98 protein-coding genes and 1 riboswitch (1 of these 99 running past the window's edge) are annotated in these 115343 nt (G+C 56.2%); of the genes, 61 read left to right on the top strand and 37 right to left on the bottom strand.

From position 1 onward, the window contains the following. From fusA to SPL01S_RS10880, 5 genes are all read right to left on the bottom strand, one after another. On the bottom strand, positions 1 to 1949 hold the 5' portion of the coding sequence (gene fusA, locus SPL01S_RS10900; RefSeq protein ID WP_063199651.1) for an elongation factor G. 157 nt of this gene lie to the left of the window's left edge; only the first 1949 of its 2106 coding nucleotides appear in the window; the start codon lies at positions 1947 to 1949; its stop codon lies beyond the left edge, outside the window. Between the two features lie 201 nt (positions 1950 to 2150). Further along, a complete protein-coding gene (locus SPL01S_RS10895; protein ID WP_062870948.1) occupies positions 2151 to 3188 on the bottom strand; it encodes an ABC transporter ATP-binding protein in 1038 nt (345 codons plus the stop codon). After that, positions 3185 to 4768 carry an ABC transporter permease gene (locus SPL01S_RS10890; protein ID WP_063199648.1) on the bottom strand — a complete coding sequence of 528 codons (1584 nt, stop codon included), beginning with the start codon at positions 4766 to 4768 and terminating at the stop codon, positions 3185 to 3187. Before SPL01S_RS10890 ends, SPL01S_RS10895 begins: the two co-directional genes overlap by 4 nt. A gap of 25 nt (positions 4769 to 4793) precedes the next feature. Beyond that, positions 4794 to 5810, bottom strand: coding sequence for an iron ABC transporter substrate-binding protein (locus tag SPL01S_RS10885; protein ID WP_063199645.1), 1017 nt, complete (start codon positions 5808 to 5810; stop codon positions 4794 to 4796). A gap of 244 nt (positions 5811 to 6054) precedes the next feature. Next, positions 6055 to 6945, bottom strand: a complete 891-nt coding sequence (locus tag SPL01S_RS10880) for a LysR substrate-binding domain-containing protein (protein WP_063199642.1) — start codon at positions 6943 to 6945, stop codon at positions 6055 to 6057. Between the two features lie 121 nt (positions 6946 to 7066). Here SPL01S_RS10880 and SPL01S_RS10875 point away from each other — a divergent pair, with 121 nt between their 5' ends. The 6 genes from SPL01S_RS10875 (at position 7067) to SPL01S_RS10855 (ending at position 12585) form a co-directional block, all read left to right on the top strand. After that, the gene (locus tag SPL01S_RS10875) at positions 7067 to 7462 is read left to right on the top strand and encodes a VOC family protein (protein WP_063199639.1); all 396 of its coding nucleotides are present in this window, start codon (positions 7067 to 7069) and stop codon (positions 7460 to 7462) included. Positions 7463 to 7571: 109 nt separating this feature from the next. After that, entirely contained in the window at positions 7572 to 9236 is a 1665-nt protein-coding gene (locus SPL01S_RS10870) for an ABC transporter substrate-binding protein (RefSeq protein WP_081113154.1), read from the top strand. Positions 9237 to 9384: 148 nt separating this feature from the next. Then, positions 9385 to 9558: riboswitch (M-box (ykoK) riboswitch) on the top strand. Between the two features lie 72 nt (positions 9559 to 9630). Continuing rightward, the gene (locus SPL01S_RS10865; protein ID WP_062870943.1) at positions 9631 to 10653 is read left to right on the top strand and encodes a magnesium transporter; all 1023 of its coding nucleotides are present in this window, start codon (positions 9631 to 9633) and stop codon (positions 10651 to 10653) included. 144 nt (positions 10654 to 10797) lie between these two features. Continuing rightward, positions 10798 to 10890, top strand: a complete 93-nt coding sequence (gene mgtS / locus SPL01S_RS25225; RefSeq protein ID WP_013813036.1) for a protein MgtS — start codon at positions 10798 to 10800, stop codon at positions 10888 to 10890. A 112-nt stretch (positions 10891 to 11002) separates the two neighbouring features. Beyond that, positions 11003 to 11182, top strand: coding sequence for a hypothetical protein (locus SPL01S_RS25835; protein ID WP_006325553.1), 180 nt, complete (start codon positions 11003 to 11005; stop codon positions 11180 to 11182). Between the two features lie 26 nt (positions 11183 to 11208). Continuing rightward, on the top strand, positions 11209 to 12585 hold the full coding sequence (locus SPL01S_RS10855; protein WP_063199632.1) for a cation diffusion facilitator family transporter: 1377 nt from the start codon (positions 11209 to 11211) through the stop codon (positions 12583 to 12585). A 41-nt stretch (positions 12586 to 12626) separates the two neighbouring features. Here the strand turns inward: SPL01S_RS10855 and SPL01S_RS10850 are convergent, their stop codons facing one another. After that, positions 12627 to 13853: a M24 family metallopeptidase gene (locus SPL01S_RS10850; RefSeq protein WP_063199628.1), complete on the bottom strand. Its 1227-nt coding sequence runs from the start codon at positions 13851 to 13853 to the stop codon at positions 12627 to 12629. Positions 13854 to 14120: 267 nt separating this feature from the next. On the opposite strand from SPL01S_RS10850, the gene SPL01S_RS10845 reads away from it, so the two are divergent. After that, positions 14121 to 14933, top strand: a complete 813-nt coding sequence (locus SPL01S_RS10845) for an AraC family transcriptional regulator (protein ID WP_063199625.1) — start codon at positions 14121 to 14123, stop codon at positions 14931 to 14933. A gap of 80 nt (positions 14934 to 15013) precedes the next feature. Then, positions 15014 to 15376 (top strand): cupin domain-containing protein, encoded by a 363-nt coding sequence (locus SPL01S_RS10840; RefSeq protein WP_063199622.1) that lies wholly within the window; start codon positions 15014 to 15016, stop codon positions 15374 to 15376. A gap of 68 nt (positions 15377 to 15444) precedes the next feature. Here the strand turns inward: SPL01S_RS10840 and SPL01S_RS10835 are convergent, their stop codons facing one another. Further along, positions 15445 to 17172, bottom strand: coding sequence for an ABC-F family ATP-binding cassette domain-containing protein (locus SPL01S_RS10835; protein WP_063199617.1), 1728 nt, complete (start codon positions 17170 to 17172; stop codon positions 15445 to 15447). Positions 17173 to 17681: 509 nt separating this feature from the next. On the opposite strand from SPL01S_RS10835, the gene SPL01S_RS10830 reads away from it, so the two are divergent. Continuing rightward, the gene (locus tag SPL01S_RS10830; RefSeq protein ID WP_081113153.1) at positions 17682 to 20105 is read left to right on the top strand and encodes a DUF3772 domain-containing protein; all 2424 of its coding nucleotides are present in this window, start codon (positions 17682 to 17684) and stop codon (positions 20103 to 20105) included. A 56-nt stretch (positions 20106 to 20161) separates the two neighbouring features. Here the strand turns inward: SPL01S_RS10830 and SPL01S_RS25470 are convergent, their stop codons facing one another. Further along, positions 20162 to 20335, bottom strand: coding sequence for a hypothetical protein (locus SPL01S_RS25470; protein WP_169800857.1), 174 nt, complete (start codon positions 20333 to 20335; stop codon positions 20162 to 20164). 347 nt (positions 20336 to 20682) lie between these two features. Here SPL01S_RS25470 and SPL01S_RS10825 point away from each other — a divergent pair, with 347 nt between their 5' ends. Further along, on the top strand, positions 20683 to 20952 hold the full coding sequence (locus SPL01S_RS10825; protein WP_063199612.1) for a PTS sugar transporter subunit IIB: 270 nt from the start codon (positions 20683 to 20685) through the stop codon (positions 20950 to 20952). On the opposite strand, the gene SPL01S_RS10820 is transcribed toward SPL01S_RS10825, so the two are convergent. Beyond that, on the bottom strand, positions 20953 to 21888 hold the full coding sequence (locus SPL01S_RS10820; protein ID WP_006318272.1) for a LysR family transcriptional regulator: 936 nt from the start codon (positions 21886 to 21888) through the stop codon (positions 20953 to 20955). It lies immediately after the preceding gene. A gap of 123 nt (positions 21889 to 22011) precedes the next feature. Between SPL01S_RS10820 and SPL01S_RS10815 the strand changes: the two genes are divergently transcribed. From SPL01S_RS10815 to SPL01S_RS10765, 11 genes are all read left to right on the top strand, one after another. After that, a complete protein-coding gene (locus tag SPL01S_RS10815) occupies positions 22012 to 23277 on the top strand; it encodes an ABC transporter substrate-binding protein (protein ID WP_063199608.1) in 1266 nt (421 codons plus the stop codon). A gap of 42 nt (positions 23278 to 23319) precedes the next feature. Further along, complete coding sequence (locus SPL01S_RS10810) at positions 23320 to 24312, top strand: carbohydrate ABC transporter permease (RefSeq protein ID WP_062870934.1); 993 nt, start codon at positions 23320 to 23322, stop codon at positions 24310 to 24312. Further along, positions 24309 to 25154: a carbohydrate ABC transporter permease gene (locus tag SPL01S_RS10805; RefSeq protein ID WP_006325530.1), complete on the top strand. Its 846-nt coding sequence runs from the start codon at positions 24309 to 24311 to the stop codon at positions 25152 to 25154. Before SPL01S_RS10810 ends, SPL01S_RS10805 begins: the two co-directional genes overlap by 4 nt. Positions 25155 to 25186: 32 nt before the next feature. Then, complete coding sequence (locus SPL01S_RS10800; RefSeq protein WP_063199604.1) at positions 25187 to 26548, top strand: family 4 glycosyl hydrolase; 1362 nt, start codon at positions 25187 to 25189, stop codon at positions 26546 to 26548. A 61-nt stretch (positions 26549 to 26609) separates the two neighbouring features. Continuing rightward, entirely contained in the window at positions 26610 to 27725 is a 1116-nt protein-coding gene (locus SPL01S_RS10795; RefSeq protein ID WP_062870931.1) for an ABC transporter ATP-binding protein, read from the top strand. 16 nt (positions 27726 to 27741) lie between these two features. Continuing rightward, complete coding sequence (locus tag SPL01S_RS10790) at positions 27742 to 29415, top strand: glycoside hydrolase family 13 protein (protein WP_063199601.1); 1674 nt, start codon at positions 27742 to 27744, stop codon at positions 29413 to 29415. A 190-nt stretch (positions 29416 to 29605) separates the two neighbouring features. Continuing rightward, positions 29606 to 30577: a sugar ABC transporter substrate-binding protein gene (locus SPL01S_RS10785; RefSeq protein WP_006325526.1), complete on the top strand. Its 972-nt coding sequence runs from the start codon at positions 29606 to 29608 to the stop codon at positions 30575 to 30577. A 4-nt stretch (positions 30578 to 30581) separates the two neighbouring features. Further along, on the top strand, positions 30582 to 32147 hold the full coding sequence (locus SPL01S_RS10780; RefSeq protein ID WP_063199598.1) for a sugar ABC transporter ATP-binding protein: 1566 nt from the start codon (positions 30582 to 30584) through the stop codon (positions 32145 to 32147). Continuing rightward, the gene (locus SPL01S_RS10775; protein WP_062870928.1) at positions 32144 to 33160 is read left to right on the top strand and encodes an ABC transporter permease; all 1017 of its coding nucleotides are present in this window, start codon (positions 32144 to 32146) and stop codon (positions 33158 to 33160) included. The genes SPL01S_RS10780 and SPL01S_RS10775 overlap by 4 nt, the downstream gene beginning before the upstream one ends. Next, positions 33157 to 34140, top strand: coding sequence for an ABC transporter permease (locus SPL01S_RS10770; RefSeq protein ID WP_063199596.1), 984 nt, complete (start codon positions 33157 to 33159; stop codon positions 34138 to 34140). The genes SPL01S_RS10775 and SPL01S_RS10770 overlap by 4 nt, the downstream gene beginning before the upstream one ends. Next, complete coding sequence (locus tag SPL01S_RS10765; RefSeq protein WP_063199593.1) at positions 34127 to 35071, top strand: carbohydrate kinase family protein; 945 nt, start codon at positions 34127 to 34129, stop codon at positions 35069 to 35071. The genes SPL01S_RS10770 and SPL01S_RS10765 overlap by 14 nt, the downstream gene beginning before the upstream one ends. Here the strand turns inward: SPL01S_RS10765 and SPL01S_RS10760 are convergent. Beyond that, entirely contained in the window at positions 35068 to 36096 is a 1029-nt protein-coding gene (locus SPL01S_RS10760; protein WP_063199590.1) for a 2-hydroxyacid dehydrogenase, read from the bottom strand. The two genes, SPL01S_RS10765 and SPL01S_RS10760, sit on opposite strands and share 4 nt — an antisense overlap. Then, complete coding sequence (locus tag SPL01S_RS10755) at positions 36093 to 37604, bottom strand: FGGY-family carbohydrate kinase (protein ID WP_063199588.1); 1512 nt, start codon at positions 37602 to 37604, stop codon at positions 36093 to 36095. The genes SPL01S_RS10760 and SPL01S_RS10755 overlap by 4 nt, the downstream gene beginning before the upstream one ends. Positions 37605 to 37851: 247 nt before the next feature. On the opposite strand from SPL01S_RS10755, the gene SPL01S_RS10750 reads away from it, so the two are divergent. The 8 genes from SPL01S_RS10750 (at position 37852) to dsdA (ending at position 45267) form a co-directional block, all read left to right on the top strand. Next, a complete protein-coding gene (locus tag SPL01S_RS10750) occupies positions 37852 to 38664 on the top strand; it encodes a MetQ/NlpA family ABC transporter substrate-binding protein (protein ID WP_004944787.1) in 813 nt (270 codons plus the stop codon). Continuing rightward, the gene (locus SPL01S_RS10745; RefSeq protein ID WP_063199586.1) at positions 38664 to 39644 is read left to right on the top strand and encodes a methionine ABC transporter ATP-binding protein; all 981 of its coding nucleotides are present in this window, start codon (positions 38664 to 38666) and stop codon (positions 39642 to 39644) included. Before SPL01S_RS10750 ends, SPL01S_RS10745 begins: the two co-directional genes overlap by 1 nt. Continuing rightward, positions 39641 to 40312 carry a methionine ABC transporter permease gene (locus tag SPL01S_RS10740; RefSeq protein ID WP_020439097.1) on the top strand — a complete coding sequence of 224 codons (672 nt, stop codon included), beginning with the start codon at positions 39641 to 39643 and terminating at the stop codon, positions 40310 to 40312. Before SPL01S_RS10745 ends, SPL01S_RS10740 begins: the two co-directional genes overlap by 4 nt. 379 nt (positions 40313 to 40691) lie before the next feature. Continuing rightward, positions 40692 to 42122: a sensor domain-containing diguanylate cyclase gene (locus SPL01S_RS10735; protein WP_062870920.1), complete on the top strand. Its 1431-nt coding sequence runs from the start codon at positions 40692 to 40694 to the stop codon at positions 42120 to 42122. Between the two features lie 116 nt (positions 42123 to 42238). Further along, positions 42239 to 42592 carry a DUF1428 domain-containing protein gene (locus tag SPL01S_RS10730; RefSeq protein ID WP_063199583.1) on the top strand — a complete coding sequence of 118 codons (354 nt, stop codon included), beginning with the start codon at positions 42239 to 42241 and terminating at the stop codon, positions 42590 to 42592. Between the two features lie 13 nt (positions 42593 to 42605). Next, positions 42606 to 43076: a VOC family protein gene (locus SPL01S_RS10725; RefSeq protein ID WP_062870918.1), complete on the top strand. Its 471-nt coding sequence runs from the start codon at positions 42606 to 42608 to the stop codon at positions 43074 to 43076. Positions 43077 to 43104: 28 nt separating this feature from the next. Beyond that, on the top strand, positions 43105 to 43794 hold the full coding sequence (locus SPL01S_RS10720; protein ID WP_063199579.1) for a VIT1/CCC1 transporter family protein: 690 nt from the start codon (positions 43105 to 43107) through the stop codon (positions 43792 to 43794). A 135-nt stretch (positions 43795 to 43929) separates the two neighbouring features. Further along, entirely contained in the window at positions 43930 to 45267 is a 1338-nt protein-coding gene (dsdA, locus tag SPL01S_RS10715) for a D-serine ammonia-lyase (RefSeq protein ID WP_063199572.1), read from the top strand. On the opposite strand, the gene SPL01S_RS10710 is transcribed toward dsdA, so the two are convergent. Together SPL01S_RS10710 and SPL01S_RS10705 are read right to left on the bottom strand one after the other, a co-directional pair. After that, positions 45264 to 46097: an IclR family transcriptional regulator domain-containing protein gene (locus tag SPL01S_RS10710; RefSeq protein ID WP_020439094.1), complete on the bottom strand. Its 834-nt coding sequence runs from the start codon at positions 46095 to 46097 to the stop codon at positions 45264 to 45266. The two genes, dsdA and SPL01S_RS10710, sit on opposite strands and share 4 nt — an antisense overlap. A gap of 21 nt (positions 46098 to 46118) precedes the next feature. Further along, positions 46119 to 46766, bottom strand: coding sequence for a TetR/AcrR family transcriptional regulator (locus SPL01S_RS10705; protein ID WP_063199566.1), 648 nt, complete (start codon positions 46764 to 46766; stop codon positions 46119 to 46121). A gap of 1142 nt (positions 46767 to 47908) precedes the next feature. Here SPL01S_RS10705 and SPL01S_RS10695 point away from each other — a divergent pair. The 3 genes from SPL01S_RS10695 to SPL01S_RS10685 all read left to right on the top strand — a co-directional run bounded on the left by SPL01S_RS10695 (position 47909) and on the right by SPL01S_RS10685 (position 52200). Continuing rightward, a complete protein-coding gene (locus SPL01S_RS10695) occupies positions 47909 to 49234 on the top strand; it encodes a lysine N(6)-hydroxylase/L-ornithine N(5)-oxygenase family protein (protein WP_063199560.1) in 1326 nt (441 codons plus the stop codon). 29 nt (positions 49235 to 49263) lie between these two features. After that, complete coding sequence (locus SPL01S_RS10690) at positions 49264 to 50142, top strand: ATP-grasp fold amidoligase family protein (protein WP_063199557.1); 879 nt, start codon at positions 49264 to 49266, stop codon at positions 50140 to 50142. Positions 50143 to 50325: 183 nt separating this feature from the next. Beyond that, positions 50326 to 52200 (top strand): bifunctional sugar phosphate isomerase/epimerase/4-hydroxyphenylpyruvate dioxygenase family protein, encoded by a 1875-nt coding sequence (locus SPL01S_RS10685; RefSeq protein ID WP_063199554.1) that lies wholly within the window; start codon positions 50326 to 50328, stop codon positions 52198 to 52200. Positions 52201 to 52238: 38 nt separating this feature from the next. On the opposite strand, the gene SPL01S_RS10680 is transcribed toward SPL01S_RS10685, so the two are convergent. Next, positions 52239 to 53102, bottom strand: a complete 864-nt coding sequence (locus SPL01S_RS10680) for a shikimate dehydrogenase (protein WP_062870910.1) — start codon at positions 53100 to 53102, stop codon at positions 52239 to 52241. Between the two features lie 526 nt (positions 53103 to 53628). Here SPL01S_RS10680 and SPL01S_RS10670 point away from each other — a divergent pair. From SPL01S_RS10670 to pcaC, 5 genes are all read left to right on the top strand, one after another. Then, positions 53629 to 54990: an MFS transporter gene (locus SPL01S_RS10670; RefSeq protein WP_373282282.1), complete on the top strand. Its 1362-nt coding sequence runs from the start codon at positions 53629 to 53631 to the stop codon at positions 54988 to 54990. 336 nt (positions 54991 to 55326) lie between these two features. Further along, positions 55327 to 56682 carry an MFS transporter gene (locus SPL01S_RS10665; RefSeq protein WP_063199549.1) on the top strand — a complete coding sequence of 452 codons (1356 nt, stop codon included), beginning with the start codon at positions 55327 to 55329 and terminating at the stop codon, positions 56680 to 56682. 17 nt (positions 56683 to 56699) lie between these two features. Next, positions 56700 to 57878, top strand: coding sequence for a 4-hydroxybenzoate 3-monooxygenase (locus SPL01S_RS10660; RefSeq protein WP_063199546.1), 1179 nt, complete (start codon positions 56700 to 56702; stop codon positions 57876 to 57878). 145 nt (positions 57879 to 58023) lie between these two features. Beyond that, the gene (locus SPL01S_RS10655; RefSeq protein WP_063199543.1) at positions 58024 to 59388 is read left to right on the top strand and encodes a 3-carboxy-cis,cis-muconate cycloisomerase; all 1365 of its coding nucleotides are present in this window, start codon (positions 58024 to 58026) and stop codon (positions 59386 to 59388) included. Then, entirely contained in the window at positions 59381 to 59770 is a 390-nt protein-coding gene (gene pcaC, locus SPL01S_RS10650; protein WP_063199540.1) for a 4-carboxymuconolactone decarboxylase, read from the top strand. The genes SPL01S_RS10655 and pcaC overlap by 8 nt, the downstream gene beginning before the upstream one ends. Here the strand turns inward: pcaC and SPL01S_RS10645 are convergent. The 3 genes from SPL01S_RS10645 to pcaH all read right to left on the bottom strand — a co-directional run bounded on the left by SPL01S_RS10645 (position 59767) and on the right by pcaH (position 62152). After that, positions 59767 to 60702, bottom strand: a complete 936-nt coding sequence (locus tag SPL01S_RS10645) for a LysR substrate-binding domain-containing protein (RefSeq protein ID WP_063199537.1) — start codon at positions 60700 to 60702, stop codon at positions 59767 to 59769. The genes pcaC and SPL01S_RS10645 overlap by 4 nt on opposite strands. A gap of 98 nt (positions 60703 to 60800) precedes the next feature. After that, on the bottom strand, positions 60801 to 61424 hold the full coding sequence (gene pcaG / locus SPL01S_RS10640; protein ID WP_063199534.1) for a protocatechuate 3,4-dioxygenase subunit alpha: 624 nt from the start codon (positions 61422 to 61424) through the stop codon (positions 60801 to 60803). Next, the gene (pcaH, locus tag SPL01S_RS10635) at positions 61424 to 62152 is read right to left on the bottom strand and encodes a protocatechuate 3,4-dioxygenase subunit beta (RefSeq protein ID WP_063199531.1); all 729 of its coding nucleotides are present in this window, start codon (positions 62150 to 62152) and stop codon (positions 61424 to 61426) included. Before pcaH ends, pcaG begins: the two co-directional genes overlap by 1 nt. A gap of 321 nt (positions 62153 to 62473) precedes the next feature. Here pcaH and SPL01S_RS10630 point away from each other — a divergent pair, with 321 nt between their 5' ends. After that, complete coding sequence (locus tag SPL01S_RS10630; RefSeq protein ID WP_063199528.1) at positions 62474 to 63166, top strand: hypothetical protein; 693 nt, start codon at positions 62474 to 62476, stop codon at positions 63164 to 63166. A 562-nt stretch (positions 63167 to 63728) separates the two neighbouring features. On the opposite strand, the gene SPL01S_RS10620 is transcribed toward SPL01S_RS10630, so the two are convergent. The 4 genes from SPL01S_RS10620 to SPL01S_RS10605 all read right to left on the bottom strand — a co-directional run bounded on the left by SPL01S_RS10620 (position 63729) and on the right by SPL01S_RS10605 (position 68509). Continuing rightward, the gene (locus SPL01S_RS10620; protein WP_004944739.1) at positions 63729 to 65165 is read right to left on the bottom strand and encodes a 6-phospho-beta-glucosidase; all 1437 of its coding nucleotides are present in this window, start codon (positions 65163 to 65165) and stop codon (positions 63729 to 63731) included. 136 nt (positions 65166 to 65301) lie between these two features. Then, the gene (locus SPL01S_RS10615) at positions 65302 to 66036 is read right to left on the bottom strand and encodes a MurR/RpiR family transcriptional regulator (RefSeq protein ID WP_062870900.1); all 735 of its coding nucleotides are present in this window, start codon (positions 66034 to 66036) and stop codon (positions 65302 to 65304) included. An 88-nt stretch (positions 66037 to 66124) separates the two neighbouring features. Further along, positions 66125 to 67432 carry an MFS transporter gene (locus SPL01S_RS10610; protein ID WP_063199525.1) on the bottom strand — a complete coding sequence of 436 codons (1308 nt, stop codon included), beginning with the start codon at positions 67430 to 67432 and terminating at the stop codon, positions 66125 to 66127. 126 nt (positions 67433 to 67558) lie between these two features. Further along, complete coding sequence (locus SPL01S_RS10605; protein WP_063199781.1) at positions 67559 to 68509, bottom strand: 2-hydroxyacid dehydrogenase; 951 nt, start codon at positions 68507 to 68509, stop codon at positions 67559 to 67561. 349 nt (positions 68510 to 68858) lie between these two features. On the opposite strand from SPL01S_RS10605, the gene SPL01S_RS10600 reads away from it, so the two are divergent. From SPL01S_RS10600 to SPL01S_RS10585, 4 genes are all read left to right on the top strand, one after another. Further along, positions 68859 to 69299, top strand: a complete 441-nt coding sequence (locus SPL01S_RS10600) for a rhodanese-like domain-containing protein (protein ID WP_174523957.1) — start codon at positions 68859 to 68861, stop codon at positions 69297 to 69299. A gap of 53 nt (positions 69300 to 69352) precedes the next feature. Further along, positions 69353 to 70306: a serine O-acetyltransferase EpsC gene (gene epsC, locus SPL01S_RS10595; RefSeq protein WP_063199520.1), complete on the top strand. Its 954-nt coding sequence runs from the start codon at positions 69353 to 69355 to the stop codon at positions 70304 to 70306. Positions 70307 to 70448: 142 nt separating this feature from the next. Beyond that, positions 70449 to 71381, top strand: coding sequence for a family 2A encapsulin nanocompartment shell protein (locus tag SPL01S_RS10590; RefSeq protein WP_004944722.1), 933 nt, complete (start codon positions 70449 to 70451; stop codon positions 71379 to 71381). Further along, complete coding sequence (locus tag SPL01S_RS10585; protein ID WP_063199517.1) at positions 71356 to 73185, top strand: family 2A encapsulin nanocompartment cargo protein cysteine desulfurase; 1830 nt, start codon at positions 71356 to 71358, stop codon at positions 73183 to 73185. The genes SPL01S_RS10590 and SPL01S_RS10585 overlap by 26 nt, the downstream gene beginning before the upstream one ends. A 50-nt stretch (positions 73186 to 73235) precedes the next feature. On the opposite strand, the gene SPL01S_RS10580 is transcribed toward SPL01S_RS10585, so the two are convergent. The 8 genes from SPL01S_RS10580 to SPL01S_RS10545 form a co-directional block, all read right to left on the bottom strand. Continuing rightward, positions 73236 to 73658, bottom strand: a complete 423-nt coding sequence (locus tag SPL01S_RS10580; RefSeq protein WP_062870894.1) for an energy transducer TonB — start codon at positions 73656 to 73658, stop codon at positions 73236 to 73238. Between the two features lie 341 nt (positions 73659 to 73999). Continuing rightward, a complete protein-coding gene (locus SPL01S_RS10575) occupies positions 74000 to 74950 on the bottom strand; it encodes a sulfonate ABC transporter substrate-binding protein (protein WP_063199514.1) in 951 nt (316 codons plus the stop codon). Between the two features lie 23 nt (positions 74951 to 74973). Beyond that, positions 74974 to 75627 (bottom strand): methionine ABC transporter permease, encoded by a 654-nt coding sequence (locus SPL01S_RS10570; RefSeq protein ID WP_013812980.1) that lies wholly within the window; start codon positions 75625 to 75627, stop codon positions 74974 to 74976. Beyond that, positions 75611 to 76702, bottom strand: coding sequence for a methionine ABC transporter ATP-binding protein (locus SPL01S_RS10565; protein ID WP_063199511.1), 1092 nt, complete (start codon positions 76700 to 76702; stop codon positions 75611 to 75613). The genes SPL01S_RS10570 and SPL01S_RS10565 overlap by 17 nt, the downstream gene beginning before the upstream one ends. Before the next feature lie 3 nt (positions 76703 to 76705). After that, positions 76706 to 77518, bottom strand: a complete 813-nt coding sequence (locus tag SPL01S_RS10560; RefSeq protein ID WP_063199508.1) for a MetQ/NlpA family ABC transporter substrate-binding protein — start codon at positions 77516 to 77518, stop codon at positions 76706 to 76708. Between the two features lie 32 nt (positions 77519 to 77550). Further along, on the bottom strand, positions 77551 to 78921 hold the full coding sequence (locus tag SPL01S_RS10555) for an LLM class flavin-dependent oxidoreductase (RefSeq protein WP_063199505.1): 1371 nt from the start codon (positions 78919 to 78921) through the stop codon (positions 77551 to 77553). Next, positions 78921 to 80126, bottom strand: coding sequence for an SfnB family sulfur acquisition oxidoreductase (locus tag SPL01S_RS10550; protein WP_063199502.1), 1206 nt, complete (start codon positions 80124 to 80126; stop codon positions 78921 to 78923). The genes SPL01S_RS10555 and SPL01S_RS10550 overlap by 1 nt, the downstream gene beginning before the upstream one ends. 11 nt (positions 80127 to 80137) lie before the next feature. Beyond that, on the bottom strand, positions 80138 to 81376 hold the full coding sequence (locus SPL01S_RS10545) for an SfnB family sulfur acquisition oxidoreductase (RefSeq protein ID WP_063199499.1): 1239 nt from the start codon (positions 81374 to 81376) through the stop codon (positions 80138 to 80140). A 564-nt stretch (positions 81377 to 81940) separates the two neighbouring features. On the opposite strand from SPL01S_RS10545, the gene SPL01S_RS10540 reads away from it, so the two are divergent. Beyond that, positions 81941 to 82855 carry a LysR family transcriptional regulator gene (locus tag SPL01S_RS10540; RefSeq protein ID WP_063199496.1) on the top strand — a complete coding sequence of 305 codons (915 nt, stop codon included), beginning with the start codon at positions 81941 to 81943 and terminating at the stop codon, positions 82853 to 82855. Positions 82856 to 82863: 8 nt separating this feature from the next. Here the strand turns inward: SPL01S_RS10540 and SPL01S_RS10535 are convergent, their stop codons facing one another. Continuing rightward, the gene (locus SPL01S_RS10535) at positions 82864 to 83769 is read right to left on the bottom strand and encodes a DMT family transporter (RefSeq protein ID WP_062870887.1); all 906 of its coding nucleotides are present in this window, start codon (positions 83767 to 83769) and stop codon (positions 82864 to 82866) included. Positions 83770 to 83898: 129 nt separating this feature from the next. Here SPL01S_RS10535 and SPL01S_RS10530 point away from each other — a divergent pair, with 129 nt between their 5' ends. Then, positions 83899 to 84468, top strand: coding sequence for a helix-turn-helix domain-containing protein (locus tag SPL01S_RS10530; protein ID WP_063199493.1), 570 nt, complete (start codon positions 83899 to 83901; stop codon positions 84466 to 84468). Positions 84469 to 84500: 32 nt separating this feature from the next. Here the strand turns inward: SPL01S_RS10530 and SPL01S_RS10525 are convergent, their stop codons facing one another. Beyond that, on the bottom strand, positions 84501 to 85895 hold the full coding sequence (locus SPL01S_RS10525; protein ID WP_063199490.1) for an aminotransferase-like domain-containing protein: 1395 nt from the start codon (positions 85893 to 85895) through the stop codon (positions 84501 to 84503). A gap of 298 nt (positions 85896 to 86193) precedes the next feature. Here SPL01S_RS10525 and SPL01S_RS10520 point away from each other — a divergent pair, with 298 nt between their 5' ends. After that, positions 86194 to 87387: a benzoate/H(+) symporter BenE family transporter gene (locus tag SPL01S_RS10520; protein ID WP_232246002.1), complete on the top strand. Its 1194-nt coding sequence runs from the start codon at positions 86194 to 86196 to the stop codon at positions 87385 to 87387. 62 nt (positions 87388 to 87449) lie between these two features. Here SPL01S_RS10520 and SPL01S_RS10515 read toward each other — a convergent pair whose 3' ends face one another. Next, complete coding sequence (locus SPL01S_RS10515) at positions 87450 to 88499, bottom strand: type II asparaginase (RefSeq protein WP_063199487.1); 1050 nt, start codon at positions 88497 to 88499, stop codon at positions 87450 to 87452. Positions 88500 to 88861: 362 nt separating this feature from the next. On the opposite strand from SPL01S_RS10515, the gene SPL01S_RS10510 reads away from it, so the two are divergent. Both SPL01S_RS10510 and SPL01S_RS10505 read left to right on the top strand, forming a co-directional pair. Next, on the top strand, positions 88862 to 89716 hold the full coding sequence (locus tag SPL01S_RS10510) for a YPO3983 family protein (RefSeq protein WP_063199484.1): 855 nt from the start codon (positions 88862 to 88864) through the stop codon (positions 89714 to 89716). Then, complete coding sequence (locus SPL01S_RS10505) at positions 89713 to 90189, top strand: DUF943 family protein (protein WP_062870882.1); 477 nt, start codon at positions 89713 to 89715, stop codon at positions 90187 to 90189. Before SPL01S_RS10510 ends, SPL01S_RS10505 begins: the two co-directional genes overlap by 4 nt. A gap of 157 nt (positions 90190 to 90346) precedes the next feature. On the opposite strand, the gene SPL01S_RS10500 is transcribed toward SPL01S_RS10505, so the two are convergent. Beyond that, on the bottom strand, positions 90347 to 91054 hold the full coding sequence (locus SPL01S_RS10500) for a TetR/AcrR family transcriptional regulator (protein WP_062870881.1): 708 nt from the start codon (positions 91052 to 91054) through the stop codon (positions 90347 to 90349). Positions 91055 to 91097: 43 nt separating this feature from the next. On the opposite strand from SPL01S_RS10500, the gene SPL01S_RS10495 reads away from it, so the two are divergent. From SPL01S_RS10495 to SPL01S_RS10475, 5 genes are all read left to right on the top strand, one after another. Further along, positions 91098 to 92612, top strand: a complete 1515-nt coding sequence (locus SPL01S_RS10495; protein WP_063199481.1) for an MDR family MFS transporter — start codon at positions 91098 to 91100, stop codon at positions 92610 to 92612. Between the two features lie 115 nt (positions 92613 to 92727). After that, positions 92728 to 93882, top strand: coding sequence for an efflux RND transporter periplasmic adaptor subunit (locus SPL01S_RS10490; protein ID WP_063199478.1), 1155 nt, complete (start codon positions 92728 to 92730; stop codon positions 93880 to 93882). Positions 93883 to 93884: 2 nt separating this feature from the next. Further along, positions 93885 to 97055, top strand: a complete 3171-nt coding sequence (locus tag SPL01S_RS10485) for an efflux RND transporter permease subunit (protein ID WP_063199475.1) — start codon at positions 93885 to 93887, stop codon at positions 97053 to 97055. 1 nt (position 97056) lies between these two features. Then, positions 97057 to 98511 carry an efflux transporter outer membrane subunit gene (locus SPL01S_RS10480; RefSeq protein WP_063199472.1) on the top strand — a complete coding sequence of 485 codons (1455 nt, stop codon included), beginning with the start codon at positions 97057 to 97059 and terminating at the stop codon, positions 98509 to 98511. Between the two features lie 181 nt (positions 98512 to 98692). Beyond that, a complete protein-coding gene (locus SPL01S_RS10475; protein WP_004944660.1) occupies positions 98693 to 99070 on the top strand; it encodes a DUF1493 family protein in 378 nt (125 codons plus the stop codon). Between the two features lie 165 nt (positions 99071 to 99235). Here the strand turns inward: SPL01S_RS10475 and SPL01S_RS10470 are convergent, their stop codons facing one another. After that, on the bottom strand, positions 99236 to 99805 hold the full coding sequence (locus tag SPL01S_RS10470; protein WP_004944657.1) for a DJ-1/PfpI family protein: 570 nt from the start codon (positions 99803 to 99805) through the stop codon (positions 99236 to 99238). A 731-nt stretch (positions 99806 to 100536) separates the two neighbouring features. Between SPL01S_RS10470 and SPL01S_RS10465 the strand changes: the two genes are divergently transcribed. Beyond that, positions 100537 to 102240 (top strand): hypothetical protein, encoded by a 1704-nt coding sequence (locus SPL01S_RS10465; protein WP_063199469.1) that lies wholly within the window; start codon positions 100537 to 100539, stop codon positions 102238 to 102240. A gap of 13 nt (positions 102241 to 102253) precedes the next feature. Continuing rightward, positions 102254 to 105670 (top strand): hypothetical protein, encoded by a 3417-nt coding sequence (locus SPL01S_RS10460; RefSeq protein ID WP_063199466.1) that lies wholly within the window; start codon positions 102254 to 102256, stop codon positions 105668 to 105670. A 190-nt stretch (positions 105671 to 105860) separates the two neighbouring features. Here the strand turns inward: SPL01S_RS10460 and SPL01S_RS10455 are convergent, their stop codons facing one another. Then, on the bottom strand, positions 105861 to 107135 hold the full coding sequence (locus SPL01S_RS10455; RefSeq protein ID WP_013812961.1) for a Glu/Leu/Phe/Val family dehydrogenase: 1275 nt from the start codon (positions 107133 to 107135) through the stop codon (positions 105861 to 105863). Positions 107136 to 107806: 671 nt separating this feature from the next. Here SPL01S_RS10455 and SPL01S_RS10450 point away from each other — a divergent pair. Then, positions 107807 to 108439: a helix-turn-helix transcriptional regulator gene (locus SPL01S_RS10450; RefSeq protein ID WP_063199463.1), complete on the top strand. Its 633-nt coding sequence runs from the start codon at positions 107807 to 107809 to the stop codon at positions 108437 to 108439. A 12-nt stretch (positions 108440 to 108451) separates the two neighbouring features. Here the strand turns inward: SPL01S_RS10450 and SPL01S_RS10445 are convergent, their stop codons facing one another. Next, on the bottom strand, positions 108452 to 109342 hold the full coding sequence (locus SPL01S_RS10445) for a LysR family transcriptional regulator (protein WP_063199460.1): 891 nt from the start codon (positions 109340 to 109342) through the stop codon (positions 108452 to 108454). Between the two features lie 305 nt (positions 109343 to 109647). Between SPL01S_RS10445 and SPL01S_RS10440 the strand changes: the two genes are divergently transcribed. The 5 genes from SPL01S_RS10440 (at position 109648) to SPL01S_RS10420 (ending at position 114238) form a co-directional block, all read left to right on the top strand. Beyond that, a complete protein-coding gene (locus tag SPL01S_RS10440; protein ID WP_063199457.1) occupies positions 109648 to 110676 on the top strand; it encodes an alpha/beta hydrolase in 1029 nt (342 codons plus the stop codon). Between the two features lie 75 nt (positions 110677 to 110751). Beyond that, positions 110752 to 111942, top strand: a complete 1191-nt coding sequence (locus tag SPL01S_RS10435; protein ID WP_081113152.1) for an MFS transporter — start codon at positions 110752 to 110754, stop codon at positions 111940 to 111942. Positions 111943 to 112013: 71 nt separating this feature from the next. After that, on the top strand, positions 112014 to 112970 hold the full coding sequence (locus SPL01S_RS10430; protein WP_063199778.1) for a bifunctional helix-turn-helix transcriptional regulator/GNAT family N-acetyltransferase: 957 nt from the start codon (positions 112014 to 112016) through the stop codon (positions 112968 to 112970). 156 nt (positions 112971 to 113126) lie between these two features. Then, positions 113127 to 113801 (top strand): hypothetical protein, encoded by a 675-nt coding sequence (locus tag SPL01S_RS10425; RefSeq protein WP_232246004.1) that lies wholly within the window; start codon positions 113127 to 113129, stop codon positions 113799 to 113801. An 8-nt stretch (positions 113802 to 113809) separates the two neighbouring features. Continuing rightward, the gene (locus SPL01S_RS10420; RefSeq protein WP_063199451.1) at positions 113810 to 114238 is read left to right on the top strand and encodes a WapI family immunity protein; all 429 of its coding nucleotides are present in this window, start codon (positions 113810 to 113812) and stop codon (positions 114236 to 114238) included. Positions 114239 to 114352: 114 nt separating this feature from the next. On the opposite strand, the gene SPL01S_RS10415 is transcribed toward SPL01S_RS10420, so the two are convergent. Beyond that, a complete protein-coding gene (locus SPL01S_RS10415) occupies positions 114353 to 114721 on the bottom strand; it encodes a winged helix-turn-helix transcriptional regulator (RefSeq protein ID WP_063199448.1) in 369 nt (122 codons plus the stop codon). Positions 114722 to 114826: 105 nt separating this feature from the next. Here SPL01S_RS10415 and SPL01S_RS10410 point away from each other — a divergent pair. Further along, positions 114827 to 115343 (top strand): NAD(P)H-dependent oxidoreductase (locus tag SPL01S_RS10410; protein WP_063199445.1); only part of this gene is annotated, 517 nt, incomplete at its 3' end.

Genomic DNA, 115343 nt, shown 5'->3' with positions numbered 1-115343 from the left:
TCCTTGCCGCCGCCGCCGGGGATATCCTCCATGCCTTGCACCAGACCGCGCCGCGACGACAGATCGCCCATCACGCTACCGGCATAGTCTTCCGGCGTTTCCACCTCTACCGCCATGATCGGTTCCAGGATCACCGGGTCAGCCGCGCGGCAGGCTTCTCTAAAGCCAAAGATCGCCGCCATGCGGAAGGCTTGCTCAGAGGAGTCGACGTCGTGGTACGAGCCGAAGGTCAGATGCACTTTGACGTCAACCATCTGATAGCCGGCCAGCACGCCGTTGTTCAGCGCTTCCAGCACGCCTTTTTTCACCGCAGGAATATACTCGCCCGGGATCACGCCGCCCTTGATTTCATCGAAGAACTCGAAGCCTTTGCCCGGTTCGTTCGGTTCCACCGTTAACACCACGTGGCCATATTGGCCTTTACCGCCGGACTGCCGCACAAATTTGCCCTCCACGTCGACCACGCGTTTGCGGATGGTTTCGCGGTAAGAGACCTGCGGTTTGCCGGTGGTGGTCGCCACGCCAAACTCACGGCGCATGCGATCGACGATAATTTCCAGGTGCAGCTCGCCCATGCCGTAAATAATGGTTTGACCGGAATCTTCGTCGGTGCGTACGCGGAACGACGGATCCTCGGAGGTGAGGCGCTGTAGCGCGATGCCCATTTTTTCCTGGTCGGCTTTGGTTTTCGGTTCAATCGCCTGCGCAATCACCGGTTCCGGGAACACCATTTTCTCCAGCGTGATGATGGCGTTAGGGGCGCACAGAGTGTCGCCGGTGGTGACGTCTTTCAGCCCCACGCAGGCGGCGATATCACCGGCGTGCAGTTCTTCGACCTCTTTGCGGTCGTTGGCGTGCATCTGCACGATACGGCCAATGCGCTCTTTTTTGTCTTTGATCGGGTTATAGACGCTGTTGCCTTTGGCCAGCACGCCGGAATACACCCGAATAAAGGTCAGTTGGCCCACGAAGGGATCGGTCATCAGCTTGAACGCCAGCGCCGAGAATTTTTCGTCGTCGGCGGCCCGGCGGATGATGATATTGTCGTGCTCGTCATGGCCTTCCATCGGCGGCACGTCGAGCGGCGAGGGCATCAGTTCGATCACCGCGTCCAGCATGCGCTGTACGCCCTTGTTGCGGAAGGCCGAGCCGCACAGCATCGGCTGGATTTCACCGGCGATGGTGCGCAGGCGCAGGCCGCGAACAATCTCTTCTTCGTTCAGCGGTTGCTGGTTGAGGTATTTGTCCATCAGCTCTTCCGAGCCTTCGGCGGCGGCTTCGATCATTTTATCCCGCCATTCTTGCGCAGAATCGCGCAGTTCGGCCGGGATCTCTTCAAAACTGAAACTCATGCCCTGAGAAGCTTCGTCCCACAGGATGGCCTTCATGCGCACCAAATCCACCACGCCGGTGAAGTGGTCTTCGGCGCCAATCGGGATGACGATCGGAACCGGATTGGCTTTCAAACGTTCGATCATCATTTTGCGCACGCGGAAGAAGTCGGCGCCGACGCGGTCCATTTTGTTGACGAACGCCAGCCGCGGCACTTTATATTTATTGGCCTGCCGCCAGACGGTTTCTGACTGCGGCTGCACGCCGCCCACCGAGTCATAGACCATGACTGCGCCATCCAGCACGCGCATTGAGCGCTCGACCTCGATGGTAAAGTCAACGTGCCCTGGGGTATCGATAATATTGATGCGGTGCTGCGGATAATTATGCTGCATGCCGTTCCAAAAGCAGGTGGTCGCCGCCGAGGTAATGGTGATACCGCGCTCTTGTTCCTGCGCCATCCAATCCATGGTGGCTGCGCCATCGTGCACTTCGCCCAGCTTGTGACTGACCCCGGTGTAAAACAGAATCCGCTCGGTGGTGGTGGTTTTGCCGGCATCAATGTGCGCCGAGATGCCGATATTGCGGTAGCGTTCGATAGGGGTAGTACGTGCCATAATTAACCTTTCTTAGCCGCGTTAAAGAAGGGCGGCTTAAATAGCATGAATAATTATGATAATCCTCAATGGGTTACCTTCTGGACCTTCAAGTGAATGAATCGGTCACAGAATAATCGTAGTTGATGAAGGGGGATTTACTAAGCAATGGCTGCGATAGGTGAAGCCTGAATGTTCGGGGCGGCGAGCCGCCCCATAACGTTACCCGGCAAAGATATGCGCCTGCCCGATGATATTCAGGCAGACTTGGGAACCGGCGCGGATGCCTTCACGGCTGACGGTTTTTATTTCGATAGCGGCGTCACTGCCACTCATGCGCAGGTTGAGGGTCGAGACAAAACCGGCGAAATCGATGCTGGTGACCACCGCCTGGCCCTGTTGCGCCGGCTCGGACAGGCTGATTTGGATCTGTTCCGGGCGCAGCATGATGCGGGCAGGCCCCTGGCGCTGGCGATCGTCCACCGCAATCCGGCCCAGAACGCAATCGGCCCAGCCGTGTTCAAGTTTGGCTGAAAGTACCAGGGTTTCCCCCAGGAAGGTGGCGGTCGGCTCATCCACCGGTCGCAGATAGAGATCCTGCGGCGGGCCCACCTGCGCCAGTCGGCCATTGCGCATGACGGCGACCTGATCGGCAAACGACAGCGCTTCCGTCTGATCGTGGGTCACCAGAATTGACGCCACCTTGGCTTCCGCCAGCAGTTCCGCCACCGCTTTACGGGTTGCGGCGCGCAGGCCGGTATCCAGGGCGGAGAAGGGCTCGTCCAACAGCATCAGCTTGGGTTGCTGGGACAGCGCGCGCGCCAGCGCCACCCGCTGCTGTTGTCCGCCGGAAAGCTCATGCGGCCACAGCGCGCCCAGCCGCCGATCCAGCGCCACCATGTCCATCAACGCATCAATGCGTCGCTGCTTGTCACGCTTGCTGCCCTTCAGGCCGAAACCGATATTCCCGGCCACGGTAAAGTGCGGAAACAGCGCGCCGTCCTGCGGTACAAAGCCAATGCCGCGCAGGTGCGCCGGCACCCAGCCGCTGCCGTTGGCCATCGGCAGGCCCTGCAAGATAACCTGGCCGCTGTCCGGTATTTCAAAGCCGGCGATAATGCGCAGCAAGGTGGTTTTCCCCGAGCCGGAAGGGCCGACAATCGCGGTGCGGCTGCCCTGTGCCACCTGCAAATCCACGTGCTCCAGTACCTTGACCGAATTATAGGACTTACCGATACCCTGCAGTTGAAGCGTACTCATAATCCCGCCGTGCGTTTAGATTGAGAATAAAGAAGCCAGGTCAATGGCAGCGATAACGCCACCATAATCAGTGCGTAAGGTGCAGCCGCCACGTAGTCGATCTCGCTGGTCAGCGCCCAGAAGCCGGTCGCCAGCGTGCGGGTACCGTTCGGCGCCAGCAGCAGCGTCGCGGTCAGCTCATTGGCTATCGCCAGAAACACCAAGGCTGCACCGGCAGCCGCGCCGGGTGCGGCCAGCCGCAAAGTGGTGCTCCACAGCGCCTGCGCCGGTGAGCGGCCAAGGCTGCGCGCCACGTTTTCCAACTCCACCGGCGCCTGGGCAATGCCTGCACGCAGGTTGATCAATGCCCGTGGCATAAACATCAGCAAGTAGGCCAACAGCAGGGTGATTTCCGTCTGATAAATCGGCCGGAAACTGTGAATGGTAATGGTCACCAGCGCCAGCGCCACCACGATGCCGGGCAGCGAACTGGTGACGTAATTGCAGCCTTCCAGCAGCCGATACAGCCGCGCCGGATAACGAACCGACAGCCAGGCCATCGGGATGGCGCACAGCGTGATCAGCAACGCACCGCTGGCGGCCAACGACAGCGTTTGCAGCAACGCGGGCGGTAAATCCGCATTGCGCCAGACCTCAATCCCGCCCAGCGTCAGCCAGCGGGCCAGGGTGATAAAGGGCACGCCCAGCGCCAGCGCGCTAAGGCCCAAAGGCAGTAGCAGGGCAAGCAGAGTCGTCACCGGCCCCAGGCGGTAGGGGGGTTGGCTGCGGGCACTGCCGGAGCCGACGCGGGCATAACGCGCGCGGCCGCGGCTGGCGGCCTCCAACAGCAGTAAACCCAGGCAGCACAACACCAGCACCCCGGCCAGCATGTTGGCTGCCGGGCCGTTAAAGGTGGACTGGAACTGATCGAAAATGGCGGTGGTGAAGGTGTCAAAACGGATCATGGCGTACAGGCCGTACTCCGCCAGCAGATGCAGCGCGATCAGTAACGATCCGCCCCAGGTCGCCAGTTTGAGCTGCGGCAGCACCACGCGGAAAAACACCGCCAACGGCCGGGTACCGAGCGAAGTGGCGACGTCTTCAATACCGGGGTCCAGGCGGCGCAGCACCGCTGCGGCCGGCAGATAAATAAACGGGAAGTAGGCGAGGACCGAAATGAATACCCCGGCGCCCAGCCCATGCATCGAGGGCACCAGGCTGATCCAGGCATAGCTTTGCACAAATGCCGGAACCGCCAGCGGCGCGGTCGCCAGTAGCGACCAGATGCGGCGGCCCGGCAGCGTGGTGCGCTCCGTCAGCCAGGCCAGCGTGACTCCCAGAATGGCGCAAATTGGCAGCGTGAAGACCACCAGTAACAGGGTATTGAGCAACAGTTCGGCCACCCGAGGGCGGAATACCAGAGCTTTTACCGTCTGCCAGCCGGTTTCAAACGCCACGCTGACGACAAACCCCAGCGGCAACAGGGCCAACAGGGAAAGCAAAAGGGCAGCCGCCACGATAAACAACCCCGGCCGCTGATGCAGCCGGGTAGTGGTGTAACGCGGTGTTGCGCCGGTGGCGTTAAGGCCAATATTCGACATAAGGTAAAAACTCTCTAAAACCGGCTTACAGCAGCCCGGCCTCGGTCATCAGTTCAACTACTTTTTTACCGTTCAACTGCGAAGCGTCGATTTTCGGCGCGTCCAGCTCTTTCAGCGGCACCAGTTTAGGATTGGAAGCCGCGTTCACGCCTACCGCATATTCGAAGGCGTTATTGGTACGCAGAATGTCCTGGCCGTTCTTGCCGGTGATCCACTTCACGAAGGACTGAGCCTGTTGTTGGTGTTTGCTGGAAGCCAGTACGCCACCGCCGGAGGTGCTGACGAACGCGCCCGGATCCTGGTGTTTGAAGTAGTAAAGTTTGACGTTTTTGCTGTTTTCGCCGGTCTTGGCTCCGTCGACGAACGGATAATAGTGATAGATCACGCCGCTGTCGATTTGGCCGGCATTGACCGCTTTCATCACCGTGCTGTTGCCCTTATAGGCGGTAAAATTGGTTTTCATCGCTTTCAGCCATTCCAGCGTGGCTTTTTCGCCTTTCAGCTCCAACAGCGCGCTGACGATCGCCTGGAAATCCGCACCGGATGGCGAAGCGGCCCAACGGCCTTTCCATTCCGGCTTGGCCAGATCCAGCAGCGATTTAGGCAATTGCGCTTCGGTCAGTTTGGCCGGGTTGTAGACGAATACGGTTGAACGGGCGGCGATGCCGATCCAGCGGCCATGCTGCGGGCGGTACTGCGGTTCAACCTGCGCCAGCGTCGCGGCATCCAGCGGGGCAAACAGTTTGGCGTTGTCCACCAACACCATCGCCGGGGAGTTCTCCGTCAGGAAAACGTCGGCGGGGGATGCGCTGCCTTCCTGTACCAGTTGGTTGCCCAACTCGCTGTCACCGCCGTTGCGCAGGGTGACCTTGATGCCGGTGTCTTTGGTAAAGCCATCCACCCAGGATTTCACCAGATTTTCGTGCTGAGCGTTATAAATAACGATGCCGTCATCGGCAGGGGCCGCATGAGCGGAAAACGCCAGCATCATTGATGAGGCGAGCAGGGCAACGGGGCCTAGAGAAGAAAGACGCAGCTTCATACTGTTATCCTTTTTAGAGGTCGAAGAAGAAAAGCGAATATCGCCTGGCGAGCGCAAGCAGGCCCGATTGTAGCCAAGAACAGTCATAATGATAGTGAAAACGATTCGTATTAAATTATTTTTTGCATTCGCTCATAAATTAACTCGCCTTAAGGAAAAATTAAGCTTCAGCCTGAATACTCTGAACTGATTGCCTAATGTCGAAAGAATTCATGTGGTTGGAAATATCCTCTCACGCGCTCGCCTACTCAGAAGCCGCCATCTCAACCGCAAACCAGTCTGCCAGTTGCGCTACGGCGCGGCTGTGCTTGCCGTCGGGGTTGCTGACAAAATAATGCGCAGCGCCCGGCAGCGAGTGCTCGAACGGCGCCACCAGCACGCCACTCTCCAGCGCATGCTGCACCATCAGTTGGCTGGCGATAACCGCGCCCTGGCCGGCGATTGCCGCCTGAATGGCGTGGGCTTCGTCGGTAAAGCGCGGGCCGGCGTCGACCGTCAGCGCCGCCGGGCCAAACTCGCTGCGCCAACGTGGCCAGTCGGGGGAGGGTTGCGGCACCTGGCGGCCATCGATGTGTATCAGCGTGGTTTGCAACAGATCCGCGATTGAAGCGACATTCAACTGCGGGCTGACGACCAGCATGAAGCGGTCCTGTTGCAGCAATCGCGGCGACAGCAGGTCATCCGGCCTGTTGCCGTAGCGGATCGCCACATCAATCTGCTTGCTGCGCAAATCCACAATGCGGTCATCGGCGTGCAACCGCAGGTCTATGGCGGGAAACTGCCGCATCAGCACCGGCAAACGCGGCACCAGCCAGTGGGTGATCAGCGCCGTGGTAGCGGATAACGTCAACACCGCCGGCCGCTGGCGTTCTTCGATGTTTTCCACCGCCGTTTGTAACAGGTTGAACGCCTGCGCGCTGGCCTGTTGCAGGATCTTGCCGTCGTCGGTCAATTCCACCTTGCGCGGCGTTCTTTCGAACACGCTGACGCCCAGCAGACTCTCCAGCAACCGAATTTGATGGCTGATGGCCGTCGGCGAAACGCCAATTTCTTCCGCAGCCAGTTTAAAACTCTGCAGTCTGGCGACCGCGTCAAAAGCCCGTAGTGACCCCAGGGGCGGCAGTTTTCTTTTCATGATGAGCTATTTTCATCTTTGGTTGAGAACTATGACTTTGAATTGCCATTTGGTGGCAGGTTATTTTCTGTATGCAGGTTAACAGATGAAAATTACTCAGCCAAATAACCAGGAGATAACTATGTCTGCATCATCGGTAAAACAGCTTCGTCTGGTGATCACCACCGAAGATTTTGATAACGCCCTGGCTTTCTACCGCGATCGACTGGGGTTGACCCAGATCGATGCGGTGCCGCCAGACAGCGGCAGGGTGGCGATCCTCGAGGCGGGCCAGGCCACGTTGGAGCTGGTGGAGCCCGCCACCGCCGCTTATATCGACCAGATCGAGGTGGGAGAGCGCGTCTCCGGTTGGATCCGGGTGGCATTTGAGGTGACCGATATTGCCGCAACCACGGCCAGCCTGGCGCAGGGCGGCGCGCAGGTCTTGTCCGAGCCGCGGGTTACGCCCTTCAATTCGATCAATAACCGGCTGGAAGCGCCGGCCGGATTGCAACTGACGTTGTTTCAACCGCTGTAAACCGATGCCCGCCATGTTAGCGGGTATTTATTTGATAATGAAAGAAATTCATCACGGCTTTTGGTTATGAGTCATAGCGATTAATCATTTAATTTATTCAGCTGCTTCAATGAATATGAGCGTCGACAAAACACCAATAAGGGATAAAGGCGTGAAATATTCATTCAGATTTAACGGATTAGCTAGTCTAATATTCCTTTCATTGCAAGCTGCTTCGCTGGCTCATGCTGCCGAAGTGCCGGTGGGCGTCAAGCTAGCGGCCACGCAGGAACTGGTGCGGGCCAATGGCTATGAGCCTGCGACGCTGGATCCCAATCTGGCTGAAAGCAACGTGGAGTTTAATATCTTCAATGACCTGTTCGAAGGATTGTTGCGGGTGGGGAAAAACGGCGAGGTTATTCCCGCGCTGGCCACCCAATGGGAAAACCAGGGCAATGTCTGGACCTTCCATTTACGCCCGGAAGCCAAATGGTCGAACGGCGATCCGGTTACCGCCGAGGATTTCGTCTTCAGTTGGCGTCGCCTGACCGATCCCAAAACCGCCTCGCCGTACGGCAGCTATCTGGCCTCGGCCTATGTGCTTAACGCTGCGGAGATTAATGCCGGCAGCAAACCGCCGGCGGAGTTGGGGGTGAAGGCGCTGGATGCCAATACCCTGCAGGTCACGCTGTCTGAGCCTAACTCCTATCTGCTCAAACAGTTGGTGCATTTCCCTGTGTTGCCGGTGAACCGCAAGGCAGTGGAAAAATACGGCAAAAACTGGACGCAACCGCAGAATTTCGTCAGCAACGGCGCTTTCAGGTTAACGCAGTGGGTGGTGAACGAAAAAGTGGTGGTGGAACGTAACACTCAGTATTGGGACAACGCCCATACGGCGCTTAACAAAGTGACTTTCCTGCCGCTGCAAGGATTCCCCGAGGTGGCGCGCTTTCGTGCTGGGGAAATTGAGCTGGGCTATAGCACCCCGCCGGAACTTTATCAGCAGTTGAAAAAGAGCCTGGGTGAGGAACAACTGGTGACTTATCCGTTACTGTCCACCAGCTATTTTGCCTTTAACACCCGGCAGGCCCCTTTTAATGACGTACGGGTGCGGCAGGCGTTAAATCTGGCGCTGGACAAAGAGGTCATCGCCACCAAGGTGTTGGGCTACGGCCAGCAACCGGCCTGGACCTTTACCCCCTCCGGGGCCGGTGGTTTTACGCTGAAGGCCGGTGAGGCGGCGGGGTGGTCGCAGGAGCAGCGGGTCGCCCAGGCGAAAAAACTGCTGGCGGAGGCCGGATTCAACGCTGAGCGCCCGTTGCAGTTCAATTTGTTGTACAGCAATGACGCCACCATCAAGAAGATTGTCATCGCCAGCAGCGCGATGTGGAAAAAGAATCTGGGGGTTAATGCTACGTTGCAAAGCCAGGAGCGCAAGGTGACGCTGGATAACATCAACAATGGGCATTACAGCGTAGCTTTTTCTCGCTGGCTGGCAGACTACAACGATCCGTCCACCTTCCTGAACGTCTTCCGCTCTACCAGCAGTGAAAACTCCGCCAAATATGCCAACGAGAATTACGATCGGTTGTTGCATCAGGCCACAGCGGCGAAGACGCCGCAGCAGGTACAGCACTATTTCCAACAGGCCGAGGATAGGTTGGCGGTGGATACGCCGGTGGCGCCGGTTTATTACGAAGCCAACGCCACGCTGGTCAAACCCTATGTGAAAGGCATCGATTTTACCCGACAGGGGCCGCTGTACGACAAGAACGCCTATATTATCGCTCACTGACGTCCTAATAATAGGGGTGGGATTTTTCTGCCCCCTTTTTATTATCTTTACGGTTAAAATGGTTTTTTCTAAATGTTTCATAAACGGCAAGCCAGATTTACGCCCACCGCAAAAAAACCGCGGCTATAATGCCTCCCGTAGTTTATATGCAGTATCTCGTTTGGCGAGGCTCCTATACAAACACAGGTTACTGATCTGACGACATCGAGAGATGCCCAAGGTTAAGACAGGCTTTATCGGATTAAGGTTTAGCCCAAGGTAACTTCTGATAAATAAATCAGATACGTTGTATAGTGCTAAAACCTGGACGCGGAGATAGGCTGTCTGCACTCCCTCTGTGGTTAACGCCCCTATGCGATTCGCTGTTGAAGTTTAAACAGAAATAGGGACTAACATGATGAAGTCACATCAAAATTACTCATCTCCGGCGCTGGCCAATGCTGAAGTGCTGGATGAGTCCTCGGTAGCAAACTATATGAACGCCGATTTTATTACCGTTCCCGGTAATATGACGGTCAATAAAGCCAAAGAATACTTTCTTTCACAACTTAAAACGGATGAAATTCCGACTCAGCTGTTTGTCACCGCCAACGATTATCAATTGCGGGGTACGCTGTCGGTTAAAAAACTGTTGCAGTGCGAGGAGGATGATAAAGCCGTTGGGGTAATGATTAACCACAGCTATTTCCAGGTATCGCCCGACGACGATCGTAATGACGTCGCCCATTTATTGGGCAAGGGCGGGCTGGACGTAGTGCCGGTGGTGGTGAATAAAACCTTGGTCGGGGTGTTGGGGGAAAAAGAAATCGCCCGGCTGATTGAGGATGAAAACACCGAGGATGCACAACGACAGGGTGCCAGCCTGCCGCTGGACAAGCCCTATCTGGAAACCAGCCCTTGGGCGTTATGGCGCAAACGCTCGGTTTGGTTGCTGATGCTGTTCGTCGCCGAAGCTTACACCGGCAACGTACTGAAGGCGTTTGAAGACCAACTGGAGGCGGCGATCGCCCTGGCGTTCTTCATCCCGCTGCTGATTGGCACCGGCGGTAACAGCGGTACGCAGATCACTTCCACACTGGTACGCGCCATGGCGCTTGGCGAAGTCAGCCTGCGCAACCTGGGCTCGGTGATCCGCAAAGAGGTATCCACCTCGCTGCTGATAGCCGCCACTATCGGCGTCGCCGCCTGGGTTCGCGCGTGGATCATGGGGGTGGGAATGGACGTGACGATGGTCGTTAGCCTGTCGCTGGTAGCGATCACCGTCTGGAGCGCGATTGTGTCCTCGATTATCCCTATGTTGCTGAAAAAATTTGGGATAGATCCGGCGGTGGTGTCCGCACCCTTTATCGCCACCTTTATAGATGGCACTGGCCTGATTATCTATTTCAAAATTGCCCAGCACATTCTGCATATTTAAACCGAAAATCCGCTTCGTGTCGCTGCCGGAGCGGACATTTTATCTCACCCAATAAGGAGGCGCGTTAATAGCAATGAATAATCTTTTAACCCACTTTTTAATTAAAGAGGTTTTTATCGATAACCGTTAACTGAGGAAATAATAATGGGAAACATGACAATTTTTGTAGGATTCCTGAGCATCATCAGCTCACTGGGCCTGTTAGCCGCCTATATGAGCACCAAATGGGATGATTAATGAACGTTGAAGAACCGCCGGAATGCATCCTCCCCGAAGTGTTTTATTTACGACGGGGAGGATACCGATAAAACTCTGACCGCCGCATGCGGTTTTAACGAGTGAAACGATAATGATTATTTTTATTCTTGGTTTGCTTTATGCCATTTTAATGATCTCTGTGGGTGTTAATGAGATTTATTTTTATTCAACCGGAAAATCAGAATTCCTGTCTAGTTTAATGCTGACATTCTCGGGTAGTATGCTGCTGGTTGCTTTTGTCTGGCAATTGTCTGCAAAAATTAAAAAATAAATTCCAATGCGAATGTGAGCCGTACTATGCAAAATGAAAAACAGTCCGTGGCCAGAAACTCGATGATAGCCAGTGGGTTATTGGCGACCGGTAAATTTGCTGCGGGTATTTTTACCGGCAGTATTGGCCTTATTTCCGAAGGGATACACTCTTTCACCGATTTTGTCGCCACCAGCATTACCTGGCTGGCGGTGCGTATCAGCGACAAACCGGCCGATGAGGACCACCATTTTGGTCACGGCAAAGTCGAAAATTTGGCGGCGTTGTTTGAAGTGCTGCTGCTGTTGGGCGCTGCGGGCTGGATTGTTTACGAGGCCGGCACCAGCCTGCTGGGGCAGGCGCATGAGATTATCGCCGCGCCGGTGGTGATTGCCGTGCTGTTGATCTCGATTGTGGTCGACTATTTCCGCGTCAAGGCGCTGAATCGAGTGGCGAAAGCCACCGACAGCGCGGCGTTGGAAGCCGACGCGCTGCACTTCTTCTCCGATATGTTGTCCTCCGCCGTGGTGCTGCTGGGGATGGTATTCGTGTTGCTGGGGTTCACCCGCGCAGATGCGATTGCGGCGTTGATCGTAGCCGGTTTTATCGTGGTCGCTGCCTTGAAGTTAGGCAAACGTTCGTTCGATTCGCTGATGGACACCGCGCCTGCCGGTGCCAAAGAGGAGATCAGCACGTTGCTGGACAGTTTTCCGGCGATATTGGCGACCGAGAATATCCGCATTCGCAACGCCGGTGCGGCCCTGTTTATCGAGGTGACCGTCGCCGTCTGCCGCACCTTGCCACTGGAGCGCATCAACGCGCTGAAACAGTCCATCGCCGAGCGGTTGGAGCGGCAGTATGCCCACGCCGAAGCCACGGTGATTGCCAACCCGCAAACCCGCAGCGATGAAGACATGGCGACCCGCATCCGGGTGATTGCCGCCAACCACGGTGCGGTGGTGCAAAATGTGGCGTTGCAGCAGTTGCCGGAACGCATGTCGATCAGCATGGATCTGGCGGTGCCGGCCAGCGCCAGCGTGGCGCAGGCGCATGATATCGCCAGCGAGATTGAAAACCTTTTGCGCCAGGCTATCGGCGAAGACACCGAAATCGAAACTCACCTTGAACCGCAGATGCCTCATTGGATCGCCAGTGAGGACGTAGAGCCGGATGAACTGGCTAATATCCGCCAGATCTTGCGAATTGCGGTGGAAAAGGGGGAAATGGTGCAGGACGTACATAACATCCGGGCGCGGAAAACGGCAGATGGCATTATCGTCAATTTTCATTGCCGGGTATCGCCGGCCGCGTCCATTGTGGCGGCTCACGACGCGGTGGACCACATAGAACGCCAACTGCGGGCACTGTACCCCACCATTTCGCGGGCAGTGGGGCACGTGGAACCGATCAAACCCGCTTTGTGAGCCTGCATGCGGCGACCGTGGGTGGCCGCCATGAAAGGGGTTCAGGATGCTAGATCGAAAGGATCATCCAGGGATTTTGCCGGCGGGGTAAACCAGTGTGCTCCGCCTTCAGTAACGTAAAAATGATCCTCAAGGCGGATACCGAACTCGCCAGGTAGACATAGCATGGGTTCGATGCTGGCACACATGCCAACATCGAGCTGTTCCTGCCGTTTGCGGACCAGATACGGTGCTTCATGAATGTCCAGCCCGATACCGTGTCCGGTGCGATGCGGCAAGCCAGGCAACTGATAATCCGGTCCGAAGCCATAAGAGGCCAGGACTTGGCGTGCCGCGTCATCCACTTTATGACAGGGCACGCCAGGCGCGATAACAGAAAATGCCGCAGCCTGTGCCTCATGCTCGGCTTGCCAGGCGAAACGTTGTCGCGCGCTGGGTTCGCCGTACACATAAGTACGGGTGATATCAGACAAATATCCCTTATATCGGCAACCGGTATCCAGTAGCACGATATCGTTGTCCCGCAGAGGCTTGGGTTCTTTCACGCCATGTGGAAACGCGCTGTCGGATCCGAAGAGTGCAATACAGAAGTAAGAGCCGGTGGTGCCCATTTTGCGGTGGGCTTTATCAACGAAATTGATGAGTTCGCTGGCGGTGATACCTGGGTGCAAAATGCTGGCTGCCGCCTGCTGTACTCTCAAGGTAATGTTATTAGCAGTCTGCATCAGTGCGATTTCCGTCGGTGATTTACGGCTGCGGCAGTGACCGGTGACGGCTTGTGCGCCGATCAGTTCAATATCGCCGGCGTACTGCTGCAGGCCGAGGAACAGCGTTACCGAAGCCGTTTCGCAAATCGCCACCTTGCGCGGCCTGCCCGCACCCGTCAGCCCGCGAGATGCCAGCAAGGTGAAAAACAGCTGGTAGGGGTCTTCCTCCTCATGCCAGCTAAATATTTCGGCTTCGATGACTTGCGCATCTTTGAAGGTACCTATTTCAAACCAGGGCGCAATATAAGCGATTTCACCTTCGGCCGGGATCACTGCACCCACCATACGTTCGCTGGGCGACCAAGAGGTACCGGTAAAATAAAGTAGATTGTTGCCGGCATTGATATAGCAGGCATCAATGTCGTTTTCGCGCATCAGACGCTGTGCGTGCTGAATGCGTTGTCGATACTCGCCGCTGGCGATTGCAGGCGGATTGTCCGTTAACGGTTGCAACTGTTCCAAGGCCTGTTGTGGCGTACAGCCGCCAATACCAGTAGCCATGTTTTTCTCCTCGCGGAATGTTCAATATCAGGGCCAATATCCCAGCGTGCTTAGTCCCATGATAAATAAAATGCGGCGACAATACTTGGCTCCAATAGACAGGAAAGATAGCGATTACGGCACAATGCTTTTCCCCAACGCCGTCAATGCCGATATTTCGATTGTCGTTGTCTTAAATGGTCATTTTTAACGGGGACCACTAGCCAACGCGAGCTTTAACGATTATCAATAGAGTCTCGTTGTCTCGACAGACGCAGGTACCTCCCCATGTCACGAAATAAAGACCTGCAAGACTGGGTTAAACCGGCCCGGTCCCCCATGCAAATTGAGCGTATCGAAGCCTTTTTCGGTGGCCACGGTTATGAGCTCCATCGCCACGACACCTACGCCATTGGCCGCACGTTGTCCGGTGTGCAAAGTTTCAACTATCGTGGCGGCAGGCGCCATAGCCTGCCCGGCGGCACCCTGGTATTGCATCCGGATGAGGTCCATGACGGAGAGGCGGGTACGGAGGAGGGATTTCAATACCGCATGGTTTATATCGAGCCTGCATTAATCCAAAAGATACTCGGCGGCAAGCCGTTGCCCTTTATTCCGGGCGGTCTTTCCGATGACCCAAGACTCTTTGCTGCGGCTCAACCCCTGCTCAGGGCTATGGAGGATCCGTTTGAAACGCTTGAGGAAGAGGATGCACTTTATGACCTGGCGCAAACCCTTGCCGCTGCCGGGGGGCAACGTTATCAGCGGCGGGCGTTTGACTACCAGGCGGCTGAAAGGGCAAGGGAATATATCCATTCCTGTTTCGATAAAAATATTACCCTGGATGAGCTTTCTTTGGTCAGCGGCCGAGATCGCTGGAGCCTGAGCCGGGATTTTCGGGCGCTGTTTGGCACCAGCCCCTACCGCTACGTCACTATGCGTCGTCTTGAACATTGCAGACGGCGGATGTTGGCGGGCCATAATCTGGCAGATATTTCAATCGATGTGGGATTTGCGGATCAAAGCCACATGACGCGCCAATTTGTCAGCAATTTTGGCGTTTCTCCTGGCCGCTGGCTGAAGTTTATCAACGGAGGTTAATCGCGAAGTTGCACAATCATTCAAGATTGCCGCCCGCCGGGTCAACTATGCTGGGCTCCTGTTAACCAAGGAGCCTGAAAATGTATCAACCTATTAATTTCGCTCATAAACTCTCTCTGTTTTCTGAACAATGGCAGCCGAAAGTCATTGCCGAGATGAATGACTACCAGTTTAAAGTGGTCAGAATTCACGGTGACTTCGTCTGGCATACGCATGCCGAAACCGATGAAACCCTTATCGTGTTGGCTGGCGTTTTGCGCATTGATTTTCGCGATGGTCATGTGCTGGTCAATACGGGTGAGATGTATGTGGTCCCGCGCGGCATTGAACACAAAACCTCTGCCGAGATCGAAACCCAACTGATGCTTATCGAACCTCGCGGCGTGTTGAACACCGGTGATGAGCGGGGAGAACGTACTGCGGTCAACGATGTCTGGATTTGATCAAGCTCGCCCGGCAAATCTGCACCGGGGGTAATAGAAAGGCCGCCAAAACAGGCGGCCTGTGAAGGTCAGTCCAGCTTCAGCCGAACGGTGATTTCAGCAATTTCATTGCGCCATTGCTGTTGCAACGCCGGTTTCTGGTGCCTGGTTTTACGCGCCAAATCCTCCTGCAGTTTAGCCTCGAGTTCGAACAAGCAGGCCAGCAGCCGCTCTTCGTCATGGTGTAACCCCTCGCTGTCGCCGGAGGCGGTTTGTCTGGCCGCTTGTGGCTCGGCGCCGGGCTCTTCCGCCAGCCGGGTATAGACCGGTTCCAGATCCTGCCACTCTTCCAACCGTTGATGGTCAATCAGCCAGAAGCGGTTACAGCTGTTTTCTATCAACATCCGGTCGTGAGTGACCAGCATCACCGCGCCTGCAAACTCGCGCAGGGTTTCCGCCAGCTCCTCCTTGCCTTCCATGTCCAGATGGTTGGTCGGCTCGTCGAGCAGCAACAGCGAATGGTTGGCCAGCGTCAGGCCGACAAACAGCAGGCGCGAACGCTCGCCGCCGCTCAGGGTGCTGATCCGCTGCTGATGGCGCAGGTAAGGGAAACCGGCGCCAATCAGCGCCATTTTGCGCTGCTCTTCGGTCAGCGGAGCGAAGTGCGTCAACGCCTCGTTCAACGTATCGCCATCCTGCAACTGCTGAAGGCTCTGATCGTAATACCCGATACGCACCCTGGGGTGGAATACCACCTCACCGGAAACGACGCTTTGGTATTCCCGCCACAGATGCCGCAACAGCGAGGATTTGCCGCAGCCGTTACGGCCAACGATGGCGATGCGATCGCCGCTTTTCACCCGCAGGTGCGCCAGGCGAAACAGCACCGGCGCATCGGCTGCCGGGCGTACATCCAGCTCTGGCAGAGCCAACAGGCGATCGGCGTCCAGGGCTTCACCCCGCAGCCGGAGCCGCCATTGGGTAGCGGCCGTCAGCTGGGTTTGATCTTCTTTCAGACGGTCGACCCGTTTTTCCATCTGTTTGGCCTTGCGGGCCAGATCCTCGTTGTCGTACACCCGTCCCCAAATCGCCAGCCGCTGGGCGCTTTTTTCCACCCGTTCGATCTCCTTTTGCTCCGCATGGCGGCGATGCGCATCTGCCGCGTCCTTCTCCACCAGCGCCTGACGCGCCGCAGAGCAGGGCAAGCGGAAGAACTGCAAGGTTTTGTCGCGCAGGATCCAGGTACAGTTGGTCACCTTATCCAGCAGGTAGCGGTCGTGGGAAACCAGCACGAAGCTGCCCGACCAGTTTTGCAGGAACCGCTCCAGCCACAACAGCGTCGGCAGATCCAGATGGTTGCTGGGTTCATCCAGCAACAGCAGGTCCGGCCGGCGGATCAGCGCGCGCGCCAGCAGCAGGCGGGTATGCTGGCCGCCGCTCAGGGTGCCGGCGGTCAGTGTCCAGGAGGACGCGGCAAACCCCAGGCTGGTCAGCAGGACTTCCGCCTGCCAACTTTCGCTGACGCGCAGATTTTCCGGCAGGCGCGCCAGGACCGCCTCCAGCAGAGTGCAGCCGTGCAGTTCGGGGGGAAGATGTTGTTCCACTCGCGCCATCAGGCATTGGTGAGAGAGGGTAACGCTGCCGGTACTGGCGGGCAGAGCGCCGCCGAGGATTTTAAGCAGGGTGCTTTTGCCGCAGCCGTTGTGGCCGATTAAACCGATGCGATCGCCTTTTTTCAGGCTGAAGGAAACCTCAGCCAGCAGTGGGCCGAACGCGTTGTCGTAACCGACGGATTGTGCAGATAATAATGTGCTCATTGCTTACTCAAGAGTTACAGGCATGCAAATGCCTATCGTCAAACATCGCTGACGACAACCCGGTAAGCCGGAGGGAAGGGACTCAATTTTTAGTAAGCTTCGCTCAAGCCTGGGTTATCGCAGCACGATACCGGTAATGCTTGAGCAGCGGCAATTACTATAGAAGTGTGAGTAAAAAAACAATTCACACATCGGCATAGTAATCCTCCTTTTATAATGTTGGTTAATAGGTGAGCTGAGTATAGGGGTATTCTTCAGGATGCGCCACTGCCCAATAACTCAGGTTATCAGTAGGCTAACGACCAAAAGCGGCCAGATTTCCGGTCGTGCCGTTCGCGGCGATGCAGCAGTAGGAATAATCTTGCTGAATGGGAATAATACTGATATTTAAGCTGAGATTAAGCAGCTATCATAATCCCAGTTTATTCTTAACCAAACGGGCCGGTAAATAGTCAATACCGGCCCGTTTGTTTCGTCTGTTTATCATGCCATTGCCGAGCACTGAATTTATGTTAAAACCCCGTCAGATCCTTCTTTTTCTGTTCCTGCTGTTTGGGTTGCAGTTGACGCCGTTGACCAGCGTCGCCGCAGAGGATGACCCTGTTGCCATCAGCGCGCCGGATGCCGCCGCCGCGCTGAAAAACTACCAAAAGCAGTTGGACAGCATCAAACAGCAGGTCTCCAAGGCCAGCACAGATAACCAGCTCAGTAAGCTGAGGCAGACCACCGACGAGCTGGCTGCGGGTCTGGAAAAACTGGCAACCGATCTGCAACCGGCGCAGGAAAAGCTGCAGGGGCAGTTGGACGTCCTGGGACCGCAACCCGCCGCCGGTTCGATGCCTGAAACCGCTGCCGTGGTACAACAGCGCAACGCGTTGAACAACAGCAAGAAGCAGCTGGATGATGCGGTAAAACGCGCGCAGGAGATGAGAACCGGCGTGCTCGATCTGGGGCAGCAAATCGGCGATATGCGTCGTGTGGCATTCAAAACCCAGTTGGCGCTAAATACCGGCAGCGTGTTGGGCGCCAAGTTCTGGTCGCCGATCGCGGAACCTACGGCCGATGACGCACAGCGGCTGGATCAGTTCCATGTCGCCATGAAAGAGGCGTGGGATGCCAGTTGGCAGGAGGAGTGGCGCTACGGCACCCTTGGCCTGCTGTTATTGGCGGTCGTTATCTGGTCATGGGGGCGTTATTTATCCGAGCGTTTCCTGGCCTGGGTGAGCATTCGTTATCTGCCGGACGGGCGTTTGCGCCGCAGTTTTATGGCGATGGCGATCGTCAGCGTCACGGTCATCACCACCGGCATCGCGCTGAATCTGCTGTATCTCACCTTTACCCGCGTGCAGCCGCTGCCGGCCATGCTGGAGGATTTCGCCGAGGGGTTTAATCGGCTGGGGATCTTCTGCGCGCTGATCGCCGGACTGGGCCGCGCCACGCTTTCGCTTAACCGCCCGTCATGGCGTTTGGCCTCGCTGGACGACGCCGTCGCCTCCGGCCTGCGTTTCTTCTCGCCGTTGCTGGCGGGGTTGGCGCTGGCGTTCGGCACCGTTGAACAGATCAATAACGTGGTGAGCGCCAGCCTGGCCGCGACCATTTTCGGCAATGGCCTGGTGGCCGGGTTGATCGGCATGGTGCTGCTGGCGATGCCGCTGCGCGCCCAACGCATCCGCCGCAATCTGGAACAGCAGGGCGAACACGTCGAGAAACGCTCCACCATCAGCGGGTTGCTGCACATGGGCACGTTGGTGGGCTCGCTGGTCATCCTGCTCTCGCTGCTGATTGGCTATATCGCTTTCGCCCGTTTCCTGACCTATCAGGTGATCTGGATCGCTCTGGTGCTGATGGCGTTCTATTTCCTGCTGCTGTTTGCCGTCGATCTGTGCGGCGCGATTTTCTCGCCGCAAACCGCCAGCGGCAAAATGCTCAAGAAATCCTTTAACTTCAAGGACCGTCACCTGGAGCAGATGGCGATTATTCTTACCGCCGTCGCCAAATGTTCTTTGCTGTTACTGATGATTGTCGCGCTGTTTAACGGCACCTTCGGCACCACCACGCCTAACTCGCTGTTGGACAAGATTATCGCCATTCTGAGTGGCGAAGGGTTGAAGAGCTTGAACATCGTGCCCGGCAACCTGATCAACGCGGTGATATGCCTGGCCATCGGCATCTATATCATGCGGGTGACCCAGCGTTGGCTGAGCCATGAACTGCTGCCGAAAACCATTTCAGATATTGGCATCCGTGCATCCTTGGTCACGCTGTTCAGCAACGTGGGCTATGTGCTGCTGATCCTGATTACCCTGGCGGCGCTGGGCATCCAGTGGAGTAACCTGGCGTGGATTGTCAGTGCGTTGTCGGTCGGTATCGGTTTTGGCTTGCAGGAGATCGTGAAGAACTTTATTTCCGGCATGATCCTGCTGACGGAACGGCCGGTGAAAGTCGGCGATATGATCGGCATCGGCGGCGTAGAGGGTGACGTGCGCCGGATTAACATCCGCGCCACCGAAATCCAACTCAGCGATCGTTCGACGATGATCGTGCCCAACTCGCAGCTGATCTCGCAGAACGTACGTAACGCCACCATGGGCAACGCCCAGGGCGTGGTGACCATTGCGTTGACCTTCCCGACGGATATCGATCCTGAGCAGGTGCGCAATATTCTGCTGAGCGCCTATCAGGATTATGACGCGATTCAGGAAACGCCGGCGCCTTATGTCCGTTTCAGCCAGCTCGGCCCTGAAGGCATCATCCTCAGCGTAACCGGCTACGTTGCCAGCCCGCGCATGGTCGGCGCCACCAAAAGCGAATTGCTGTTTAATATTCTTAAACTGCTGCGCGCGCAGCGGGTCAATATGTCCAGCCCGCAGGAAGTGGTGTTTATGAAACAGCAGGCGAAGAATCTGGCCAACGAAGAAGAGCAGTCTTCTTAACCTTTGCCGGAGGGCGGCGGGCCGGCGCGTTTCTCGGTGGCCCGCCAGTCCGCCGATTAGTGCATCGCCGGCACTACCGATTGCGAACAGCCGCTGTTGGCACTGGCGGATGAGTTGTTGCAGGTCTGCGGATCATTATGTACCGGCGGTGGCGGCACGTCCTGTGGGCCGCCTCTGCCAATACAACCGGAAAGGACAAAAATCAACAGCGCAGGGATTATCGCTTTCATTTCACTCTCCTCGAGCAATCTCACTGCCGTGCATTACCGCGGATAGCCTTTTTGATCGTCGTGTCGGGGCTTCAGACCTTGGCGCCGGTCATTATGTACAGCAGCATGCAAACGATCAGTAATGATATAACGATAGCCCAGATTAATCGGTTCATCTGCGGTCCCTGGTTATTCTGTGAACTCAGGGCCTACCATAGCGCTGCCGGTGGCGCAGGGATATCAATGATTGCCGTTTTTTTGTCCGCCATAGATTCACTCTATATCCTTCCGGCCGAAATCAATTTCACTTTGCCCGGCGACCGGCCCTATGCTGCAGCGGCATGTGGCAAACTCTCTCAGGAGGCAAAATGGAAAAGCATGAGCTGGCGGCATCGGTGTTGGCGGCATTCGGCGGGGCGGAGAATCTGATCAAACTGCGATACTGCGCCAGCCGCATCAGGGCGGAACTGCGCGATGGCAGCCGCTTGGATCGGCCGGGGATGGAGGCTCTGGATGGGGTTAAGGCGTTGCTGGAGGTGGAAACGTCGCGCCATACCCCCGAGTTTCAACTGGTGGTGGGGCCAGGCAACGCCCGGCCCTTGTATCAGGCGTTGATCGCAGTGACCGGCGAGAAATAACTACAGCAACAGAGGGCGGATCTGCTCCAGATGTTGATGCATTAACGCCTGCATCTGCACCACGTGGGGCGCATCCGCCTTTTCGCGCATCAGGTAAATGCCCACCGTGCAACGCAGGCTTTCCTGCGTCGTTTTCAGCGGTACAATGCCGTAGTCGGCGAAATAACCCGCCATGCAGGTGGGATAAGCCAGCATCACCGCGTCAGAATCGTTGATCATGTCCACTGCCGACATCATCGAGTTAGTCGAGCAAATCACCCGTTCCGCCAAATGCAGCCGGTTACGCGCCATTTTCTTCGGCTGCATGTCTTCCACCATATGTTGATAGCGGCTTTCATCCGGCGTCAGTTCCACGCAAGGGTAATCCAATAATTCGTCCGGCCCAACCTGCCGGCCTGCCAGTGGATGCCCGCTGCGGACGAACATGCTGTCGGTGGTGCTGAACAGCGGCAAAAAACTGATGCCGGCCTTGGGGTTCAACCCCTGAATTTCATGACCGATAAACATATCGATATCCCCGCCCAGCAGCAGATCCATCAGGCGCAGGTGGTTACCCAGATCGATATGAATATTCACCGTAGAGTGCAGGCTGCGGTAGGCATTAAAGCTGTCGCGCACGAACATATACCACCAGGCGTGGCCGGTGCCCATGCGCAGGCTCTGTTCCTGGCGTGCCTTGATGAACGCCAGTTTGATCAGCGTGTTGTCATAAATGCGCTGCATCATCTGCGCCTGTTCCAGCAGCAGATCGCCGTATTCGGTGGTGTTAACCCCGGTTGAGGTGCGCTCCAGCAGTTGCACCCCCAGGTTCTCTTCCAGTTTCTTCATGTTGTGGGTCAGCGTCGGTTGGCTCAGGCAAAGCTTGTTTGCTGCATGACTCACATTTTTGAACATCGCTACTTCGATAAACTGCCGCAGAATTTTGTCCACGATCATGTTTTCCGCTATTGGTATAGAAAGTTTCTATATCTTAGCGGTGAAAAACGATTTCCGCCAATAGCCCGCCTTCGATAGTTTGCTCCTATGCCGGTATTCCCAGCCGCCACCAGAGAGGACGCAATGAGAAGATTGATACCGAGTATGGTCGCCACCGCGCTGGCGCTGATGTCCGGCCAGGCGTTGGCCGATACCTTGCGGATGGAATGCGCGCCCAGCAAAGAGGGCCGTCAGTTCTGCAATGAGATTAAGCAGCGCTTTGAGGCTCAGACTGGCCATACCCTGGAGTTTATCGATCTTCCCCGCGCCTCCGACGAAAAGCTATCGCTGTTTCAGCAGCTGTTTGCCGCCAAGGATTCCAGCGCCATTGATTTGTTTCAGGCCGATACCGTGTGGATCGGCGTGCTGAACAAGCACCTGTTGGATCTGACCGACAGCGTGAGCGATATCAGGCAGGATTTTTTCCCCGCCGCCTGGCAGAACAACGTAGTCAATGGGCGGGTCAAGGCGGTTCCTGCTTATCTGGACACCGGGGCGCTCTATTACCGCAAAGATCTGTTGGCAAAGTACGGTGAACAGCCGCCGGTCACCTGGGATGAACTGACGCGCATCGCTACCCGCATTCAGCAGGGTGAACGGCAGGCGGGCCATAAGAACTTCTGGGGCCTGGTGTTCCAGGGTAAATCCTACGAAGGGCTGACCTGCAACGCGCTGGAATGGGTGGCCTCGCAGAACGGCGGAGGATTTATCGACGCCAACGGCAACATCACCATCAATAACCCGCAGGCGGCGCAGGCGTTGAACAGGGCTGCCGGCTGGATCGGCACTATCTCGCCGAAGGGCGTGCTGGGTTACATGGAGGAAGAGTCCCGCGCGGTGTTCCAGAACGGCGACGCGCTGTTTATGCGCAACTGGCCCTACGCCTATGTGCTGGCGCAGGACAACAGCAGCGCAATCAAAGGCAAGATCGGCGTGCTGCCGCTGCCAAAGGGCGCGGACGGCAAATCGGTCAGCGCGCTGGGGGGTTGGCAGTGGGCGATCAGCGCCTACACCAAAAACCCCACGGCGGCGATAGCGCTGCTGAAAATCGTCAGCGACGCCGAATCGCAGAAAAGGGCGCTGGCGCTGATGGGCTGGGCGCCGTCGCGGACCGAGCTGTATGACGATCCCAAGGTGTTGGCGCAGGCGCCTTATCTGTCGGATTTCAAGGGCATTTTCTCGCAGGCGATGCCGCGCCCGGCGACGCAGACCAAAAGACAGTATGCGCAGGTCTCGAAAGCCATCTACAACGCCACTTTCAATGTGTTGCGCGGTGACAGTGACGGTGTCACCGCGGTGGCGGATTTACAGCAGCGGCTGGAGCGGATTAAAGCCAGAGGATGGCGTTGAAGGCAGTGCAATTCCCCCCATTAACGGCCCGGAGTCTGATGCATGAAACGCGATACACACAGGTTAACCCTGACGGCCACGCCCGCCCCGGCGGCAGTGCAGTCGGTCAGGCGCAGCAAGCTTAATCATCGGCAGCGCCGTAGCCGCATCGCCTGGCTGTTGGTGGCGCCGGCAATGTTGCTGCTGGCGGCGGTTGCCGGCTGGCCGCTGCTGCGCACCCTGTTTTACAGCTTTACCGACGCCATGCTGGATGCGCCGGATGAATACCGCTTTGTCGGCTTCGCCAACTATCTGGATCTGACCGGGAGTGGCCACTCATACGGCGTACTGGCGGATCCGCAGTGGTGGCAGGCGGTGGGCAATACGTTGCGTTTCAGCCTGCTGTCGGTATCGCTGGAACTGGTGTTCGGCATGTTGCTGGCGCTGCTGATGAATCAGAAATTTCGCGGCCAGGGCCTGGTGCGCACCGCCATTTTGGTGCCCTGGGCGATTCCGACCATTGTCTCCGCCAAGATGTGGGGCTGGATGTTCCACGATCAGTACGGCGTGGTGAACGATTTGCTGCTCAAGTCGGGGATTATCGACGCGCCGCTGGCCTGGGTCGCGGAGCCGGGGTTGTCGATGTGGGCGGTGGTGATTGCGGACGTCTGGAAAACCACGCCGTTTATGGCGCTGATGCTGCTGGCCGCGTTGCAGCTTATCCCGGGCGATCTGTACGAAGCCGCACGGGTGGACGGGGCTAACGCCTGGCAGCGGTTCCGGCGCATCACGTTACCGCTGATCATGCCGGCGATGATCGTCGCGCTGATTTTCCGGGTGATGGATGCGCTGCGGGTATTCGACCTGATCTATGTGTTGACCTCCAACAGTGAAGCCACCATCTCGGTGTCCGGTTATGCCCGCGACCGCATGGTCAGCTATCAGGAAATGGGCTCCGGCTCGGCCGCTTCGGTGCTGGTGTTCATGATGGTGGCCGGTATCGCCGCCTGTTTCCTCACGCTGGGCCGCCTGAATGACAAGGAGAAACGCGCATGAAACTGACTCGCCAACAACACAAATACGGCCATAAGGCGCTGATTTTTGCCGGTGCCGCGCTGGCCAGCGTCATCTGTTTGTTTCCCTTTTACTACGCGCTGATCACCTCGCTGCGTTCGGGGGGCAGCCTGTTCCAGGTCGCTTACCTGCCGGGTGCGCCGCACTGGGGCAATTACCTGACGGCGTTGATGGATAACGGCATCGCTCGCAGCTTGTTTAACTCGATCGTCGTGGCAACGCTGACGGTGGGTATCTGTCTACTGGTGTCGATTACCGCCGCTTTCGCTCTGGCGCGCATCAGTTTTCGCGGCCGCAAATATCTGCTGTTCACCATTTTGTGCGTCTCGATGTTCCCCCAGGTGGCGGTGCTGTCCGGCATGTTCGAACTGGTGCGTTTTATGGGGTTGTACGATTCGCTGGGCGCATTGGTGCTGTCCTACACCACATTTTCTCTGCCGTTTACCGTCTGGGTGCTGACCACCTTTATGAAGGCGATCCCGGCGGAACTGGAAGAGGCGGCAATCGTCGACGGCGCCAACACCTGGACCATCATTACCCGCATCTTCGCGCCCATCATGGGGCCGTCGTTGGTGACCACCGGGCTGCTGGCGTTTATCGGCGCCTGGAATGAATTCATGTTCGCCCTGACGTTTGTCATCTCCAGCGGCAAGCGTACCGTGCCGGTGGCGATCGGCATGCTGCAGGGCGCCTCTCAGTTCGAACTTCCCTGGGGCACCATCATGGCGGCCTCGGTCATCGTCACACTGCCGATCATCGTGCTGGTTCTGATCTTCCAGCGTCGCATCGTCAGCGGATTAACCAACGGCGCAGTAAAAGGCTGATTTTCGATTAACCCTGAAGCAGGAGAAATGCAATGGCTACAAAAATCGTTTTAGTGGGCGCAGGCAGCGCGCAATTCGGCTACGGCACCCTGGGCGATATCTTCCAGAGCAAGACGCTGTACGGCAGTGAAATTGTGCTGCATGACATCAACCCGGCCTCGCTGGCCGTGACCGAGAAAACCGCCCGTGACTTCCTGGCTGCGGAAGATCTGCCGTTTACCGTCAGCGCCACCACCGATCGCAAAACCGCGCTGAGCGGAGCGGAGTTTGTGATTATCTCCATTGAAGTGGGCGACCGTTTTGCCCTGTGGGATCTCGACTGGCAGATCCCGCAGCAATATGGCATTCAGCAGGTGTATGGTGAAAACGGTGGCCCCGGCGGGCTGTTCCACTCGCTGCGCATCATTCCGCCGATCCTCGACATCTGCGCCGACGTGGCGGACATTTGCCCGAACGCCTGGGTATTCAACTACTCGAACCCGATGAGCCGCATTTGCACCACCGTGCATCGTCGTTTCCCGCAGCTCAATTTTGTCGGCATGTGCCATGAAATCGCCTCACTTGAGCGCTATCTGCCGGAAATGCTCGGCACCTCCTTCGACAACCTCAGCCTGCGCGCCGCCGGGCTGAACCACTTCAGCGTGTTGCTGGAGGCCAGCTATAAAGACAGCGGCAAAGACGCTTACGTCGACGTACGCGCCAAGGCACCGGACTATTTCTCCCGCCTGCCGGGCTACAGCGATATTCTGGCTTACACCCGTAATCACGGCAAACTGGTGGAGACAGAAGGCAGCACCGAACGCGATGCGCTGGGCGGCAAAGACAGCGCCTACCCGTGGGCGGACCGCACGCTGTTCAAAGAAATTCTGGAGAAGTTTCACCATTTGCCGATCACCGGCGACAGCCACTTTGGCGAGTACATTCGCTGGGCCAGCGAAGTCAGCGATCACCGCGGTATCCTCGATTTCTACACCTTCTACCGCAACTATCTGGGGCATGTGCAGCCAAAAATCGAACTGAAGCTGAAAGAACGCGTGGTGCCGATCATGGAAGGGATCCTCACCGATTCCGGCTATGAAGAATCTGCGGTCAACATTCCGAATCAGGGGTTTATCAAGCAGCTGCCGGCGTTTATTGCCGTCGAAGTCCCGGCGATTATCGACCGCAAGGGCGTGCACGGCATCAAGGTCGACATGCCTGCGGGCATCGGTGGCCTGTTGAGCAACCAGATTGCGATTCACGATCTGACCGCCGACGCAGTGATTGAAGGTTCGCGCGACCTGGTTATCCAGGCGCTGCTGGTGGACTCGGTCAACGATAAATGCCGCGCGATCCCGGAACTGGTGGACGTGATGATTTCACGCCAGGGGCCGTGGCTCGATTACCTGAAATAAGCCGGATGGCGGGGCGCGCTTGCGCCCCCTTGAATGCAACTACCTGGGGTTCGGGAGGAATATGGCGCAATTAACGCTGGAAAAACTGCAAAAACGCTATGGCGCTAACGCAGAGGTTATCAAGTCGCTGGATCTGCGGATCAACAGCGGGGAGTTCGTGGTGATCGTCGGGCCCTCCGGCTGCGGCAAATCGACGTTGCTGCGCATGATCGCCGGGTTGGAGGAGATCAGCAGCGGCGGCATGTATATCGATGGCAACTACGTCAATGACGATACGCCGTCCGAGCGCGGTATCGGCATGGTGTTCCAGTCCTACGCGCTCTATCCGCACATGAGCGTATACAAGAACATGGCGTTTGCGCTGGAACTTGCCGGCCATTCGGCGGAGGAGATCGACCGCCGGGTGCGCGAAAGCGCCCGCATTTTGCAACTTGAACCCTTGCTGGAGCGGCGTCCGAAGGATTTGTCCGGCGGGCAACGCCAGCGGGTGGCGATTGGCCGCGCCATAGTGCGCGAACCTAAGCTGTTTTTGTTCGATGAACCCTTGTCCAACCTCGATGCCTCGCTGCGCGTACAAATGCGCATGGAGGTGGCTTCACTGCATAAACGGCTGGGTTCGACCATTATTTACGTGACTCACGATCAGGTCGAAGCCATGACGCTGGCCGACCGCATCGTGGTGCTCAACAAAGGGCATGTCGAGCAGGTGGGAACGCCGCTGGAGCTTTACGATCAGCCGGCCAACGAATTTGTCGCCCAGTTTATCGGCTCGCCGAAGATGAACCTGATCCCGGCCATCCTGCGGCGTGCCGGTGAGCGGCAGAGCGTGGTGGAACTGGACAACGGCAAGGCGCTGGTGTTGCCAATCGCCACACCGGTGGCGGCGGAAGGCCAGAGCGTCAACGTCGGCATTCGTCCAGAGCATATTCGCGGCGGCGAACAGGCGCAGTGCGAGTTTCATGGCGAGGTGATGTTCGTCGAGCATATGGGCAACGAAACCTACCTCTATCTGGATAACGGCAACGCGGCGGAACCCTGGGTGCTGCGCAATCCCGAACGCTCGACCATTCAGGCCGGAGAAACCGTCGGCGTGCGCCTGCCAGTAGAGTGTTGTTATTTGTTTGACCGCCAGGGCCGCGCGTTCCCGCGCATTTTGGCGTCGGAACAGGCGCATTAACATAAGGAAGCATGACATGAGCGGTGCGCAAACGGCGCGGTGGTGGAAAGAGGCGGTGGTTTATCAAATCTACCCGCGCAGCTTTATGGATTCCAACGGTGACGGCATTGGCGATCTGAACGGCATTACCGCGCGGCTGGACTATTTGCAGTGGCTGGGCGTTGACGCCCTCTGGATCTGCCCGATGTACCGTTCGCCGAACGACGACAATGGCTACGATATCAGCGACTATCAGGCGATCATGACCGAGTTTGGCACCATGTCGGACTTTGATCGCCTGTTGGCGGAAGCCCATGCGCGCGGCATGCGGTTGATACTTGATCTGGTAGTGAACCACACGTCGGACGAACATCCGTGGTTTATTGAATCCCGTTCATCAAAATCCAGCGCCAGGCGCGATTGGTATATCTGGCGCGACGGCAAAAACGGCGCGGAGCCCAATAACTGGGAGAGCATTTTCAACGGCTCGGCCTGGAAGTACCATCCCGGCAGCGAACAATACTTTCTGCATCTGTTCTCCGAGCGCCAGCCGGATCTGAACTGGGAGAACCCGCAGGTGCGCGCGGCGCTGTATGACATGATGCGTTGGTGGCTGGACAAGGGCATCGACGGTTTCCGTATCGACGCCATTTGCCATATGAAAAAACAGCCGGGGCTGACCGACATGCCGAACCCGCAAGGGTTGCGTTACGTGCCGTCGTTCGAACGGCATCTCAACTACGATGGGCTGCTGGATTACGTCGATGAGATGTGCGAACAGGTGTTTAACCGCTACGACATCATGACGGTGGGGGAAATGAACGGCGCTTCGGCGGAACAGGGGGAGGACTGGGTGGGAGAACGGCATGGCCGCTTGAACATGATTTTCCAGTTCGAGCACGTCAAGCTGTGGGAAACCGCCAACCAGCAGGCGCCGGATGCCGGGCTGGATCTGATCGGCCTGAAAAGCATTTTCACCCGTTGGCAGACGCTATTGGAGGGCAAGGGTTGGAACGCACTGTACGTCGAGAACCACGATATTCCGCGCGTGGTGTCGAAATGGGGGGACGACGGGCGCTACCAACGCGAAAGCGCCACCGCCATTGCCGCGCTGTATTTTCTGATGCAGGGAACGCCGTTTATTTATCAGGGGCAGGAATTGGGCATGACCAATACCCACTTTGCTAGCCTGGATGACTTTAACGACGTCGCCACCAAAAATCGCGCCGCCGATCTGCGCCGACAGGGAATGGATGAAGAGCGGATCCTGGCGACGCTGCGCCGCAGTTCGCGTGATAACTCACGCACGCCAATGCCCTGGAACGACGGGCCTAACGGCGGCTTTAGCGCCGCAACGCCGTGGTTTGCGCTTAACGCCAACTACCGTGATATCAACGTGGCGCGCCAGAGTGGGGAACCGGACTCGGTGCTGAATTTCTACCGTGCGCTGATCCGGTTACGCAAGCAGACCCCAGCGCTGCTGTATGGCCGTTACCGATTGCTGCTGGACGAACATCGGCATATTTACGCCTATACCCGCACCCTGGATGACCGGCAACTGCTGGTGCTGTGCAATCTGAGCGGCGAACCGCAACAGGTTGATCCCCAATCTTTGGCGCTGGACAGTTGGCAACTGCGGTTGGGCAATTATCCACACGGCGGAGAGCCACAGACGCTGCGCCCTTATGAGGCACGGATTTATCAGGCATAGGGGCTGATTCAACCCGCTTTGCGGCCGGGGCCTGGGTGTAAACGAAGAGCAACACCGGCCGCATTTTCATCCCACGGAACAATCCCGCTTTTTAACTAACCATAACCGGTATTGTTATTTCGCTTTGCCATAGCCTGTTGCTAGCTTTTGTTCGTTCCATCAGGGGATGAATAACAGGGTAATAACAGAAATGACAAAAAAACTTATTAAAATCACAGCGCTGGCACTGTCAGTTTTCGCTGCTCACGGCGCCCAGGCGGCGCTTTCATTGCAGGGGAAAACCATTGGCGTGGCGGTGGTCGGCACGCAGCATTTTTGGGATCGCGAAGCATTCAAAGGCGCCAGCGACGAAGTGGAACATCTGGGTGGCAAAGTGGTGGCGGTCGATGGCGGCCGCGATAATCAGGTACATGCCGACAATCACGATATCCTGCTGGCGCGCAAGGTGGATGCGGTGATCAGCATTTTGGGCGACAGCGCCGTCGAGCCTAAATTCAAAGCGTTGCGCGCCGCCGGGATCCCGGTATTCACCGTTGACCATGTATCGCCGTATTCCATCAACAACACCACTTCGGACAACTACAGCATCGGCAGCACCATTGGTCGTTATACTGCCGAGGCGCTGGGCGGCAAAGGCAATGTGGCGGTGTTCAACGCCTTCTCCAACTCACTGCGCATCTGCGGCATTCGCTACGATCTGTGGAAGTACGTGTTGAAAGATTACCCGGACATCAAAATCATTCAACCGGAGCTGGCCGAGCAATACGCCAACTCGCCGGAAGATGCGCGCAAGAAAACCCTCGAACTGCTAAGCCAGCATCCGAAAGGTACGCTGGACGCGATTCACGTCGCCTGCTGGGACCAGCCGGCAATCGGCATCGTGCAGGCGCTGGAAGAGAGCGGCCGCGCCGGTGACGTTAAGGTCACGGCGATCGACGCAGGGCCGGAAACCCTGGAAATCATGGCGGAGAAGGGCAGCCCGCTGGTTGCCAACGTGGCGCAACAGCCGCGGTTAATCGGCACCACTTCAGCGGATAACGTGGCGCGCTATTTCGCCGGCGAAAAGTTGCAACCGCAAACCTTTGTGCCGGTATTGCCGGTGAAAGGGCCGGAAGAGGCGAAGGCGGTGTACAAACAACTCGGCTACGGCGAGCTGAAATAACGCCATGAGCCAGCAGGAAACGCAGGCCGCTCCCGCCGTGGGCGGCCTGGAAATGATTGGCATCGAGAAACGTTTTCCCGGTACCCAGGCGCTCAGCGGTGCCTCACTGCGGGTGCTGCCGGGCGAAGTTCACGGCCTGATTGGCGAAAATGGCGCCGGTAAATCCACCTTGATCAAGATCCTCGCCGGAGTTTATGCGCAAGACGGCGGGGAGATTCGCATTGGCGACCGGCGGCTGGCTTCCGTCACCCCGGCGGCGATACGGGCGGCCGGCGTGCGATTTATCCATCAGGAACTGCATTTGATCCCGCATTTCACCGTGGCGGAGTCCGTGTATGTCGGCCAGGAGCGGCGTAACCGTTGGCTGGGATTGGACAAGCGCGGCATGCGTCATGACGCAGAACGGTTTCTGTCAGAGGTGCTGGACACCCGCCTGGACGGTAACCGACTGGTCCGCGATCTCAGCATTGCCGAGTGCAAGCTGGTGCAGATAGCCCGGGCGTTAATCGACGGGCAGGCGCAACTGGTGGTGTTTGACGAGCCTACTGCGCCGCTGGAAGCCAGAGAGTCGCAATTGTTGTTTAACGCGATTGCCCGGTTGAAACAGCGCGGCATCGCCATTATTTACGTCTCTCATTATCTCGCGGAAATTGCCCAGATTTGTGACCGTGTCACGGTGTTTCGCAATGGCCGCGACGTGGGCACCTTGCAACAACTGGGCGATGGCGATATTGCACGCATGATCCCGATGATGGTCGGCCGCGAAATCACCCACCTGTTTGCCCCGCGCCCGGCACGACGGGCGGCGGCGGAGCCCTGGCTTAGCGCAGAAAGTCTGTCGGACGGTGCACAGCTGCGCGATGTCAGCTTGCAACTGGCGCCGGGGGAGATCGTCGGCATCGCCGGGTTGCTGGGTTCCGGCCGCGAAGCCTTGATCGACGCTCTGTATGGATTGCGCCCTCTTAAGCGGGGGCAACTGCGCATAGCCGGTAAGCCGGTGCGCATCGCTTCCCCGGCACAGGCCACTGCCGCGGGGATGGCGCTGGTGCCTCGCGATCGGCGGCATACCGGTCTGGTGTTGCCTATGCCGGTGGCGGACAACATCAACCTGGCGTCGCTTGGCACCTTGGCGCGTGCGGGGTGGGAACTGCGCAAAAAGGCCCGGCTGCACGCCAAAACGCTGGCGGAACAGTTGGATATTCGCCCGCGTAATCTGCAATTGCCGGTGCGTTTGTTAAGCGGCGGCAATCAGCAAAAGGCGATTCTGGCGCGCTGGCTGGCGACTAACCCACAACTGTTGATCCTCGACGAACCTACCCTGGGCGTAGACATCGGCGCCAAGGCGGAGATTTACCAACTGATTGCCGCCCAGGCGGTTGAAGGGCGCTGCGTGCTGGTGTCGTCCAGCGACGGCAGCGAACTGATTGGGCTGTGCGATCGCATTCTGGTGATGTTGCGCGGCGAGATTGTCGCTAATGTCCGTACCGCCGGGCTGACGCAGGACGCGCTACTGGCGTTGACCAGCGGCGGTTCAACGGCGTCCCCTTTAGTACAGGAGCCGGTTCTATGAGCCAATTGACCGAGGGCAATGTGGCGGCACGCTCCTCCCGGCGTCGCTTTTTGCCGCCCGGAGAGCAGATCGCCAATAAAATTCCGCTGTTGTTGTTTGCCGCGCTGTTGCTGTTTTTCTGTTTGCAGGCGCCGTACTTCACCAGTTGGCAGAATCTGAGCACTATCCTCAAACAAAGCGTGCCGCTGGCGATACTGTGTTTTGGCCTGACCTGCGTGATCAGCGGCGGCGGTGATGACGTGGTTTCCGGCGGCATCGATATTTCCCTGCCGGCGATCGCCGTGTTGGGGGCGGCTATCATCAGTAACGGCCTGACTCACGACGGTGACGGTTATCTGTGGCTGGCGGTGCTGGCGTTTGGCGCAGCGCTGTTGGCGGGGGGCGTCAACGCTTTGCTGGTGGTGGCCGTCGGGTTGCCGCCGTTGCTGGCAACGCTGGCCAGTTCGGTGGCGGTGGTGGGTATCGCCAATCTGATCACCCAACAGCGGCGCATCAGCGTCAGTGACGCGGCCATTGTCGCGCTGCGTGACGACACCTGGCTGGGGTTGCCGCTGATGGTTTGGTTAATGCTCGCCGCGCTGGCGTTGTTTGGCTGGGCATTGCATCACACCCGTTGGGGCATGCAGTTGCAGGCGGCGGGCGGCAATCGCGAAGCGGCGGAGATCTCCGGTTTGCGCGTCAAACCGCTGGTGATTGGCTCTTACCTGCTGGCGGCGGCCGCGGCCGGGTTAGCGGCCTTTGCCCTGGTGGCTCGTGGCTCAGGCAGCTCACCCGGCAGTGAAGAACCGCTGCTGCTGGAAATGGTACTGGCGACCTTTATCGGCGCGGCCTTCTCGCGCCGGCGAGTCGTGACCGTCTGGGGGGCGCTGCTGGGGGCCTTGCTGGTCAATGCGTTGTCGAACGGGCTGGCGCTGTTGCGGGTAGACATCTTTTGGGTCGGGGCGATCAAAGGCGGGCTGATCCTGCTGGTGTTGGCCGCCGCTGCAAGGCAAAACCGGGGGGGCAACCCATGACGGCGTTGAACAAACTTTTGATTCGCTACGGCTTTATGCTGATTGTTATCGCCTTTTTTCTGTTCTTCTCCTGGGGCAATAGCGTGTTTTACAGCCTGGACAACCTCAGTAATCTGTTACAGGGTAACGCAATATTGCTGATTGTCGCGCTGGCCATGACGCTGGTAGTGACCGCCGGTGGCGTTGACCTGTCGGTAGGCGTCACGCTGGATTTTGGCGCGGCTTTTGCGCTGATCGCCCTGAAGCAATACCAGCTCAGTTGGCAAATGGCGATAGTCGCCGCGCTGGCCGGCGGCGCACTGATCGGCGCACTCAATGCGTTGCTGATCGTTTACTTGCGGGTTAAGCCCTTTTTGGCGACGCTCGGCACCTTTTTCATCGGCAGCAGCATCGAACGTATTTATACCGACGGTGGGGGTTCGATCGCCTACCGCCGCATGGCGCAGCAGTATCACGATCTGGCGGTAGGCAACCTCGGCGGCGTGCCGTTACCGATAGTTATCGCTGCTGCGCTGCTGCTGGGCTATTTTCTGTTTTTCGAGCGCACCATCTTCGGCAAGCGGATTCATGCCATCGGGCTGAATCCCCAGGCCGCCCGTGCGGTGGGGATCCGCAATGGTCGTTACCTGTGCTGGCTGTTGATCGTCTCAGGCATGACCTGCGCGCTGGGAGGCGTGATCCTTTCGGCCAACCTGCGCCAGTTTACCCCGCTGGCCGGGCAGGCCTATTTGCTGGACGCCATCGCGGCGGTGTTTATCGGCACCGCGTTTCATCCGCAGGGGCGCCCCAACGTGTTGGGCACGCTGGTTGGCGTGCTGTTCCTGGGCATGGTGGCGAACGGCCTGAACCTGATGGGGCTGAACTTTATGGTGAAAGACGCTCTGACCGGCGTGATCCTGGTGGTGGCGCTGGCGCTGTCCTTTATCCAGAGCCGGTTAAAACAAACGCAACAGGCGGAGGCCGGCAGTGAGTCAATATGATGCGGTATTTGTCGGTTTAACCTTGCTCGACATCGCGGGGCGGCCAGTCAGCGCTATCCCGGCAGGCGGCGGCGTGCAGTTTATCGAGCAGATCCGGCTGAACCCGGCGGGCACCGCCAGCGGCGCGGTGATGAATGCCGCCAAGCTGGGGATACGCACCGCCACCTCGGCCTGTCTTGGCGAGGATGAAAAGGCGGAGTTTATCCTCAATGCCTACCGTCGGCTGGGGATCGATTGTTCGCTGATCCAGCGCACGGCACGGGCGGAAACGTCTGCCACCATTTTGCCGATCAGGCCCAACGGCGAGCGCCCGGCGCTGCATTACCGTGGGGCCTCGGATTTTCTGTTCGTTGACGATGCCGACTTTGACGCGTTGTGCGATACCCGTTTCTTGCATCATGGCGGCACCGGGCTGCTGGCGGCGATGGACGAGGGTCAAAGCTCCAAATTGTTGCGCCATGCCAAACGGCTCGGCGTTACCACCAGTTTCGACCTGATTGCGCCTGGCCCGCATACCCTGGCGTTGTTGCTGCCGCTGTTGCCCAGCGTCGATTACTTTATGCCGTCGCTGGAGGAGGCGACTTACCTGTCCGGCCGGAAAACGCCGCAGGAGATTGGCGCGTTCTTCCTCGACCACGGAGTGGGGAGCTGTATTTTCAAAGCCGGTGAGCAGGGATCCTTTATCGTCACCCGCGATGCCTGTGTGCGTATTCCGGCCTATCAGGTTGAGGTCGTGGACACCACCGGCTGCGGCGACAGCTACTGCGGTGGGTTTATCGCCGGGCTAAGCCGTGGGCTGGCGGTGCAGGAAGCCTGCCTGCTGGCGACGGCGGTGGCGGGGTTGGTTGCAGGCGGGTTGGGATCGGACGCCGGGGTGATCGACTGGGAACACACCCGGCGGTTTATGCAGCAGACGCCGCGCGGCGCTTAGCGCCAGGCGTACAGCAACGGCTCGCCTTTGAGATAGCGCTGTATGTCCTGGGCGATCATCTCGGTATGTTTGACCAGCGTCTCCCGCGTGGCACCGGCGATGTGCGGCGTAATCACCACGTTGTCGAATTCGGTGATAAACGGATGCCGGCGGTAAATAGGTTCGCTGGCGTACACGTCCAGCGCCGCGCCGGCCAGCCGTTTCTCCCGCAGGGCGGCAATCAGATCTGCTTCAATCACCACCGCCGCGCGCGAGGTATTGATAAACAGCGCGTGGGGTTTCATGCGGTTAAACAATTCACGGCCAATCAGCCCGTCGGTTTGCGGCGTCGCTTTCAGGTGCAGGCTGATAAAATCGGCGTCGCTGAACAGCTGTTCCAGCGTGGTTTTCTCAATACCCGGCTCGTTAATTTCTACCCCGGAAACGTAAGGGTCCGCCACCAACAGCCGCATGCCGAAAGCCCGGGCAATACGGCCTACGCGTTGGCCAATGCTGCCGTAACCGACGATGCCCAGCGTTTTGTTGCGCAATTCACTGCCTTTAAACACTTCATAGGGGCTGGATTTATCCACGTCCCACACCACATCGCTGCGCAGACCCTCTTTGGCTGCCGCCGTTTGCGGCTGCTTGCGGGTGAACTCACCGCGTTTGAGCGCTGCGTGGGCCTGGGGAATATGGCGAGCCAGATTCAGCATTAGCGCCAGCGTCAGCTCCGCCGCGGCGTCCGAATTGCGGCCTGGGGTGTAGATCACCGGAATATTGCGCCGTGCGGCGGCCTGCAGGTCAATATTGACCGGATTGGCGCGGGTACAGGCAATCAGTTTCAACTGCGGGCAGGCGTCGATCACCCGGGCGGTAATATCGTCGTAGCTGGTGATGATAAAGCTGGCGTCATGGGCCAGATCAATCAGCGCGTCTTCGGTCAGCTTGCTTTCGCCGGCCGCCCAACCGCGGATGACCAGCTCGCCCAGTTGGCGGAAATCTTCAAGCGAACCGGCGTATTCGGCGGTAAAGAGGGTTTTCATGGTGCGGGGGTTCCTGCGTTAAGGGCATTGAGTATTTGCTCCCGGCTTTGCCACAGCGGTTCAAGCTGAAGGCGTAACTGGCGGAACAGTGGATAGAGCGCCTGATAGATCTGTTGGTTGGCCGGATCGGGGATAAATAGCCGGCGGCTTTCGGCCTGAACAAGCGTTTCATGTGACACCGTCACGCCAATGCTTTGCGCCGCCAAAATCGCCACGCCTCGGGCGCTCAGCTCTTTCACCCGGCTGGTGATCACCCGCCGGCCGGTGCAGTCGGCGATGATCTGCAACCAGACGGCCGAAGCGGCCCCGCCGCCGGCAAGGTAAAGATCGCCCTGCGGTGGGTAGTCGTGCAGCGAGTCTTTAATGGCGAACGCCAGCCCTTCAAACACCGCCCGCAGCAGGTGCAGATTGCCGGTATGTTGACCGATGCCGAAAAAGCCTGCGCGGGCCACCTGGCTGTAGAAGGGTGCGCGTTCACCGTTCAGATAGGGCTGATAGAGCACGCCGCCGCTGCCGGCGGGAATGGCGGCGATCTGCTCGCCAATACGCTCGAGATCGCCATCGCCGGCCAGCTCACGTACCGCCCAGTCCAGGTTCGGCGTGCCCGCTTGCATGGCGAACAGGTTGATATAACGTCCTTGTTGCGAATGGGCGACAAAGCGCGTTTTCGGGCTGACCTGCGCCAGGCTGTCGCAGACAATGCCGGTGCAGCAGGTGGTGCCCAAAAGGGTGTAAACGTCGTCGTGATGCACGGCGCCAATGCCCAGCGCTGCCGCCGACACATCCAGCGCACCGGCGCACACCGGAATGCCCGCCGCCAGCCCGGTGACAGCGGCCGCTTGTATCCTGATTTCTCCAGCGCGTTGGCCGGGGTGCAACAGCGGCGGGAACAGCGGCCGAAGGGCCTGCAGACCCAGTTCCGTCAAAACCTCGTCGGAAAGCGTTTCGCTGTGAAGATCGAGCAGTGAGGTGCCGGTATCCGTCAGCTCAAGATTGGCCGCACCGGTCAGGCGATAGCGGATCCAGTCTTTGGCGAAGAAGAAATAGCGCGCGCTGTTTAGCGCGGCGGGCTGATTTTCCGCCAACCATGTCAGGATCAGCGAACTGTTGCACGGCAGCAGGCGGGTACCGGTTGCCCGAAACAGCCTTTCTTCCCGTTCCGGCTGTTGCTTGAGACGCGCCACTAAAGGCGCGCTGCGGGTGTCGCTCCATAAAATGGCCTTGCGAACCGGCTGCCCAGCGGCATCGACCAGCCATGCGCCTTCGCCCTGGCCCGAGAGGCCAATGGCGCGGATGCGCCCTTGCTGCAACAACGGCGAGTCGGCCAGCGCGCGCAATGTCGTGACCACATTGCGCCACAGCTGTTCCATATCCTGCTCGGCATAGCCGGGGAACGGTACTTCGGTCAGGTTGTCGGCGCTGGCAACCTGACATTGATTAAACTGCTCGTCGAATAAAACCGATTTGATCTTCGAAGTACCTATGTCGATGCCGAGATAATAATCCATGAGAGCGCCAGCCTGCGGGGAACGAGGCTGCCAGCGTAGCAATGAAGGAACGGATCCCATATGCCATTTCCGGGAAAGCTAATTCATTAATAAGATTATGATTATTAATACCTTATAACGGAATGGTATTGGTGGCGCGCGAAGGCTTGGTGCTAGTTTTTTATTACTTTATGGCATCAAATAACCATAAATAAGAACGTGCGGTTCTTAATCGGCGCAGAGTTTTGATCTTTCCTTGGGGGTGACCATGTTTAAAACGACAATTTCCCGTTTGGCTCTGCTGACGGCGCTCGCGCTACCGGCCTCTCTGTTGGCGGCGGAACCGCTGCGGGTGGCGGCCGATCCGGTGCCCCACGCGGAGATCCTGGCCTACGTGCAGAAAATTGACCCACAGCTGAAACTGAAGGTGATTGAGATCAGTAACGGCGTGAATTCCAATGAGCTGCTGGCGCACGGCGACGTGGATGCCAACTACTTCCAGCACCTGCCTTATCTGCATTCGCAAGAGCAGGCGCTGGGCACAAAATTTGCCGTGGCGGCCAGCGTGCATATCGAGCCGTTGGGCATCTATTCGAGCAAGTATAAAAAGCTGAGCGAGGTGCCGGACAACGCCAAGGTGGCGGTGCCCAATAACGTCACTAACCTCAGCCGGGCGCTGTACCTGCTGCAGGCGCAAGAGCTGATTACCCTGAAAGCCGGCTTTAACGATCCGGCCAAGGATCAGGCAACGCCAAAAGACATTGCCAACAACCCCAAACATCTCAAGATACTGGAGATTGAATCGCCACAGATCCCGCGGGCATTGGATGACGTCGATTTGGCGGTGATTAACGGCAACTATGCGCTGGAGGCCGGGCTTACGCCAGCCAAGGACGCGCTGGGGCTGGAAAGCCCGAAAAATAATCCGTATGCCAATATTCTGGTCACGACGCCGCAATTGGAGAACGATCCGCGCATCAAACAGCTGGCCAAAGATTTGCAGTCGCCAGAGGTGGCCAAATTCATTCAGCAAAAATATCAGGGCTCGGTGATCCCCGTGACAGCTGCGGACGCCGGCTGATGATTGTCGTAGAAGGGCTGGGTAAAACCTACGGCGCCGGTGAACCGCCGGCGCTGGAGCAGGTGTCGCTTACCATTAACGACGGCTCGGTGTTCGGCATTATCGGCCGCAGCGGCGCGGGCAAGAGCACCCTGATCCGCTGCCTTAATTTACTGGAGCGGCCCAGCACGGGCCGCATTTTGATGGACGGCCGCGATCTGACCCAACTGAGCGAAGCGGAACTGCGGCGCCAGCGCCAACGTATCGGCATGATATTTCAGGGGTTCAATCTGCTGCATGCCCGCAACGTGCGGGATAACATCACGGTGCCGCTGGAGATCGCCGGCGTACCTCGTGCGGAACGTATTCGCCGCGCCGGTGAACTGCTCGATCTGGTCGGGCTGAACGACAAGGCACGTGCTTTTCCTTCTCAGCTTTCAGGCGGGCAGAAACAGCGCGTCGGTATAGCCCGGGCGCTGGCGGCCCGGCCGGACTATTTGCTTTCCGATGAGGCGACCAGCGCGCTGGATCCGGAAACCACCGCCTCTATTCTTGCCTTGTTAAAAGACATCAACCGCCAGTTGGGGTTAACCATTGTGCTGATCACCCACGAACTGGACGTGGTCAAGGCCATTTGTGACCATGCGGCGCTATTGGCCGCCGGTCGGGTGGTTGAATGGGGGCCGATTGGCGAATTGCTGGCGAACCCGACATCGCCGCTGGGGCAGGCGTTGTTGCCGGGCTGCCTGACGCCGGTGGCGCCGGAGACCCAGGTGGCGGAGCTGACATTTTTCGACAGCGTGCGCGCCTCGCCGGTGCTCAGCGAACTGGCGCAGCGCCATGCGGTGGACGTTACGCTGCTGGGTGGGGGCGTTGAACTGATTGCCGGCCAGAGCGTCGGCCGTTTCCGCGTGGGGTTGCGATCGCCGCAAGGCGGCTTGCCGCTGGCGGAAGTGGTGGCGTTCCTCAATCAACGGGGCGTGAGGGCCGAATTGCTATGAGAAATCAATTGTCCTGGGAAGATCTTCTGGCGCTGGTGCTGAACGCCACCGGCGAAACCTTGTATATGGTGGCGCTGGCATCGTTGTTTACCTTATTGATCGGTCTGCCGCTTGGCGTGGTGCTGTTTATCACCCGCAAGCAGGGCATCTTGCCCGCACCGCGCATCAACGGGGCGCTGGGCGCTATCGTCAATCTGGGGCGCTCACTGCCGTTTGTGGTGCTGTTGATAGCCTTGATCCCGTTAACCCGGCTGATTATCGGCACCACGTTAGGCAGCTCCGCGGCGGTAGTGCCGATCACCATCGGTGCTTTTCCGTTCTTTGCTCGCATCGTCGAATCTGCCTTGGATGAGGTGGAAAAAGGGCGGATCGAGGCAATTTTGTCGATGGGCGGCAATGTGCGCCACGTCATTTTTAAAGTGCTGCTGCCGGAGGCCTTGCCGACGCTGTTGGCCGGGCTGACGCTGACGGTGGTGATGTTGATTGGTTTTTCTTCCATGGCCGGCGTGATCGGCGGAGGAGGATTAGGCGATCTGGCGATCCGTTACGGTTATCAACGTTTCAACAATCAGGTGATGATCGCGACGGTGATTATTCTGGTAATTCTGGTGCAGGGCGTACAAACCTTGGGCGATCGCCTGGTCCGTTCGCTGGCGCATCGGCGTTAGGAGGCTTTGTCATTGGGTGCGCGCCGACTTGGCGCAATATTGCGGTACTACATGCTGATAATCACCATGGTCACAGGCTCAGGCTGTGTGGCCCCCCTTCAATAATCCGCACGTTATTCATGCCAACGCTTTCTCCCTTGATCCTGCTTTGCGGTATGCGTGCTGGACTGCGGGTGCAAAGCGCCATTTGGCGCTACAGTTGATCTAGAAATATATTGGCAAACCTTCAATTAACAGGTGATCGGACCTGTGAAAGTAGCAATAATGCCACTCTGATCGCTCATTTTTAACGCGCGTCGTCAGGTATGATGAATCGGTTGTCGCCCCTCATCATGCTGGCAGGATGTTATCCGTATTCTTTGATCGCTCTGGAAGCAAGATGCACACCACCCAGTCACCTGACACCACAAAATTACAGCCTGCGCTCACCGTCTTTATGTTGGTGTTCGCCACCTGTATCTTCGGTATCGAGAGCCGGCCCATCGGCTTTCTGGCGGCCTTTTGGCCGAGCAATGCAGTGTTGCTGGCGGTGTTCGTTCGTTATCCGGAGCTTGTCAGCCGCTTAGGCTGGGTGATGGCGATATTGGGGTATTTGACGGCAGATCTGATCACCGGTAGCCCGCTCGACAAAGCCCTGTTGCTGAACGGCGCCAATATTGCCGGCGTTGTGGTGGGGTATCAGTTGTTTAAACTTGTGCCCCCGCAGGTCAAAACGCTGGAACGCACGTCATCCAGCGTTTATCTGTTTGCCATTTGTCTGGCCAGCGCCGGCACCACCGGGGTGATCGGTGCCGGAGCCTCGGTGCTGCTGTTTGATCGCGAGTATTTCCCCGCACTGGCGCTATGGATGTCTTCGGAGTTTACCAATTACATTACGCTGATGCCGTTTATCCTGGCCTTGCCTGGGGATTGGCGGGGCTACCTGCGCAGCGTCGTTCACGGCATTATCCGGCCTGGCAGCGGCAGAAAACTGGCGGTTCTGGTGCTGTTAGCGCTGGCCTGCATTGGCAGTATCCTGATTGGCGGGCCTGGCGCCGTGATTTTCCCCGTGCCGATCCTGCTGTGGCTGGCAATGTCGTTTTCACTGTTCACCACCCTGGTGGTGGTGCTGATCTACGTTTTATGGTGCCATCTGGCCATTGATTTGGGTCTGATCGCCATTAACGTCGATATGAAGGCGTTGCAGAACACCGTGTCGATGCGCCTCGGGGTAGCGCTGTTGGCGCTGGGCCCGATTGCGATCGCCAGCATGAATTTCGCCCGCAATGCGCTGCTGCGGCAACTGGAGCACGTGGCGAACCATGACGCTCTGACCCACGTGCTGACGCGTAATGCCTTTATGCAGCGCGGCTCGCGGTTGCTCACCCAAAAAGGCGAGCAGGTCTGCGTCATGATGCTGGACATCGACTACTTCAAATCCATCAACGATCGCTTTGGGCACTCCGGCGGTGATGCCGCACTGATTTCCTTTACCCGCGCCATTACCGGCGACCTGCGCGATTCCGATCTGTTTGGCCGCATGGGCGGGGAGGAGTTCGCGATCGTTGCGCTTATCGAACGTCAGGAAGATGCGGTGTATTTGGCCGAACGTCTGCGCCGGCGGGTGGAAATCGAATCGATCGCCATGCCTGCCGGCAATCATCTGCAAATCACCGTCAGCATCGGTATGGTTACCTGCATCGGCGGTACAGAGCAAAATCTTGATAATCTGTTGAAAATTGCGGACATGGCCGTCTACAAAGCCAAAAACAGCGGCCGCAACCGCGTTGCCACGCCAGAAATATCCCCACTGAGTTACCGCGACCGCTGAAACCTGCCGCTTGTCGTTCATGGTTGACCCCGGCCAGGGGGTCTAAAATGGAAGGGAGCGTGAGCAATGCCGCTTGCGCCCTACCTGATGTCCGAACGGACAGGAGGAATCATCTCATGAACTATGTTGATGGCTTTGTTGTGGCGGTGCCTGCCGCCAATAAGGAGGCGTACCTTAAGCTGGCCGCCACGGCCGCCCCCTTATTTAAAGAGTTCGGCGCGACGCGGATTGTCGAATGTTGGGGCAACGACGTGCCCGAAGGTAAACTCACCGATTTTCGCGGTGCGGTGAAAGCCGAAGCCGATGAAGTGGTGGTTTTCAGCTGGATCGAATATCCCTCAAAAGCGGCGCGCGATGCCGCCAACGAGAAAATGATGAATGACCCGCGCATGAAGGCGCTGGGCGAGCAGATGCCGTTTGACGGCAAACGCATGATTTTCGGCGGTTTCGAACCGATCCTTGACGAGTAGCGAGGAGGGGGCGATGAAGATCACACAACACCTGTGGTTTGAAAAAGACATGGAAGCGGCGCTGCGCTGTTACATAGCGCTGATCCCCGGTTCTTCCCTGACCTGGAGCTCTACCTTGCCCGCCGATACCCCAAGCGGCCCTGCAGGCAGCGTAAAATTGGCGGCCTTTACTCTCGGCGATCAGCGCTATGCGGCTATCGAAGCCGGCCCGCTGGATGCATTCAATCACAGCTTTTCGATTATGGTCGAATGCGCGGATCAGGCGGAAGTGGATCGGCTGTGGGAGGCGTTAAGCGAAGACGGCGTCATAGAACAGTGCGGCTGGTTGCGCGATCGCTGGGGGCTGAGCTGGCAAATTGTCCCCCGGCGGCTGGGGGAGTTGATGAGCGACCCCGACAGCGCGAAGGTGAAACGGGTGACTGAAGCTATGCTGCAGATGGTCAAACTGGATATCGCCGGGCTGGAAGCGGCGGCTCGCGGCTAACTTTATCCCCACAACAAGGACGCACCCGATGCACAAAGAACGGCACAGCATTGAGAATATAGGTTGGCTCCGGGCGGCGGTGCTGGGCGCAAACGACGGAATTGTCTCGACGGCCAGTCTGTTGCTCGGCGTGGCGGCGGCCAATGCGGCGCACGGCGGCATCTTGCTCGCCGGCATTGCCGGGCTGGTTGCCGGGGCGATGTCGATGGCGACTGGGGAATACATCTCGGTATCATCGCAGGCGGATACGGAAAGGGCCGCTCTGGCGGAGGAGCAGTCGGAGTTGCTCAGCGATTACCCGGGTGAATACCGTGAACTGACCTCTATCTATGTGCATCGCGGGTTGGATTTGGCGCTGGCCAAACAGGTGGCGGAAAAGCTGATGGCTCATGATGCGCTGGGCGCGCATGCCCGCGATGAATTGGGGATTTCGTCCATCACCACGGCGCGGCCATTGCAGGCGGCGCTGGCCTCGGCGCTGAGTTTTTCCGTCGGGGCGCTGCTGCCGTTACTGGTCGCGGTGCTGGCGCCGGTCGCATGGACCATTCCGGCCATCGTGGTCTCCGCGCTGGTGTCTTTGGGCATTCTCGGGGGTGTTGCCGCCAGGGCAGGCGGCGCACCGATCCGCCCGGGCATAGTGCGGATCCTGTTCTGGAGCGCGCTGGCGATGGCGGTCTCTTCTGGCGTCGGCCTGTTGTTTGGATCCGCGCTGGGGTAATGGTTAGGCTAGTCCCACAACAAAAATCAGCTTTTGCATTAATGCCGCTCACGCAAGGCTGAGTTTTTATCATTTGTCAGCGCCGGCGAATCGCTGCACCCTAGAGGGAATCGTTACGTAGCGTAGAGAATAATAATGGATAAATCACAGATTCAGCAGTGGGTTACGCAATTCCCTTTGGTACAGGACCTGATCGACCTCAAACCGATAACCTGGTTCAACCCGCGAGCAACGACCTTGCAGGCGGGGTTGCCGTACGTGGGGTTGGGCGCTGACGACGTCGCCGATGCTGAGCAGCGGTTGGCGCGCTTCGCCCCTTATCTGAGCGCCGCTTTTCCGGAAACCCGGGCCGCCAACGGCGTGATCGAATCTGAGGTTGTCGCCATTCCGGCGATGCAAACTGCGCTCGACCAACGCTATGGTGTGACGCTCGGCGGTCATCTGCTGCTGAAAAAAGACAGCCATCTGCCGATCTCCGGCTCAATCAAGGCGCGCGGGGGCATCTATGAGGTGCTGGCGCATGCGGAAAAGCTGGCGTTGGCGGCGGGGCTGTTACAGCTTACGGACGACTACAGCAAGCTGTTCTCGGAAGAGTTCCGCCAGTTTTTCAGCCGTTATCGTATTGCCGTGGGCTCAACCGGCAATCTGGGGATGTCGATCGGCATCATCAGCGCCAGACTGGGTTTCAGCGTTAGCGTGCACATGTCGGCGGACGCGCGCGAATGGAAAAAGCAAAAGCTGCGTGACAATGGCGTCAACGTGGTCGAGTACGAGGAAGATTATGGCGTTGCCGTTGAGCAGGGCCGGCTGCAAGCGGCGAACGATCCGAGCTGCTTTTTTATCGATGACGAAAACTCGCAAACGCTGTTTCTGGGCTATGCGGTGGCAGGTGGTCGCCTGAAACGGCAGTTCGCCGAGCGTGGGATTGAGGTTGACGCGCAGCATCCGCTGTTTGTCTATTTGCCATGTGGTGTCGGCGGCGGGCCAGGCGGGGTAGCCTTTGGGTTGAAACTGGCCTTTGGCGATCACGTTCACTGCATCTTTGCCGAGCCGACGCACTCGCCGTGCATGCTGCTTGGAGTCTATACCGGGCTGCATGACCGGATCGCCGTGCAGGATCTGGGCATAGATAATCAAACCGCAGCGGACGGGCTGGCAGTTGGGCGAGCCTCCGGTTTTGTCGGCCGCGCCATGGAACGCCTGCTCAGCGGTTTTTACACCTTAAGCGATAGCGAGATGTTCGCGTTGCTGGGGCTGTTGGATCGTCAGGAGCACATTCAGTTGGAGCCTTCGGCGCTGGCGGGCATGGCGGGGCCGTGGCGGGTGGCGGCTAGCCCCGAATGGCTGGCCGAACACGGGCTGGATGAACGGCAGATGAACCAGGCCACTCACCTGGTATGGGCTACCGGCGGCGGCATGGTGCCAGAGGCGGAGATGGCGAAATACCTGGCCAATGCACGTGAGGCCGGTTAGTGCGTCAGCAGCGAAAGCTCTTGTGCACCTTCCAGCAGGATCGGCAGGATGCGTTCGGTCAATTCGCTTACCGGAACGTGGCCGGCCTGTACGCCGACGTTTAACGCGGCGGTGACGCTGCCGTTGGCCGACATGATCGGCACGGCAATGGAACGCAGCCCGATCTCCAGCTCTTGATCGTTAATCGCATACCCCTGCGCGCGGACTTTATCCAGCTCCTCGCGCAGTTTGTCGATGGAGCCGATGGTGTACTGCGTATAGCGCATCAGGGTGATGCGTTGCAGGTAATCATCCCGTTTATCCGCCGGCAGATGGCTCAGCAGCACGCGCCCCATCGAGGTGGCGAATGCAGGCAGCCGGCTGCCTATGTTCAGATCGATAGTCATGATGCGCTCGGCGGAGGCGCGGGCGATATACAAAATGTTGTCGCCGTCCAGCGTGGCGATGGAGCAGGATTCATTCAGCAATTGGCTGATGTGTTTCAGCACCGGCTGGGTAGCTTTGGCCAACGGCGTCGAGCCGAGATAGGCGTGAGCCAGCGTCAGAATACGCGGGCGCAGCTCGAAGTTTTTGCCGTCCTGCGCGTAGACAAATCCCAGCTTGTTCAGGGTGTACAGGCAACGGCGCACCGCAGCGCGCGGAATGCCGGTTTTCTGGCTGATTTGCGAAATCGACATCAGGCGGCGTTGCGGGGTAAAGGCCTGGATCACCTCCAACCCCCGCGCCAACGAGGCCATAAAGTTGGGATCGCCCTTGAAAGGATCGCCGCTGGCGGCGGACAGCGAAATGTCATGGGTGGCGATGTTGTCGCCGGCAGAGGTCTTGGCCATTCAGGCTCCCGGTTTCAAAGACTACAGCGCCAGATAGCGCAGGGTCGCCACGACGGCCAGCCGCCGGTTATGGATAACCTGATCCTCCGGCGGTTCATGACTTTCGAATAGCGTATTAAAGGTGTATTGGTTGGCAACATAGTGGAAACACAGGCTGCTGATCAAGCGGTGCACGTCGGCGGCGCTGGCATCTGCAGTAAACTCCCGGTTTTGCTTGCCGCGCTGCAAAATATCTTCCAGCAAGGTTAAGGCGCTCTGATTCAGTGCCTTGATGCGCGGTGACTGACGGATGTACTGGCCACGCAGCATGTTTTCCATGCAAATCACACGGATAAAGTCAGGGTGCTCCGCATGGTAATTGAAGCTTTCTTCAACCAGCCGGGTCATCGCTTCTACCGGCGGCAACGCTTGCAGATCCAACGCGGATTCGTGCGCGCGGATATGCTGATATACGTGCTCGAGCACCTCCAGATAGAGCGACTCCTTGTTCTTGAAATGATAAACCACCATGCGTTTGGTGGTGGACGCGTGCTCGGCAATATTCTCCATGCGAGCTCCTTTCAGGCCCGCCTCGGCAAACTCACACAGCGCCCCGGCGAAAATTCGCTGCTTCAGACCAACGGGGTCATTTTTGCGTTTGGTCGCGGGGATCTCATCATTGTTCAACACATCAGTCACTTATCGTTTTGGGGACACCGGTTAAGAGTAACCGGGGTAACCCGGTAATACAATCTGCCACGTCAGCGCTTTTGTGAGCGCCATCATGTTGCTCAAAGAGGCATGGCGGGGCGTCGGGATGTTGAGCGACGATCGTCGAATAGGCGTTAATGCAAGGAGGGAATAGGCTGTGTAGAGAAAGAACCTGAGTCGAAAAGGGAATGACATTAATAAGAGATTACTTTCTTGCTTATAATCACGGAGCCGAGAATATATCAATCTGAACAGAAGTTGAATTTGAGATGGAACCCTAAGCCGGATTTAAAAAGTATTGTACACAAACTGACGGCATGGCGTACGGAAAAGTGTTTTTTTAAATTTTCAACGCCGCTGATTACGCTTTTTCTCGGGTAAAAAATGACGAATTCAGGATGAAGAATCCGATTTTGGATTTCAAATTGCTCACAATATCGCCTGCGAAGATGTGAATGGATAGAAATTGCACAGGCATTGCGCAAGGTCAGGTGCAACGGCTGATTTTTAATCACCTGATTGTAATGTATTGAATTTTTATGTTTTATTGGTTTCTTGTTGACGTAGCAACCCAGGTTTTAGGTGCGAAAGAGGCCAAACCAAAGTGAAATTTCATGAATATTGACGATTTCACTTTTAATTTCACATTGATAACCTGCGTGTTGACTTTAATTTTATGCTTTTTCACATGCCAGATTTCAGCTTTAGCGATACTCTGATTCGGCAATGTCTCATTAAGGATGATGCTATGCGGAATATGCAAATTAACATAGGGAGATGTTATGAATTCCTCGGTCAATCCGTCGAATTCCATCAACTCGACAGTGTCTCCTAAAGCATTCTCTTTTCATAGCGCTGAAAATTGTTTTTATTTGATTTGAGATTCATTTGTCAAAATACGATGAGTGACAATTTCAATTGAAACAAAACGACGCAATGGATCCGTTATTTTTATCTTGCAGTCGTCAATGGCAGGCGTTCGGGCTTGGCAACAATAATGCAGGACGTGATTCTGATGGCGTCAATAATCCCAATGCCATTGGGAAAGCTCGTTGCGTTATTTCATCCAGCCACATGATGTATTTTTGGGAAATAGATTTATTCACACAGGAGCACACACAATGAACCAGCGTTTGGACTTTATCGGCATTGGTATCGGCCCGTCCAACCTCAGTCTTGCTGCGCTTGGAAGCGAAATCGAGGGTTTCAATTGCAAATTCCTCGAACGCAAACCGCACTTTTCCTGGCACCCCGGTATGATCCTGGCAGATAGCAATATGCAGACCCATTTTTTGAAGGATCTGGTCACCGCCGTTTCGCCAACCAACCCTTATAGTTTTCTCAACTATCTGGTGAAGAGTAAAAAGTTCTACCGCTTCCTGACGACTGAACAGCGTACTGCGTCGCGCGAAGAGTTTGCCGATTATCTCAACTGGGCGGCAACGGGGTTGGATTCGCTGATGTTCAACCAAGAGGTTCGCCGCGTGGACTTTGATGACGAACAGAGGCAGTTTGTCGTCTCCACCCAGAATGACGTGCTTTACGCTAAACACCTGTGTGTGGGCATAGGCAAGCAAATCAAACTGCCGAACTGTGTGACCGAACAAAATGATCAATGCTTTCACGCCAGCGAAATGATGTTGCGCCAGCCAAACCTTGCCGGAAAACGCGTGGTCATTGTGGGCGGCGGTCAAAGCGGTGCTGACCTGTTCTTGAATATTTTCCAAGGGGAATGGGGCCGACCAGAACACCTTGGCTGGATATCTCGGCGCAACAACTACAACGCACTTGATGAAGCCGCCTTTGCCAACGAGTATTTTACGCCAGATTATGTCGACAACTTCTACACGCTCGGCCACTCAGCCAAAGAACACATGCTGCAAGAACAAAAGATGACTTCCGATGGGATCACCAGCGAGTCTCTGTTGGCAATTTACCGCGCCATGTATCACCACTTCGACGTACTCCGCGAGAAACGATGGGTGAGCCTGCTGCCCAGCCGTTCAGTTACGGCCCTTAATGCCAAAGATAATGCTTATCGGTTAGAGACGCTGCATCACCTTGATCAAGGGCGAGAAAGCTTTGATGCAGACGTGGTCATTTTTGCGACCGGCTATGAACAGGTCCGCCCGGCATTTCTTGACTCACTGGCTGATCGTTTGTTAACCACCCCCGATGGACAATACCGTATCGCTTCTGATTTTACCCTTGAGCGGGAAGAGGAACATGAGAATTGCTTGTTTGCCGTTAACGCCAGCATGCATCACCACGGCATTGCCGATCCGCAGCTTAGCCTGGTGGCCTGGCGATCGGCACGTATTCTCAATCGAGCTTTAGGCCACAACCAATTTGATTTGAGCACCACTCCGGCGATGATTCAATGGCGCAGTGAGCAAGAACAACCCGTCGCTTTAAATCCCTTGATGGCCGCTTGGTCACCCCTTTAATATTGTTATCAAATGATGAGACAGGTTGCATGAGAAAACACATTAATAAATTCATCATGAATCAATTGGCTACTTTCGCGCCGACGTTCAAGACCAAACTTATATATAAGAAGGCATTCGGGAAAGCGTTAAATTTAAAGCCTCCTTCGACATGGAACGAGAAGATAAATTATCTTAAACTTAACAATTACAGCAACAACGCACTGGTCACGCAATGCGCGGATAAATACGCAGTTAGGGAGTATTTGAAAGCGCAGGGATGTGAAGAACTTCTCAATGAACTTTACTTCGCCTGCGATTCGGTTCAGGAGATCCCGTGGGAGTCTTTACCTGACAAGTTCGTGATTAAGGGTAACCACGGTTCGGGTTACAACCTGATTTGTCAGGATAAAAGTTCATTGGATCGGGTGCAAACATCGAAAACCATCGAAAACTGGATGCGCGAGGACTATTGGAAGGTCTATGCAGAGTTAAATTATAAGAACATCAATAAAAAAATAATAGGTGAGAAATTCATAGAGTCATCTAATGGCGCTGGCCCTGATGATTATAAAATATACTGTTTCCATGGTGTTCCTTACTGCACGTTACTGTGTGTCGGCAGAGAAACCGGCATGCCTAAATATTATTTTTTCGATAAAGACTTCAAGTTTCTTTGTTATAGCCAAGATTGCCTGGCGCTCAGCCAGGAAGAGATCGACGCTTTTGTGAAACCCGAAGGTTACGATGAGCTGTTTGAGTACGCCAGGAAACTGTCTGCGCCCTTTGAATTTGTCCGCGTTGATTTCTATATCACCAATGGCAAAGTCATCTTTGGTGAATTGACCTTCACACCCTCGGCAGGGATTGATACGGACATACTCGAACCCACGGATATCCTGCTCGGGAAGATGCTTAAGCTGAAATAACATCTGATCTCCTGCGCAGTGACGGCGCTTTTGTGATCCTGGTTAAAGAGTTGTCAACGTTCGCGGGCGGCACATTGACACAATGAACCTTATGGTTCATTTATAGTTGCATATGCCGCCGCCCGTTTCCCCCTTTAACGGTGGCGAGCCGATTTGTAACCACTGTCGCAAAGGGGAAAAGTCATGTTTCGTTCTATAGCCACCGTATCCATTGCAGGAACCCTGCCGGAAAAGCTGGAAGCGATTGCCGCCGCCGGTTTTGACGGCGTGGAGATTTTTGAAAACGACCTGCTGTATTATCCCGGCAAACCGGCGGATATCCGTCGGCTGGCGCAGGATCTTGGGCTGGCGATTACGCTGTTCCAGCCGTTCCGCGACTTTGAGGGCGGCCCGCGCGACCGCCTGGCGGCCAACCTTGAGCGCGTGCGGCGCAAGTTTGCGCTGATGCAGGAGCTGGGCTGCGATCGCATGCTGCTGTGCAGCAATGTGGCGCCCGACTGCTCTGCCGATATTGATCTGCAGATTGAGGATCTTGGGCGTCTGGCAAACCTGGCGCAGCAACAGGGCATCGTGGTGGGGTACGAGGCGCTCGCCTGGGGGCGGCATGTGAATCGCTATCGCCAGGCCTGGGAACGGGTTCGCGCCGTCGACAGCCCGGCATTGGGGCTGGTGCTGGACAGTTTTCATATTTTGGCCTTGGGCGACAACCTCGACCAACTGGACGATATCCCGGCGGAGAAAATCAGTTTCCTGCAATTGGCCGATGCGCCATTGATGAACATGGAAGTGATCGAATGGAGCCGGCATTTCCGCTGCTTCCCCGGCCAGGGGGAATTACCGCTGGTCGAGTTCGCCCGCCGCCTGGTCGAAAAAGGTTACGCCGGCCCCTGGTCGCTGGAGATTTTCAACGACGGTTTTCGCGCTACGCCGAGCGCCCCAACGGCGCAGGACGGCCTGCGCTCGCTGCTGTATCTGGAAGAACAGGTGGCCGCCACTCAGCCGCTCACACCGGACCTGTTCCGCAGCGCGCCTTTGCCCGAAAGCCAGCAGATCGAGTTTATCGAGTTTGCGGTAAACCGGCAGGAAGCGGAAAGTCTGGCCGGTTGGCTGCAGCAAATAGGGTTCAGCCTGCGCGGTGAACACCGTTCCAAGGCGGTGACGCTGTATCAGAACGGTGCAGTTCGCATCATCCTTAACCAGCAAAACGACTCTTTCGCCGATGACTACCGTGAACGGCATGGCGCTTCGCTGTGCGCAGTGGCCTGGCGGGTGGCGGATCCGTCCGCTTTGCTGCAGCGGGCGCATGACTTCGGTTATCCGGTCTATCAGGGGCAGGTTGGCCCTAACGAACACCGTATTCCGGCGCTGTGCGCGCCCGACGGCAGCCTGATTTATTTGGTCGAGACCCCGGTAAACGGCGGCGAGGCAGCGATTTATCAGGATGACTTCCATCTGCGCGAACGACCATCGCGCTGTGTTTTTGAACTTGAGGGTATCGATCATCTGGCGGTGGCGATGCCTGAAAGCGCCTTAAAAAACTGGGTGATGTTTTTGCGCTGCGTGCCGGGTTTCGAACCGGACGGCGAACAACTGCTGCCGGATCCTTACGGGCTGGTGCACAGCCGGGTGATGCACAGCCGCTGTAACGGTATCCGCCTGCCGCTTAACGTCTCGCAGAGCAGCGCGACGCTCAGCGCCAGAACGGTGGAGACTTACCACGGCGCAGGGTTACAACACGTTGCGTTCACGACCGGGGATATTTTTCAGGCGGTTGAACAAGCCAAAGCCAAGGGGATGCGGCTGTTGACCATCGCCGATAACTACTACGAAGATCTGGCTGCCCGTTTTGATCTCGATGACGCCTTTATCGCCCGGCTGGCGCAGCACCATATCCTCTACGATCGCGATGCGCAGGGCGGCGAACTGCTGCACGTTTACAGCCAACCCTTTGCCGAAGGGCGCTTCTTCTTTGAATTGCTGCAAAGGCTTGGCGGGTACGCCCAGTATGGTGCGGTGAATGGTGCAGCGCGTTTGGCGGCGATGAGGCAATTGCGGTGATAGCAGGGCGCGGTTCACATTGACCGCGCCCGTTCTGGTTAGCCGGCCTGCTGGAATACCTGGCTCATGCTTGCGGTATCCGGCGCGTGCCCGGTATACAGCTGAAACGCCAGCGCGGCCTGGTGCACCACCATGCCGTCGCCAACAATAGCCCGGCAGCCTTTGGCGCGGGCTTTTTTCACCAGTTCGGTTTCCCGGGGAACGTAAATCACGTCTGCCAGCCAGTGGCGCGGTTGCAGCCAGTCGATATCCACCGGCATGCCGGGGTGGCCTGTCATGCCGATCGGCGTAGCCTGCACCAGGCCGTCGCTGTCGGCCAACGCCCCGGCTACGTTTTCCGTCACGCTAATCCGCTGCTCGCCAAAATGCCGCGCCAACTGCTGTTGCAAGCTGTGGCTACGCGCCGGATCACGGTCGTGCAACATCAAATGGTCGACGCCGTGCGCCAGCAGGCCATAAGCTACCGCATAGCCTGCGCCGCCCGCACCCACCTGAACCACTCGATGGATATTTTCGCCCGCCAATCCTTGGCTGAAGTGGGTGATAAACCCGTCGCAATCGGTGTTGTGACCAATGCGTTTGCCATTCTGGAACAGCACGGTATTGACTGCGCCGATGGCGCTGGCCTGCGGCGACAGCTCATCCAGCCAGGGAATGACCTGTTGCTTGAACGGATGCGTGATATTGCAGCCGGTGAAACCCAACAGCGCCAGGCTGTCGAGCACTTCCGGCAGGCGGTCGTCGGCCCAGCCGCGCTGGGTGAAATCCAGCAGTTGATAGGCGCAACGCAGTCCCTGCCGACGGGCCTCCTGTTCGTACAGTTGCGGTGACAGCGAACCCTGAATGCCTTGGCCCAGCAGGGCGAGCAAATAGAGCGGGGGGCGTTGTGGGTCATTATTCATGGTTTCTCCGTGTCTGGGCTGGGTCGCCGTGGATGACGGCATGAAGGGAAAATGAACCATTTGGTACCTTATGTAAACCGGCTATTTTTGATTTGTGATCGGTATCATGTTGCCTGAATGTTAACCATTTCGCGGGTATTGGCATCGTCATAATGATCTTCCTCACACTTCGACAACATTATTTTTCGCCGCTGCGCTGGTGTTTCACCTGGCAATAAGGTTATTAATTACATTAATTTTCAGCGTTTTGTAGTATCGGCTCTCGGTAGAGCGGTGTTTTAACTTGGCGACAAACGTACCAATGGGTTCGATAACCGCCCAGATTATCGATACCCTCCGTTGCCGACTCGCTTGAGAGTTCTTACATTGGAAGTGCGATATTTGAATGTTGGTGCGATTATCGAACATTTGCATTCATTTGCGCCTGTAGCCCTGGTGGCCGTAAAGCGAATAACACAGCGACGCGGAGACAGTCCCGACGCTTATAACGACATTTGCGGCCTGAGCCGACTGTACGGAGGAAGACATTGTGGCTTCAAACGAAATTGATGTTCGCACACTGATTAACGATCGCCCGTTATCCGGGTATCAAAAATTGATCGTTTTGCTTGGATTTATCGTTATTGCACTGGACGGTTTCGACATTACCCTGATGGGCTTTATCGCGCCGGAGTTGAAAAGCGAATGGGGCGTTGGCAATCATCAGCTTGGCATGGTGATCAGTGCGGCGTTGATCGGCCTGACGATAGGCGCGTTGCTGTCCGGGCCGCTGGCTGATTGGATGGGCCGCAGGGTGATTATCATCAACAGCGTGTTCTTTTTTGGTTTGTGGACGCTGATCACCGCATTTTCGCAGAATATCGATCAAATGATTTTCTTCCGCTTCATGACCGGGCTGGGGCTGGGAGCGGCGATGCCGAACGTCGGCACCCTGATATCCGAATATGCACCGGAAAAGAAACGATCGTTCATTATCACCGTCGTGTTCTGTGGATTTACCTTCGGCGCTGCGCTGGGGGGATTTGCCGCCTCATGGATTATCCCGCAGATGGGCTGGCATGCGCTGTTGCTGCTGGGGGGCATACTGCCGTTGCTTAGCGTACCTTTGCTGCTCGCCAAGTTGCCGGAATCGGTGCGATTCCTGGTGACCAAGCGCGCCAGCCCTGAACGCATTGGCAAAATTGTGGAAAAACTGGCTCCGGGGAGTACCGACGCCAACACGCGTTACACGTTGCCGCCGCTGGTTGCCCCCGGTAAAGGCTCGATGCAGATTGTGGTATCGCCTCAATACCGCTTTGGCAGCATCATGCTATGGCTGGGGTATTTTATGGCGTTGTTCCTGGTCTATCTGCTGGGCAGTTGGCTGCCGACGCTGGTGAAAGGCATTGGAATGAGCGTGGCGCAAGCGGCGGTGATTACGGCGTTGTATCAGGCCGGCGGCACCGCAGGCTCGCTGTTTGCCGGCTGGCTGATGGATCGGGTTAATCCCCATCGGGCGCTGGGTGTGATCTACCTGCTGGGCGCCTGTTTCACGGTGATGATAGGGTTGGCTTCTCACAGCAGCGTGATGCTCGGCGCGCTGGCGTTGGCCTGCGGTTTTTGCCTGAACGGCGCCAATACCGGCATGAATGCGCTGTCGGCGCACTATTACCCGACCGAGGCGCGGGCGACCGGGTCCAGCTGGATGCATGGCGTCGGGCGCATTGGCGCTATTCTCAGCGCCTTTGCCGGCGCAGAGATGCTGGCGCTGGGGTGGGGGTTCGAGCGCATCTTCGCCATTATCGCCATTCCGGCGGTGATCACCGCTTGCGCCATCTTCCTTAAGGGCATCCGGGGCTATAATCGCCAGGCCCAGTTACCTACAGGCGAAATCGCCAAGAGCATTTGATCCTTGAGGCAGCGCGCCGGTTAATCAGGCCGGTGCGCGGCTGAAAATTATGTTTCATCAATGTTAATCAGTTCACAGAAAACCATTCATTCCATTTTGCGAAAAACCCACTCATCCATTTGAAAATAAAAACTTTACATAAAGTTTGACGTTTTCTCGTTCGGTAATCGCACGCTAATTAATTTAACAATATTGAAACTTATTGTTGGCGGTGTTTTGATTTAAATGTCGATTAACGAACCAAGTTTCGATAATCGCACAAAAAGCGATTATGCCAGCGTCGCGTCTGGCCGTTCCCGCCGGGCATTCTTCGCCAGGCCAACTTAGGAAACGCCAATGTCCGATCAGAACACTTTAGAGATTCAGTCGTTTATCAATGACAAACCCTTTTCCCGTTATCAGTGGATGATCCTGATACTGTGTTTTTTAACGGTGGCGCTGGACGGATTCGATACTGCGATCATAGGTTTTATCGCCACTTCGCTGGTGCAGGACTGGGGGATTGAGAAGACCTCGCTGGGGCCGGTTATGAGTGCCGCACTGGTGGGGCTGGCGGTGGGCGCGCTGACCGCCGGGCCGCTGGCGGACCGCATTGGCCGCAAAAAGGTGCTGGTGATGTCGCTGATCCTGTTTGGCGGTTTCAGCCTGCTGACGGCGTTTGCCACCTCGCTACCCATGTTGACGTTGCTGCGTTTTTTAACCGGACTGGGCCTGGGGGCGGCGATGCCGAATGCCGCCACCCTGATGTCGGAATATGCGCCCGAACGTAAACGTGCGCTGCTGGTGAACCTGATGTTCTGCGGCTTCCCGCTCGGTTCCTCCATGGGCGGTTTCGTTTCCGCCTGGTTGATCCCGCACTTTGGCTGGCAGAGCGTGATGGTGCTGGGCGGCGTAATGCCGCTGCTGCTGGCGGTAGTGTTAATTGTCGCCCTGCCGGAATCCGCTCGTTTCATGGTGGTGCGCGGTTACCCCCGCGAACGCATCGCTGCGGTGCTCAAGCGTATAGCACCGGTCAATTTGTCGGAATCGCTGCGCTTTACCCTGAGTGAAAGTGGCCAGGTGAAGGCGAAATCGGCGCTGGGCGTGATTTTCTCCCAACGCTATCTGATGGGCACGTTGATGCTGTGTCTGACCTACTTTATGGGCCTGATGATTTTCTATCTGCTGACCAGTTGGTTGCCGCTGCTGATCCGCGAAACCGGCGCCTCCATCCGCCAGGCTTCGCTGATTACCGCACTGTTTCCTTTGGGCGGCGGCATTGGCGTGCTGATCATCGGCTGGCTGATGGACCGAATGAACCCCCATAAGGTGGTGGCGGTAGGGTATCTGCTGACCGGGCTGTTTGTCTGCGCGATTGGTTACGTTTATACCCATCCGGTGCTGATGGCGGTGACGGTATTTATCGCCGGTACCTGCATGAACGGTGCGCAGTCCTCAATGCCGGCGTTGGCCGCCGGTTTTTATCCGACCCAGGGGCGGGCGACCGGCGTGGCCTGGATGCTGGGGTTGGGGCGCTTCGGCGGCATCCTTGGCGCCATGAGCGGCGGGGTGTTGATGCAAATGCAGCTGTCGTTCAGCACCATTTTCACTCTGCTGGCCATTCCCGCATTGGTTGCCGCAGTGGCATTGATGATCAAACACTTTTCCACCCGAACGCCGGTGCTGCCCGGCTCGCTCAACAAAGCGCTGTAAAGTGTAAGGAGATAAGCATGCGTACACAGGTCGCCATTATCGGCGCCGGCCCCGCCGGATTGATGTTATCGCACCTGCTGCATCTGCAGGGTATTGAGTCCGTGGTGCTGGAGACGCGCAGCCAACAGGCGGTGGAATCCACTATTCGTGCCGGGGTGCTCGAGCAGGGCACGGTAGATTTACTGAACCAAACCGGGCTCGGCGAACGGATGCGCAGAGAAGGCGTGCAGCACCACGGCATTCGGCTGGCGTTTGGCGGGCAACAGCACAGGATAGACCTCACCGAGCTCACTGACCGGGCGATCACCGTTTATGCCCAGCACGAGGTGTTGAAGGATATGATCGCCGTACGGCAAGCGGCGCAGGCCCAGCTCTATTTTGAGGTTGAGCAGGTGTCATTACAGGCGCTAGACAGCGAACGGCCGCAGGTTCACTACCGCCACGCCGGCGAACAGCGGCAACTAAGCTGCGATTTCGTTATCGGTTGCGACGGATTTCACGGTATCAGCCGGGCGGCGATGCCCGGAGGGTTGCGCCAGGATTACACCCGGACCTATCCCTTCGGCTGGTTCGGCATTCTGGTGGAGGCGCCGCCTTCCAGTGATGAGTTAATTTACGCCCGACACGCACGCGGCTTTGCACTGATCAGCACCCGGTCGGCAGGCGTGCAGCGGATGTATTTCCAGTGCGATCCGGCGGAAAACGTCGATCAATGGTCGGACGATCGCATCTGGAACGAACTGGAAACCCGGCTGGAAAATCACGACGGCTGGTCGCTGAAAAAAGGCCGTATTTTCCAGAAAAACGTGGTTGGCATGCGCAGCTTTGTCACTGAACCCATGCGCTGCAAGCGCCTGCTGCTGGCGGGGGATGCGGCGCATATCGTGCCGCCGACCGGGGCGAAGGGGTTAAACCTGGCGATGGCGGACGTCTGCCTGCTGTCACAAGCGTTGGAGACGTTTTATCTGCGCAAAAGCTGGCGGCGGCTGGACAGCTACAGCGACGATGCCCTCAAGCGGGTATGGCGCGCCGAGCATTTTTCCTGGTGGATGACCAACATGCTGCATACCCATCCTGACGGCAGCCCATTCCAGCAGAGGCTGCAGCTGTCGGAACTGCAATATACGGTCAAGTCTCGCAGTGCCATGACCGTACTGGCGGAAAATTACGTTGGCTCACCTTTTCAGATGAGCTGACCCCAACCGGGATCACAAAAAACACAACCGGCAGCAGAAAGATGTTCAATGTTTCGATTATCGCCCAAAGTAGCGTTTATCGCTCTTGCGCCCTGCCTTGGGTCGCGCCATCATCGGAAAAAGCCCCTTTTAGGTCGGAGAATTTATGGAATTACTGACGCCGTTGTTGCGGTCTTCAGCGGTTAGCGAATGTTTCAGCGATACCGCCACCCTGCAGGGCATGCTGGATTTCGAAGCCGCGCTGGCCACCGCGCAGGCCGGGTTGGGGATCATTCCGCCAGACGCCGCACAACACATCGCCGCCTGTTGCCACAGTCATTTAATAGACAGCGCCGCGCTGGCGCAGGCGGCGGCGCAGGCCGGCAATCTGGCGATCCCGCTGGTAAAGCAACTCACGGCGTTGGTCGCGCAGCGCGATGCCGGTGCCGCACGCTTTGTTCACTGGGGAGCGACCAGTCAGGACGCTATCGACAGCGGTTTGATGCTGCAACTGCGGCAGGCTATCACCCTCACGCAAGAGGATCTGAACCGGTTGATAGCGGCGCTGGTACAACAAATTACTCTGCATCAGGATTGCGTGCTGGTTGGGCGCACCTGGATGCAACACGCGCTGCCGACCACGCTGGGGTTAAAGTTGGCCGGTACGCTGGATGCTTTGCTGCGTTACCGGCAGCGGCTCGATGAAATGCGCTCGCGGGTGCTGGCGCTGCAACTGGGCGGCGCGGCGGGGACGTTGGCGTCATTGGGTGAAGAAGGTGATCTGCTGGCGACCGCATTGGCCGTGCGGTTGCAACTGAGCGCGGCGGATACGCCCTGGCACAGCCAGCGCGATCGGCTGCTGGAGATTGCCGGCTGGTACGCCGGTTTAACCGGCACGCTGGGCAAACTGGCGCGAGACATCTCTTTGCTGATGCAAACCGAAGTGGCGGAGGTCGCCGAACCGGCGGCAGAAGGGCGCGGTGGTTCCTCCACCATGCCACATAAGCGCAATCCGGTGGCCTGCGCGGTGATCCTCGCGGCGGCCAACCGGGTTCCGGCGCTGGTCGGCGGGTTGCATGCCGCGATGGTGCAGGAACATGAACGTGGCCTGGGCGGCTGGCACGCCGAGTGGGAAAGCTTGCCAGAGTTGGTGATGTTGGCGGCGGGCGCATTGCACACGGCGGGCGATCTGATCGCCGGTTTGCAGGTGTTCCCGCAGCAGATGCAACATAACCTGAAGTTAACCGGTGGGTTGATCATGGCCGAAGCCGTGACGATGGCGTTGGGCGAAGCTATCGGCCGCCAGCAGGCGCATCAGCTGATTGAAAAACAGTGCCATCTGGCGCTGGCGCAGCAACGGACGTTGCTCGACGTATTGCTGGAAGACAGTACGGTAATGGCCCATTTAACCCCGCAGCGGCTGGCGGTGTTGCTGGATCCGCAGCATTACCTCGGCAGCGCGCAGACATTTACTCAACGGGTGCTGGAACAGGCATCCCGGTTAACCGCAGGAGCAAAACGATATGAATGATGAGCAACGTTATCAGCAGGGTATGGAGGTGCGGCGGGCCGTGCTGGGGGATGCCCACGTTGATCGCAGTCTTGACCGGCTCAGCCCGTTAAACGAGGAATTTCAGCATTTTATCAGCCGCTACGCCTGGGGGGAGATCTGGACCCGGCCGGGGCTGGCGCGCCACACCCGCAGCTTGATCACCATTTCCATGTTGATCGCCCTTAACCGCGAAGCCGAGCTGCGCATGCACCTGAAAGCGGCAGCAAATAATGGCGTGACCCGCGAGGAAATCAAAGAAGTATTGATGCAAAGCGCGCTGTACTGCGGCCTGCCGGCGGCAAACTCGGCATTCCATCTGGCGGAAGAGGTGTTCGCCGAACAGGATAGCGAGGCGAGCTAAGCGGAACCTTTGGCGTTGGCAACGCGGCGCACGGTGGCGATAAACGCCAGCGCCGCTTCACTGAGTTCGCCGTCATTACGGCTCAAAATGCCCACCGTTTCCTCCATGCCCTGAGTGGGCAGCGGCAGGGGGATAAGCTGCCCGGCGGCGATATCGGCTTTAACTGCGCTGGAAGGCACAAACCACACATAGTCAAATTGCAACGTCATCTGGCGCGCCAAAGAGGCCGACAGCGTTTCGATATACTGGCCTGGCAGGCTGAACCCCTGGGTAGATAACAGGTTCTCGGTATTGTGGCGCGGCACCGTGCCTTTGGGCGACAAAATGGCCGGGTAGCTCAGCGCCTGCTCGAGAGTGATGGTCTCGCTCAACAGAGGGTGCCCAGGGCGTGTCACCATCAGCAACGATTCCAGCAGCAACAGTTCGAAGGCAATCCCACTCATCATTTCCGGTTCGGCCATGCGGCCAATCGCCACGTCAATGTCGCCTGCTTTGAGCTGCGTCAGCAGTTCGGTATTTTTGGCGGTGATCACCTGAATACGCGAATAAGGGTGCGCCTGCTGATACTGGCCTATCGACTGCGGCAGCATGCCCAGCGCGGTGGTCGGCAATGCGCCGATACGCAGCACCCGCGCCGGTGCGTCGTCCAGTCTGTCCAGCGCGTGCCCGGCGGCGGTCAGCGCCTCCAGCACCCGCGTGGCATACCCCAAAAACTGTTCGCCTTGTTCGGTCAAGCGGGTTCCCTGTCGGCTGCGTACCAGCAGGCGATTACCGGTCAAGGCTTCCAGTTCACTCAGCGTTTTCGACAGTGCCGGTTGGCTCAGACTCAGTTTGTCGGCAGCGCGGCTCAGTGAGCGCTCCTGTGCAACCGCGACAAACCCGTTGATGTGGCGCAAGCGCATGCGCTGCATAAATAAATTGGCTTTTTTCATGCCCCAGTGTAGGGAGTTTTCCCCTGCGGCAACAAGTGACGGCGGCCGCATATTTGCACTGGCGTGCAGATTTTTTGCGGCCGCGGCGGTGGCAGGAACTACAGGTCGAAGAACACCGTTTCGCGATCGCCCTGAATAACAATGTCAAAACGATACACCAGTTCGTCGCCACGGCGCTCGGAGTGAGCAATCAGCGTTTTGCGGCGTACCTCCAGTTCGATCAGATTCAGCACCGGATCTTGCCGGTTGGCGGCATCTTCGTCGGCAAAATACATCCGGGTATGCAGCCCAAGATTGATGCCGCGCGCGACGATCCACAGATTAACGTGCGGTGCCATCAGGCGGCCGTCACGTCCGCAAACTGCGCCGGGTTTGATGGTTTCAAAGCGATAGTGGCCGGTTTCAAAATCCGAACAACTGCGGCCCCAACCGCGAAAAGCGCTGTCCAGCGGCTTCTCGTGCTGTTGATCACCCGGGTGGTTGTAGCGGCCGTGCGCATTGGCCTGCCAGATTTCCAGCAGCACATCACGGATCGGCGAACCGCTGCCGTCAAACACTCGGCCTTCTAGGGTGATACGTTCGCCCTGGGTTTCCGGCTGGGTCAGAACGTGATTAAAGTTGTTTTCAAAGATGTCGAAGCCGGCGGCAAAGGGGGCCAGGCCGATGTGCACATAAGGCCCGGCGGTTTGCGACGGCGTTTCCGGCAGATACTGTTGCGGCATTATGCTTTCCCCTGCAGACGGTTTTCAAACAGCGTAGCGCGGTGGCCACGCAGCACCAGATCGAAGCGGTAAGCCAGGCTGTCCAATTGAATCGAGGCGGTTTTATCCAACCCGGCGATCAGCGAGCGCACCGCATCGTCATTTTTGATGGCGCGTACGATTGGGCAACTGGCAATCAGCGGATCGCCCTCAAAGTACATTTGGGTGATCAGCCGCTGGGCGAAGGCGTCGCCGGACAACGAGAAATGAATATGGGCGGGGCGCCAGTCGTTGACCTGGTTGCGCCACGGATAGGGTCCGGGCTTGATGGTACGGAAGAAGTAATAGCCGTTATCGTCGGTCAGCATGCGGCCGCAACCGCCGAAATTAGGGTCTATCGGTGCCAGATACTGATCCTTTTTATGGCGGTAACGCCCGCCGGCGTTGGCCTGCCACACTTCTACCAGCGCATTGCGCAACGGCAGGCCGTTTTCGTCGCGCACATAGCCGTGCACGATAATACGCTCGCCGATAGGCAGACCCTGTTTGGCGTAATTAAGGATGAGATCGTTATCCAGCGCCCCCAATTCATGCTGGCCGAACACCGGGCCGGTGATTTCTGATAGCGAATTTTGCAGCGAGATCAATGCGTTCTTCGGCGAGCGCAGCACGCTGGTTTTATATTCCGGCACCAGCGCCGGCGGGTGCCGATCGTAGTTGCGATGGTACAGTTCATTTATCTGGCTCATGCGGAAATCCTCATGGCATAGGCAGGATACAAAGGGCTGATCTGTTTTGTTGTTATGTCAGCGCGAAGGGGAGAAACCCTGTCCCCACACTGAGTCTACGCAAGCCGAAGTGTTACGATAAAGTGACATTTAGTGGCTTTTTACATAACCTGAGGTTATGTAATGAGAGAAAATAAATGCGATATTCTGCAGAGGTAAAGGAAGCTGGATGTCGGTCACGGTTGTCTACTTCACTTGTTGACATTTCGTTTTCGGTCACTGATATTTCAATTTCGATAGTTATTATTATCGGTGTATTTTAATCAAAAAGGGATCTCATGGATGAGTAAGCGCGAAGATATTCTGGATATATCCAGATTTGGTTCCGAAAAAGTAATTCGTCATGGACTTGTTTATTCAGAAATATTGGGTTGGATTGACATGGGCCATGCTCGAGGTGATGACGTACGTGCTCTTATGGCCAGTTTTTCCACTGGCGAATCAAATGGTAAACCCTATTACCAAGTGCGTTATGAACAAAAAATGGCGTTCAGCCGGTTTGCAACTGGGCGTTTTAACGTTTGGCAGATAAAAAAAGGCAGAACACCAGCTGAAAGACGAAGCATAGCTTTGGCTATGATGATGAGCACTGCTGTTGCATTCGAAAACTGGCAATCAATGCCTTTTTTTAGCTGGTATACTGACAGTGGGTTCAGTGGTGAAGATCTTATTTCTGATTTATTCGGTTTTTACCGGGTTAATTTCCCTCGTATATATTGGGGGGAGTTGAAGATTGTTTGCAAAGAATCTGCGCTTCGCCGATGGGATCACTATGGACCTATCGGACGTTATAAAAACACTGGGTTTTTACCACTTCTATTCCCTGATCCTGCGGAAAAATTCACCTGCCACAAACCTTATAAAGGGCAACTCCCTAGATTTATGATGCAAGTTACCCCATATAAATTCACCCCAAATGAAGACATTGTTATTCGTACCAGTAATAAAAGCGGAATAATAAATTCTATTGAGTAATAATAAGGCCAATAAATTGAAGAAAATATTATTTAGCTTTCTGGTCATTTTTATCATTTTTTTTCTTTTCGACTTTAGTATGCAGAAGGTGGCGGAGGAAAAAGATGGGTATACAAAGTCAAATGTATGGGCATATTATCTATATACGGACAAAGATATCAGATCTGCGCCAAAAGGGGATGTGTCGTATTATTTTACATTTATAGCCCAGGATGGTGGTCAATCAAGAGAAAGTAGTATTATCTACAGTGATAACGCAATTTTGTCAGATGTCAAAAAACATCTAATCACTTTAGGGTACAAAGTATCATCGCATGATGGGTCGTCTGAAAAATGGACGAGGAAAGATGAAGTTTTACCTTATTTCTATATATCCATAGATAAGGACAATCATACACTGACTTTAAGTAAAGTCAGTTTTAGATGATTATTCAGGGGTAAAGGCTATCTGTATATTTTAAAGACCATCTGAAAAAGGGACAACTAACTACACAAAACCCCAATAAAAATGAGCCACATTGCTGTGGCTCATTCGCGTTTTCATAAGAAAAAACCGTGATTTTTAAAGCTGCTCGCCGTTGCTGGCGATCACGTTGCGGTACCAATCAAAGCTCTTTTTGCGCGAACGCTCGAGAGTACCGGTGCCGTCGTCATGCTTGTCGACGTAGATAAATCCGTAACGCTTGCCGTACTCACCGGTAGTGAAGGACACGCAGTCGATACAGCCCCAAGGGGTGTAACCGATCAGATCTACGCCGTCTTCGATCACCGCTTTCTTCATCTGTTCGATATGCGCGCTCAGGTAGTCGATGCGGTAGTCGTCGTTGATTTGGCCGTCGGCTTCTACTTTGTCAAAGGCGCCAAAACCGTTCTCAACGATAAACAGCGGTTTCTGGTAGCGTTCATACAACACGTTCAGCGAATAACGCAGCCCAACCGGGTCAATCTGCCAGCCCCAGTCGGAGGCTTTAACGTACGGGTTCGGCACGTTGCCCGGGAAGCCGAACATGGCGTCGCTGCTGCTTGGCGCATCCGCCTGCAAAGCATTGCTCATGTAGTAGCTGAAACCGATGTAGTCCGCGCAACCTTCGCGCAGGGTTTGCTCGTCCTGCGGCTGCATTTCAATCTGGAACCCCTTGCGCTGCCAGTCGCGTAGCAGGTAAGACGGGTAGTAACCGCGCACCTGTACGTCGGTGAACAGGTAGCGCTGGTGCATCGCCTCGACGCTGTACATGACGTCTTCCGGCTTGCAGGAGAACGGATAGAAGGGCACGCAGGCCAGCATGCAGCCGATCTTGAACTCCGGGTTAATCTGGTGACCGAGTTTCACTACCTGCGCACTGGCGACGAACTGATGGTGCAATACCTGGTAAAGCGTTTGCTCCGGATTTTGTTCTTCGCCGTACACCACACCCGAGCAACAGTAACCAAACAGCGGATACTGGTAGTTACTCTGGTTGTTGATCTCGTTAAAGGTCATCCAGTATTTCACTTTGTGCTGATAGCGGCGCAGCACCACTTCGCTGAAACGCACGAAGAAATCCACCACCTGACGGTTTTTCCAGCCGCCGTATTCCTTCACCAGGTGATAAGGCATTTCAAAGTGGGACAGGGTGATCACCGGCTGAATGTTGTATTTCAGCAGTTCATCAAACAGATCGTCGTAGAATTGCAGGCCGGCTTCGTTCGGCTCCAGCTCATCCCCTTTAGGGAAGATGCGCGTCCAGGCTATTGAGGTGCGGAAGCATTTGAAGCCCATTTCGGCAAACAGCGCCACGTCCTGCTTATAGCGGCCGTAGAAATCCACAGCTTCGTGGTTAGGGTAGCTATAACCTTCCAATACGCCATCGGTCATCACGCGATCCACGCCGTGCGAGCCGCCCGACAGCACGTCGGCAATGCTTGGGCCTTTACCGCCCTGATCCCAACCGCCTTCAACCTGGTGCGCGGCGACGGCGCCCCCCCACAGAAAATCTTTCGGTAACTGTTGCTGTTTCATTGTTGGATTCTCATTCGTTTATTAATGAAAGGCTATTTTGTTAGCGTCTGAGAATAGAGTAGCAAGCTGGAATTAAAAGTCACGATATAACAAATTAGCGCTTCGGTAACTTGTCACATTAAAAAAACAGGCTGTTTTATTTTGCAGAGTTAATATTCCCCAGCCGCTTGCCGATGGTTTCAATAATGTAAATGACCGGGATCTGGGTGGTGATATTATGTTGGCCGGCAATGAGCTGTTGGGGGACGTGGTAGGAGAGGTTGAAGTCCGCAATTTTTGCCAGCGACGAGGTTTCGTTGTTGGTGATGCTGACAATTTTGCAGTGATGCAGGCTGAACTGGCTGGCGAGACGCAGGATCTCTTCGGTTTCGCCGGAGACCGAAAGCATAATTGCCACCGCGCTTTTATACATATCGCTGTTGATCGGGTAATAAGGATCGTCAATATGGGTGCTGAATTTCCCGACGTTGGAAAAGAAACGTGCACCGTATCTGCCCAACGCGCCCGAGGTGCTTACGCCGACGAAAATAATGCGTTCCGCCGCGGCGATATGCTGCACCGCCTGATCGATTTGCTGATTAAACTCGTCGTTGTTGATGCTTTTAAAAAAGCTGATGATTTCGCTGGTGCCAAAATCCATCGGCACCACTTCCGCCTGTTCCAGATACAGCTTGAAACGAATACGGAATTCGGAATATCCCTCGCACCCCATTTTCTTGCAAAAGCGCAACACGGTGGTGGTAGACACCCCGGCGGCCTCGGCCAGTTCGCGGATCGTCATGTACATCACCGGGTTCTTGTTTTTGATGACGTAGTTATAAACCATCATTTCCAGCGCGTTGAGTTCGGCGATTGCTTTATGGGTAAACATAGACTTATCCGGCTAGTGGCAACAGAGCGTAATCAGCGGGCTAACATAGCAAATTTTGCCGTAGCCCGCTCGTGGTTTCCGTTGCTTTTCAGGCGCGTTTGGCCTTTTCCAGCAGGGCGTCATGTGCCGGTTCGGACCCGGTCAGATCGCACTCCTTCGGCAGCCGCCAGGCGATAATACCGGCGATAATCAGCGAGACGGCCAGCCCGCAAACGGCGACGTTCTGGCCGTACAGATAAATCATCACGCCCACCAGATAAGGCCCGCAGAAACCGCCCAGATTGCCCAGGCCGTTGATCACGCCGCGTGCGCCGCCGGCCACCTCCGCCGAGGCGATGCGGCCAGGCATCGACCAGAACGGGCTGGTAGCGGCCTTGAGGAAGAATCCGCAGACCACCAGGGCGATATAGGCCGCCACCACGTTATGGCGCAGTACCACCGAAGCCAACAGCGCGGCGGCGAAGCAGAACAGTGAAACCATCACCCACAGGCGGCGCTTGCCGGTTTTGTCGGTGAGTACCGAAATCAGGTAAATCCCCAGCAGCGTGGCGACGAAGGGCAAAATGGCCAGAAATCCGACCGAGGCCATATTGCCGCCGGTGAGATTTTTCAAGATGGTGGGCAGCCACAGGGTGTAGCCGTAATCGCCGGTTTGATAAAAGAAGTTCAGCAGCACCAACTTCATCAACCCTTTATTGCGAAACACATCTCTCAGCGGGGCATTACTGACCGGCTGCGCCTTACTGCGTGCCTGGCGTTCACGCGCCAATTCGGTTATCAGATATTCACGCTCGCGTGCCGGCAACCAACGCGCCTCCTGCGGTCGATCGCTGATCAACAGCCACCAGACGGCCAGCACCAGCAGCGACAGCAACCCTTCGAGAATAAACAGCCAGCGCCAGTCGAGCTGATTGATGATGGCACCCGAGATCGGTGCGGTAAGCATGCCGCCAAGAGGGGCGAACATCATGACGAAAGCGTTGGCGCGCCCCAGCTCTTTCTCCGGGAACCAGTTGCTGATCATGGTCAGCACCACCGGCAGCATACCCCCTTCGGAAATGCCCAGAACAAAGCGCAGCACCAGCAATTGATAGTGATTGGTGACAAATCCGGTGGCCACCGAAACTACCGCCCACGCGCACAAAGACCAGGCGATAAAACGTTTGCCGCTGCCGTTAACCGCGATGCGCCCACCGGGCACCTGCAAAAACAGGTAACCGATAAAGAAAATGCCGCTGGCCAGGCCGGCCATCTGGCTGGTGATGCCCAAATCACTTTCCATTCCGCCGGGCAGCGCAAAACTGATATTAACCCGGTCCATAAAAGAAATAATGCAGGCGATCAGGATCGGGGCAATAACCCGCAGCCAGCGGGTGTTGGGGATTTTATTATCCATAGCGATCTCTCTTTGCGGGCACAGGGTATACCCGTCGCCTTTCAAGCCGCAGCGTTGTTGGCTGCAGCTTGAAATTCATAGGGTATAAATAAGGTTCTGTCGTTCAAAATGAGTAAAACCTGTTAACTATTCGATAGCGTTGGGCAGAGGCTGGTGCCTGAAATAGGCACTGACGTTGGCGAACACAATATCGCTCATCTTTTGTCGGGTTTCGTGCGTGCCGCTGGCGACATGGGGTTGCAGCACCACGTTGTTCATGCCAATCAGCGCGGCGGGCACCCTGGGTTCGTCGGCGTAGACATCCAACCCGGCGCCTGCGATGGCGCCGCTTTGCAGGGCATCGATCAGATCTTGTTCATTAACGATGCTGCCACGGGCAATGTTAATCACCAGCGCGTGCGGCGGCAGAGCATTGAAGATCGTTTTGTCCACCAGGCCGATGCTGTCTTTGCCGCCGGAAATGGCGATAACAAAGAAGTCGCTTTCCCGCGCCAGGGAGAGGGGATCGGGGAAGTAAGCATAGGGTAATGCGCCATCCTGTTGGTGGCTGGCGTATTGAATATGCATGTTGAAACCGGCAGCGCGCTGGGCAATGGCGCGGCCGATGTTGCCCATGCCAAAAATGCCGAGGCGCTTGCCGCTGACCTGCACCGACAGGCCCGGCGCTTCCTGCAGCCAGCGGCCTTCACGCACAAAACGGTCGTAGTGGCACAGTTGGCGCGCAGTTGCCAGCAGCAACCCCAGCGCCATATCCGCCACGTCTTCCGTCAGTGCGCCGGAGGTGATGGTGACCGCGATGCCGCGCTGCCGGGTATAACTCAGGTCAATGGCGTCGGTGCCCACGCCGAAAACGGCAATCAGCCCCAGGTTCGGCAGTTGTTCCAGTACCGACGTAGCAACGCCAATATCGCCACGGGTGACCAGTGCGGTGAGGGTTCCGCCATTGGCCGCCAGGAAAGCGGCCGGGTCGGCCTGTTCGTAGAGACGGTGCACGACAAAGTTGGCCTCAAGGCGGGCAAGCAGGTTGTCCATTAGCGGGGCGATCAACAATACGTCATTGGGGGTATCGGTCATCATTTTTACCTGTTCAGAAAACACCATGGTTTCGTTGTTGTTATCAAAGCGGTTTTCAGACGGCGGTTTTGCGACAGATATCACGCTGAAGAGTGTTAATAAACTGTGTTACCCGTAATGTGATCGACGGGAGAAAACGGGTAACAGCGCGCTGTAACATAGCCACGCGAAAATCGAAATTCATAAGCCAATAATTGGTTTTCATTAGCCTGATTTTAGCTAAGTCGGGCTAGATGCTTTTACTATAAGCCCTAATGAAAAGTTATTTATTGCTGGTCGGAAAGGGTAATAAATTGAAGTTAATGAACGAAAACAACCCTACTGAAAAATAGAGAATATGCCGGAGGTGAATATGTCCTACGCATCTGCACAAAGGTTTAAAACCCATTCCAACGTGAATGCGGATAACCCAGGCAGGGATAACTACGTCGCCCAAAATACCGCCGCTTTTGAACGCGATCTGACGCCGGAAGCCAGTTGGCAATTAGTCAACAGCGGGGCGGCGGTGTTGGTGGATATCCGCACCCCGGAAGAGCGCAAAACCTTTGGCTACGTTGAGGAATCCGCGCGAGTTCCCTGGTTAACCGGCTCGAACAAAATCCGCAACCCGCGTTTTTTCCTTGAGTTAAGCAAAGTCGTCGACAAACAGCAGCAGGTCATCCTGCTGTGCCAAACCGGCAAACGCTCCGCCGATGCGGTGCTGGGGGCCCTTAAAGCCGGTTATACGCAGGCTTACGGCGTACAAGGCGGGATTGAGGGCGCACGACACTTACCCTGGCTAAAGACAGCCTGACGGCGCTCGAACCGAGTGGGTCATTGGGCGTTATCACATAAACAGAGGGAATTATGACTCGCTTTTCACAGCCGCAAGAAAATACCAACTGGCAACTTGCCGATATCGTTAATGAGCTGCGCTCAGCGCGGCTCTCCTGGCGCGAGCGCAGTGGCCAGGCGTCGCTTTCCGGGCAAAAGGAGCTGCCGTCGAAAAGTGTGGTCAGCGAAATAACCGAATCGCTGCGAGCGATTTTATTCCCGATGCGCTTGGGGCCGGACGATCTGCGCCATGAAAGCGAAGACTACTTCGTTGGTCATACGCTGGACGCGGTGCTGAATGCATTGCTGATTCAGGTGCGCCTTGCTCTGGGGTTTAGCCGTTCTGAGGGCGACGACGCAGAGCTTGGGGACTCGCTCAATGCACAGGCGGTGACGCTGGTGCGGCAGTTCGCCACCGTGTTGCCGGCCATTCGTCGCCGGTTGGACAGCGACATTCTGGCCGCTTATCACGGCGATCCTTCGGCGCGCAGCGTGGACGAGGTGTTACTGTGTTTCCCCGGCGTCAACGCCATTATCCACCACCGGTTGGCGCACTATTTCTATCTCGCGGGCGTTCCTTTGCTGGCGCGCATCATCGCCGAAAAGGCTCACGGTGAAACCGGTATCGATATTCATCCCGGTGCACAAATCGATGACGGCTTTTTTATCGACCACGGCACTGGCGTAGTGATTGGCGAAACCGCCATTATCGGCAAGCGGGTACGCCTCTATCAGGCGGTCACGCTGGGCGCCAAACGCTTTGTCACCGAGGAGTCCGGCATTCTGCAAAAAGGGCAGCCACGCCATCCGATTATTGAAGACGATGTGGTGATCTACGCCGGTGCCACTTTGTTGGGCAGAATTACCATTGGCAAGGGATCGTCCATTGGCGGCAACGTCTGGCTGACGCGCAGCGTCAAACCGGGCAGCAATATTCGCCAGGCAAATATCCAGAGCGACAGTCATGAATTTGGCTCAGGTATTTAATGTGGTGCATTTCAACAATGTTAATAACCCGCAGTGAGGTCTGCGAAACGGAATTAATAAATCGATATTTTATTCAACGCGCTATTTAACCGGTAATTATTAATTATTTATCACCAGCCTATTTTTTTCAGGAGAAACAACCATGTCTCAACACAATGACGCCCGGCTTGCATTAGGGGATAATGCAGCACGGCAATTGGCTAACGCGACAAAAACCGTCCCGCAATTATCCATTATCACACCGCGTTGGTTGGTGCATTTGCTGCAATGGACACCGGTCGAGGCAGGGATATTCCGCCTGAACAAGGTCAAGAACCCGTTAAATGTTCAGGTTGCCTGCTCGCAGCGCGATGAAGGGTTATTACCCCAGACCTATGTGGATTACGAAGAAGCGCCGCGCGAGTATTTTCTCAATGCCGTCACCACCATTCTGGACGTGCATACCCGCGTTTCCGATTTATACAGCAGCCCGCACGATCAGATTCGCGAACAGCTGCGCCTGACCATTGAAACCATTAAAGAGCGCCAGGAAAACGAGCTGATCAATAACCCTGAGTACGGTTTATTGGCCAGCGTCGATGACGCCCAGCGTATTTCAACGCTGACCGGTGCGCCGACGCCGGACGATCTGGACGAACTGATCACCAAAGTATGGAAAGAACCCGGTTTCTTCCTCGCTCATCCGTTAGCCATCGCCGCCTTTGGCCGCGAGTGCACCCGCCGTGGCGTGCCGCCGCCAACCGTCAGTCTGTTCGGTTCGCAGTTTCTCACCTGGCGTGGCTTGCCGCTGATCCCCTCGGACAAGTTGCCCATTGACGAAGAAGGCAAAACCAAAATTATCCTGCTGCGTACCGGGGAAAAACGTCAGGGCGTCATTGGCCTTTACCAGCCGGGCGTCGCCGGTGAGCAAAGCCCGGGGCTGTCGGTGCGCTTTATGGGGATTAACCGCAATGCGATAGCCTCCTACCTAATCTCCCTTTACTGCTCATTGGCGGTTCTGACTGAAGATGCCGTTGCCGTTTTAGACGATGTTGATGTGAGCAAATATCATGACTATCCAGACAGTTACAAGTAATTCATTGCCTCACGAGGCGCAGCCGCCAGCCGGATTGCCGGATGTTAACGCGCTGGCTAACCTGGCTAATCAGATCTTCAGTGCCTTGCCTGGACGTGAAGCTGGTGCAGGGTTGCAACCGGCCGCAGGCGGCGAACGCGCCACGACGGTGTTGCCACAGACCGCTACGCCGGCTCTAGAGCCGGCGCTGGCCACCGATGGCCTGGAGGCGCAAAGGTTGTCCGGTTGGCAGCAGGGCGCAGAGCGGCAGGCCTTTTTGGCTCCGCCAACGCTGCCTCAGCCACGGGATCCGGCGGCGACGGCGGGGTTCTATTTTCTGAGCGAAAATCAGGCCCGGCAAAAACGGTTTTCGCCGGATACCGTGCTGGACGGTCTGGCGAACCAGGCGCTCACCGGTCAGGCTCATCTTAGTGACCAACCCTTTGCAGGGGCGGTCAATGGCGGGCTGGAGTCGGTTATCGGATCGCTGTTTCCTGCCGTCGCCGCACCGGTTAGCGGCGTAGCGCAAGAGGCGACCAGCGGGCAGTATTATTTCCTGGAACAGGGGCAGCCACGGCGAGAAGCCGCACCGCAGCAACGGCCGCGCAGCAGTTTTGATGTGCATGCCGTACGCCGCGACTTTCCCATTCTTGCGGAACGGGTTAACGGCAAACCCCTGGTGTGGCTGGATAACGCCGCCACCACCCATAAACCGCAAGTGGTTATCGATCGGCTGGCGTATTTCTACGCCCATGAAAACTCGAATATCCACCGTGCGGCGCATGAGCTGGCCGCCAGGGCAACGGATGCCTATGAAGGGGCCAGAAACAGCGTTGCTCGTTTTCTGGGGGCCAAATCACCGACGGAAATTATCTTTACCCGAGGCGCAACGGAAGCCATTAACCTGATTGCCAATACCTTTGGCCGGCAACACATCGGCGAAGGCGATGAAATCGTGGTTTCCCAGTTGGAACACCACGCCAACATCGTGCCCTGGCAGCAGCTTGCCGCCAGCGTGGGGGCTAAAATTCGGGTGATCCCGGTGGATGACAGCGGGCAGATTCTGCTGGATGAATACCGCAAGCTCTTGTCGCCGCGTACCCGTTTGGTGTCGATCACCCAGGTATCCAATGCGCTGGGCACGGTGACGCCGGTCGAGCAGGTGATTGCGCTGGCTCATCAGGCCGGCGCACGGGTGTTGGTAGACGGCGCACAGGCGGTATCGCACCTGAAGGTTAACGTGCAGGCGCTGGACGCGGACTTTTACGTGTTCTCCGGCCACAAGGTGTTTGGCCCAACCGGTATCGGCGCGGTGTACGGCAAGGCGGAGCTGCTGGAAACCCTGCCGCCGTGGCAGGGTGGCGGCAATATGATTGCCGATGTCACCTTTGAGAAAACGCTGTACCAGCCGGCACCGGCCAGGTTTGAAGCCGGCACCGGCAACATCGCCGACGCGGTGGGATTGGGGGCGGCGTTGGACTACGTCGAACGCCTGGGGCTCGATAATATCAACCGTTACGAGCATGAATTGCTGGAGTACGCCACCGGGCAGTTGATCCGCATTCCGGGCCTGCGCCTGATTGGCACCGCAGCCAATAAGGCCAGCGTGCTGTCGTTTGTGCTGAGCGGCTACCGTACCGAAGAAGTGGGCAACGCGCTTAACCGTGAAGGCATTGCGGTGCGTTCCGGCCATCACTGCGCCCAACCGATCCTGCGGCGCTTTGGCGTCGAGGCGACGGTGCGGCCATCGCTGGCGTTTTACAATACCTACGAGGAAGTGGATCTGTTGGCGGCAACCTTGCACAAGCTGGCGAAAGGGCGCTAGCAACAAGACATGATAACCCGGCCGGCGCAGAGCACTCTGCGCCGGTTTTTTTATCCCCCGGCCCCCAGAGTTGCATCACCGGTAACGTTGAAGGTAAACGAGACTTTTTCATGCAAACTACCGGGTTTCCAGCAGCTACGAGCAATAGCGCTTTTCGCTTCATAATAGAATTCTGGATTTCCCGTTAGTTCGATATTCTTTGCTTTACCTCTATCATCAACGTCAAACGTACCGGTTATTTTACCGTCAATCTTTTTCGCCATTGCGGCAGCGGGATAAAACGGACGTTCGTAAAAAACTTGCCCGTCACAGCCCAAATTGGGCGGCTGAACAACCTTCGACGTGGTGTTTTCGGCACCCCTTGCATAAATACAATCACCCACGGCGCTGGTTTTTTCACATCCTGAGGGTTTCATTGGCGCACAACCTGCCAGAATAACAGTGGCAAACGGCATAAGGATAAAACGTGTCATGTCATGGTTCCTGCTCATGTTTCCGTCATGGGAGCTATTTAACTCCCATTCCACCATTTAGGGGGGGCATATTTTTTCACTGGAAACAGTATAGAGGGGGGAGCTTGAATAACGTGGAAAATTGCACGTTTAGCGTGTTTTTAACCACAAAAAGAAAAGCCGCACAAAAGTGCGGCCAAAATAAGTTCGCGACGAACGAAACAAGGACAAAAACTCCGGTAGACAGGCCCTGAAAGAAAATGCTCCCAGAGACATATCCCGATAATAATAAAAATATCCCCGCAGGTTAAATGCCGAATATCGCTTTGCTTTTCTGAATTAATACAAAGATATTCAGCAAGTTACTTATCCTCAGACCAGCGTGCGGCGCTGACGTCCACCTTGACCGGCAGCAGGCCAATCGCGGTGAACTTGTCGGCTAGTTGCTGCTGTTCGGCAAATACCGCCGGCGTCATGCGTTGGCTGCCGAACGGCATGCGGGCGAGGGCTCTGGCCCAAATGGCCTGCTCCAACCCGGTGCTTTGCGCCAGGATCTTCGCCGCGTCGTCCTGATGGGCATTGGCCCAGACGCTCAGTTCACTTAGCTGGTCGATCACCAATTTGGCGCTGTCCGGGTAGGTTTCGGCAAAGTGGCGGCTGGCGAGATAGAAGGTGTAGTGCGGCACCAGACCTTCGGCATCCTTCAGCAGACGGGCGTTGGCGTGGGTTTCCACCTCGGCGTAGTAAGGGTCCCAAATCACCCAGGCGTCTACGCTGCCGCGCTGGAAGGCGGCGCGGGCGTCACTCGGCGGCAAATACACCGGCGTCACGTCTTTGTAGCTCAGCCCGGCCTGTTCAAGCGCGCTGACCAACAGGTAGTTGACGTCGGAGCCTTTGTTCAGCGCAACGCGTTTGCCTTTGAGGTCGGCAACGGTTTTGATCGGCGAATCCTGCGGCACCACTATGGCTTCGGTTTTCGGGCTGGCCGGCGAATGCCCCAGATAGATCAAATCCGCTTTGGCAGCCTGGGCAAAGGCCGGTGGCGCATCGCCGGTAGCCGCAAGATCAATGCTGCCGACGTTCAGCCCTTCGAGCATTTGCGGCCCGGCGGGAAACTCAATCCAGCGCACCTTGATGCCCTGCGGCGTCAGGGTTTGCTCCAGCGTACCGCGATATTTCAACAGGGCGAAGATATTGGCTTTCTGGTAACCAATGGTGATTTGCTGCGGTTTTTCCTGCGCCGCAACGGTCGGCAGGGCAAATGCACCCAACAGCAGCGAAGCGGCGATCAGCGAGGCTTTCAGTTTTTTCATTACACATATCCGGTCAGTAAAGGTTAATGACGGTGGTTTAACCGGCGGGAAAGCCGATCGCCAAAAAATTGCAGCAGGGTTACCAGCGCCACCAACACCACGATGACGGTGAGCATCACCTGGGTGTCGAAACGCTGGTAACCATAACGGTAAGCCAGGTCACCCAAGCCGCCTGCGCCTATGGCTCCGGCCATCGCAGAGGCGTTAATCATAGTCACCAGGGTGATGGTAAAGCCGCTGACAATGCCGGGCATGGCTTCCGGCAACAGCACATGGCGAATGATATGCCCACGGCGGCAGCCCATTGCCTGCGCCGCTTCAACCAGGCCGTGATCCACCTCTCGCAGGCTGACTTCGGCGATACGCGCGAAAAACGGCATGGCGGCGATGGTCAGCGGCACCACGGCGGCCCATACGCCGTAAGAGGTGCCGACAATCATGCGGGTGAAGGGGATCAGCGCCACCATCAGGATCAAAAAGGGGATCGAGCGGAACAGATTCACCAACCAGCCGAGCACCCGCTGAACGCCCACCTGCTCATACAATCCACCGCGTTCGCTGACCACCAACAAGATCGCCAGCGGCAATCCCAGCACCAGCGCCAACAGGGAAGAAACACCCACCATCAGCAATGTATCGAGAAATCCGGCCCACAGCCGTTCAAGCAACAGTGACATAGCCCAGGACCTCCACGCTGTCGGCCAGCGTCTGCGGAATGGTTCGATTACTCGGTGACGGTGTCACGGTTAACAACAGATAACCGATGGCGCGCCCCTGAATATGCTCAATGGCGCTTTCCACCAGCGTCACGCGGCCCTGAAAAGCCGCCAGCACGTGGTTTAGCTCCAGCGATGCACCTTGGCCACGGTAGCGTAGCCGGATCAATTGCGGTGCATCCGGCGTGGGGGGCGTGGCGGCGATCCGCCCAACCCATTCCTCCGGCAAGCGATCGTGTGAGGGGGTCAGCAGGATACGGGTCGTTTCCTGCTGTGGATTGCCGTACACCTGCCACACCGGGCCGCATTCGATAATCTCCCCCCGTTCCAGCACCGCCACCCGGTGGCAGATATCATGGATCACCTCCATTTCATGGGTAATCAGCACTATGGTGATGTTGAACTCACGGTTGATGCGCTGTAACAACGCCAGAATGGCGCGGGTGGTTTCCGGATCGAGCGCGGAGGTGGCTTCATCGCACAACAGCAATTCGGGGTTATGCACCAGCGCCCTGGCGATGCCGACCCGTTGTTTCTGCCCGCCGGAAAGCTGCGCCGGATAGGCGTCCGGGTAGTCGCTCAGCCCGACCAGCGCCAGCAATGCGTCCACTCTGCCGCGCCGCTCGGCAATCGGCACGCCCGCCACCCGCAGCGGCAACTCGATATTCTGCCGGACGGTTTTGGCCGACAGCAGGTTGAAGTGCTGGAAAATCATGCCGGTGCGCCGCCGGTAGGCCACCAGTTGATCTTCATCCAATTGGCCGATATCAACGCCATCGACCTCCACGCTGCCGCCGCTGGGGCGTTCCAGCCGGTTAATGGTGCGGATCAGGGACGACTTGCCGGCGCCGCTGCGGCCAATAATGCCGAAGATCTCCCCACGGCGAATGTCCAGGGAGATCTCCTTCAGCGCCTCGGTCAGTTGGCCGGGGTAACGCTTGCTGAGCCGGGTAAAGCGCAGGTGGGTGTCATCATGGCGGCGCACCACCTCGTCGGCGACCAGGGTGCCTGGGTTAGGCAAAATCAGGCTGGACATAAACTACTGGCTCCAGCCCGGCTGATACAGCTTGCCGTAGAAACTGTCGAGTTTGGCGCGCACGACCGGCGAATGCTGGTAAACGTCGACAAACTTGCGCAGGCGCGGGTCATCCTGATGGCCATCGCGGACCACGAACTGGATCACGTACTCCGGGTTTTCCAGGCCGTCGAACAGCAGGGCGCTGTTGGGATCGACGGTGCCGGACAGCCGCAGGTAGTGCGGATAGCCCTGCGCCAGGTCAACTTCCTCCAGCGTGCGTGCCAGTTGCACCGCTTCCACTTCGATAATTTCGATGTGTTTAGGGTTACTGACGATGTCTGCCTGGGTTGCCTGCAGGCCGGATCCCGGTTTGAGCTTAATCAGCCCGGCTTTTTGCAACAGCAACAGGCCGCGGCCACCGTTAATCACGTCGTTGGCGATCGCCACTTTGGCGCCCTCCGGCAGATCGGCGATGCTCTGGTATTTTTTGGAGTACAGCCCGACGTTATTGATGATCGCCGGGGCATAGGCCACCAGGTGGAAATTGCCTTCTTTATTGGCGTTGTGCAGGAACGGCAGGTGCTGGAACAGGTTGACGTCGATATCGCCGTTTTCCAGGCTGACGTTCGGCGCGGTCCAGTCGCTGAATTCGATGATGTCGACCTTCAGCCCCTGTTTGCGAGCCTCTTCCGCCGCCACCTCCAGCGGTGGGGCGAAGGCGGCGGTGGTGCCGACTTTCAGCGCACCGCTGTAATCATTGGCCGCAGCCGCCGCGCCTGAGAGTGCCAGCAGCGCCGAAAACAGCAGTGTTTTTGTCCGAGAGGGTATTGTCATAGGGTTGTTCCTTCAAAAGAAAAAGTAAGGGTTCAAACGGGTAACGGCGCACCCAGACGCCAGCCGGCCGCCGGATGGCTTTGCGGCAAGCGATCCTGCTGTCGAAACAGCTTTTGCCGCAGGCTGCCTGCACGGTAGGCGGTTTTGTAGCGGCCACGCGCTTGTAACTCTGGCACCACCAGATCGATAAAATCGCGGTAGCTGCCAGGGTTAACGATGCGCGTCAGGTTAAACCCGTCGATATCGGCCTGATCCACCCATTGCAGCAACCTATCCGCCACCTGTTGCGGATCGCCCACCACCAGCGGATAACGCCCGCCCATGGCGTGCTGTTCCAGCAGTTGGCGGCGGGTCCAGCCGCTGTAGGTTTGGGTTACCGACTCAATGGCCTGCGTCGGCCCGGCCTGGATCGGGTCGTCCAGACCAAAGCGTGAAAGATCGATACCGGTCGAGCTGGAAAAATGCGCCAGACCGGCTTCGGGGCTGGCGTAACGCAGATATTCACGGTATTTGTCCTGCGCCTCGGCGGCGGTTGGCGCAACGACAACGCCGACTCCCATAAACACTTTCAAATCCTGTCGCTGACGGCCGGCCGCCACCGCTGCGGTACGCAGCTTGTCCACCTGCGCTTTCATTACCGCCGGGGTGGCGTGGTTAACGAAGGTGCACTCCGCGTGGCGGGCGGCGAACTGAATACCCCGTGCCGAGCTGCCGGCCTGGAACAGCAGCGGGGTGCGCTGCGGCGAAGGCGAAGACAGGTGATAGCCCTCCACCTGATAAAATTCGCCGCGATGGGTAACCTTGTGGATCTTCTGCGCATCGGCGTAAATCCGCCGTTGACGGTCGGCCAACACGGCGTCATCTTCCCAACTGCCTTCCCATAATTGATAGGCAACGTCGAGAAACTCATCGGCCTGATCGTAACGGCGATCGTGCCCGATCTGTTCATTCAACCCCATCGCTCGCGCGGCGCTGTCCAGATAGCCGGTGACGATATTCCAGCCGATGCGGCCCTGGGTCAGATGGTCCAGCGTCGACAAGCGACGGGCAAAGGGATAGGGCGCTTCGTAACTCAGGTTGGCGGTGATGCCGAAGCCCAGATGTTGGGTCACTCCGGCCATCGCCGACACCAGCAACAGCGGATCGTTAACCGGCAGCTGTATCGACTCGCGGGCGGTCAGGGCGATGTTTTGCTGATAGACATCGTAAACGCCGAGGATATCGGCGATAAACAACCCGTCGAACAGTCCACGCTCCAGCAACTGCGCCAGCTCGGTCCAGTAGCTGAGCTGGTTGAACTCGGTGGAACGATCCTGCGGATGGGTCCACATGCCGTGATGAATATGGCCGACGCAGTTCATGTTGAAGGCGTTCAGCAGAACCTCTTTGGCGATGACGCTCATTACAGAGTCCCCCGGCGCGGCGGCAGCACCCCGTTCAGCACGTAATTGCCGATCGCCGGGTATTTCCAGCGCACCGGGTCGTGCAAGGTGTGGGTTCTGGCGTTGCGCCAGTGGCGATCGAGGTTATATTCCTGCAGCGTGGCACGGCTACCGGCCAACTCAAACAGCAGATTACCGGCGGCCAGCGCGACCTCGGTGGTCCAGGCGCGCGCCGTGGCAACCTCGATCGAGGCTTGTGCGACCGACAGGGCATCGCTGTGGCGCTGAGCGACATCGATGGCTTCACCGGCCACCGCCAGCAGGGCGTCACCGGCCTGAATGCGGGCGGAAATTTTGCCGATGCGGTCCAGCGTCAGCGGGTCCTCGCTGGCGTGTTCGACACCGGCATCAATCCACGGGCGCGAACGGCTGCGAACAAATTGCAGCATGTCCTGCCACGCGGCTTTGGCGATGCCCTGATCGATTGCGGCGTGCATGATTTGCGCCAGCGGGCCAACCGGCGTGGGCCGTTCAAACGCCGTCTGGAAGGGCACGATATCCTCTTCATCGACCGGGCACTGTTCCAGCGTCACGCTGCCGCTGCCGGTGGTGCGCTGACCAAAGCCGGACCAGTCGTCGGTGATGCTCAGGCCTAGCGTATTGCGCGGCAAAAACACCAACTGTTCTTTACCGTCTTCACCCCGCGCGGCGGTCGGGATGCGCCCGGCGTATAACGCGCCGGTAGCGTAAAATTTTTGACCGGACAGCTGCCATTGGCCTTCATGTCTGGCCAGCGAGGTGCTGCGGTGGTGGGCGGCCTTGCTGGCAAACTCCGCCAGCGCATTGCCGAAATGCACGCCGGCCAGTGCTTCCTGGTACAGCCGCCGTTGCTGCTGCGGCGAACCGTTCACCCGCAGCACTTCCAGCGCGTAATAATGGTTTTGCGGCACCTGGCCGATCGACGCATCGCCCTGGCTGAGAATAGCGATGACCTGCGCCAGCACGCGGTTCGACAACGCCGGGCCGCCAAATTCTTGCGGCACGGTAATCGCACCGAGCCCAGAGGCGAACAGGTCTGCCAGTTCGGCAACCGGCAATCGCCGTTGGCTGTCACGCTCGGCGGCGGTCGGGCTGAATTGCTCCGCCAACCGGTGTGCGGTCTCCAGCGCCTGTTCGGGGCTGGTAATGCGTTGCGCCACGCGTTGAGGGGCTACCTGGGTGGTCATGTTCTGCTCCTTTAAATCCACGAATGGCGCGCCGGAAAGCGGCCGTTGAGGTAGTACTCGCCAATGGCGTGGTATTTCCAGCGCACCGGATCGTGCAATGTGTGGGTGCGTGCGTTGCGCCAGTGACGATCGAGGCCGTGCTCCGCCAGCGTGGCGCGGCTGCCGGACCATTCGAACAGCTTTTCGCTGGCCAACAGCGCCACTTCCGTGGTCAACACCTTGGCTTCGGCGACCGCGATCGACGCCGCTGCGGCGCTTTCGGCGGTTACCGGCCAGCGGTCAACCTCATCGAGCGTCCGCGCCGCACGGCGCAACAGGGCGTTCGCCGCGCTCAACTCCATGCTGAGCCGGCCGACGTCGGCCAGAATGTAGGGATCGTCCGCGTTGCGTTCGACGCCTGCGTCGATCCAGGGGCGGGAACGCTCGCGAATAAACTGGGTGGCCTCGTCCAGCACACCCTGCGCAATGCCGGCATCGATGGCGGCCTGAATCAGTTGGGAAACGGCGCCCTGAATCGTCGGTTTTTCTGCCAGCGGCAGCAGCGGGATCACATTGGCCGGATCGACCAGAACCTCGCGCAGGCGCACCGTGCCGCTGGCGGTAGTGCGCTGCCCCATGCCGGACCAGTCGTCGACGATCTCCAGGCCTGCCGCCGGGTGGGGGATCAATGCCAGTACCGGCTGCTGTCGATCGTCGAGTGCCTTGGCGGCGACGATATGGGCGAACAGCGCGCCGGTGGAGTAAAATTTGTCGCCGGTAAAGCGCAGGCCGTCTGCGGTTTGCCGTAAGCGGCTCTGCATATCCAGCGTGTGCTTGCTGTTTTTCTCCGGGCCACCGTTCCCGATGCGTTGGCCGGCCAGCACCGCCGCGAAAATACGCCGTTTTTGTTCTTCGCTGCCGGCATCACGGATTAACTGAATCAGGCCGAAATGGTTTTGCGGAATTTGCCCCAGCGCCGGATCGACGGCGGAAATCAGGCGAAACACCTCCGCCAGCGTGGTAAAGGACAGTTCCGGTCCGCCGTATTCGCGCGGAATGGAAATGCCACCGAGGCCAGACTGGGTAAACAGCGCCAACTGTTGCAGCGGATAGCGCCGCTGGCGGTCACGCAGTTGGGCTTCAGGCGCGGCGGCTGTGGCGACTTGCCGCGCCGCATCCAGCGCCTGTTGATCGTCAGCAATCCTGCGGGCCCGTTCTTCTGCGGGAGGGAAATTGGCCGTATCCGGCGCAGACGAAACAGAAACAACCATAACGATGTCCTCAATACGGGAGACGGCAGTAAATAACGCGCTGCCGCGGGCGTAGCGCGATGAAATATAATTAAAATTTAAGTTGATACAGCGGTGGGGTACGAAGCGATAATAATAATTTGCAGGTTGCGGTGTAAAGCAAAGGCTTATTATAAATAATCCATTGCTTAGCGATTAATTAGCTTTGCGATAGGCGGGGGATGATTTTCCCGCACCGATAACGAATACCCGCGGGCAAGAGGGTTCTGCCCGCGCAGCCAGTGACGCACAGCTCATTCCAATAGCTGAAACGGATGCGCTGTTTCAGCCGGTTATTCCACACATAACGCGTCATCGTTAATTCCTCCTCCGTGTCTGCTTAATAGAGGTAACAGCTATTTTAAAACGGGTCGAATACGTTATTTCGCTTAGCTTTTGAGTTTTTCGGGATAATACTTTCACCGCCGTCAGGCTTTCTGCAAAAACGCCATCAAGGCTCTTCGTTATGCATAACGCAATGCGCGCCGGGTCCGGCCTGATTACAAAGGCGGCCCGCAAGGATACACTCAGCGATGCCGGTTCCTCATGTGGGGGAGCGGCATCGGCATTTTGCATAAGGGGTATTGCGTGGTGGGCAAGCTTAATTTGGACCAGCTTCAGACTTTTGCTTTGGTGGTCAGGCAAGGGAGTTTTTCCGCCGCAGGGGAAGTGCTGGGGCTGACCCAGCCCGCGGTCAGCTTGCAAATCCGGCAGTTGGAACAGCGGCTGCACGTTCGGCTGCTGGAGCGGGTCGCCAGGCGCGTGCGGCCGACGTCCGCCGGTGAGGCGCTACTGGAACACATAAGTCACATCAATGCGGCGGTGGATCATGCGCTGAGCGACATGGCCGGCCACGCGCAGGAGATTGCCGGCACCGTGACGCTGGGTACCGGCGCGACAGCCTGTATCCATTTGCTGCCGACGCTGCTGCGGGAGTTGAAACAGGCTTATCCCTTATTGAACGTCGGGGTGCGCACCGGCAACACCGATGACATGGTAAAAGCGGTGGAAGAAAACCGCATCGACATCGCATTGGTGACCTTTCCGGCCAATGGCCGCAGTTTGCAGTTGACGCCGCTGCTGCAAGACGAGTTTGCCGTCATTTTCCCGGCCGATTCCCCCGATTTGCCTGCCACGTTCACCCCGCAAACTCTGGGTGCGCTCCCGTGGGTGGCTTTTGAATCCGGCAGCAGCACCCGCCGTTTGATTGATGGCTGGTTCCTTGGCGCGGGGGTTAAACCCGCGCCGGTAATGGAACTGGGCAGCATAGAGGCGATCAAAGAGATGGTTGCCGCCGGGCTTGGGTACAGCATTGTGCCGCGCATGGCACTGTCCGGCACCCGGGGAGACGCTCTTACGCCCGCGCTTGAACGCACTTTGGGCATCGTACTGCGCCAGGATAAGCCGCTGAGCAGGGCGTTGCAGAAGGTGCTCGCCAGCCTGCACACCTTGAAAAAATAACCCGCCGGTTACTGCCCCTCCGCCGCGCGGGCGGTTTTACCCGCGCGCATCACCCGCCAGCCAAAGTTCATGCCCGCAGCGGCAATCAGGATCGCGGCTGCGCCCAAGAGCTGCATCAGGCTGAGGCGGTGCCCGAATACCGCCCAATCGACGATGATCGCCACCAGCGGGTAGATGAACGACAACGCGCCGACCAGGCTGGTGGGGATTTTCTGGATCGCGCCATACAGCAGCGAAGACATCAGCCCGGTATGCACCAGGCCGATAGTCGCCAGCAGCAACCAGGCATTGGTCGTTGACGGCAGGTGGGCCAGGCCGGCGAACGGCGCCAGCACCACCACCCCGACGCTGAGCTGGATCAACACGATCAAATGCGGCGGCACGGTTTTTAGCCCTTTGACGATCGCCGCCGCCACCGCATACATAAACGCCGCGCCCAATGCCAACAGCACGCCGATAACGTAATCCGATCCTGAGCCGCTAGCGCCGGGGCGGCCGGTAATAATCAGCAACATGCCGCCGAAGGCCAGCAGCAGCCAAGCCAGCTTATTTGCCGTCAGTTTTTCGCCAAAGAACAGTACGCCCAGCCCGACCAGCATAAAAGGTTGGACGTGGTAGGTGACCGTGGCCACGGCGATAGAGGCATGGGCATAAGCGCCAAACAACAGCGTCCAGTTCAGCACCAGCGCCATGCCACCCAATACCGCCACGGCGGCCTGACGTCGGGTCAGCATGCCTTTCTTCAACAGGCCAAGCAGGGCACAGGCGATCAACATCGCCAGCGCACCAAAAGCGCAACGCCAGAAAACCACCGTGGTTGGCGGTTGCCCTAGCGCGATCACCGGCCAGCCGACGGTGCCGGAGATCACCATCGCCAGGGTCATCTGTACTACGCCGCGGGTGTTTACCTTCATTTGCCTTCTCCCTGATTGAGTGCCGTGCTTGCCGCCGTCGACGAACACCATTAAAATGAACAACTGAACATTATGATGAACAACGCATACTTGTTCGTCAAGTCGAACGAACGAATGATATGGTGAACAATGAGCGATAACTCCAGCAATACCGGCACACCCATCGGCCTGCTTTCGGCCGCCATTCGCCGCGAACGCGAGCGGTTGGGGCTGTCGGTCACCGAACTGGCGCGTCGCGCCGGCATCGCAAAATCGACGCTTTCGCAATTGGAAACCGGCAGCGGCAACCCAAGCCTGGAAACCTTGTGGTCGCTGGCGATGGCCCTCGACGTGCCTGTCAGCCGGTTAATCTCTCAACCGCGTAAGCACGTACAGGTGATCCGCGCCAACGAAGGGGTTACCACGGTTTCCGAACAGGCCAACTATGCCGCTACGTTGCTGGCAACCTGCCCGCCGGGAGCACAGCGCGATATTTACCGTTTGCGCGTTCAGCCGGGCGAGACGCGGGTTTCACGCCCGCATATGCCGGGCACCATTGAGCACGTGATTATCAGCAGCGGCAGGGCGCGAATCGGGCCGACGGAGCAGCCGGTGGAGTTGAGTGCGGGGGATTACATCAGTTACTCCGCCGATCGAGAGCATATTTTTGAAGCCCTGGAGGCGGATACCACGGCGGTGATGCTGATTGAGCAAGGCTGACCCGGCGCGGTAAAGCGCGCCGGGCCAGGGCCTCAGTAATACAGGCGGGGTTCTGCGGATTCGATCATGCTGCGCAGCTTGGTCAGGGCAAATTTCAATTCGCTACGACTGGTTGGCGACATCAGCACGATGCGCACTGCACGCGTGTGGCCGCTGCGTTCGGCCAGGAATTGCGTGCCGCTGGAAATATTCACCCCCTGAGCGCGCGCCAGATTGGCGAACTCATCGCTGGTCCAGGGCTCGGGCAGAGTGACCCAAATGTGGTAACCGTAGGGTTGCGAAGCGACCTCCAGCCCGTGGAAAACCTCTGCGGCGATGGCCTGGCGCGCCGCCGCTTCTTGCTTCTGGGTTTGCAGCATTTCAGCCCCAATGCCGGAAGTAATGATATTGCTGGCCAACTGCGCGATAAGCGGGGAAGGCATCCAGATGCTGGTTCGCACCATCGACGTCAACCGCGACAGGGTTTCCGCCGGCGCATGCAGATAACCGATGCGCAACGCCGGTGAGATGCTTTTCGACAGGCTGGTCAGGTACACCGAGCGTTCAGGAGCAAACGAAGACAGCGCCTCGACCGGCTCTGCGGTAAGAAAACCGTAAATGTCGTCATCAAGAATGTAAAAATCGAACTCGCGGGCAATCTGCGCGATTTCGGCCCGTCTGGCGTTCGACATCACCACCGTGGTGGGGTTTTGGCAGCTAGCCACGCAGATCAGCATCGCCGGTTTTTCCTGGCGGCACAGTGCTCTCAGCGAGTCGGGCACGATGCCCTCGCTATCCATTTCGACCCCGCGCAATCGCCGCCCATTGCCGTGTACCAGCGAGATAATGCCCGGATAACACAGCGCTTCGCACAGGATAAGATCCTGGTGCGCCGTCAGGGCATTGATGGCGACCAGCAAACCGTGCTGAGCGCCGGCGGTCAACACCACTTGCTGCCAGTGTACGTCAGGCAAAAAACGCCGCAGCCAGCTGGCACCGGCGTCGCGATGCGCCGGATGCCCGCCTTCCGGCGAATAGTCAAGCGCCAGCCCCAGCTCCGGGCTGGCGACCAGATGCTCGAGCGCGGTGCGGATCCCCTGTTCCTGGGCCTGCACCTCCGGTTTGATCACCGACAGATCGATATGATCCCGCTGGGCGGAAGATGAAGGGCTAAAATGCGGCAGGCGCGCGCTTTCCATGGCCCTTTCAGGCGCAGCCAGCACAAAGGTCCCACGGCCCACTTCACCCTGAACCAGCCCGCGCCGCGCCGCTTCTTCATAAGCGCGATTAACGGTGCCCGGCGTAACGGCCAGCGTCTGCGCCAACTCTTTCAATGTAGGCAAACGTGAACCGGCAGGCAGCACGCCGTTGTTGATGTCATTTTGCAGCGCATCTGCAATCAGCAAATACACCGGGGCATTTTTCTCACTGAAGCGCGGTGTCCACATAGACCCTCTGTATGCTTTGAATGGCTATCCCCACGGGCTTTCTGCTTTGGCATTGCTGGCCGCAGGGTGGGGATAAGACGATTACAGTATAAGCCAGCCATTAAATTGATGTAATAAGTATTAACACAGAAAGAATTACACAGATACAATCGACTTAAATTAACTCGATTCAATCGATGTTATTTTCGAAGTTTTGTTTGTTTATGTATCTTCAACTTGTTGTTTTTAATTTGATTTATCGGGGCTTTTCTTTTCTGGCATATTACATCGATTTAATCGATGTGCATTGATAGGGGTAATGATGGACAGATTGCGACAGGATTTTTCTCTTTCGGCGGTAGTGGCGGGCGCCATCGCGGTGATAGTGTCTTACGCCGGCCCGTTGATCATCGTGTTTCAGGCCGCCAGTGCGGCGCACTTGCCCACGGAGGTGATCTCCTCCTGGATTTGGGCCATCTCCATCGGCAGCGGCATCACCGGGCTGATTTTGAGTTGGCATCTGCGGGTGCCGGTGATCACCGCCTGGTCAACGCCCGGCGCGGCATTGCTGGTCGGGTTATTGCCAGGGGTGACGATCAACGAGGCAGTGGGGGCTTATATCGTTTCTTCGCTCATTATCGCCGTCATTGGTCTGTCCGGCGCCTTCGATAAACTGATCGGTAAATTACCGCGGTCGATCGCCGCCGCCATGCTGGCCGGGATTTTATTCCACTTTGGCGCGGAGATGTTTGTGTCCATTCAGTTGCAACCGACGCTGGTCATGGCCATGTTCGTGACCTACCTGTTGTTTAAACGCCTGTTGCCACGCTATGCCATTGTCGCCGTGTTGGTGGCCGGCGGCGCAGTGGCGGGAATGAGCGGCATGTTGAACGGCGGGGATATCGTCGTCAGCGTAGCCCACCCGGTTCTGATTACCCCGGCCTGGAGCTGGCACGCCATCATTAATATCGCACTGCCGCTTACGCTGGTGACGCTGACCGGTCAGTATGTGCCCGGCATGGCGGTGTTGCGCTCCTCAGGTTACGCCACACCGGCTCGGCCGATCGTCTCGATGACCGCGATTGCCTCAGTGTTGCTGGCGCCGTTTGGCTCGCACGGGGTGAATCTGGCGGCCATTACCGCCGCGATTTGCACCAGCGAAGAGGCGCACCGCGAGAAAAGCAAACGCTACATCGCCGGCGTGGCCTGCGGGATTTTCTATATTGTGATGGGGATTTTCGGCGCGACGCTGGCCTCGGTGTTTACTGCATTACCCAAAGAACTGATTATCTCGCTGGCCGGGCTGGCGCTGTTTGGCGCCATCAGCACCGGGTTGACCGGCGCAATGGCCGACGAGAAGCAGCGGGAAGCGGCGTTAATCACTTTCCTGGTCACGGCGTCCGGCATGAACTTTTTAGGCATGGCGTCGGTATTCTGGGGATTGATCTTCGGGCTGGCTGCGCACTTCTCCCTGACTGTGCTTTCTGGCCGCCGTGCGTTGTTGGCCAGATAGAACGCGATTGACGATGAAAGAGATCCCCTCAGAGCCGCCCGGCTCTGAGGGAAGGGCACAGATTAATAGGTGTGGAAATAGTCCTGAATCGCCTGCGGATTATGGGTTTTGGTCAGCGCCAGCATCAACAGAATGCGTGATTTAGCCGGGTTGAGCGAGTCGGAAACCAGGCCGGGCTGGCCCGCATCTTCAGAAACAATACCGCTGCCGGTGCGGCTGGCACGAACGACCAGCACGCCGGCTTTTTCCGCTTTTTTGATCCCGGCCGAGCTACGCACTGAAACCGACCCGGCACCGGTGCCGGCATAAACAATTCCGTCTACCTTGTGCTGAATGGCGGCGTCATACATGTATTCAGGATCGTCCTGATAACCGTAAATAATGTCGACTTTCGGCAGCGCGCTGACATTGCGCACGTCAAAGACCGAGCGAGTGGTGTGAATTTTATCCACCCGGGTTTCAAAGTAAGGTTTACCGCCGACAATCACCCCCAAATAACCTTCCTCCGGCGCTTTGAAGGTGTCCAGCGTGGTGGCGTTGGTTTTGGTGCTGAAGCGGGCGGAACCAATGCGATCGTTCAGCACCACCATGACGCCGCGGCCTGCTGCCTGTTTATCGGCGGCGACGGTTACCGCATCCAGCAAGTTCATCGGGCCGTCGGCGCTGATGGCGGTCGCCGGGCGCATAGCGGCAGTGAACACCACCGGTTTGTTGCTTTTTACCGTCAGGTTAAGGAAGTAGGGCGATTCATCCAGCGTGTCGGTGCCGTGGGTGATCACCACGCCGGCGACGTCATCGCGCGCCAGCAGTTCGTTGACGCGTTTTGACAGCTTGAGCAGGATCTCGCTGGTCATGTTTTCGCTGCCGATATTGGCAATCTGCTCGCCGTCCACCCGGGCGATTTTCTGCATTTCCGGTACCGCGGCGATCAAGGTATCCACCCCGAGCGCCCCGGCTTTGTAGCCGGTGGTTTGGGTATTGGAGGCTGCCGAGCCGGCGATGGTACCGCCAGTGGCCAAAATAACGATGTGCGGTAACTCCCCGGCGGCGGTCGCCGCGTTGGCGCAACCTAAGGTCAATAAAACAAATGCCACTCTAATTATTTGAAACATAGCGCTACCCCTGATTAAAAAGCCAAATTAGGCGGAGTAGCCAAAGCAAAAAGGGTGCCAGTTAAGCGACGGGCGCCAATAGCGGGAAAGCGAGCAGGTCAAGGTGGGTATTGCACCCGGTGCGGGAGTGCTCCGCACCAGAATGGATCTCTCTTCAGCGTTGCGGCCCCAGGCCGTGGGTGAGCAGGTTTAGGGATGTCTTCATAAGGCTTAACGTTTTCCTCTGCCTGTAACTTGAATTATTTTGAGTATAGAACCTTTATAAATGTCCATTTCTGGTTATTCTGTCCCGACAGGTTTAAAGTAAGATCTCGACCTGATAAGGAAGATTAGAACCCATTAATAGCGAAAAGGAATTTACTGTGTCAGAGACCACTCAATCAAATTCACACGCGTTATGCTTTCCCTATTCTATATTCATAACCCAAAAACGTATGGATGATTACGGTGCCGATGATATGCGATGTGGCGATCTAAGCGAAATACAATTAAAAACAGATTTTAATATGAATGATGTATCAGCCGAGGTTAACCCATACACGTTGACAAAGATATCGCCGTTTACGCAACTGCAATCCTTGCCTTATGGGACAAACGATAAAAGCGAGAAAGTGACGCGTAAAGAATGCGCAAAGATCCTCTTTGATGAATTTCGCAGCTTATCGAAACCATTCTCTTTTTCCGGTCCGTATAAGAACCTCGTCGGAAAGATGATCGACCACATGCAAAACGGCAATGGCACTCCGTTTAGGGATGTTTCGTTAAATGTAGCATTGAAAGAGCTCATTCTTGGAGATCGAACAAATAAAAGTTCACTGTTAAAAATAAAAGAAATAATAGAGAGGGGGATTAATTGGAATCATAATATCTTCCCTGGTGACCTTACTTCATTGTTTGGCGATATGCAAAAAACCATCCTACCAAAGTTCAATAGATGGCAAGATAGAGTTAACGGATTAGGTATCACCGTACATGATACCTATGCAACGCATATCACTATAAAATCGCTACAGATTGATAATGACCGCTATCATGCTATAGTCCATTACACTGTTCAGGACCACTTTGGATTAGATAATAGAGATGTTGCGGGGTTTCGTAATTACCGTTTGTTCCGTATATGGTTTATCCTTCAGAGATATAATAAATTTGGCTATAAACCATTCATGACAAATATGGAAGCTACTGTGGAAATAAAAGGGGACAGGCAGTCATGATAAAAAAATCAAACTACAAACGAACATTACTCATAGGTGGATTATTTTTCTTATCTTCCTTGGCACTCTATTTGTGGGTAAAAGACAGACCCGTTGACATTGTACTCACACATGATAACAGAGACATAATAATAAAAAGCCCTCCTATTACAGATGAGGGTAAAATAACATGGTGGCAAAAGAATGAACATACCATTAAGACGAAATACGGAATACCTAAGCCAGAGAGAAATGGTTCTTATTCTGTAAGTATTTGGGATTTTGGCGATGGCTATGAAATTTATAGGGCAGACTCACTTTTTACCTCCCGCCTTGAAGAATTATATTGCTTTGATGAAGCTAAAAAAATTTGCTTAGAAAAAAAGAATGAGATAATAACGATTTATAAGACATCTGGAGGAGTTGTGAAGTATGTTACAAACAATGCCGTATATTATCAAAAAGAAGATGGGAGCATAGTTAAAGAGGACTAATCCTTAGAAAAACAACCCCTGACAGAGTATTGAAAATATACCTATTCAGGGGGGCATTAAGAATCACTTATCGGCAACGTCTTTACACCACTCCAGCTTAAATCCCACTAAAGAAATACCCGGTGCGGGAGCGGCCCGCACCAGAATGGATCTCTCTTCAGCGTTGCGGCCCCAGGCCGTGAGTGAGCAGCGTAATGGCGTGACGGGCAATATCGTCGGCACGCAGCGGGCTGAGGGAGTTATCACGCTGCCATTTTGACGCCGTGGCTAACGGCAGCAGCGTCATGCCAAACAGGGTGACAATCAGCAGGGAGGGCTCCAGATCGGCGTGCAGCTTGCCTTCCGCCTGCCAACGAACGATGGACTGCATCGCCGTTTTGCGTTGTTTGTCGCCAAAGCGCTCGTCCATCCGCTGCTTCAATACGCCACTGTCACTCATCACTTCGCGCAACCACAGCGGGGCGAACCACGGGTGCGCGATGGAAATATCGATAAACCGCTGCGCCAACTCAGTGAAAGCCGCCACCGGATCGTCCTCGTTGGCGTCGAAAACGTCGCCGGCGGCGATTCTCACCGGCAGGAAACGTTCGTCTATCAGCACATCGAGCAGCTGTTCACGGTTGTGAAAGTAGTAGTGCAGCATCGCCGGGGTAACGCCGGCCTCGCGGGCAATGGCGTTCAGCGAGGTATCGGCAATGCCCTGACGGGCGAACAAGTTCAGCGCCGTGTCGAGCAAATGCTCCCGTTTTTCTGCCCCGTTGGCCGCGCCGCTGGGCCTGCCAGGGCGGCGTGGAGAGGGGTTTTTTTTAACGTTTTGTGCTGTCATCGCGGCGAGATCCATTGACCGGAGAAAAGAATAACTCATATATTAATTATTCAGTTAATTAATTACAAGCGGACTCACTCAAATGGGCATTGATAACACCGCAGGCCACGAAGATAACGGCAGGGCGTCTGAACAGGCGCCCTCGATCCGTTTGCTGTTCTCCGCACTGCTGCTGGTGATGCTGCTGGCGGCGCTCGATCAGACCATCGTCTCGACCGCGCTGCCGACCATCGTCGGCGAGTTCGGCGGGTTGGAGAATTTGTCTTGGGTCGTGACGGCCTATCTGCTGGCTTCGACCATCGTGGTGCCGCTGTATGGCAAGTTCGGCGATCTGTTCGGCCGCAAGATCGTGCTACAAATCGCCATCGTGGTGTTTTTGCTCGGTTCCGTGCTGTGCGGGCTGGCGCAAAACATGACGCAATTGATCCTGATGCGCGCGTTACAAGGGCTGGGTGGCGGCGGTTTATTGGTGGTGACCATGGCGGTGGTGGGCGACGTGATCCCGCCGGCCGATCGCGGGCGCTATCAGGGATTGTTCGGCGGGGTGTTTGGCCTGGCAACGGTGATCGGGCCGCTGATCGGCGGGCTGTTGGTGCAGCATTTCTCCTGGCGCTGGATCTTCTACATCAACCTGCCGCTGGGGGTTTTCGCCCTGTCGGTGATCGGCGCGGTGTTCCAGTCGCGGGTCAACCGGGTTAAACACGAAATCGACTATTTGGGGGCGGCTTATCTCGCCTCGGCGCTGACCTGCATCATCCTCTTTACCAGCCAGGGCGGCACGGTCATGGCCTGGTCGGACGGGCAGCTGTGGTGCATTCTGGCCTTTGGGTTGGTGTCGCTGGGTGGGTTTATCTACGAAGAGCGGCTGGCGAGCGAGCCGATAATTCCGCTGGGGCTGTTTCGTAATCGCACCTTTGTATTGTGCAGTTTGATCGGTTTTATCATCGGCATGTCACTGTTTGGTTCGGTGACCTTCCTGCCGCTGTATTTGCAGGTGGTGAAAGACTCGACGCCTTCGCAGGCCGGGATGCAGCTGTTGCCGCTGATGGGCGGCATCATGATCAGCTCGATCGTCAGCGGCAGGCTGATCAGCAAAAGGGGCAAATACCGTATCTTCCCGATTATCGGCACCCTGTGCGCGTTGGCGGGCATGATCCTGCTCGGCACGCTGACAAATTCGACGCCGGTGCACCAGTTGTATCTCTATATCAGCCTGTTGGGACTGGGATTGGGCATGGTGATGCAGGTGATGATTCTGGCGGCGCAAAACAGCGTGGAGCCGCAGCATATGGGGGTCGCGACCTCCAGCGCTACGTTGTTCCGTTCGATTGGCGGTTCGATCGGCGTAGCGGTGTTTGGCGCGATTTTTACCAACGTGCTGCACAGCCGCCTGGCCGTGTTGTTGCCGGAGGGGGCGGAGTTACCGCGTTCTCTGGGCGCGGCGGCGGTGCACCATTTGCCGACGGCCTTGCAGCAAGACTATCTGCAGGCTTTCGGCGGGGCGATCCACTCGGTGTACCAGATTGCCGCCTGGGTCATGGTGTTGGCCTTTGCGCTGACCTGGTTGCTGAAAGACGTGCCGCTGCGGCAAAAATAGGGCGTCTCTCATGCTTTGCGAAGGACTTTTACCGAATCCTTACGTAACCCTGTCAGACTAAAAAGATCAGAATCTATATATTGAGAATAAACGTTCTCAATAGGATAGATACTCGATGCAGAGCAAAAAGATTTTTCTTGTCGGCCTGGCGTTATTGCTGACCGCCTGTGATGGCAAACCCGGCGGAGCCCCGATGGGAGCGGGCGGCACGCCGGAGGTGGGGGTCGCGACGCTGCACGGCCAACCGGTCACGCTGAGCAGCGATTTGAGCGGCAGGGTGAACGCCACCATGACCTCGGACGTTCGTCCGCAGGTTGACGGCATTATCAAACAGCGCTTGTTTACCGAAGGGGCCGAGGTAAAAGCCGGCCAGGTACTGTATCAAATCGATCCCGCCACCTATCAGGCCAGTTATAACCAGGCTGCCGCACAGTTGAAAAGTGCGCAGGCGACGGTGAAATCCAGCCGCCTGAAGGCGCAACGTTACGCCGCGCTGGTGAAAGAGAATGGCGTCTCCAAACAGGATGCGGACGATGCGATGGCGACCTATCTGGAGGCGGTCGCCGCTGTCGACCAGTATCAGGCGGCGCTGGAAACCACCAAAATCAATCTCGCTTATACCCAGGTGCGTGCGCCTATTTCCGGCCGTATCGGTATTTCCTCGGTGACGCCGGGTGCGCTGGTTACCGCCAGCCAGACCGATGCGCTGGCCACTATCCGCGCGCTGGACCCCATCTATGTCGATCTCACGCAGTCCAGCAGCCAATTGCTCAGGTTGCGCAAACTGCAGGCGTCCTTAAAACGTGACGATGTCACACCGGTCGCCATCAAGCTTGAAGACGGCACGCCTTATGCGCATGACGGCAAACTGGAACTGACGGAAGTGTCGGTGGATGAGTCTACCGGCTCCGTTACGCTACGCGCCGTATTCCCTAACCCGGAGCATGAATTGCTGCCGGGCATGTACGTTCGCGCCAGGGTAGATAATGGCGTCGATCCGAAAGGCATTCTGGCGCCGCAGCAGGGCATCACCCGCAATGCCAAAGGTGAGGCCACTGCGTTGGTGGTGAATGCGCAAAACAAGGTTGAGCAGCGCACGGTCACCACCGAACGGGTGATCGGCAGCAACTGGTTGGTCAGTAAAGGGCTGAACGACGGCGATCGCCTGATCGTCGAAGGCACCAATAAGGTGGCCGCCGGCGTCGAGGTTAAAGCGGTTGAAGTGCAAAAGCAGACGGCGACCGGCACGGCTAACGGTGGGGAGCAGTAATTATGGCGCAGTTCTTTATTCGGCGGCCGGTGTTTGCCTGGGTGATCGCGATCATCATCATGCTGTGTGGCCTGATGTCGATCAACTCGTTGCCCATTTCGCAATACCCGGACGTTTCCCCACCGCAGATCGCCATTTCGGCTACCTATCCGGGCGCTGATGCGGAAACCCTGGAAAACAGCGTGACGCAGGTCATTGAGCAGCAGCTCACCGGCCTGGACGGCCTGCTGTATTTCTCGTCGTCCAGCAGTTCCGACGGTTCGGTGAGCATCAACGTCACCTTCGATCAGGGTACCGATCCGGACATCGCCCAGGTACAGGTGCAAAACAAGGTGCAACAGGCGGAAAGCCGCTTGCCGTCCGAGGTCACCTCACAAGGGGTAACGGTCAAGAAATCGCAGAGCAGCTTTTTGCTGATCGTCGGTCTGTACGATGAGACCGATAAAGCGACGATGGCAGACATCGCCGACTATCTGGTCAGTAACCTGCAAGACCCGTTGTCGCGCATTAACGGCGTGGGCGATGTGCAGGTTTTCGGCTCGGAATACGCCATGCGCATTTGGCTGAACCCGACCAAGCTGGCGTCTTATTCGCTGATGCCGTCCGATGTGGAGACGGCGATTGAGGCGCAAAACACCCAGGTTTCTGCGGGTAAGGTCGGCGATCTGCCGGCCGGCGCCGATCAGCAACTGACCGCCACGGTCAAGGCGCAATCCCGGCTGCAAACGCCGGAGCAATTTCGCAATATCATCCTGAAAAGCGACAGCAGCGGGGCCCTGGTTCGCCTGGGCGATGTGGCGCGGGTTGAACTGGGCAACGAGGATTACTCTTCCAGCGCACGCCTGAACGGTCACCCGGCGGCGGGTATCGCGGTCAAGCTGGCCGCAGGAGCCAATGCGCTCAACACCGCCAAGCTGGTCAAGGCCAAGGTGGCGGAATACCAGTCATCCATGCCTGACGGCTACAAGGTCGCATACCCGAAAGACAGCACCGACTTTATCAATATCTCGATTGAAGAAGTGGTGAAGACGCTGTTCGAAGCGGTGGTGCTGGTGGTGATCGTGATGTTCATCTTCCTGCAGAACCTGCGTACGACGCTGATCCCGACCATTACCGTGCCGGTGGTGCTGCTCGGCACCTTTGGCGTGCTGGCGGTGTTCGGCTATTCGATCAACACCCTGACGCTGTTTGGCATGGTACTGGCCATCGGGCTGTTGGTGGATGACGCCATCGTGGTGGTGGAGAACGTCGAGCGCGTGATGCGCGAAGAAAAACTGCCGCCGCGCGAAGCGACGGAAAAGTCGATGAAAGAGATCACCGGCGCGTTGGTGGGCATTGCGATGGTGCTGTCTGCGGTGTTCCTGCCGATGGCATTCTTCGGCGGGTCCACCGGGGTTATCTATCGCCAATTCTCCGTCACTATCGTCTCTTCCATGGCGCTTTCGGTGCTCCTGGCGCTGACGCTGGCACCGGCGCTGTGCGCCACGTTGCTGAAACCCGCGCATGAGGAACTGACCGACAAAGGCCTGCTGGGTAAATTCAACCGGGGTTATGACCGGCTGCAGGCGAAGTATGCCGACAAGGTCGGCAGGGTGATCCACCGTCCCATGCGTTACCTGCTGATGTACGGCCTGTTGCTGATCGCGGCCGCCGTCATGTATATGCGCCTGCCGACCGGCTTCCTGCCTAACGAAGATCAGGGGATGGTGATGGTGCAGTATACGCTGCCGGCAGGCGCTACCGACGCTCGTACCTCGGTGGTCAGCGACGAGGTGAAGGATTACTTCCTCAACAATGAGAAGGCCAACGTCAACAGCATTTTTACCATCAACGGCTTTGGTTTTAGCGGCAGCGGCCAGAACGCCGGCATGGCCTTCGTCAGCCTCAAGGACTGGAGCCTGCGCAGCGGCAGCGAGAACACCGCCGACGCGATTGCCAAACGCGCCATGGGGCACTTCGCCAGCATTCGCGATGCTCAGGTGTTTTCGATGAGCCCGCCGTCGATCGACGGTTTTGGCCAGTCCAACGGGTTCACCTTCGAGTTGCAGGCCAAAGGCGCAACGACCCGTGCGGAGTTGCAGGCGATGCGTGACCAGATTATTGCCGCCGCCGGCAAAAATCCGGGCCTGATCGCCGTGCGCGCCAACACCTTGCCGGATACCCCGCAGCTGCAGGTGGATATCGATAATGACAAGTTGCAAGCGTTGGGCCTGAGCGCCAGCGACGTCAGCAGCACCCTCACCAGTTCTTTCGGCAGCACCTATGTTAACGACTTTATCGACCGCAACCGGGTGAAGAAAGTCTATATGCAGGGGGATGTGGAGTTCCGTTCAAAACCGGAGGATCTGGATAAGTGGTTTGTGCGCGGCAGCTCAACCAGCACCAGTTCAGGCACGACCACGACCAGCATGACGCCGTTCTCGGCCTTTGCCTCATCGCGCTGGATCTACGGGCCGGAAAACCTGTCGCGTTATAACGGGCTTTCGTCGTTCGAAATCACCGGCGAAGGCGCTCCGGGCACCAGCTCCGGCACCGCGATGGATGAAATGGAAAAACTGGCGGCGAAGTTCTCCGCGGGCAGCAGCTACTCCTGGAGCGGGCTTTCTTATCAGGAGCGCCTGACCAGCGGCCAGGCGGGATCCTTGTATGCCATCGCGCTCTTGGTGGTGTTCCTGTGCCTGGCGGCGTTGTACGAGAGCTGGTCGATCCCGTTCGCGGTCATGATGGTGGTGCCGATGGGCGTGGTAGGTTCGCTGTTGGCGGTCACGCTGCGCGGTCTGGAAAACGATATCTACTTCCAGGTGGCGCTGTTGACCATTATTGGCCTGTCGGCCAAGAACGCCATTCTGATCGTGGAGTTTGCCGAAGAGAAGTACCAGCACGGAGAAACGCTGATCGCCTCGGCGGTCGAAGCATCCCGTATGCGCTTGCGGCCCATTCTGATGACGTCGCTGGCGTTTACCGCCGGGGTATTGCCGCTGGCAATCTCCACCGGTGCCGGCGCCAACAGCCGCATAGCCATTGGCACCGGGATTATCGGCGGTACCCTTACCGCGACGCTATTGGCGATCTTCTTTGTTCCTTTGTTCTACGTTTTGGTACGCCGGGTATTTGCACGTAAACCGGTCGTCGCCAAACAGGTAGAAAGCACCACGCCACAGGCAGGAGAATAATGTGCTGCAACGTTTGATAACTCTGACATTCCCCCTGTTACTGGCAGGCTGTATTTCACTGGATCCGGACTACCAGCGGCCGCAGGCGCCGGTACCGGCAAACCTGCCGCAAGGTGCCGCCTATGCCACGCCAAGCGGTAAGCTTTCGCTGAGCTATCCGGATATCCCGTGGCGCGATTATGTGGTGGATGCCCAGCTGCGGCAGGTGGTGGCGATGGGGCTGAGCAGCAGCCGTGATCTGCGTGAAGCGATCGCCAACATTGAGTCGGCGCGAGCGTTATACGGCGAACAACGCTCTGAACTGCTCCCAACCATCAACGCCGGGGTGGACGGCACGCGTTCACGCTCTTTGACCGGCAACGGCAATGCGACCGCCATCAGCCAGAGCTACGAAGCCAGCGCCAGCACCAGTTCGTTTGAGTTGGATCTGTTCGGTAAAAACCGCAGCCTGTCGCGCGCAAAATTCGAGACCTATTTGGCGGAGTCCGAGGCAGCAAAAAGTACGCGCCTGACGCTGATCGCCGATATCGTCACCGACTGGGTGAACGTGGCGGCGGAACGCAGCCTGTTGACGGCTGCCAAAGACACGATGGAAAGCGCCAGGCTGTCGCTGGAAGTGACGCGTAAAAACCAGCAAAACGGCATTTTGTCTATGGTGGATGTGGCTTCGGCGGACACGGTTTATCAGCAGGCGCGTTCAGACGTCGCCAGCTATACCACCAGCGCCGCGCAGGCGAAAAACGCGCTGGATCTGGTGGTGGGGCAAAGCGTGCCCGAAAGCCTGTTGCCGAACGGGATCGAGGCGCTGTCCGGCATCATGAAAGACATGCCGGCCAATGTGTCGTCGCAGGTGCTGCTGAACCGGCCGGACGTCCTGGAAGCCGAGCATAATCTGAAGTCGGCCAATGCCAGCATCGGTTCCGCGCGCGCGGCGTTCTTCCCGTCGATCAGCCTGACCGCCAGCGGCGGCGTGGGCAGCGGGGAGCTGTCGTCCCTGTTCAGCAAGGGCGCCGGCGTCTGGTCCTTTGCGCCAAGCATCAGTCTGCCGATTTTCACCGGCGGCTATAACACCTCGCAGCTCAACTACACCAAGGCACAAAAGGATCTGTACGTCGCCACTTATGAGAAAGCGGTGCAGACGGCGTTCCAGGAAACGGCCGATGCGCTGGCGCGCAAAGGCACCATTGGGGAGCAACTGGCGGCGCAAACCGGCTACGTGGCAGCCTCGCGGGAATATTACCGCCTGGCTGAACTGCGTTATCGGCACGGCGTGGATACCTACCTGAACATGCTGGACGCGCAGCGGACGCTGTACACCGCTCGCCAATCGTTGATCAGCGCGCAGCAAACCGAGTACCAGAACCTGATTACGCTGTATAAGGTACTGGGGGGCGGCATTACGGCGGAGAAGCAGGGGGATAGCGTGGTCGCCAATAGCGCGACCCTGACCCGTTAACTTTATTCGCAATCAATAAACCGATTACGCAGGGTGGTGTTATCACCCTGCGTTTTTTATATTTATCCGGTGAGAGAAATGTAAAGAAAAGGAAAATAACCCCGACCCGCAGAACTCGATACAATAAGAAAGGTCAGAGAAATATCGCTTCTTTCCCGCGGCCAAATATATTGAGGTTGAAATGGACAGTGATATTCAGCAACAAGTGATTTCCGTTATCGACAGATATAACACGCCTGGATTTCTTAAAAAGGGCATTGCCGTCACTCTGAATACCGAGATAAACAAAGAGCTTAACCTGACCTTACCGATGGCTGAGACGCTGATGCGCGGCTACTTCGACACCTTCAACATAGACAACAGCAGTTACAATCACGATCTGTATTTTCGGCAAGAAGCAAAGTCGGGGATATTATTCTCCGCGTCGCCTCGCCGCGTGAATGACTGGGATCTGGAAATGGACAGGATCCGGCCGCTGTATGTTTACATGCTGGTACGATCCGCCCGGGCCAAGCGCTGGCTTTATGATATCCATTTTCTGATTGAACAATTAAAATGATGCGAAACCGGTACGGATAACATAACGCATTATTTTCTGTTCCCAGACGCTAAATTAACGCCGGCGGAAAAGAGAATTTCTTATGATAGAGGCAGCATCAGAATAGATGCCTTGTGCTGTGCTGTTGGCCCGCATGTCCGATTGCGGGCCTTTTTTGCGCCGGGTTTATTGTTCCAACACCTCGGCAAATTTCGCCAGCCACTGCGGATGTGCCGGCCAGGCTGGGGCGGTCACCAGATTGCCGTCGACGTGGGCCTGATCGATACCGATATCCGCATAATGCCCGCCGGCTAACTGCACTTCAGGAGCGCAGGCCGGGTAGGCGCTGCAGGTGCGGCCTTTCAACACATTGGCGGCGGCCAGCAGTTGCGGGCCGTGGCAGACGGCGGCTATCGGTTTGCGTGCAGCGTCAAACGCCTGCACCAACTTGATCACCTGCGGGTTGAGGCGCAGGTACTCGGGCGCTCTGCCGCCGGGGATCAGCAGGGCGTCATAATCCTCCTCCCGTGCGGCGGCAAAATCGGCATTCAGGATAAAGCGGTGGCCGGGTTTTTCACTGTAGGTCTGCGCACCGTCAAAATCATGGATAGCCGTCATGATGTAGTCGCCTTTGACCTTATCGGGGCAGACGGCATCCACCTGGTGACCAATCATTTGCAATGCCTGAAACGGCACCATGGTTTCGTAATCTTCGGCATAGTCGCCGACCAGCATCAGGATCTTTTTCTTGCTCATGAGGAAATTCTCCGGAGGGGAAAGGATCCCTAACATATAGCTTATGCGGGCAGGGTGCGCGAACCAGAATCAAGACAGCGGCTTGTCTTTTCTTCGATACCCTGTCGATACGCCTGGAGAACGCCCCGTAGTGACAGGCAATATTTTACTCGCAGCCTGAAAGCAACTTTACGGGTATTGATTAAGGCATTTTTGATGAAATATTTTTTTCAATAAGATAAATAAATTAAATCTAACAGCATAATCATATTGTTAGTATGGTTATTCTTAATGCAGGATATTTATATCCGTCAGGTTGCTTGCATATGCCTACTGGTATCCTATATTAAAGTTTCTGCTGGGAATAGGTTTGTGGCGTGTTAATTTTTCGCGGAACGTCCGTGTAAAAACAACGCCCAGCCATTGCAATACATTATTATTAACCTGCTAACAATGTATATTACGTGCATGTATTAGCGGGTATAAGTATGCCAAGTCATATTTATCGATCTGTAACGGGTTCATAGATCACTCCGTAGATAAGTATTGTCAATTTATCTGGGTATGATACCACCAGGAAGATCCATGCTAAATATCAGCAATGATATTGGCTCGTTTATTCGAGCTTGCAGGTATTTAACACGGCTTTGGGTATTTTTTAGATAATTTTAAACTCAGGAGTTTTATTGCGCAGCTAAATATAACTTAACGATATCGTTGCCTACTCGGTAGGCAACGAGGAGGCGTTTATCATGAGTGCAAATCAATCTAATTTATCAGACTCTCACTATGGTTATGACTTCGTCGTGGCCACTTCTCAGGCCAGTATTAACGGAACGATGAAAGAGTATTTATATAATTCCGTTTTTCCCACGGTAAGGATGTATTGGAATCAAGATGATCAAGGCCAACCGGTAGCGATATCCCGAGATGAACTCTTGCAGCAAACGCAGGGGACCGATCCGCTAACCGTGCCAAGTTGGAATCAGGGCGACCCCATGACACCTGAAATAGAAAATATTAATAACAGCAATTTCTATTTTGCCTTCGAGGCGGCTATAGGTATCCCTGCCGACATAGAGCCTAATGCCATTCCCGATATCGTTACGTTGCAACCCACCAGCCAGTCAGTCATTTTCACTCTGATTTGCGCGCAGTTTACGGTCGTGACCTGCAACTTTGGCCGACATGGCCTGACCAGTTTTTTCAGCGCCACACAGCCTACCGATTCGCCCTGGCTTTTTACCTCCATCGTTTCATTAAAACAAATTACGGATAATGCCGATCTGCCGCCGGACGTTCAGGAACAGCTTAACAATCTGGGGCCGGATGCTTTCAGCGTACAGCAACTGTTTTTTGATTTAGATAACGCAGCGCTGGAGTCAACGCCAACCATCAGTGGCGTTACACCAGGCACACCGGCCTACACGGTATTGTCCGAAGTGTTTTTAGGCGCCTATTTCACGGCAATGAAAGCCAATGCCCAACCCGTGTTGAATTACTCTATCGTACAGAACACGCCCGACAACAATCCGTCGACCCTCAAGTTGACTAAAATGGAACTTGAGGTCAGCCCCTATACACCGATCAGTACCAGCACTAATGATTTAAATACGCTTAATTATCTGTGTGAAGTCAATGGTAACAGCCTTCCACCTGCGGTGCCTTTCTCCTGGAACTGGATCGAACCTGCTGAAGAGTCCAGTTTTGACGGCGTTATTGCAATAAACAGAAATACCTTCGCTGATTATTTTAAAAGTCAGCTATCCAATTACGTATCAGCAAACTGTTATAAAGCCTGGGTGAGAGTTTGGCTTTCCGGCTTTCTTGATACGACGATCAATTACAGTTGGTCAATGACGCCTTATCAAACGCCGACCGTGAATATTCCGGCAACAGGGAATACTATTTTAACCTATTCCTACAGCTCCTCAGACAATGATGATGCAGGGCTTGGCGGCGACATGGGCGAGATGAAATTGGGTACGACGTACAATGCTACCGTTACCTTTACCGGCAATACCATTGTCGTCGAGCAAAAATTTGTCGTTTCGGTCTATATTCGATCCCTGCAATCCTCGGAGAGCTGGAACGCAATAAACAAGACCATTACAGACACCTATACATTGGCTATCGACCAGGAAGGGCATTTATCCGCCAGTCTGATTTCAGTACCTGTTGATAATTCCGATGCTACGCCGAGCACCAACTGGTTTATTGAAATCTTTACCGGCCTTAATGATCTGGTGGGCGATATTGCCGACTGGGCCAGCGATTTTTCTCAGACGGGGTTTCACAGTATGCCGTTAAACGTCGCCCAACGTTTCGTTTTCCCTGGAGGCAAAACATTTACCTTCAAAGACGTAGTTTTCTCTAACAATCAGGACCTGGTTTCACATATTTCTTATGTTCAACCCGGACTGACAGCCAAGTCGATTAAGCCGGCTAAATTCTAAGAAGGTAAATAATATGACTACGCCAAAAGTAGAAGTCTCGGTAGAGTTGATGAAAAATTACAAACAGACGTTACTGATGTCGCCGGAGAAGCAGTTTGAAGCTCTCCAAACCCGCAGTGGCAACTCGCTGTTGTTTTCAGTGGGTTCGGACGGCGCGTTTTACGCCACCGAAGAGTCGATAAAACATGATACCGGTTGGGAAAAACACAATATCAGCGCCGGGCAGATTGCGCAGAGTTTTCCCGGGCAGAGTAACGTTGTTTGTAAAATGTTTGATGCAGGGCAAAGCATGGTTGATGGCACTGTTGGCCTGGCGATGGTGCTTAATGACGGCGTAAACGATCATTTGTTTCTGAACCTGGGCAATTCCAATGCCGATACCGATTGGTTAAAAAAACCGGTGTGGGTTCAGTATCCGTTCGATAACCCGACAAAGAACATCACCATTGCCGGCGTTTATCTGAGCGAGACCCTTAACAACAAACAATATATCGTTGTCGATATATTGAGGGATCCCAGCAGCGCTGAACATCTGATTTCCCGCTATTACATCAACACCCTGGGTACGCCCGCCTGGATGCCGCACGATGTGTCGATAGATTTGGAGGCCGGCAGCTACAGTAGCTGTTTGGGGCGCCAGTATTTGTCCGGTAGCCCTCACCAGCCGACAATCGATGGGCTGTATACTGCCGGACAGGTCGACGGCAACCCGCAGTTGATTTTCCAGCCGCTGTACAATGTGTTCAACCCCGCTATACCGGCGCTTTCGGCCCGTTTATTGCTCCCCGGCAACCTGATTGCCGACAGCATTGCCTCCTGCCGTAAACCCAATATGTCCAGCGATCTGTATGTTTGCAGCAACGGTGGGCTTTACTGCTTTGCGAGTGATAATCAGACGGATGGCGCCATTGGCGTTTTACTGGCGCAAAGCAGTCTATTTAACGGCGTGAGAAAAATGTACGCTGCGCAATCCAACAATATGTCCGTTGTCTGGGGATTGAATGGCAACGACGAGATTTTTTACCTCCGATGCCCATTGGGTCAAGAGCTGGCATCGCCTTCAGCATGGAGCTATCCATTGCCAATCGTCACGGCGGTCGATCAGTTCTCGCCTTATCTGAACCGGGTGGACGACGGCAACACCTTCTTCACGGTAGCGGGCAATCTGTTGAATAAATGGGTGAAATCGACCGACAATACGCTGTGGACGTCACAGAGTATTACGCTGCCTTCGCCGGATAGTAAAGATACCCAAAAATACAGTTCCTATACCACCCGGATCCAGGTCAGCGATGAGAATAACCAACCGCTGGCAGGGGAAAGGGTATCCATCAGCGCCGGATCCAGAGTCGGCGTCTATATCAATCATTTGTATTATATTGTTGATGCCGCCGGCATTCAGATAAATACCGATGAGTTTGGCAGCATAACCGTAATCGAATGGATAAACGGCCTGACCGGGACCCGATTGAGCGTATTGCCCGCCAATGGGCCAGCCACGTTGGTGGACCCGATGGACAAACCGATGCGGAAAATTGCGCAACTTAATAGCGTCGACAGCCTGAAGCAGGCCACCATTACCCATGCTGACGGCTCGTCCAGCCCCTTGATCGGCTCCGGTGTCTCCAATGCGGAGCTGCAAAGCGTTGCTACATCAAATAGTCAGTTAGGCGAGGTTTACGGCACATTGGGCGCTGCCGCCTTGCAGAAAACGGCATTGGTGCAAATGTCGCCCGCATCGTCGTCCGCATTGAGCGTTGATGGGATAGATGCCCTGTGGGTCGACATCGGTGACCTTTTCAGTTGGTTGGCGTCGGGTGTGGAAGCCGTTATTCAAATCATTGAGGATGCCGCAAGCAAAACGTGGAACTTCATTGCCAGGATTGCCGGGAAGGTCTACGCGGCGGTACTGGACGCCGCTGAAAAAGTGGTTGAGGCTGCGGTTTGGGTCTTTAACGCCATCAAAACGGCGATTACGGATTTGATCCAGTTCCTGGAGTTCCTGTTCGAATTCAAAGATATCCTTGTCACCCATCGCGTGATGAAAAACGTGTTTACCCAATGGGTGAAGCAGAGCGTGAATAGCTTGAGTGGCCTCAAGACGGAAGTGTCTGCGGTTTTTCTCGCGTTGCAAAATGATATCAATAGATGGGCGGACATTCCGGGGTTTGACCAAACGCCGGCCGGCACCAGTGCCTTAAATCCGCCGTTGAATGGGCAAAACAGCGCGCCGGCTCAGCTCGGTATACACCATTATCAAGGCAATATGTCGAGTGCGAGTTCGACATTCAGCCCCCCTTCGGTGGATCAGGCGATTTTTCAGGACCTGCTTAACTTGCTGGATAGCGAAGAGGCTACGTTAGTGGGGGCCTATAACGCGATCCAAACGGATATTATCGGCCAGTTCGATACGTTGTCGGTGACTCAGATCATTCAGAAATTCACCGCGATTATTGTTGATACCCTACTGCAAACCACGGAGAACATTCTGCTTGCTGCTATCGATGTGTTTGTTCAACTGGCCGAGGGTTTTCTGAGCTTACTAAACGAGCCTCTTGATATCCCCGTGATTTCCTGGCTATACAAAGAATTGACCGGCGACGAACTTTCCTTCCTCGATCTGTTCTGTTTTATCGCCGCCATCCCGGCCACCCTGGTTTGTAAAATCACCCTTGGCGCCACTCCCTTTCCGCAAGGGGATGCATTCACTCAAGGATTACTGGAGGCCGAAGATTTTGATCAGGTTCGCCAACAGTTCTTCACGCTGGCGTCCTCTTCGCTGCCAGGTGCCAACCGATATCGCGCTGGTGAAACGCCGGTCCTGGATGGTGCGCGTCTGAAAGTGTTTGGGCTGGTCTCCGCGTTCTTTGCATTAGCAGGCAGCGTAGGGCTGGTGGTGGTCCTTTCACTGCAACGCGTGGCTGAGGAAGGCGATGGCAGTTTCGCGGGGAGTTGGCCAAAAACGTTGGCTCTGGTGGGTGCGATTGCCAATGTGTCTTATGTTTCCCCCAATCTGGCGACGTTGATCAATGCGCAGACCGCCACCTGGTGGCAGCAAATGAACAATACGCTGACCGGGATAAGTATTGTCAAAGGGTTCGTTAATATCCCGCTTGCGACGTTGCCAACGGGGCATCTGGCCACTACGATATCTGCCGGTGTGGAGTCGGTGATCAATCTGGTCTGGAACGTGCCGGTTATCATGAATATTGTTGAAAACCATGACAAATGGAATACCAGCTATCAATCATTGATCCCGGAGTCTATCGCAAACTTTGCCTTTAATTTCGGCGGCATACTCGAGTTTCCTATCGCCGTGACCAAGGATCCTCGGGCCAAACTGATTGAAAGCGTGATTCAATATGCGCTGATGGTCGGGTACGGCGGCATGTCGGTGATCGCCGGTGGCATCAACGAATCCTCACATTGAACCGAACTGGCGCAGCGCAATCGGCTTTGCCCGGTTGCGCTGGCGTCGTCGGTGGCGTGTGCAGGGCGCGAATGAATCTGTGACGAAGAAACGCTGTTCGCCCGAAGCGAAGATCGGCACTGGAAAGGTTTAAGGCAGAGGGGGAAGGGAAATATCCCGGCCCGCAAAGCAGGCCGGGCAGTACAACGTATTAACCTGGGTAAATGCCACGCTCTTTACGTGCGGTCAGGATACGCTCACAGGCGACGATATAAGCCGCTGTGCGCAGGCTGCACGCTTTCTCTTCGGCCTTGTTCCAGACGTGAACCATAGCGTCGGTCATGATCTTGTCCATACGCTCGTTGATTTCGCTCTCGCTCCAGAAGTAGCTGGCCATATCCTGCACCCATTCGAAGTAACTGACGGTCACGCCGCCGGCGTTACAGATAACGTCAGGCACTACGGTAATGTTGCGTGAACGCAGCACGTCGTCCGCGTCTGGATAGGTTGGGCCGTTAGCGCCTTCCAGTACCAGCTTGGCGCTCAGGATTTCTGCGCGCTGGCGGGTGATCTGGCCTTCCAGCGCCGCTGGGATCAGGATATCCATGTCAACCGACCAGAAGGCTTCGCTTTCAATCTCTTTGGCGCCAGGGAAGCCCGCGATCTGCTTGTTCTTGGTCTGCCATTCGGTCAGCGCGGCCAGATCGATGCCGTCCGGGTTGAACAGGGTGGCCGAGTGGTCCTGAATCACCACTACGCGGGCACCGACGCCAACGAACAGACGAGCGGCTTCGCTGCCTACGTTACCAAAACCCTGTACCGCGACTTTAGCGCCTTCAATTTCAACGCCAAGACGTTTGGCCACTTCGCTGCCGGTGACGAACACGCCGCGACCGGTGGCTTTTTCACGGCCCAGAGAACCGCCGAGGTGAATAGGTTTGCCGGTAACCACGCCGGTGATAGTGGTGCCGTGGTTCATGGAGTAGGTATCCATCATCCAGGCCATGACTTTCGAGTTGGTGCCGACGTCCGGCGCAGGAATATCTTTCTGCGGCCCGATGATAAAACCGATTTCGCTGGTGTAGCGGCGGGTCAGTCGCTCCAGCTCGCCTTCAGACAGTTTGAAAGGATCGACGCGGATACCGCCTTTGGCACCGCCGTAAGGCAGGTTGACCGCCGCACATTTGATGGTCATCCATGCTGACAACGCCATGACTTCATCGAGATCAACATCCGGATGGTAACGGATGCCGCCTTTACCCGGACCGCGCGACAGGTTGTGCTGAACGCGGAAACCTTCGAAGTGGCGGATAGAACCGTCGTCCATCTGCAAGGGGATGTCGACAATCAGCGCACGCTTGGGATGACGGAGGGTATCAACCCAACGAGACAGGTCACCGAGGTAAGGTGCAACGCGGTCGATTTGTTGCAAGTAGGTGGCCCAGGCCGTTGTGCTGCTTTCTGAAGCGTAGGATAGCTTTTCCATAACCAACCTTTTTTTATATAGGTATTTATTTTGTTTAACCGTGGATTACTAAGTGCATAACACTTTTGCGACGCTAAATTTACCATTAAACCTGCCGGTTGTTAGCCCCCCCTGATCGGGCTGCAGGCCGGTTGCCAATGGGTTTTGACGGGTAAAAATGAATAGTTAATTACTTTTGTCGGGAGGTTGGGCGAGCTATTCATACTTTATGCACAAAAAACGCATAATTTTTGCCTTTACCTATTTGTCAGAAGCTTGAATGTGATCAAAAAGTTTCATTTTATTTAACCACCATGTTGACAATGCCGTTTCCTGACGGCGGTGTGGAATTCATGCGAAAACGGCCGGGCATCGTATTTTTATTAAACGAAAATCGCGGCAACAGGCTGATATATCGAAAATCTTACGCCGTTAACGGACTGTTCACGCAAAATGTGGGCTACAGCACAATCCGCTCCGTCGTTTTATGGCCTGTTGCGATATTCACTTTCCGTTAACAAAATGGCTGGTGGCATGTTGCCGCCTCAGGCTCAACATGTTCCATCACCGCAGCGGTGAACCAAGGGAGGGCGGGCTCGGCATTACACGGCAAGTAAGGTATGCTAAGCGGCTGTCCAGATGATGAGAATCGGCCATTATCATCATGCTTATCGTTACGGAGAAACAGCCCGGTGCTGAAACCCACGCCTCAACTTGAATTATTGCAGTCGGTCGCCGACGGTATCGCAGCCCTGTTTTTCCCTAATGTGGAAGTGGTGATACACGATCTGTCGACCAACAAAGTCGCCTACCTCGCCAATAATCTGTCGAAACGCAAACCGGGTGACGATGCCGGCCTGGACGATTTTGATATCAACAGCGGCGCGCCGGTCACCGGCCCTTACGAGAAGCTCAACTGGGATGGCAAAAAAATGCGCTCGGTGAGCATTCCCGCCCGCGATGAACAGGGCAATCCGAGCTATCTGCTGTGCGTTAACCTGAGCACCAGCATCTTTGAGGACGCCAGAAACGCGCTGGACATGTTCTTGTCGGTGACTCGTCTGCAGCCACAGCCGCAGCAGCTGTTCAAGGATGACTGGCAAGAGAAGATTAATACCTTCCTGCATGAGTGGATCCGCCTTCAGAACACCTCGCTGTCATCATTAAGCCGTGAGCAAAAAAAGCGATTGGTGATCGATCTCTACAATGAAGGCGCATTCAAGGCCAAAAGCGCCGCCGATTATATCGCCAACGTGTTATCCCTTGGGCGCGCGACGGTCTACAAATACCTGAAAGAACTAAAAAAAGGCGAGGGCGCCGCCTAAACCCCGGTGTGGCTAAAGAGTCTTGCGGTAATTTTCCTTCAGGATATCAACCAGGGCCATAAAGGCCGGCGAACCGTGGCGGCGATGAGGATAATAAAGGTGATACCCCTGAAAATACGGGCACCATTCAGCGAGGATTTCTGTCAGTTGCCCACTCTGGAGATAAGGGGCGACCAGGTAATCGGGTAGGTAAGCAATGCCGATGCCCGCCAGCACGGCGTCTAACTGATGCAGAGTGCTGTTTGCCGTGAATTGCCCCTTAACTTTTACGCTGAACTGACGTTTGCCTTTTTCAAATTCCCAGGCATAAACGCCGCTGGTGATTGAATGACGGATATTAATGCAGTTATGCCGGATAAGATCGTTAGGGGTTTGCGGGGCGGAATATTGCTGGAAATAAGCGGGCGTCGCCACCACGCACAATCGCCAGTCCCGGCTGATCCTTACCGCCACCATGTCCTTGTCAATAGACTCGCCCAAGCGTATACCCGCATCAAAGCGCTCCTGGACGATATTGGTAAAGCCGTAATCGATACCGATTTCAATATTAATCTCAGGATATTTTTTTAGAAAATCCGCCAACACCGGCCGAATCAGGTACTGAACGGAATCATCGGCACCGGTCAAGCGAATCGTCCCACTCGGTGTGTCCCTCATCGCCCCCAACTTTTCCAGCTCATCGTTTATCTGCTCGAATAAGGGCCCCAGGCTACGCATAAGCATTTCGCCTTCTTCGGTGGGGGCCACGCTGCGGGTGGTTCGGGTCAGCAACCGATACCCCAGTTTTTCCTCCAGCGTTTTGATCGTGTGGCTCAGAGCTGAAGGGGTGACGCCAATCTCCGCCGCCGCTTTGGTAAAGCTCTGCAATCTGGCAATGCACAGAAAGGCTTTAAGATCATCCATTTTGCTTCTCCTCTGGGGCTGGGTTCAGGTGTTGATTGGGCGGGTGCCTGAGTGCATATCATCTTACCCAAATGCAGGCTGAGGGAAAACCATTGATGAATTTCTCTCACAAAAGCGTAAAGATTTTTGGCATTAATTGTTCTAATCATTGTTGCTATATTGACTGCGTCGACAGGCCCTTTACATCAACTTGAAATGAGTCGTTTACATAAATGACCCGCGTTCAGGTTTGATTTTTGATTCCCCGATTTACTTATACCAATACCGAAGAAATTAACTTCACTATTTCAACCGAGAGTAATCCGATGAAGAAAATAGCGTTATCCCTGGCCCTGCTGGTCAGTTCATTCACCTCTATGGCAGCCGATATGTCTAACGGCGCAAATAACTTTTACCGGAGCGATAAGGTAACGACGCAAAAGGTCACCTTTAACAATCAATTCAAAATGAAGATTGTAGGGAACCTTTATATGCCCAAGAATCGGAAGCAGGGCACCGACTATCCCGCGATAGTCATTGGTCACCCGATGGGGGCGGTGAAAGAGCAGAGTTCGAACCTTTATGCGCAGAAGCTCGCTGAGCAAGGTTTTGTCACCCTCGCTATCGATCAGTCTTTCTGGGGTGAGAGTGAGGGGCAACCCCGTAACGTCGTTGCGCCAGACCTTTACGCGGAAGCATTCAGCGCAGCGGTTGACTACCTGAGAACCCAACCTTGGGTTGATAAAGAGCAGATTGGCGTGCTGGGCATTTGCGGAAGCGGCAGCTTCGTCATCAGCGCCGCGAAAATCGACTCGCGCATCAAAGCCGTTGCGACGGTCAGTATGTATGATATGGGTGCGGCAGTGCGCAATGGACTGAAACATTCGCAAACGCTGGAGCAGAGAAAGCAGATGATCGCCGCCGCATCCGAACAGCGTGATGTGGAGTTCGCGGGCGGAAAAACCGAATACGTCAGTGGTACTGTGCATGAATTGACAGCGGACACGCCGGCTATTCAACGTGAGTTCTATGACTACTACCGCACGCCGCGCGGCGAATTCACCCCTAAAGGTTCGTCACCGACGCTGACTACCCATCCGACGCTGACCAGTATCGTCAAGTTCCTGAACTTCTATCCGTTCAACGACATTGAGACGATCTCTCCTCGTCCGATGCTGTTCATCACGGGTTCTGAAGCCCACTCGCGTGAGTTCAGCGAAGAGGCCTATAAACTGGCCGGTCAACCGAAAGAACTGGTCATAGTGCCGGGTGCCGGCCATGTGGATCTGTACGACCGTACCGACCTGATCCCTTTTGCCAAGCTGGCTTCCTTCTTCCATAGCAATCTGAAGTAAGCGTTTCGTCTCCGCAATCTAAGGCCGCGCATTGGCGCGGTCTTCACAACACCTTATTTTGTTTCGGAGTAACCCATGACCACCTCAACCCGATCCTCGTCAGGAGGTTCTCTGGCGAGTGCCGTCGGCTCCATGGCGCTGTGCGTTGCGCTACTGATCGCCTCAGAGTTTATGCCTGTCAGCCTGCTGACGCCTATCGCCGGCGATCTGCATGCTACGCAGGGCATGGCCGGGCAGGCAATTTCCATCTCAGGTTTGTTCGCCGTGTTGGCCAGCTTGTTTATCGGCCCGATAGCAGGCCGCTTTGATCGCCGCTATGTACTGATGAGCATGACGGTGCTTATGCTGTTGTCACTGATTTTGATCGCTCTGGCACCCAGCTTTTCCTTGTTAATGGTCGCCCGCGCACTGTTGGGTTTGGCCGTGGGCGGTTTCTGGTCGCTGGCTACCGCCACGGTGATCCGCCTGGTTCCTGCGCACCGGGTCCCCAACGCGCTCGGCGCCATTTACATGGGTAATGCGGTCGCCACCGCATTTGCAGCACCGATTGGCGCTTATATGGGGGGGCACTTCGGATGGCGTTGGGTGTTTGCGGGCCTGGTTCCCCTGGTTTTGATTAACCTCGTCTGGCAGGCGAAAAGCCTGCCGTCGATGCCGCCACAGGCCAGCATTCCGCTCACACGCCTGTTCGGTTTGCTCAAACGCCGCTATGTCGCCATAGGTATGCTCGCGGTCATGCTGACCTTTGCCGGTGCCTTTGCCGCATTTACCTATTTCCGTCCTTTTCTGGAAGGCACGACCGGTGTTGACTCAAACAAACTCTCCTTGCTGTTGTTGGGCCTGGGGGCTGCAGGTTTCGCAGGCACGCATTTCGCCAGCGCCATGCTGCAGCGCAATCACCTGTATCGGCTGCTGGTTTGGTTGCCGGTCGGCCTGGCGGTGGTGACCCTCGGCATGGTCGGCGCGGGCCATGTATTTGCTGGTGTTGCGCTGATGATGGTCGGATGGGGCATGCTGAACGCGGCCATTCCGGTGTGCTGGTCTACCTGGCTTGCCAGAGAGATTAATGACGAACCGGAGAGCGGCGGTGGCCTGATGGTGGCATCCATTCAGTTAGCCATCATGCTGGGCGGGGCTGTCGGCGGGCATTTGCTGGATGCCATCGGCGTGGCCGCACCGTTGGTCGGCGGCGCAGTTTTACTGATGCTGGCGGCGGGAGTGATAGGAAGCGGACGCCGCCTGCAACGGCCAGAGCAGGGGTTTTGATTCGTACTCTTGAATTTGTGGCTTTCTCTGATATAGTTGTATTATGCAACTTTATTGGAGCGACCATTATGATGCCCACCGCCGAGAGCCGTCTTTATTTGCAGCCTATCAGGGATGCGTCACGCCATCTGGTGCGCGAGCTGGGTTTTATGGGCAGCACTCTGGCGGGGACAGATTTGCCGCCTTCCGCCGTGCATGCGTTGATCGAAATCGGCGATCGGCAGGTTGATACCGCCGCGCAGCTGTGTACGGTGCTCAATCTGGAAAAATCCAGCGTCAGCCGCATGCTGAACAAGTTAATCAAGGCGGGGGAACTGGTTACGCAACCCAGCGAGCGCGACGCGCGGGAGAAAATTCTGCGGCTGACGGAACAAGGGCGGCAAACCTTGGCGGGGATTAATCGCTTTGCCGAACGGCAGGTGCTGAATGCGCTGGGCACTCTGCCGGCGGCGGCCGGTGCCGGCATTGCCGCCGGTCTGCAAACCTATGCTGCCGCATTGCGCGCGCACCGGGTCGGTGACGGGGCGTTGCCGGTACCTGAGGTAGAGATTACCAGTGGTTACCGGCCCGGTTTTGTCGCCAGAACGCTGGAAATGCATATGCAGTATTATTCGCGGACGGTTGGGTTCGGCGCATTTTTTGAATCTACAGTAGGGGCGGCGCTGGCCGATCTCGCCGGGCGCCTGTCTCATCCGCTGAACGAGACCTGGTCTGCGCTCAGCGACGGCCGTATTGTCGGTTCGGTTTCCATCGACGGCGAGTCACTGGGCGATAATCGCGCCCATCTGCGTGCCTTTATCATCGATGACAGCCTGCGCGGCAGCGGCGTGGGCCGGAAATTGCTGAACCGGGCGGTGGCCTTTTGCGACGAACGCGGATTCCGTGAAACGCACCTGTGGACGTTCAAAGGGCTGGATGCGGCCCGGCATCTGTATGAAAGCGTCGGCTTTGTCCTTGTAGAAGAGCAGCAGGGTGAACAGTGGGGCCAACCGATGACCGAACAATTATTTATTCGTCCGCAGGGCTAAGCGCTACAACGCGATGAGTCCCATGACAGGTCAGCAACATCTTCCACCGGTTTGGGTTTGGTTCCCAGTCGCCCGTTCTCACCCACCAGCCAAGATGGAGTAGTACTGAAAAAAGTGTTATATGATCCCTTCTGATAGATCAAAAGGGATCATATTATGGCAACAGGACTTGCAGTCAGAGAAGAACTCGGTCGTTATTATACCTTTCAGTCCCGGTTGCCACCGGGTGAGTTTTTTGAAATCCGTCCCCGACTTTTACCCCATAATGCCAAACCAATAACTGATGACGAAAGCGGGATGTGCATTGGTTATTCCGTTTCACAGGCTCCCGGTCTGTGGCGAATTTATGATACTGATGGCACTTTTGTCAGCCTGGAAGAAGCTCCGCTAGAATCACCGCTGATTGATCCAACCGATATTGTATTACTGGCAGCCGGTATTTTTCGTATCTTCGTAGCTGGCAGGGCATTGTTGCAAAGCGGGGCCAGAACAACTGTCACCGTAAAACTCAGTCAGAGTACAGTCAGTTTCTTACGTGGTCGGTTAAAAATGGGTCTGTCAGCCCGGAATCTTAAAATGACAGAAACCTCTGCGAAACATATGTATAACCCCGGGCGCTATTTGCCTTTGCAGCTTCAGGAAAAAGCGATTCGCTATGGACGCAGAATGCCAGACCCGCATAAAAAAGTAGGGTATTTTCGCTATGAAACTGAAATGTATAAGCTTGTTGAAAACAAGCAGGCAAAAGGAACATATTATTATAAAAAATATACTCTTGAAGTCCTTGTCCGTGAAAAAGACTGGACAATCAGTCATTTTCAGTATTTTTAGAGGTGATTATGATTGATATAAACGTTGGGACATTGGAGTTTCGGTTGTCGTCTTATGAAAGAGAATATACAGAAGAAGATCTATCAGATGACTGGATAAAAACGTTTGTGGAATACAAACTTCCTGTATTAACGATACAGTATAGCACTGCATTTACAGTTTCTGAACTCATTAATTTAAAGGACGAGCTTCAATCTCTCTATGAGAGTCTAATTGAACAAAATCCGCATTCTGATATTTTCTTTGACAGTTTAGAACGTCATTTTAGTTTACAGATCAGGCAGGTTGGCCATCATGATGCTGCGGAAGTAAATATCATGATGAAGCCTGAAGATAATGCAGACAGCGTCAAAGTCACTGATACATTCTACCTTGACCAGAGCTACTTTCCTGCATTGTTGTCCGGCCTTGACGAGATGATTAACTGGCAGAACTGACTAGCTTTAGCTCTCCGCTACATTGGTGCACATAAGCCACAGGTTATGTGGAAAGCCGCCTGCGGGATCTGATCCTCGCAGGCGGCTCTGGAAAGTAGGGGGGCGAACAATTATTTATTCGCCCGCAGGGCTGAGCGCTTGAGCGCGGTGAGTTTCCCCCCAGGCACACATCATATCGATGACCGGGATCAACGTGCGGCCTCGTTCCGAGAGGCTGTATTCGACCTTGGGCGGGATCTGCGGATATTCCTTTCTGATGACGATGCCGTCTCTTTCCAGCTCTTTTAACGTCGAGCTTAGCGTTTTATAAGAAATGGTGCCGATGCAGCGCTGCAATTCGTTGAAGCGTAATACCGGTTTATATTGCGCCAACCAGTACATAATAATCATTTTGTATTTCCCGCTGATCACCGACAGCGTATAGCCATATCCGGTCTGTTCGAGGTCGATGCCCGTTGGGCTGCAGATATCTTCAACGTTCATTTGATACTTTCCTAAAGGTTAGTATATGTAGTCAGTGTGCGTATTTTACATTAATAAAGCATAGCATATGATGCCCCGGTGAACTCATTGAAAGGGGAAGTCTGAATGAAAACGCTGGTGGTAGTCGCGCATCCTGATATTGAAAACTCGATGATAAATAAAGCCTGGCTGACCGAGCTGAGGAAATATCCCGATCTTTATACCATTCATGAGTTGTATAAAGTCTATCCAGACTGGCAGTTCGATGTCGAAAAAGAGCAGCAACTGATTGAGCAACATGAAAAAATCGTTCTGCAGTTTCCGGTATTCTGGTTCAGTTCGCCGCCGCTCCTGAAGAAATGGCTGGATGATGTACTGACCTATGGCTGGGCCTATGGTTCAAGCAGCGGTTATAAGATGAAAGATCGCAAGGTGGCACTGGCCGTCACGGCGGGGATCAGCGCTAAGGGTTACTCGCAGGAGGGCAAATATAAGTATTCACTGGATGAGATTTTGCGGCCTTTTGAAATCACAGTTGACTACGTGCGGGCAAAATACGGTTCATTCCATGCGTTCTACGGCAAGGAAAATACCCCGGACGCCGAAGTTGAACCCTTAAATCATCATGATATTGAACGCAGCG

The sequence above is a fragment of the Serratia plymuthica NBRC 102599 genome (assembly GCF_001590925.1).
Lineage (GTDB): Bacteria > Pseudomonadota > Gammaproteobacteria > Enterobacterales > Enterobacteriaceae > Serratia > Serratia plymuthica.
Note: the sequence above shows the minus strand (reverse complement) of the source record. Positions and strands in the feature narration are given on the sequence as shown.

What these genes read in the sequence shown, in the direction of transcription:
- SPL01S_RS10820 (WP_006318272.1), bottom strand. Translation starts at nt 21,888, where the DNA reads ATGATCGTGGACAAAATTCTGCGGCAGTTTATCGAAGTAGCGATGTTC.
- SPL01S_RS10865 (WP_062870943.1), top strand. Translation starts at nt 9,631, where the DNA reads ATGATGAAGTCACATCAAAATTACTCATCTCCGGCGCTGGCCAATGCT.
- SPL01S_RS10695 (WP_063199560.1), top strand. Translation starts at nt 47,909, where the DNA reads ATGAACCAGCGTTTGGACTTTATCGGCATTGGTATCGGCCCGTCCAAC.
- SPL01S_RS10435 (WP_081113152.1), top strand. Translation starts at nt 110,752, where the DNA reads ATGACCACCTCAACCCGATCCTCGTCAGGAGGTTCTCTGGCGAGTGCC.
- SPL01S_RS10755 (WP_063199588.1), bottom strand. Translation starts at nt 37,604, where the DNA reads ATGGATTATTATCTCGGCATCGACATAGGTACTTCGAAGATCAAATCG.
- SPL01S_RS10895 (WP_062870948.1), bottom strand. Translation starts at nt 3,188, where the DNA reads ATGAGTACGCTTCAACTGCAGGGTATCGGTAAGTCCTATAATTCGGTC.
- SPL01S_RS10505 (WP_062870882.1), top strand. Translation starts at nt 89,713, where the DNA reads ATGATAAAAAAATCAAACTACAAACGAACATTACTCATAGGTGGATTA.
- SPL01S_RS10880 (WP_063199642.1), bottom strand. Translation starts at nt 6,945, where the DNA reads ATGAAAAGAAAACTGCCGCCCCTGGGGTCACTACGGGCTTTTGACGCG.
- SPL01S_RS10430 (WP_063199778.1), top strand. Translation starts at nt 112,014, where the DNA reads ATGCCCACCGCCGAGAGCCGTCTTTATTTGCAGCCTATCAGGGATGCG.
- SPL01S_RS10630 (WP_063199528.1), top strand. Translation starts at nt 62,474, where the DNA reads ATGAGTAAGCGCGAAGATATTCTGGATATATCCAGATTTGGTTCCGAA.
- SPL01S_RS10420 (WP_063199451.1), top strand. Translation starts at nt 113,810, where the DNA reads ATGATTGATATAAACGTTGGGACATTGGAGTTTCGGTTGTCGTCTTAT.
- SPL01S_RS10520 (WP_232246002.1), top strand. Translation starts at nt 86,194, where the DNA reads ATGATGGACAGATTGCGACAGGATTTTTCTCTTTCGGCGGTAGTGGCG.
- SPL01S_RS10690 (WP_063199557.1), top strand. Translation starts at nt 49,264, where the DNA reads ATGAGAAAACACATTAATAAATTCATCATGAATCAATTGGCTACTTTC.
- SPL01S_RS10855 (WP_063199632.1), top strand. Translation starts at nt 11,209, where the DNA reads ATGCAAAATGAAAAACAGTCCGTGGCCAGAAACTCGATGATAGCCAGT.
- SPL01S_RS25470 (WP_169800857.1), bottom strand. Translation starts at nt 20,335, where the DNA reads ATGAAAGCGATAATCCCTGCGCTGTTGATTTTTGTCCTTTCCGGTTGT.
- SPL01S_RS10830 (WP_081113153.1), top strand. Translation starts at nt 17,682, where the DNA reads ATGTTAAAACCCCGTCAGATCCTTCTTTTTCTGTTCCTGCTGTTTGGG.
- SPL01S_RS10555 (WP_063199505.1), bottom strand. Translation starts at nt 78,921, where the DNA reads ATGAGCGTCATCGCCAAAGAGGTTCTGCTGAACGCCTTCAACATGAAC.
- epsC (WP_063199520.1), top strand. Translation starts at nt 69,353, where the DNA reads ATGACTCGCTTTTCACAGCCGCAAGAAAATACCAACTGGCAACTTGCC.
- SPL01S_RS10835 (WP_063199617.1), bottom strand. Translation starts at nt 17,172, where the DNA reads ATGAGCACATTATTATCTGCACAATCCGTCGGTTACGACAACGCGTTC.
- SPL01S_RS10440 (WP_063199457.1), top strand. Translation starts at nt 109,648, where the DNA reads ATGAAGAAAATAGCGTTATCCCTGGCCCTGCTGGTCAGTTCATTCACC.
- SPL01S_RS10620 (WP_004944739.1), bottom strand. Translation starts at nt 65,165, where the DNA reads ATGAAACAGCAACAGTTACCGAAAGATTTTCTGTGGGGGGGCGCCGTC.
- SPL01S_RS10795 (WP_062870931.1), top strand. Translation starts at nt 26,610, where the DNA reads ATGGCGCAATTAACGCTGGAAAAACTGCAAAAACGCTATGGCGCTAAC.
- SPL01S_RS10540 (WP_063199496.1), top strand. Translation starts at nt 81,941, where the DNA reads ATGTGGGGGAGCGGCATCGGCATTTTGCATAAGGGGTATTGCGTGGTG.
- SPL01S_RS10575 (WP_063199514.1), bottom strand. Translation starts at nt 74,950, where the DNA reads ATGAAAAAACTGAAAGCCTCGCTGATCGCCGCTTCGCTGCTGTTGGGT.
- SPL01S_RS10745 (WP_063199586.1), top strand. Translation starts at nt 38,664, where the DNA reads ATGATTGTCGTAGAAGGGCTGGGTAAAACCTACGGCGCCGGTGAACCG.
- SPL01S_RS10685 (WP_063199554.1), top strand. Translation starts at nt 50,326, where the DNA reads ATGTTTCGTTCTATAGCCACCGTATCCATTGCAGGAACCCTGCCGGAA.
- SPL01S_RS10870 (WP_081113154.1), top strand. Translation starts at nt 7,572, where the DNA reads ATGAATATGAGCGTCGACAAAACACCAATAAGGGATAAAGGCGTGAAA.
- SPL01S_RS10500 (WP_062870881.1), bottom strand. Translation starts at nt 91,054, where the DNA reads ATGAGTTATTCTTTTCTCCGGTCAATGGATCTCGCCGCGATGACAGCA.
- SPL01S_RS10470 (WP_004944657.1), bottom strand. Translation starts at nt 99,805, where the DNA reads ATGAGCAAGAAAAAGATCCTGATGCTGGTCGGCGACTATGCCGAAGAT.
- SPL01S_RS10495 (WP_063199481.1), top strand. Translation starts at nt 91,098, where the DNA reads ATGGGCATTGATAACACCGCAGGCCACGAAGATAACGGCAGGGCGTCT.
- SPL01S_RS10785 (WP_006325526.1), top strand. Translation starts at nt 29,606, where the DNA reads ATGACAAAAAAACTTATTAAAATCACAGCGCTGGCACTGTCAGTTTTC.
- SPL01S_RS10475 (WP_004944660.1), top strand. Translation starts at nt 98,693, where the DNA reads ATGGACAGTGATATTCAGCAACAAGTGATTTCCGTTATCGACAGATAT.
- pcaC (WP_063199540.1), top strand. Translation starts at nt 59,381, where the DNA reads ATGAATGATGAGCAACGTTATCAGCAGGGTATGGAGGTGCGGCGGGCC.
- SPL01S_RS10850 (WP_063199628.1), bottom strand. Translation starts at nt 13,853, where the DNA reads ATGGCTACTGGTATTGGCGGCTGTACGCCACAACAGGCCTTGGAACAG.
- SPL01S_RS10605 (WP_063199781.1), bottom strand. Translation starts at nt 68,509, where the DNA reads ATGATGACCGATACCCCCAATGACGTATTGTTGATCGCCCCGCTAATG.
- mgtS (WP_013813036.1), top strand. Translation starts at nt 10,798, where the DNA reads ATGGGAAACATGACAATTTTTGTAGGATTCCTGAGCATCATCAGCTCA.
- SPL01S_RS10425 (WP_232246004.1), top strand. Translation starts at nt 113,127, where the DNA reads ATGGCAACAGGACTTGCAGTCAGAGAAGAACTCGGTCGTTATTATACC.
- SPL01S_RS10890 (WP_063199648.1), bottom strand. Translation starts at nt 4,768, where the DNA reads ATGTCGAATATTGGCCTTAACGCCACCGGCGCAACACCGCGTTACACC.
- SPL01S_RS10720 (WP_063199579.1), top strand. Translation starts at nt 43,105, where the DNA reads ATGCACAAAGAACGGCACAGCATTGAGAATATAGGTTGGCTCCGGGCG.
- SPL01S_RS10610 (WP_063199525.1), bottom strand. Translation starts at nt 67,432, where the DNA reads ATGGATAATAAAATCCCCAACACCCGCTGGCTGCGGGTTATTGCCCCG.
- SPL01S_RS10525 (WP_063199490.1), bottom strand. Translation starts at nt 85,895, where the DNA reads ATGTGGACACCGCGCTTCAGTGAGAAAAATGCCCCGGTGTATTTGCTG.
- SPL01S_RS10875 (WP_063199639.1), top strand. Translation starts at nt 7,067, where the DNA reads ATGTCTGCATCATCGGTAAAACAGCTTCGTCTGGTGATCACCACCGAA.
- SPL01S_RS10580 (WP_062870894.1), bottom strand. Translation starts at nt 73,658, where the DNA reads ATGACACGTTTTATCCTTATGCCGTTTGCCACTGTTATTCTGGCAGGT.
- SPL01S_RS10775 (WP_062870928.1), top strand. Translation starts at nt 32,144, where the DNA reads ATGAGCCAATTGACCGAGGGCAATGTGGCGGCACGCTCCTCCCGGCGT.
- SPL01S_RS10780 (WP_063199598.1), top strand. Translation starts at nt 30,582, where the DNA reads ATGAGCCAGCAGGAAACGCAGGCCGCTCCCGCCGTGGGCGGCCTGGAA.
- pcaG (WP_063199534.1), bottom strand. Translation starts at nt 61,424, where the DNA reads ATGCCGCAACAGTATCTGCCGGAAACGCCGTCGCAAACCGCCGGGCCT.
- SPL01S_RS10810 (WP_062870934.1), top strand. Translation starts at nt 23,320, where the DNA reads ATGAAACGCGATACACACAGGTTAACCCTGACGGCCACGCCCGCCCCG.
- SPL01S_RS10615 (WP_062870900.1), bottom strand. Translation starts at nt 66,036, where the DNA reads ATGTTTACCCATAAAGCAATCGCCGAACTCAACGCGCTGGAAATGATG.
- pcaH (WP_063199531.1), bottom strand. Translation starts at nt 62,152, where the DNA reads ATGAGCCAGATAAATGAACTGTACCATCGCAACTACGATCGGCACCCG.
- SPL01S_RS10535 (WP_062870887.1), bottom strand. Translation starts at nt 83,769, where the DNA reads ATGAAGGTAAACACCCGCGGCGTAGTACAGATGACCCTGGCGATGGTG.
- SPL01S_RS10800 (WP_063199604.1), top strand. Translation starts at nt 25,187, where the DNA reads ATGGCTACAAAAATCGTTTTAGTGGGCGCAGGCAGCGCGCAATTCGGC.
- SPL01S_RS10460 (WP_063199466.1), top strand. Translation starts at nt 102,254, where the DNA reads ATGACTACGCCAAAAGTAGAAGTCTCGGTAGAGTTGATGAAAAATTAC.
- SPL01S_RS10825 (WP_063199612.1), top strand. Translation starts at nt 20,683, where the DNA reads ATGGAAAAGCATGAGCTGGCGGCATCGGTGTTGGCGGCATTCGGCGGG.
- SPL01S_RS10710 (WP_020439094.1), bottom strand. Translation starts at nt 46,097, where the DNA reads ATGGCCAAGACCTCTGCCGGCGACAACATCGCCACCCATGACATTTCG.
- SPL01S_RS10815 (WP_063199608.1), top strand. Translation starts at nt 22,012, where the DNA reads ATGAGAAGATTGATACCGAGTATGGTCGCCACCGCGCTGGCGCTGATG.
- SPL01S_RS10515 (WP_063199487.1), bottom strand. Translation starts at nt 88,499, where the DNA reads ATGTTTCAAATAATTAGAGTGGCATTTGTTTTATTGACCTTAGGTTGC.
- SPL01S_RS10680 (WP_062870910.1), bottom strand. Translation starts at nt 53,102, where the DNA reads ATGAATAATGACCCACAACGCCCCCCGCTCTATTTGCTCGCCCTGCTG.
- SPL01S_RS10790 (WP_063199601.1), top strand. Translation starts at nt 27,742, where the DNA reads ATGAGCGGTGCGCAAACGGCGCGGTGGTGGAAAGAGGCGGTGGTTTAT.
- SPL01S_RS10660 (WP_063199546.1), top strand. Translation starts at nt 56,700, where the DNA reads ATGCGTACACAGGTCGCCATTATCGGCGCCGGCCCCGCCGGATTGATG.
- SPL01S_RS10550 (WP_063199502.1), bottom strand. Translation starts at nt 80,126, where the DNA reads ATGACCACCCAGGTAGCCCCTCAACGCGTGGCGCAACGCATTACCAGC.
- SPL01S_RS10805 (WP_006325530.1), top strand. Translation starts at nt 24,309, where the DNA reads ATGAAACTGACTCGCCAACAACACAAATACGGCCATAAGGCGCTGATT.
- SPL01S_RS10845 (WP_063199625.1), top strand. Translation starts at nt 14,121, where the DNA reads ATGTCACGAAATAAAGACCTGCAAGACTGGGTTAAACCGGCCCGGTCC.
- SPL01S_RS10570 (WP_013812980.1), bottom strand. Translation starts at nt 75,627, where the DNA reads ATGTCACTGTTGCTTGAACGGCTGTGGGCCGGATTTCTCGATACATTG.
- SPL01S_RS10600 (WP_174523957.1), top strand. Translation starts at nt 68,859, where the DNA reads ATGTCCTACGCATCTGCACAAAGGTTTAAAACCCATTCCAACGTGAAT.
- SPL01S_RS10730 (WP_063199583.1), top strand. Translation starts at nt 42,239, where the DNA reads ATGAACTATGTTGATGGCTTTGTTGTGGCGGTGCCTGCCGCCAATAAG.
- SPL01S_RS10735 (WP_062870920.1), top strand. Translation starts at nt 40,692, where the DNA reads ATGCACACCACCCAGTCACCTGACACCACAAAATTACAGCCTGCGCTC.
- dsdA (WP_063199572.1), top strand. Translation starts at nt 43,930, where the DNA reads ATGGATAAATCACAGATTCAGCAGTGGGTTACGCAATTCCCTTTGGTA.
- SPL01S_RS10655 (WP_063199543.1), top strand. Translation starts at nt 58,024, where the DNA reads ATGGAATTACTGACGCCGTTGTTGCGGTCTTCAGCGGTTAGCGAATGT.
- SPL01S_RS10485 (WP_063199475.1), top strand. Translation starts at nt 93,885, where the DNA reads ATGGCGCAGTTCTTTATTCGGCGGCCGGTGTTTGCCTGGGTGATCGCG.
- SPL01S_RS10565 (WP_063199511.1), bottom strand. Translation starts at nt 76,702, where the DNA reads ATGTCCAGCCTGATTTTGCCTAACCCAGGCACCCTGGTCGCCGACGAG.
- SPL01S_RS10560 (WP_063199508.1), bottom strand. Translation starts at nt 77,518, where the DNA reads ATGACAATACCCTCTCGGACAAAAACACTGCTGTTTTCGGCGCTGCTG.
- SPL01S_RS10840 (WP_063199622.1), top strand. Translation starts at nt 15,014, where the DNA reads ATGTATCAACCTATTAATTTCGCTCATAAACTCTCTCTGTTTTCTGAA.
- SPL01S_RS10545 (WP_063199499.1), bottom strand. Translation starts at nt 81,376, where the DNA reads ATGGTTGTTTCTGTTTCGTCTGCGCCGGATACGGCCAATTTCCCTCCC.
- SPL01S_RS10725 (WP_062870918.1), top strand. Translation starts at nt 42,606, where the DNA reads ATGAAGATCACACAACACCTGTGGTTTGAAAAAGACATGGAAGCGGCG.
- SPL01S_RS10885 (WP_063199645.1), bottom strand. Translation starts at nt 5,810, where the DNA reads ATGAAGCTGCGTCTTTCTTCTCTAGGCCCCGTTGCCCTGCTCGCCTCA.
- SPL01S_RS10760 (WP_063199590.1), bottom strand. Translation starts at nt 36,096, where the DNA reads ATGAAAACCCTCTTTACCGCCGAATACGCCGGTTCGCTTGAAGATTTC.
- SPL01S_RS10740 (WP_020439097.1), top strand. Translation starts at nt 39,641, where the DNA reads ATGAGAAATCAATTGTCCTGGGAAGATCTTCTGGCGCTGGTGCTGAAC.
- SPL01S_RS10750 (WP_004944787.1), top strand. Translation starts at nt 37,852, where the DNA reads ATGTTTAAAACGACAATTTCCCGTTTGGCTCTGCTGACGGCGCTCGCG.
- SPL01S_RS25835 (WP_006325553.1), top strand. Translation starts at nt 11,003, where the DNA reads ATGATTATTTTTATTCTTGGTTTGCTTTATGCCATTTTAATGATCTCT.
- SPL01S_RS10455 (WP_013812961.1), bottom strand. Translation starts at nt 107,135, where the DNA reads ATGGAAAAGCTATCCTACGCTTCAGAAAGCAGCACAACGGCCTGGGCC.
- SPL01S_RS10590 (WP_004944722.1), top strand. Translation starts at nt 70,449, where the DNA reads ATGTCTCAACACAATGACGCCCGGCTTGCATTAGGGGATAATGCAGCA.
- SPL01S_RS10415 (WP_063199448.1), bottom strand. Translation starts at nt 114,721, where the DNA reads ATGAACGTTGAAGATATCTGCAGCCCAACGGGCATCGACCTCGAACAG.
- SPL01S_RS10445 (WP_063199460.1), bottom strand. Translation starts at nt 109,342, where the DNA reads ATGGATGATCTTAAAGCCTTTCTGTGCATTGCCAGATTGCAGAGCTTT.
- SPL01S_RS10530 (WP_063199493.1), top strand. Translation starts at nt 83,899, where the DNA reads ATGAGCGATAACTCCAGCAATACCGGCACACCCATCGGCCTGCTTTCG.
- SPL01S_RS10585 (WP_063199517.1), top strand. Translation starts at nt 71,356, where the DNA reads ATGACTATCCAGACAGTTACAAGTAATTCATTGCCTCACGAGGCGCAG.
- SPL01S_RS10665 (WP_063199549.1), top strand. Translation starts at nt 55,327, where the DNA reads ATGTCCGATCAGAACACTTTAGAGATTCAGTCGTTTATCAATGACAAA.
- SPL01S_RS10490 (WP_063199478.1), top strand. Translation starts at nt 92,728, where the DNA reads ATGCAGAGCAAAAAGATTTTTCTTGTCGGCCTGGCGTTATTGCTGACC.
- SPL01S_RS10770 (WP_063199596.1), top strand. Translation starts at nt 33,157, where the DNA reads ATGACGGCGTTGAACAAACTTTTGATTCGCTACGGCTTTATGCTGATT.
- SPL01S_RS10465 (WP_063199469.1), top strand. Translation starts at nt 100,537, where the DNA reads ATGAGTGCAAATCAATCTAATTTATCAGACTCTCACTATGGTTATGAC.
- SPL01S_RS10645 (WP_063199537.1), bottom strand. Translation starts at nt 60,702, where the DNA reads ATGAAAAAAGCCAATTTATTTATGCAGCGCATGCGCTTGCGCCACATC.